This window comes from Corynebacterium sputi DSM 45148 (assembly GCF_000427865.1).
GTDB lineage: Bacteria > Actinomycetota > Actinomycetes > Mycobacteriales > Mycobacteriaceae > Corynebacterium > Corynebacterium sputi.
On the sequence record NZ_ATYV01000005.1, the window covers coordinates 1 to 115,343 of the forward strand.

The window sequence follows — 115,343 nt, forward strand, 5'->3', positions numbered from 1 at the left end:
ACATCGCCTTAATGCTCGCCGCCCTGCCAAGGCTCGCCTACGTCATCAACCACCGCGGGCACCTACGACCGGAATACCTCCGCGTCATCGCCGATGCGATCACCCCCATCCTGGAATGTGNCGGCANCGACGGCCCTGATCTAGATGATCTGCCGGATCCGCAGCAGATCCTCACCGAGATTGAACCGATGATCCTCACCGCGATCCTGCCGCGGATTAATGGGCAGAAAATGATCTCCGCCCGCACCCTCTACCAACGCCTGCAGGCGGCCATCGAGGTGGTCAACGAGTATCTGCGCCCACCAGATACAACCGTTGAGCCTGATGCCGAGCGCATTGACATCTCCGATGATGGCCATGGCACCGGTTTTATTCAGGCGCGGATGGGTCGGGATAAAGCAGCTGAGATCACTGCCGCGATCGATGCGGTCACGGCAAAAGAGAAGTGCACTGAGGTTGATGCGCTGCTGCATTTGGTGCGCGGTTCCACCCAGGTGGAGGTGACGTTGAATTTGTACTGCCATCTCAATGGTGGGCCGATCTGGTCGGCCAGCACTGGGTGGTTGTCGGAGACTGCCTCGGCGCGGTGGCTTCAGCGGGTGGATAATATCCGGTTTATTTCCGATAGTGCGGCTCAGGGGTATCGGCCGACCCAGTCGCAGGTGGCTTTTGTGGTGGGCCGGGATGGGTCCTGCATGTTCCCAGGTTGTGCGGTGTCGGCGGATCGGTGCCAGCTCGATCATGTGGTGGCGTATAACCATGCTGATCCGGCTGCCGGTGGGCCGACGGATACGGAGAATCTTCATGCTTTGTGTCAGCGGCATCATAATGTGAAGACTGATGGGCATTTTGAGGTGATTCGGTTTTCCGATGGCACGGAGAAGTGGGTGTCGGCGGGCACGGGGGCGCAGGCGTCGTCGAGGTCGTCGGGTCCGGCCAGTGGTCCGGGTCGGGTGTCGGTGTCTGCTCGGTTGCGTCGGAAGTCGCGGTCGGTGCGTGAGCGCAATCGGCACCGGCAAGGTGAGGACCCGGAGCCTTCAGACGACCGAAAGGAGGAGCCTGGCTTCTAGCCTTCGGAATTGCCGGTGGGCATTGGCTCCGCCTTGACGCTGGGCATGCGTCGGACGGACCAGGCGAAGATCGCGCCGGCGATGTTGTGCCATACCGCTGCTACAGCACCGGGGATGGCGGCTTCGGGAGTGAAGAACTTCGCGCCCATGCCCGAGGCGAGACCCGCGGACTGGGTGGCGATCTCCACGGAGGTGGTTCGACACACCGCTGGAGAATAACCGCATGCCCGTGCGGCGGCGTAGCCGAGCACATAACCAAGCAGGTTGTGGAGCACGACTGCCACGAACACGAGCAAACCAACAGAGACCAGTACCTCCGCGCTATTGGCGACAGCCGGGAACACCACACCACCAATCGCGATAATCGACAGCCACGGCAGGATCGGCAGCACGTAGTTGACCCACTTGTTGAACAGCACTCGGACCACCAGTCCACCGATGACCGGGATAAGAACGGTCTGGGCGAGCGTGACAGCCATGCCCCAGCCGTCGACCGGGGTGTCGGCGTTGGCGAGCAGGAGCATGAGGAGCGGAGTCATGAAGGGGGAGATCAACGTCGAGACGGACGTCATTGCCACCGACAGTGCGACATCGCCCTTGGCCAAGTAGGCGATGACGTTCGAGGCGGTGCCTCCGGGAACCGAGCCCAAAATCAACAGGCCAACTGCAAGTGCTGGAGGAAGTCCGAGCAGCTTGGCGATCAGCAATGCACCGAAAGGCATTACGACGTACTGAGCCACCACGCCGATCGCAATCGGCCACGGACGCTTGGCGACCTCTTTGATGTCAGGGAGAGTCAGGGTCAGGCCCATGCAGAACATGATCACGGCCAGCATCGGCGTGATGTAGTTGCTCAGCGGCTGAAATGGTGCCGGGAAAAAGAAAGCCACGATGGCACCGATAAGGATGAAGGCAGGGAAGGCCCAGACCGCGAATCCAGCGGAGCGGTCTTCCGCATTCAGCCTGGAATCGGCTGGCGGAGTTTGTAAGTCAGTCGAAGTCACGGGGAAAGTGTATTGCCCGTCACATGTCGAAAGTTAATGGGGTTACCCAATTGAGACCGAGCCGTGTGAAACTACAGGGCTACGCTGTCTTCATGAGATTATTCGCGGCGATTAGGCCACCTCAGGAGGTTATTGAACATCTAGTCACGGCCCTGCGGCCCATCAGATCCGAGCATGGTCGGACCATCCGCTGGACGGATCCCGACCAATGGCACATCACGTGTGCCTTCTACGGGGAATGCCCGGGAGGAGCAGAAGAAGACCTCGCGGAAGATCTCAGGGAACTTGCGGCCGCCACACCACCGATGGATCTGAGGCTGAGGGGTGCGGGAAGTTTCTCCGGTCGGACGTTGTGGATGGGTGTGGGAGGGGACGTCGGGAAGCTCAGGCTTTTGCTTGAAGACCGCCAACGCCCGCACCTGACTGTGGCGCGGGCACATGGCGTGACGCCGATGAACGGACTCGTGCATGCACTATCCGTATATGAAGGCCCGGAATGGCGAACGACCCGCCTGGGGCTCTACAGCTCCGAATTAGGAGCGGGTAGATCAGGCGGGCCGAGGCATGAACTCATTGACGAGTTCGTTTTAGCGGGACTTTAGTCCAGCAGCGAACGCTTATGGATGTCGCGCGGCAACAGCAGCAGCGAGATAACTGCAGGGACACACATCAGGGCGAGGTAGATACCGATGGGCCAGCCCTGACCGGTCTCGTTGAGAATCAGCTGGGCGATCATCGGGGCGAACGCGCCACCGACGATGGAGCCGAGGGCGTAGGAGATCGAAGCGCCGGAGACGCGGACCTTGGCCGGGAACATCTCAGCGAAGAGCGAGGAGGTCGGACCGTAGGTCAGTGCCAGCGGCAGGGTCAGGATGACCACGGCCAGCATGTAGAACACCGGGTCGCCCTTGTCGATGAACGGCCACATTCCGATAACCCAGATCGCCTGCAGCACGAAGCCGATGAGGAAGATCTTGATTCGGCCGTATTTGTCAGACCAGATTCCGGACAGCAGCGTGAACAGGGTCCAGAAGGAAGCTGCGACGAGCTGGGTGGTCAGCGCGACGTTGCCGTCGAGGCCGAGCTGGTCACGAGAGTACGCCGTGAAGAAGGCGATGATCATGTAACCGGTGGCGTTGTTACCGGCGAAGATGAAGATTGCCTTGATGATGGTGCGCCAGTGGTCGCGGAACAGAGAGCCCAGCGGGGTGGTCTCTTCCTTGGCCTCTGCCTGCATGGCACGGAAGACCGGGGACTCGTCGACGGCGACGCGGATGGCGTAGCCGATGCCGACCAGGAGGATGGAGCCGATGAACGGGATACGCCAGCCCCATTCCTCGTAGGCTTCAGCGCCGAGGCTCGCACGCACCGTAAGGGTGACAGCGGAGGCCAGCAGCAGGCCCAGCGGAACGCCGAGCTGCGGGAAGGAACCGTAGAAGCCGCGCTTGTGATCCGGTGCGGACTCCACAGACATGAGAGCAGCGCCGCCCCACTCGGCACCTGCGGAAACACCCTGCAGGATACGCAGAAGCAGAAGCAGCAGCGGAGCCGCGACACCGATGGTGGCGTAGGTCGGCAGCAGGCCGATGAGGAAGGTCGCTGCGCCCATGCCGACGAGGGAGAAGACCAAGACCATCTTGCGGCCGTAGCGGTCACCGACGTGTCCGCCAATGAATGCGCCGAGCGGACGGAACAGGAAGCTCACACCCAGGGAAGCCCAGGCGACGATCTGCTGGTTCTCCAGGCCGGAGAAGAATAGCGGGCCGAGGACGACGGCTGCGACCTGGGCGTAAATGAAGAAGTCGAACCACTCGATGGTGGTGCCGACGAGCGTGCCGGTAAGGACCTTCCTGCGCTCGCGCGGGGGCGCAAGCTGCAGGCTGCGCTGGCCCTTTCCGCGTTCTTCTGTAGGTGACGTCATCTCATCTCCAGTGAGTCGTGAAACGTGGAGCGGCTGAGCCAGCTCCGGGATGTTGGGCACGTTACACAGCTGTGATCTTAATGAGAAGTTAAGTTGTCAAAAATCCCACGGTGGGGGTGGTTAGCGAACGAATAGGGTAATCATAGGGGTGTTTTGCGGGGGTAAAACGGTACAAAACCAATGCTTTCCGACGTCCCATTCTTCCAATGTCTGCCTCGTGTGGGATTGGAATCTCACAGTTTTCTGTGGTGAAAAAGCACAGTCGTATAACGAAACGCCCCGTGCACCTGATGTTCAGGGCACGGGGCGCACGGGGTGGAGCTACACCTTCAGGAACTCACGCCACTGCGGCCATGCTGCCGCGGTCTGGGCGGCGCCGGCCTGATAGGCGGCCTGGAGCTCCTGGATGTTGCGGGTGCGGTTGCGCACCGGCATCTCGTCGGGGAAAAAGAGCATGGCCTTGCCCTGGCTCTCCAGTTCGAGCAGGTGCTCGCGGGTGGTGTTGTAGCGCTCCGGGCGGGCGATGATTGCTTCAGCCAGGGCCGGGTACTTCTTGAATGCGCGGCGAATTACACCCGGGCGGGACACCGGAGTCTTCCGGTAGTCGCGCGGCTGGGTCATGATGACGAGGAATTTCTCGAAACCGTCTGCCTCAGCTGCGTCGATCGGCACACCGCCGGCTGGGCCGAGGGCGCCATCGAAGTAGGTCACGCCGTCGATCTCCGGGGGGACCATAAAGAAGGGGAGGGTCGAGGAGGCGCGGACCCGGCGCATGAGGTCCTGGATGTTCCCGATATCGTCGCGGCCCCAGTGGACCATCTCGCCATTGTCTGCGCGGATGGCGCCGACGCGGAACTGGGCTGGGTGCCGCAGGAACTCCTCCCAGCGAAACGGCAGAGGCTCAGTGGGAAGGGGAGCGGTCTCGTAGATGTACTCCGAGTCGAAGTAGCCGCGGCCGCGAATAAAAGAACCCCAGCCGCCGGAACGGGGGTCGGATCCAAGATTTACGAAGGACTCGCGGGTGCGAATCCGGTCGCGAGACATGTAATTGGCCATCAGCGATGACCCAGCGGAGATTCCGCCTACCCAGCCGAAATCAAGCTTCTCGTGGATAAGGAGCTCGATGCACGCGGAGGTATATGCGGCGCGCATACCGCCCCCCTCGAGAACCAGAGCGGTGTCAGGGAGGCTGATGCGCTGGCTGTCGTCGATCAGGGACACTGAAGCTGATCGAGTGCTGGTCTTGTTCATGAGTCAATACAATACGCGAACCTGCGGAAATGTTGTCAATTCGTTATCTTGGGTGAATGAACTTCATCACAGACCCATCCCCGCACCTGAATGACCTGGCCGGGTTCGTCCAGGATTCGCCGTCCTCGTTCCATGCGGCGGAGAAGGTCGCTCGTCGGCTGGAGGATGCGGGTGCGCTGAGGGTCGATGAGAGTCTGCCGTATCCGTCGGAGCCGGGTGCGTATGTGGTCGTTCGCGACGGTGCGGTCGCGGCGTGGGTTGTGCCGGAGAACCCTGCCGGAGCTTTCCGGATCGTAGGCTCCCACACTGACTCTCCTGGATTTCGTCTAAAGCCCAATCCGCAGGACTCCTCGGTGGGTTATGTCCGCGCTCAGGTCGAGGTCTACGGAGGTGTGCTGCTGAACGCCTGGCTCGACCGCGAGATCGAGTTCGCGGGGCGCGTGGTTGACGGTAATGGAAAGGGTCGACTTGTTCGTACCGGTCCAGTCGGCCGAATTCCTCAGTTGGCGATTCATTTGGATAGGGCAGTGTCATCTGAGGGGTTGAAGCTCGACAAGCAGCGGCATACCGCTCCGCTATTGGGCCGGGCAGGAGACGTCCGTGATTCGTTCGGTGCGGATGCGGTGGCGTGGGACCTCATTTCGGCGGACACCCAGCCGCCGCGGGAGTTTGGGCTGAATGGTGAGTTCTTTGCCTCGGGGCGTTTGGACAATTTGATGTCAGTGCATGCCTCGCTGGTGGCTTTTGAAGGCTTGCTTCACGACGCCCACCTGGACTCTATCCCACTCCTCATCGCCAACGACCACGAAGAAGTCGGTTCGGCTACTGCCACCGGTGCGGCAGGGCCGATGCTCGAGGAGATCCTCGATCGCATTGGTATCGCGCTGGGGCATGACGCAGATCAGAGGCACCGGGCGTTGGGCGAGTCGATCTGTGTGTCGGCCGATGGCGCACACGCGGTGCATCCGAACTACCCCGGAGAGCACGATCCAGGACACCATCCACATCTGAACGTCGGGCCAGTGGTGAAGATCAATGCGAACCAGAGGTACGCAACTGATGCGGTGGGCCAGGCGCTCTGGACCCGGTGGACCCGACAGGCCGCGGAGAAGACCGGCCAAGATATAGAGGTGCAGACGTTTGTCTCTGCGAACCACAAGCCGTGTGGTTCGACGATTGGGCCGATTACTGCGACGAGGCTGGGGATCCGGACGATTGACGTTGGGGCGCCGATGCTGTCGATGCACTCGGCCAGGGAGATGACCGGTTCATTGGACCCGTGGATGTTGCGGGCAGTCCTGACTGAATTCTGGAGTGCCTCATGAGCCAGCCGTTTCCCATTGATACTGAGGAGCTAGTTAGCTGGCGTCGGCATCTACACCGCAATCCTGAGTTGTCCTTCCGGGAGTTCGCAACGGCGGACTACATCGAGAACCTTCTCACCGGATGGGGCATCAACTGTTCCCGGCCGACCCCAACCAGTGTCGTTGGAGTGATCGAGGGCGCCGGAGATGGCCCAACGATCGGCTACCGCGGTGATATTGACGCGCTACCTCTGGCCGAAGAGACAGGTCTGGACTTCGCCTCCGAGAACCACGGAGTGATGCACGCCTGCGGGCATGACGTGCATACTGCGATGCTGCTGCAGACCGCGAAAATTCTCCAGGGGATGCGAGACCAGCTCCACGGCACGGTTCTGTGCATCTTCCAGCATGCGGAGGAAATGCTGCCGGGAGGTGCCAGGGAACTGGTGGCCAAAGGCGTGGCGGACACGCTCGATGAGGTTTATGCGTTTCATGTGGCGCCGCATCCGGTGGGGCATGTCGGGATCTGTCCCGGGCGGGTCTCTACCAAGTCCGGGATCGTTAACATCAGGATCAACGGCAGAGGAGGGCATTCGTCGAATCCCCAATTAGCGGTGGATCCGGTGTTAATCGCGGCGGAGTCGACGCTGATGCTCAATACGATCGTCAGCAGGAGCTTGGATCCCAGGTCGATGAATATCGTGAACGTCGGGGTGCTGCAGGCAGGCAAGGCCGGCAACGTGATTCCGCAAAACGCCTCGTTGGAGGTGTCGGTCAGGTCCGTGGTCGATGAGGACTGGGACCGGATCGTGGAGCGAATCGAAGAGATCGTCAACGGTGTGTGCGCCGCCCATGGTGCACAGGCGGAGTTCGACTGGCAGATCCCGTACCCGATGGTCGTTAATGAAGAGCCGGCCGTGCAGCGCGCGTGGAATGCCGCGATTGCCGTGCTGGGCGAGGACATGGTGTTCCAGGCTGACCCATGGGCGCCGTCGGACGACTTCGCCTATTTCGCCCAGAAGGCTCCCGGTTGCTACATGTTCCTCGGCGGTGGCGGACCCGAAGTGGGTAACCCGTACTTCCTGCATAACAGCCGTTACGACGTTGTCGAGGAGGCGATGGTCTCCGGCGTCGCCGTGGAAGTGCAAATCGCCCTCGATGCGTTGGCACCGAGGGCGAAATAGCAGCTGACAGGAGCGGCGGGGACTACTCGAAGGAGTTGGTCTCCATCGGCTCGTCGCCGGTGCCGTCCTGATCGGTACCGACGCCGCCGTCTTCTGCGTCGGTCTCGGTCGCGTCACCCTGCTCATACGTGGTGATCGGGTTGTCCTGGTCGGTGATCTTGATATCCGACGGGTTCTCATTCGGAGGCGAGCAGCCGACCAGGGCGGCAGACGCGATGGCGGTGGCGGCGGCAAGTCCGACGAGGCGGTTACGCATGGGGAACTCCTTCAGCACGAGGCTCATGAGAGGGTTTCTAGGAATCTCCTGAGCAGTCTAGTTGATGGGATTCAGCTTGCTGGCACCAGCGGTCCAATTGCCCCCGCACCAACGCAGAGGTACTCACCGGGCGTTGCCCCAACGACAACGACACGCAGGATGTTTCCGCCACCTCCTACAGTGACCCAGCGGCGCTCGAGGTCAGTACCGACCGGCACGAGCGTCGAGGAGTCGTAGGTCTCTTCCGTGGTTTGGAACGGGTTCGGCAAAGCCAAGCGCACATCCATGTCCTCGGAGGCCAGCGCATTAAACTCCACGGTCCAGTCGCTGATGGTGATGATGTCGTCGATCGCTACGTCCATCACGCCGTTGCCCTCGGGCCCGATGTCGAGGCGACTGCCGCAGCCAGGGGAGTCGTCCGGTTCCAGACGCGCCGCTCCCAGAACCTCCGCCGGGATAATCTCACCGCTGACATCGAACATCTGCGGGCGATCGGTGTACCTGCCAAATTCCGGACGGTCCCGGACATCGTTGAATACGTAGTGATAGGTGTGCCGGGGATTGGCGATTGGCAGCAACACTTCTAGGGGTGCGCCTTGGTTGAGGATGGGGGAGTTGTCCGGGGCGTCGTGAAGCGAGTTTTTTGTCGTTTCTAACCACGCCGGAACCACATCATCGGACCACGCAGCGCGATACCCCGCGGCAGAGACCCCAGAGGAGATCGCCAGCAGAACCATCAGGACTGGGGTCACCTGCCACGTACTAAGTGGACGAGTCCACGCGACCGCGGCAGTCAGTCCCAAAACCATGGCGGAATCTGCGTAGTAGTGAAGAGTCTTCGCAAGTTCGTCGGCGGTGTGTTCACCCGATCGCACCACCGTCATCACAATCAGCACCACAAAGAGGTACGACAGACCGATGGTGACAGGCAGCCACGACCTGCGGTCGCGGACCAGGGCAAAAAGAACAAACAGCGTTACGACGCCCCCTCCCACAACCACCAACCCAAACGGGGCGTTTGCCCACGCCTGTCCAGGAGCCCAACGCTCCCAGAACCAGGGCCCGCCAACCAACGCGGCCATAACCTGTTCGAGGCCACCACGGAAGAGCTCAATGCGCGGGGTGTCAGCGGTCTCCCGGGCGGTACCGGAGGCAAGGACCATGTAGAGGATTGTCCACAGGACAGTGATGACGAAGCCGGGAATCCACAGCAGTGGCCGGAATGTGAAGCGGGAGCGGCGCACATACGCAGAGGCAACCGTGATGGCGAAGACCAGCGGGACGATGGCGATGGACTTTTCGAAGAAGCCAAGGGCGACGATGAGCGCGATGTTGGCGCCGATCGCCCGCCGCACGGTGAAGCTCGTGTTCGCAACGATCACCCACCACGCCAGTGCCAGCTGCATCGGCAGAGAGTTGACGGCCGCAGACCACCAAGTGGTGGCCGGCAAGGTCAGCGGAGTCCACGCAACAAGGCCAACAGCAGCGACGGCGATCCACGTTTGCCCAGCCAAGGCACGGACCGCCCGGGCCAGAAGGGCCGTGACCGCCACTGAGCCCAGCAACATTAGGAGAGCGGGCAACCACCACTGCCATGGGGCAAGAGCGTTGACTCCCCGCTGGAGAAGGAAGGACAGCGGAGCGAAGTGGCCGTCATGAGCCTGGGCCCAGAAAGACGGTGACCACCACGGGTTATCGACAGATCCGCCGACAATGATGAAGTCGTCCCAGTAGAAGGAACGCCCCGTCAGTACCCAGATGTGCATGGCCGCCTGGACCGCGATGATTGCGGCGACCGTGCGACGCCACATCGGCCGCGACAGGATGGTCGGTGTTTCACTGCTGGACATGATCTCCAGAGACTAGCGCCCCGGTGCGGTACATTTGGCCGCAGCGCACGGGAGCCCCTGGAATGAGGGGCTGAGAGGAGAGCACGGATTGCTCTCGACCGTTGAACCTGATCCGGGTAATGCCGGCGAAGGGAGCAAGCATACGGCTACCCGTGTGCCCTTTTCCGCAATGCGTAAGGAGCACACAGCATTGAGCACGATAAATAAGCGTTGGCGAGTCGTTGACATCGTCACGGCAGCGGTACTGGGAGTGGCTGTCGGGCTGATCTTTCTGGTGTGGAATGTCATCGGCGGCCTTGGCCTGCAGATTTTCGACAACGTGACGCCAGGCCTGGGAGGTTTGGTCTCTGGAGGATGGCTGATCGGCGGAGTCCTCGGCGGGCTGATTATTCGTAAGCCCGGCGCGGCGGTTTTCGTGGAGGTATTGGCGGCGACGGTGTCGGCGTCGGTGGGCAATCAGTGGGGGATCTCGGTTCTCTATGCCGGAATTGCACAGGGCATCGGTGCGGAACTGGTGTTCCTGGCACTGGGCTATGCGGTGTACGGAGTCAAGGGTGCGATTTTCAGCGGCATGGGCGCAGGCCTGGGCCTGGTGGTCTTGAGTCTGTTCACCAGCGCGAACTTGGCGAAGAGCCTGGAGTACAACCTGATCTACGCCTCGTGCACTCTGCTGTCGGGTGCGGTGATCGCAGGTCTTGGCGGCTGGCTGCTGGTGAAGGGGCTGGCGAAAACAGGTTCTCTGGATCGGTTCGCCTCTGGCCGCGAGCACCGGGAGTTGGTGTGAGTGCCGTAATCGCTCGCGGGTTTTCTTGGCGTCACGCGGGTAGGGCCCGGCCAGTATTGAAGGATGTAGAACTGAGGATCGACCGTGGTGAACGCGTGTTGATCCTGGGTAGATCGGGAGCAGGGAAGTCGACATTGCTGGCCGCCATCGCTGGGGTGCTCGGGGATGAGGAGGACGGTGAACGCACTGGTCGTTTGGAGGCGCCCGGCGGGCCCGTCGGGATGGTGCTGCAGGATCCGGATAGTCAGGTGATCTCTGCGCGAGTGGGCGATGACGTGGCCTTCGGTGCCGAGAACCTCGGTGTGCCGCGCGAGGAGATCTGGTCACGGGTACGACGCGCTCTAGATACTGTCGGCCTGGATGTCCCGCTAGATCACCCCACGGAGAAACTCTCTGGAGGGCAGAAACAACGACTGGCCGTCGCCGGAGTCATGGCAATGGGCGCTGGGATCATTGCGTTGGACGAGCCCACCGCGAACATCGACCCAGCCTCAGTTCCGGAACTTCGCGACGCCGTGGTCCGCGCTGCCGACGCCTCCGGTGCGACTCTCCTCGTCGTCGAGCATCGCGTCGAGGCGTGGGCACCTGTGGTCGACCGCATCATTGTGGTGGGAGATGGCGGCATTATCGCCGATGGCCCGGTTGAGACCATCCTGTCCACCTATGGTGACCGATTACGTGATGATGGGGTCTGGGTACCAGGTCCCGCGCCGGAGCTCCCGATGGCCGTACCCGTTCCAGCGAATGCATCGGTCGCGGTTGAGACAGACGACCTATCCGTCGGATACCGGAAGTCCGTCCGCGACGGCATCAACATCACTATCCCGCAGGGTGCCTCCACCTGCATTACTGGTGCGAACGGCGCCGGGAAATCGACGCTGGCATTAACGCTCGGAGGTTTGCTGCCCCCAGTGTCCGGACGAGTCGTCGTGGCGGAAGGAATTTGTGAAGGGGCGCGAGGGAGACGTCGTAAAGCAGATCTTTCAAGCCCGTATTCCTGGGATTCGCGCTCGCTTGCGACGCGAGTGGGGAGCGTCTTCCAGAGCCCTGAGCGTCAGTTCGTGCGCTCAACGGTGCGCAAGGAGCTGTTGGTTGGGGCAGATGAGACTCGTGCCGACGACCTGCTCCACCGCCTTCGCCTGGACCACCTTGCGGAGGCGAACCCCTTCACTTTGTCGGGTGGGGAGAAGCGCAGGCTGTCGGTAGCGACAGTGCTCGCAAGCGCGCCGAAAATCGTGCTTCTCGACGAGCCCACCTTCGGCCAGGATCGCCGCACATTCACTGAACTCATCGGGTTACTGCGTGGACTAGTGGACGAAGGAACGACAGTGGTCTCAGTGACACATGACCCCCTGGTGGTTGCGGCGCTGGGGGACTCGGTGGAGGTGCTCGCATGAGTGAGGGCCTACTCACTGGAACAAACCCCGTCGCCCGAATCGCTGGGTTGATTCTGCTGACCACGCCACTGTTGGTGTCGGTGGATCGGGTGTCAGCGGCAGTCGCGCTGATCTGCACGGTCATTGCGGCTCCTCTGTGTGGAGTCGGGCTGCGGCAGTTAGCGCGGCGCGGATGGCCACTGTTCATCGCGGCACCGCTAGTGGGCGTCTCGATGTTGCTCTATGGGAGGCCGGAAGGGCAGGTGTACTTCTCCTTCCTCATGGCGCGAGTAACGGACAACTCCATCGAATTAGCCATCGCGATCGTGCTGCGCGTGCTCGCCATTGGATTGCCGGTGGTGGTGCTGACCGCCAACATTGATCCGACGGACCTCGGTGATGGTCTCGCTCAAGTACTAAGGCTCCCGTCGAAGTTTGTGCTGGCCTCGGTGGCTGGGGTGCGGCTGTTCACCCTGTTCGTCGACGACTGGCAGGCACTGGGACGGGCGCGTCGGGCACGAGGTCTGGCTGATACCGGCCGAGTGAAGAGAACACTGGGCCAAGTCTTCGCGCTTCTGGTCTTCGCACTGAGACGCGGCACGAAATTGTCGATGGCGATGGAAGCCAGGGGATTCGGTGCACCAGGGAAGCGGACCTGGGCGAGGGAATCGACCGTTGGGACGCGGGATGCAGCGTTGGTAGTTGTCTGCATCGCGATTGCGGCACTATCAATCACCTTGTCGGTACAGATGGGAACGTTCAGATTCCTAGGAACGTAATGTTTGGGCAATGAAACGTCGCCGCTCAACAGTAATTGTCATCGCCGTAGTGCTCTGTCTCGTCGGTGCGTTGCTGTGGATGGCGCCGTTCTCAGAGGACGGGCCCACTCCCGGGGCGGACAGCCAGCCGCAGTACGTCACCCTTATTAGTGACACCGCCCATCCAGTGGATCGGGGCCGGGACAACCGGCTGCGGATGGTTTACGACGACGGCTCAACTTCGGTGACTGAAGAATTCCCCACTATCGGGACCCCATCAATGGTGCGGTACGCAGACGGCTTCGCGATGGCGTCGGCGGACGAAATCCTGGTGTTCGACCGCGCCGGGCGAACGACCGGTCTCATCGCCACCGAAAGGGTCGCGTCCGTGTCGAACGCGGTGACATCACCATCACATGATGCGGCAAGTTTCGCGTTCCAGGCGCCGGTAGACGACGACTCCAGCCACAAGGTCATGACCATGATCAATCGCGAGGTCTTCTACGCTGACACCGGTTCTTCGACTCGCGGGTTAACTGTCTGCGAGGATTCCGACGACGGCGATGACCTCGTAGCCCGGGCCATGGCCCCGGGGCGCGAGGCGGAATCCACTGAGATGGATGGATCTCAGGATGCAGTTGCGGCTGCGACGTTCGATTGCGCCAGCGTCGTCCCAACGATGATCCTGCGCGAGGAGCTCCCACAGAACGATGGCGACCCAGTTATCCACGGCACTGGGGTGACCTCGGCTGGTTTCATCACGGTGAACAAGGACGGCAGTTTCCGGACCGTCCCTTTGTAGACCGGCGCCGAGGTGACCGAGGGGCAGTTTGACATCGGCAATAGCACCGACGCCTCCGTGACCTTTGATGGAGACTATGTGGTGTTAACTCACGTCCGAGCCGGAGACGACGCAGACCTAGAAATCACCATCTTCAGCGCCACGAATCCGGATGAGGCCTCAGACCACGTGGTGGTCAGGGAGCCTGCACGCGCTCTGAACACGGACACTCGCGACGACTTCAGGGGCCGTCAGTCACCTACCGTAGTCTTCCCGTTGTAGGTGCGGGGCTACCATCGGCCAAATGACCTCCCGTCGCTATGCTGCCCTCGCCGCCGCCGGACTCACCTGGGCAGCCGTTCTTGGCTTTGGGGGAGTGCGCGCGTGGCGCAATCCCTCCATGCGACCGCCTCGCCTCCCGACGCACCGGCCTCCCACCTGGGCAATTCCTTCAATTGGAGCAGCACTGGCAGCTGCGGTGCCGGCAGCCGCAGTGGTAGCAGAGCGGACGGACGGATGGAAGCGTCGGGTGGCAGTGTCGGGTTTGATTCTCGCCGCGGTGCCGGGAAGTCTCGTCCCATCATTTGAGGCGTACCGCCGATCAACACGAGCATCGGACGTGCGCACAGCAGGTACCGTCCTGGTCCTTGGCTGCGGAATTCGAGGCGCGACGCCGACAGCAGTGCTTCGCCAACGACTCTCCACCGCCATGGACATTGCAGGCGAAGGGACAGAAATCCTCGTCTCCGGTGGGCTTGGGGCAGGGGAGATCGCCACCGAAGCATCAGTGATGGCCGCGTGGCTTCGTGAGCGTGGTGTTGAGGATGTTCGGCTCGAGGGACGATCCACCTCTACCGACCAAAACTTGGGCTTCTCACGCGAATTAGTGCGCAGTGAACCGGTGACTGTAGTGACCAGTGACTTCCACGTATTTCGGGTCCGCGCGATGCTCCGAAGCCGAGACCTTGATTGGCAAGTCGTCGGTGCCCCGACGCCCATTGGATACTGGGCAACCTCTGTGTTGAGAGAATTCCTGGCACTGATGGCCATCAATCCGGTGATTGTGGTGGCGGTGGCCGCAGGGTGGACGGCTGTCGGCTTTGCCGGGGACAACGCCATTAGCCGGTCCTGACACTGCGAAATGTCGTGCCCTACCCGGGGTGCCGGCAATGGAGAATAGCTTCGGATAAGTACTGGCCCAGTGTTTTTGATGCGTATACTCAATTGGAGATTTAGCGCGGTGCCAGGCGCCGCGGAACCGTTCATGACTGAACTTTGGAGGAATCCACCATGGCATTGACCCCCGGCTTCGACCTCTTCCAGCTCCCGGAGGAGCACGAAGAACTGCGCTCGGTGATCCGCGATCTCGCAGAGAAGCAGATCGCCCCGTACGCAGCTGACGTTGACGAGAACGAGCGCTTCCCGCAGGAGGCCCTCGATGCTCTCAACGCCTCCGGCTTCAACGCCATCCACGTCCCTGAGGAGTTCGGTGGACAGGGTGCAGACTCCGTCGCCGCCTGCATCGTCATCGAAGAGGTTGCCCGCGTCTGCGGTTCATCCTCTCTGATTCCCGCCGTGAACAAGCTCGGCACCATGGGCCTGATCCTGGCCGGTTCCGATGAGCTCAAGGCCAAGGTTCTCGCTGACCTCAACGAAGGCGCCATGGCTTCCTACGCGCTGACCGAGCGTGGTGCAGGCTCCGACGCTGGTGCCATGAAGACCCGTGCAGTACGCGACGGCGACGACTGGGTCATCAACGGCTCCAAGTGCTTCATCACCAACGGCGGCAAGTCCACCTGGTACACCGTCATGGCTGTCACCGACGCCGAGAAGGGTGCTAACGGCATCTCCGCATTCATGGTCCACAAGGATGACCCGGGATTCCGCGTCGGTGGCCTGGAGCACAAGATGGGTATCAAGGGCTCGCCGACCGCTGAGCTCTACTTCGAGGACTGCCGCGTCCCGGGCGACCGCATCATCGGTGAAGAGGGAACCGGCTTCAAGACCGCTCTGGCAACCCTCGACCACACTCGCCCGACCATCGGCGCACAGGCTCTCGGCATCGCTCAGGGCGCGTACGACCAGGCTGTGAAGTACGTCCAGGAGCGCGAGCAGTTCGGCAAGCAGATCTCTGCTTTCCAGAACACCCAGTTCATGCTCGCCGACATGCGCATCAAGCTCGAGTCCGCACGACTGATGGTTTACACCGCCGCTGCCAACGCGGAGCGCGGACAGGCTGCTGGCGGCTCGAAGCTCGGACTGATGGCCGCAGCCTCCAAGTGCTATGCCTCGGACATCGCAATGCAGGTTACTGACGACGCTATCCAGCTCCTCGGTGGCTACGGCTACACCCGCGAGTTCCCGGTCGAGCGCATGCTGCGTGACGCGAAGATAACTCAGATCTACGAAGGCACCAACCAGGTTTGCCGCATGGTTATCGGCCGCCAGGTCCTCAACGAGGGCAAGATCCGGTAGAAAAACTGCCGGTGACAACGTGAAATGCCTCCTTGACAAGAACGGTCGAGGAGGCATCTTCATGCCTGCAGTCGGTAGGTTCTCAAGCTCACAAATCTTGAATCGCTTGCTGGTCGCACTAGATAATCGGCGTGTAAGCAGCGGAGGGCTAACCTCTTTAAGTCCTCTCCATCGCGCCCCACCAAACCGTTGGCTTATGGCCTTCCCCGCAAATCGTGGACAGGTAACTAAGCTGCCTCAGGTTCCTCAGCAGCAGGTTTGTTGAGCAAATTCATTTCGAACTCCACCGGCGGAACGTAGCCAAGCGCGGAGTGCAGTCGCCGACGGTTGTACCGGGACTCGATCCAGTCACCGACCTTCAACCGCGCCTCGGCCTTGGTAGGCCAGGCCCGGCGATCGTGCGTCCGGTGTCGATGACCAGTCGGGCGGCTTCGTGCTTGTACTCGGGGCTGAAGGTTCTCCGGGGTCGTTTGCCGGGAGTCTTCTCGGTCATGGTGACATCCTCTCGTGCGAGACGGGGCCCGCTAAATCGGGTGTCCACTCAACGAGGGTAGGGCCATCTACTCGTTCGGCATGATGATCCAGGCGATGAGGTAGAGCAGCAGCTGGGAGCCTGGGAGGATGAAAGAGATGAAGAACAGCAAGCGGAGGACGTTGGCGTTCCAACCGAAGTAGTCGGCGAATCCTCCGAGGACTCCGGCGACCCATCGGTTGTCGCGGGAGCGCTGCAGTCGGCGGTTCTTGTTGATGTTCTGTGGCGTTGTCATGACTCCATTATGCGAATCATGGGCAGCCAGCACGGTAGCGCTGGAGCTACTGTTTGAGCATGAGCACAGACATCCGCTTCACGGCGCCAGTTGAGACTGTTGCGGGCCGCAAGATCATCCGATTCCCTGAGGAAGCCAGCTCGCAGCTGTCGTCTCGGGGCCAGGTCGCGGCAGACGTCACCGTCAACGGTCTTACTGAAAAGCGTGTGATCGAGCCAGATGGTCGGAAAGGTCACTGGCTCCCGGTAGATACCGATGCGCTTCCCGACGCCCCCGTCGACATCACCATCCACCCCACAAAGGACTGGCCCGAACCTGTCGTGCCGGAGGACATGAAGGGCGCTTTGGATGAGGCTTCCGATATAGCCGGACAGTGGAGCGACATTACGCCGATGGCCAGGTGGGAATGGGTGCGTTGGGTTGGGGCAACCAAAAACGAGGGGACGAGGCAGCGTCGTATCGACGTGACCGTCGACAAGCTCCGTAAAGGAAGTCGGCGACCGTGTTGCTTCGATCTGTCCTCTTGTACCGATCCGCAGGTAGCGAAGAGCGGCAAACTCATCGACGAAGGCTGACCCACGCGGCGCCCACCCGAGAGCTTCCCCTGCCCAGTTGATGCCACCGCCGCAGGCTGTTCACGCCAGAGCGACCCGGACAACAGCCAAGTTCCACTCCGTTCGCGAAGATGCACTGCAACACCAAGAACGGCACCAGATCGGTGGAGGGCCAGAACTTCCCGTGCCCGGACCAGGCGCGCCGGTGAATTCTTCAGGGAATGTGACGAGGTTGTCGGTAGCTCAGGGACTACACTTGCGCGGCCAAGAGAGGCAATCCCTGTGCGGCAGTTGTTCGCCAGGATTCGGTGACGTGAGGTGTCAGGTCGGTATCGTCGGGCGAAATCTCGATGACCCGGATCCCAGATTGAATCGCCTCGAGCGGCAGCCCGGCAGCTGGGTAAACAACTCCAGAGGTACCCACCACCACAACCAGATCGGCGTCGAGAATGTGATCCTGCGCCTGATTCCACGGTTCAGCCGGGAGCATTTCACCGAACCACACGACACCCGGCCGAATAAGTCCGGTCTCGCAGTGGGTGCACCGCGGAGGCTGGAGAAACTCGACTTCGGTTTCCGGAGGCACCGGCTCCTCATCGGCGGCTGTTCCACAAGAGTCGCAACGAAATGCGCTGAGCGAACCATGCAAGTGAGCCACATTCCGACTGCCAGCCCGCTCATGCAAGTCGTCGATATTCTGAGTTGTCACATGGCCCCAACCGCCGGCTGCAGTCAAGGACTTGGACCAGTCCGCAATGGCGAGGTGACCGCTATGCGGCTGTGCATTTCGCACCAGTGAAAGGCGCCATAAGTACCACGGCCAGATTTTCGTGGGGTCAGCGTGCCAAGCGTCGACGGTCGCCATAGCCTGGGGGTCTACCTGTGACCACAACCCAGTCTGCTTATCGCGGAACGTGGAGACTCCGGAATCGGCGGACATGCCCGCACCGGTAAAGAAAGCAACTTTTCGTGCATCGCGGACGAGATCAAGAATGTTCTGCGACGGGTTCATGTGACCAGGTTACGTGGTCTCGAAGAATCGTTTCCCGTTTGGCATGAGGTCTTTGTGGATGAAGAATGTCGCCACCGCAGCGATGATCGGCGCGATGACAGACAGCAACACGCCCAGCCCGTAGAAGGCGCCTGCGGCCGAATCGCCGAACGTCTCTACAGCGCCGTCGCCGAGGTACCGGAACGCTGCCATCACGCCCATGACCACAAAGACGACCATGAGGATCGACAGAAGCATGCGGGCAGCCGGCGAGCGGTCTAGCAGTCGGTAGGACAGATACCAGGTTGCCGCGGCTCCGATCGCCGGGATCAGCAACCACGTACCAAGGCTCACCCACATCGAAGTGGTCACCTGGGCGCTGGTGGCTTCCAAGCCTCGCTGGGTCATGGATTCAATCTCTCGCTGGCGCAGCGTGTCGATCATGAGGATGTTCGAGATGAACGTCAGCACCAGTGACACCAGATACGTCAGAACCGAGTATCGCCACAGCTTCGCGCCGGTCAGGACTGACTGAGGTGGTTCTAGCTGGGTGTTAGGCATGGGGACCAAGGTAGCTTAACGCCACCGCTGCAGGCCCGGGTGGGGCTCTGCGACCTCAGGATGCGGCCATGCGTTCTCATCGACCAGCTCCACCGAATCCAGCCACTGAAGCGGGATATCGATAGATGCGAGCCAGACCCGAACGTCGCCGCCGTGCGAAGCGATCCCCGCAACAGCTCGCCACGCCCGATCAATGGCGTGGGTGGCATCGGTGGAGGAGACGACTCCAGCGGCGACTGCATCAGTTAGCTCATCGGCGTCCTCGACTCGGACTGTGCCTCCGGCAACGACCACGTCCAGGTACAGATCCCTGGTGAACCACACTGACGGGGTGTCGCAGTCTGAACCGGATGATTCCCGCACGATGTCGGCGACGTCGATGTAGACGTCGAAGTCATATTCGCTGCCAGCTCGACGGTGGAAGATGTTCACTCGCAGCCCAAGAGCTGGCAACAGCCAGGACTCCAAGTACCCGAAGTTCGGGTGGTCGGAGCCTCTGGCCATGAAAAGGCCGTGTGGAGCCTCACTGAACTGGTCTACCAGGCGAAGGTAGCCCTTCGGGTCGATGTTCACACCAGAAGCGGGGTCAAAGACCTCCAGCTTCGGGGGCTTCACACGGCTCATGTCACTTACAGGTTGAAGTGACGCGTCGGGTCGGTGTGCTGCTTGTCAAAGCCCGGGATGTCGATACCGACCGGGATGACTGCGGCGGACGGGGTGTACTGGCAGTTGACGTCCCCGACCTCTTCAGCAGCAGTGATGCCGCCTTCGATGACAGCGAAGATCAGTCCCGTGCCGGTGTCGCCGACACCGTTGACGGTGCCCGGGCCGCCCGGGTTGAGGCCGTTATCTTCCAGGGTGGTGCTTCCGTAGGAGAATTCCAGCGGATTGATCCAGTGGACCGTCATTTCGGTCTGCTGGTTCTCTGCCAGTGCCTGCGTGCCGATACCGGTGAAGATGAAGCCGGTCTGGCCCTCGCCCGGCGGGTACGGGTACAGCGGGAGCTCTTCCGGACCCGGCACGGAGGTAGCCAGACCGTAGGAGTTGTCCACACCGTTCGCGCAGTTCTGGGCCACCATCGGCGGCACGAACTGTGCGATTTCGGTGCCATCCTGCGGGATGTCAATGCCCGGCTCGCCGTCACCAGCGAGGAAACCGAGGGCTGCTTCGATGGTGGAGGCGGCGTCCTCGGGGACGATTCCGCTGTCCAGGACGGCCTCGACCTGTGCCCGGAATTCCGGGGTAGGCTGGCCGAGCTCGTTCAGCGGGTACGCGTTGGCGGCAGGTGCCAAAACGCCGGTCAGGAGTGCTGCGGCGCCGACGGAGGCACCGACGCGACGAATGATGGAGCGGCGCTTCAAAGCCACGTGATCTTCCCCTAGGAGTAGCTGGGTGTTCAGTTCGACCACATCCTAACATTTAGTTCGTGTAAGGGAAATGGAATGGCCAAATATACCCCGGTGGTGGTGGATCACATTGTGGTGAGTCGCCTATTGGGACCTAGGAGAGTACCGTGTAGTTCGCCCAGCGTGACGGTGGCCCCGTCACGCATTTTTCGAGCTGTTAAGGAGCTCCCCGCCAGTGAGCGATACCGAATTCCGCAATGTCGCCATCGTCGCACACGTCGACCATGGCAAAACCACCCTCGTCAACGCGATGCTCGAGCAGTCGGGCGTGTTCGGCGATCACGGCGAAGTCCAGGACCGCGTCATGGACTCCGGCGATCTGGAGCGGGAGAAGGGCATCACGATCCTGGCCAAGAACACGGCCATCCGCCGTGTTGGGGAAGGTTCTGACGGCCGCGACCTGATCATCAACGTCATCGACACCCCAGGTCACGCCGACTTCGGTGGCGAGGTTGAGCGCGCCCTGTCCATGGTTGATGGTGTCGTGCTGCTTATCGACGCCTCCGAGGGCCCGCTCCCGCAGACCCGCTTCGTGCTGACCAAGGCGCTTGCCGCCTCCATGCCGGTCATCATCTGTGTCAACAAGACTGACCGTCCGGACGCTCGTATTGAAGAGGTCGTCGAGGAAGCACAGGACCTGCTCCTGGAGCTCGCCTCCACCGTCGAGGACCCGGATGCTGCCGAGGCTGCTGAGCGCAACCTCGAGCTGCCGGTTCTGTACGCATCCGGTCGTGCCGGCCGCGCCGCTACCGCGAACCCGGGCAACGGCGAACTGCCGGAGTCCGAGAACCTCCAGCCGCTGTTCGATGTCATCACCGAGGTTCTTCCGGAGCCGTCCGCTGACATCGAAGGCCCGCTGCGCGCCCAGGTCACCAACCTGGACTCCTCCTCCTTCCTCGGCCGTATCGGCCTGATCCGTATCCACTCCGGCCGTATCCGCAAGGGTCAGCAGGTTGCATGGATCCACTACGACGCTGACGGCAACGAGCACACCAAGACCGCCAAGGTCGCAGAGCTGCTGCGTACCGAAGGCGTCAACCGCGTGCCGACCGAAGAGGCCATCGCCGGTGACATCGCCGCTATCTCGGGCATCGACGAGATCATGATCGGTGACTCCCTCTGCGCACTGGACGCCGTCAACCCGATGCCGCGCATCACCGTTGACGAGCCGGCCATCTCCATGACCATCGGTGTCAACACCTCCCCGCTGGCCGGCCAGGGCGGCGGCACCAAGCTCACCGCTCGTGTCCTCAAGGCACGTTTGGACCAGGAGCTGGTCGGTAACGTCTCGCTCCGCGTCCTGCCGACCGAGCGTCCTGATGCCTGGGAGGTCCAGGGCCGTGGCGAAATGGCTCTGTCCGTTCTCGTTGAGACGATGCGTCGTGAAGGCTTCGAGCTGACCGTCGGTAAGCCGCAGGTTGTTACCCGTGAGATCGACGGCACCCTGCACGAGCCGACCGAGCACCTCATCATCGACGTGCCGGAGGAGTACCTCGGCGCTGTCACCCAGCTCATGGCTGCCCGTAAGGGCCGTATGGACCAGATGGGCAACCAGGGCTCCGGCTGGGTCCGCATGGAGTACACCGTGCCGGCACGTGGCCTCATTGGCTTCCGCACGACCTTCATGACGGAGACCAAGGGCACCGGTATCGCGAACCACTACTCCGAGGGCTACGAGCCGTGGGCCGGCGAGATCAAGGCCCGCAACACCGGTTCGCTGGTCGCGGACCGAACCGGCAAGATCACTGCCTTCGCGCTGCTGAACCTGTCTGACCGCGGTTCCTTCTTCGTCGAGCCGGGCGACCCGGCATACGAAGGCATGGTCGTCGGTGAGAACCCGCGTGATGAGGACATGGACGTCAACATCACCAAGGAGAAGAAGCTCACCAACATGCGTGCAGCCTCGGCTGACACCACCGTCACCCTGGACAAGGCAAAGAACCTGTCCCTGGACGAGGCGATGGAGTTCTGTGGCGGCGACGAGTGCGTTGAGGTCACCCCTGACGGCATCCGCATTCGCAAGGTCATCCTGAACGCGACCGAGCGTAACCGCACTCGCTCCCGCGAGAAGCAGCGCAACAAGAGCAGCTAGTAGGCACCAACTAGAGTGGACTTCATGTCTTTCGGTGTGTTCTCCACTCGTGGGACCAGCCGCGCCGTCACCCTCATTGGGGTGCTGGCGTCGGCGGGTCTTGTTACGTCGTGCATGGCCGACCCCGGGGATGCCCCCGTGGTGGAGGATCCTCCACAGCAGGTCGAGCAGGACGGCGCCACTGAGCCTGAGACCCCGACCAATGAGATTGTCTTTGGTATCAGCAATTTCGTTGAGGGTTTCAACCCGCACATCGTCTCCGATGCGACGATGCTTACCGAGATCATCGCGGATTTGACCCTCCCCAGTGCGTTCGTGCGCTCGGAAGATGATCCTGAAGAGCTGGAGCTCAACGAGTCGCTCATTGACTCGGCCACGGTCTTGGATGCCGACGGCGTCGCCATGGCTGACCAGACTGCGGCCGACCCCGGAGTGAAGACGATCCGCTACCGCATTAATAGTGGTGCGCAGTGGTCGGACGGGACGCCGATCTCCGGTTCCGACTTCACCTATCTGCGCGATGGCATCGTGACTACTCCCGGTGTGAAGGACTCGGCCGCGTACGAAATGATCTCCCGGATCAATGTGTCCGGTGGTGGCCGCATCGTTGACGTGGTGGTCGACGGACCATTGCCGCAGTGGCGCGAACTCTTCGGCAATCTGTTGCCGAGTCACCTGTTACGACCCTCTGGAGACACATTCGGTGAGGTGCTGGAGAACTCTATGGTCGCCTCGGGCAATCGCTACCAGGTTCAGTCGATCGACATGGGCCGCGGCGAGATCCGCCTCGTGCGCAATGACCGCTATTGGGGCGCGGAGCCTCCCGTCACCGAGACGATCCTGCTCGTGCCGGAGAATGGTCCGGTCAGCGGAATGGAACGGCTGCGCACCGGCACCCTGCAGGGGGTGCATGTTCGGCCGCAGGAGGCGACGGCACGCGCTTATTCGTTCGTGCCCGGCGCGGTTGCCGTGGAGTCCACGCAGCCGCGGGTGTTGTCGTTGCAGGTTAACGATGCTTCCCCCGTGCTTTCCGACGTCGCCGTCCGTCACAGCGTCCTCGGCGCCGTCAATGTGGAGGAAGTGGCGGTCATCGCCACTGGCCGCAGTACGGATCTGAGTATCCCGGAACCGCGCCCAGGCACATTGGGCGATAGCGACGCCCCGGTGTCCGAGCCGTTGACGGTCGCGGTGACCGGCGACGGCACAGCCAGGTCTGCGGCCCAGGTGATCGTCACTCAGTTGAATGACGCAGGTATCGACGCCGAGGTCGTCACCGGTTCTGCCCAAGACATCGCCGGCTCCTTACTGCCCTACGGTGAGGCCGACCTAGTGGTCAGTTGGGTTGACCAGCCGAAGACAGTTCTGGACATGACCGACCGGTTCGGATGTCCGACCGCCTCCCGAATTTCGACGGCACCGGAAGATGCAGCCGAGGTCCTCGAGGCCCCGCCGGCTAGAGGTTCCAATCTCTCCGGGCTGTGCGACGCTCGGGTCGAGGAACTACTGGTGCAGCACCAGGGAGAGCTCCAGATTCCGCAGGAGCTCGACGAGGCCGTCGGCGGCGCAGCAGTGGAACTGCCGTTGATGGAAGACACCTACTTGACGGTGGTCGGACCGGACATCTCCATTGGGGAGTTCGCGGACGTCAGCCAGTGGCCGTTGAGCCCGGAATCGGGTGTATTCTTCACCGCTGCACATTGGGACAGAATCGTGAGGGAAGAGGAAGTGAACGACGGTGAATGACCTGAGGGTCGTCGCGGTGCATGCGCACCCGGATGACGAAGTGATCTGGACTGGCGGAACCCTGGCGAAGTTGGCGCGCAACGGCGCTGACGTCACGGTGATCACCTGCACGACAGGTGAACTCGGTGAGGTCATCGGTGACACCTACCAGGCGTTAGTCGGCGACAGGCTGGACATCCTCGGTGGATTCCGCCTACGAGAACTCGCTGGTTCCCTGACTGCCCTGGGGATCAACGGCCCCAACCATATTCCGGTGTTGCTCGGTGGCATTGGCGCTTACCGGGACTCGGGGATGGAGGGCTCGCCCACGACAGATCATCCGCATGCCTTCGTGCGCTCCGGGGAGCAGGCAGTAAGCCAGCTGCAGGAGCTGCTCGCTGAGCTGCGACCGCACCTCGTTATCACCTATGACGCCGATGGCGGATACGGCCACCCAGACCACATTCGCGCCCACGAGATCACTGTCGAAGCGACCAGACGCCTTCGAGAGGTTGAACCGGACCTCTATCGCACCGCGTGGACGAAGACTGACCCTGAGGCGATTTCTGCCGGCTACGCCGCGATCGTCGACATCCCGGACGGATGGATCCCCGCTGACGTGGATTCCATCGCAACGGCACCGGGCCAGATCGAGGTCACGCTCTCCGAGGATGACCTCGACGCAAAGCACGCGGGTATGCGCGCCCACGCGACACAGATTTGGCTTGCCGACGCCCAGTCCTCAGACGTCAACCCCCAGGCCGCAGAGGGCAGCATCGACGACTCTGGTCGAGCCCTTGGCATGTGGACGCTGTCGAACCTGGTGACCCAGCCGCTGATCCCGACGGAGCATTTCGGCGCTGGGACCGCCGACGAGTCGTGGCTGAGGGATGTGCTGTGACCGTCGAGAAGCATTGGGGTGACCCCACCCGCCGCCAACCGCGAGAAGTTTTCGCACGCGGAGAGAAGTTCGGCGCGATCGTTATGTTGACGATCGGTGCGCTGGCCGCGCTGTCCATTGAGGTCATTTACCTGGGAACCAGAATCTCGGTAGGGGAGATATCGATCCCGCTGCCGTGGACGGTTCTGCTGGCGTATCTGGTGAACCTCATCATCACGAACACTGCGCTGCTGTGGACGACGAACCGGACTGTCGCCGCGATTCCAGTGATCGCGTGGTCCGCTGTGTTCATGATGTTGCTGGCCTGGCCGTCGATTGTGGCCGGTGGAAACGCCGTCTTTGCCGGGTCGATCAGCACCATCGCACTGTTGGTTGCAGGTATTTTCGGGGGTAGTTGGCCTTTACGGCACTCAAGGTGAGAGAATGACCCGCGAGGAATGAACAGATCTGTCCAGATTGGTTCATCACCAGCCACGAATCACCCCTTAATCCACACTTCCCCTCCCGAAAGGCGAACACGCTAATGACCTACATCATCGCACAGCCCTGCGTTGACGTCATGGACCGCGCCTGCGTCGAAGAATGCCCGGTGGACTGCATTTACGAAGGTAAGCGGTCCCTCTACATTCACCCGGACGAGTGCGTTGACTGCGGCGCTTGTGAGCCGGTCTGCCCGGTTGAGGCCATCTTCTACGAGGATGATCTGCCGGAGGAATGGTCCGACTTCTACGACGCCAACGTCGATTTCTTCGAGAACCTCGGCTCCCCAGGCGGCGCAGCCCGTGTCGGTCCCCAGGACTTCGACCACAAGTTCATCGCCGGACTGCCGCCGCAGGCCGAGGAGTAGACCGCATGGTACGACCGGATCGGATTCCTGCGGGGCAGCGGCTCCCCGCGTTCCCGTGGGATTCGCTGGCGGGGGCGAAACAGAAGGCAGCGGCGTATCCTGCCGGCCTTATCGACTTGTCGGTGGGAACTCCCGTCGACGAGGTCGCTGATTCGATCCGGGCGGCCCTAGCCGCATCCGCAGCGGCTCCCGGGTACCCGCGCACGGTGGGTACTCCGCAGCTGCAGGAGGCAATCGCCTCGGCAATGGCCCGCCGGTACAACTCGGTAGAGCTCGATCCAGCAACCCAGGTGCTGCCGGTGGTCGGCACGAAGGAAGCTATCGGCACTCTGCCGTTCCTCCTCGGTGTCGGTGAAGGCCACACTGTGGTTATCCCGGAATTGGCCTACCCGACCTACGAGGTCGGAGTCGCCCTCGCTGGAGCAGAGGTCCTCCGTGCCGATTCACTGACGCAGATCGGCCCGCGTGCCGTGACGCTGATGTACGTCAATTCGCCGGCGAACCCATCCGGCAAGGTCCTCGGTGTGGATCATCTCCGCAAGGTCGTGGAGTGGGCACGTGCGCGTGATGTCATCGTTGCCTCTGATGAGTGCTACCTCGGCCTTTCGTGGGATGAGGAAGCAGTGTCGATCCTGGATCCGCGCGTCTGTGGGGGAGACAGCACTGGCCTGCTTGCTATTCAGTCGCTGTCGAAGACGTCCAACCTGGCGTCGTACCGTGCTGGCTGGTTCGCTGGTGATCCGGATCTGATTGCCGAGCTCACATCAGTGCGCCGCAATTGCGGTCTGATGATGCCCGGTCCGATTCAAGGTGCAATGACCCAGGCACTGATCGATGATTCCCAGGAAGCCGTTCAGCGCGAGCGCTACCGTGGCCGCCGCGATGTTTTGGCACAGGCTGTACGAGATGCAGGATTCACCATTGATGATTCTGAGGGTGGTCTGTACCTGTGGGCCTCTCGCGGCATTGAAGACTGCCGGGATCTGGTCGACTGGTTCGCTGACCGTGGCATCCTCGTGGCCCCTGGTGAGTTCTACGGACCGAAGGGCGGCCGCCACGTTCGGATTGGCCTCACCGCTACCGACGAGGCGGTCAAAGAAGCCGCGTCGAGGCTCTAACGCCTACGCTTTTCCCGGAAGGCGCCGTTGAGCGCGAAGCCCAGCATCAGTGCGCCAACCACCACGCCGATCAACCCGACGATCGCAGCCCACATGGGTCGACCGTCGACAAGCGTCGGCAATCCACCGAACAATACGAGGATGACAAGACCTGCGACAGCACGCACGCTGTAGGACGTGCTGTTCACGGTTGCATCAGTCTCGTTGTTCTCAGCCATGGCTCTCAGGATACTCGCTCGTTAGGAGAACCTCATGGGAAGAGCGATTCCCTTTGACCCAGTAGTGCTGGCAGAGGATGGTGAGGTTCTGATCGTCGATAAGCCTCCTTTTCTTCCCACCACCTCCAACGGCCGCATCGTCGATGAGACGGTGCAGGCGCTCCTCGCGCAGCGCCACGGACCAGAGGTGACCTGCATCCATCGGCTGGATCTGCTGACCTCCGGACTGCTTATCGTGTCCCTGAACAAGGCGACCCGGGGCACGTATCAAGTGATGTTCCAAGAGCATAGAGTGCACAAGACCTATCGATGTCTGACTGCAGAAGCCGATTGGCCCATCGGGGAGACCCGCACTATCACCGTAGAACTGGCTAATGTGCCCGCTGAGCGGGGAGTGCGGGTGCGATTGGATGGCGCAGTCGTACACGGGCCCCAAGACGAGGTGACTGGCTGGCGGGAGGCGACGACCGTCGTCACCTATGAAGGCGAAGGCCAGTGGTTGCTAAAGCCCGTCACGGGTCGGACACATCAATTGCGCGCGACGATGACCGCGCTCGGTTATCCGATCATTGGCGATGACACCTACCCCGTTGATCGGGGTTTGAAACTCTACAATTTCGAGCGTGTGCTGCACCTTGTGGCGACCGAATTGGAGTACACAGACCCGCTCGATGGTGGTGCTAGACACTGGATCTCGACTCGGGACCTGTACGACCCAGTGGGATGACTATAGTTCCCCCGGTGAATGAAGTCCGGGAAAGGTCTGCGGCCGTACCTCCGCTGCTAATGATCGTCTCCGGTGTCTCGTTGTATACCGGTGCCGCCCTAGCCGTGGGGCTGTTTGACGTGTTCCCTCCGACGGTCGTGGCGTGGATGCGAATGGCCGGAGCTGCAGTGATCCTGCTGGTGCTTTTCCGCCCGAAGCTCAGTGTCTTCACCGGGCGTGTTGGCCTTATCGCTGCCTTCTACGGACTAGCGACTGCCGCGATGAACATGACCTTTTATGAGGCCATCGCTCGCATCCCGTTGGGCACGGCAGTGGCCGTGGAATTCCTCGGTCCCATTGTGGTCGCGGCAGTGGTCTCTCGGACGTGGAGACAGATTGCGGCGGTAGTGCTTGCCGGCGCTGGGGTGGTCCTCATTGCGGACGTCCAACTCACGGCAAACCCAGTCAGATTAGCGTTCGTCCTGGCAGCGGCGGCTCTGTGGGCTGGGTACATCCTCATGGGAGCGAAGGTTGCCGGTGCGGCGAGCCCGAAGGACTCCATGACCGTTGGCTTCGCCTATGCGGCGCTGCTGACTAGCCCCGTGCTTTTGCTTACCGACGGTTCCCCCGCCGCGGGCGCCTCCGACTGGGGATGGCTCCTGCTGACTGTCCTTGGTCTGGGATTCCTGTCTGCGGTGGTGCCGTACGGTCTCGACCAGGTCATCCTCCAGAAGGCTGGAGCGGATTACTTCGCGATCCTCCTTGCACTTCTTCCGTTGACGGCTGCGTTGATCGGGTTTGTCGGACTCGGACAGGTCATGGAAGGCAAGGAATTGTTCGGCATGGCCGCAATTGTCATTGCCGTGGTGTTGCGAACCCCAATGAGACGTGGTGGTAGTGCCCGTCATGCATAATTGACTCGTGAAGAAACAGTGTTCGCTAATCGCCATCGTGGCGTCATTAACGTTGATTAGTACTGGCACTGCCGCGGCGGAGCCGGAATGGGACTCATATAGTCCGACCTTTCCCGCCAGCTGGTGGCTGTTTGCGGAGCAGGTGGCATCCCAGTACGAGGATCGCAGTCTGGACGCGGGGGAGTGCACTGACTACACGTATATCGGAGTGCCGGGTACCTCGGAAACGAATGAGGCCCGGGATCCGGATTCCCCGGCCGGTAGATACGTCGGGGCCTTCGGGCTGGAGCTAGAGAAAGAGAATGTCCGCCCGGTGTGGGTGCCATATCCGTCGCGGGCTGTCTCCACGTCGTACTCGGAGTCGATGGGGATCGGTCAGGCCACCACGATCAAGCTGATTGAGACGATCTCTGAGGCCTGCCCGGACACTCAGTATCTTCTGGCGGGATATTCGCAGGGCGCCGATGCCATTACTGGTGTGCTGGAATCCATCGCTGCCGGCAACGGCCCAGTCGCCGAAGACAAGGTCGCTCGTGCGGTGCTCCTTGCCAATCCCAGCCGGTGGGGCTCGGCGGTGGACTATCACGGCACCGCGAAACCCGACGGCCAAGGACTGCTCGCGACTGGGCCGCCGGAGTTCGGATCGATGGAGGTCGTCGAGATCTGCAATGAGGGCGACGTGTGGTGCGATTCGGCGCCGACGCACCGGATTGTGGGGCCGGTGGCGACGAATCCGTCGTTAAGCGGGGCGGTTGGAATCGCCGGGGACGTGATTCGCTCTGAGACCCTTTGGGAGGACCTCGACGAGATGGTCCGCTTCGCACTTAACGGCAGTGCCCTGCACATCGACTATGAGAACGTCTCGGCGGACGGCTCGTTGTCGATGGCGCAGTGGGCGCTGGAGTACCTGCGCGGAGGAATTAGTTAGCGTGCAGCTGTGCGTCGAGCTTGACGCCTTCTGCGGCCCACGGGGTGACCTCAACAGCGCCGGTGAGTGAGTTACGGCGGAACAGCATGTTGGAGCCACCGGACAGCTCGGAGGCCTTGACGGTCTTCTCTTCGCCGTCGGACTTCACGATCACCTTGGTGCCGGCGGTGATGTAGAGGCCGGCTTCGACGACGCAGTCGTCACCGAGGGAAATGCCCAGGCCGGCATTCGCGCCGAGCAAGCAGCGCTGGCCCAGGGACACCTTGTGGGTGCCGCCACCGGAGAGGGTGCCCATGATGGAGGCGCCGCCGCCGATGTCAGTGCCGTCACCGACGACGACACCCTGGGAAATGCGACCCTCAATCATGGAGGTACCGAGGGTACCGGCGTTGAAGTTTACGAAGCCCTCGTGCATGACGGTGGTGCCGGAGGCGAGGTGCGCACCCAGGCGGACGCGGTCAGCATCGCCGATGCGGACGCCGGTCGGCATGACGTAGTCGATCATGCGGGGGAACTTGTCCACGGAGTAGACGGTGACGGCGCCGCGGGCCTGGAGCTTCGCGCGGGTGATCTCAAAGCCATCGATGGCGCAGGGGCCGTGGTTGGTCCACACAACGTTGCTGAGCTTGCCGAAGACCCCGTCGAGGTTGATCGAGTTCGGAGTGACCAGGCGGTTGGAGATCAGGTGCAGACGCAGGTAGGCATCTTCAGCGCTGGTCGGTGCGGAGTTGAGGTCTCCGATGGAGACCTCAACGCCGACGCGGCTGGTGCCACGGGCGTCGTCGTCACCGGTGAGAGCCTGCAGGTGCTCCGGCAGGTTCTCAGTGCGCTTCACGACGGTGTCGTTACCGACCCCGTCATTGAGCTCCGGTGACGGGAACCATGCGTCGAGCACGGTTCCGTCTGCGGTAATGGTGGCCAGGCCGATTGCGTGTGCGCCGTTAGTCATGCCGGCAATGGTACTAGCTGCTGCCTCGTGACTTGGCGTCGGTGCGACCCTTGGAGCGGCGAGAACTGGTCATCACGGCTAGCAGGGCCAGGAATCCGGTGACCATGAGGACGGCGATGACCTGTTGGCGGGCGGCGGCGTCGAAAAGCATCAGGACACCGAGTCCCACGATCAGCAGGATCGTCAGCCACGGAAGGTACGGGTAGCCCCACATCTTCAGTTCGATCTCGCCATTGCGCTGCAACTGCGGACGCAACTTGATCTCGGACAGGGAGATGAACAGCCACAGCACCAACAGGCAGCCACCGACGGCGTTGAGCAGGAAGACCAGTACAGACGAGCCGTCGAAGACCAACTGGATGCCCACCGAAAGGAACGCGAAGGTCATCGACATCAGGACCGCGCGCACCGGCACGGACTCCTTATTGACCTTGTCGAAGAAACGGGGTGCCTCGCCGCGGCGGGACATCGAGTAAACCAGTCGGGACGTGCCGTAGATCTGCGCGTTGAACGCGGACAGCAGCGCCAGAACGATCACCAGCTCCATGAAGCCCACCACGCCCGGGATGTTCGCCTGCTGCAGGACCAGCGTGAACGGGGACTCAGCAGCGTTGTCGGCGCCCTGGATCTGCGAGTACGGCAGCAGGGTGATGATGACCAGGACCGAACCGATGTAGAACACCAAGATTCGGATGATCACAGAGCGCACAGCAGTGATGATCGATCGCTTGGGGTCCTCGGACTCGGCGGCTGCGATGGTAATGATCTCGATGCCACCGAAAGCGAAAGCGACGGCGAGCAGGCCAGCGGAAACACCGGCGATGCCGTTGGGCAAGAACCCGGACTCGGCAATGTTGGACATGCCGATGAAGGACGTGCCCGGCAGCAGCCCGAAGATCATGGCCGCACCGATGATGAGGAAGCCGATGATGACGGCGACCTTGATGAAGGCGAACCAGAACTCAAACTCACCGAAGCCACGAACCTTGGCCAGGTTGACCACCGCGAAGAAGACAACGCAGATCAGACCCGGAATCCAGCCCGGCACATTGAACCAGGCGCCCATGATCGCGCCAGCGGCAGTGATCTCCGCACCAAGGACCATGACTAGCATGAACCAGTACAACCAGCCCATGACAAAGCCCGCCCAGGGGCCAAACGCCATTTCGGCGTAGGTGGAGAAAGCGCCGGAGGCCGGTCGGGCCGAGGCCATCTCACCGAGCATCCGCATCACCATCACGACGATGACCGCCGCGATGATGTACGACAGGAGCACACCAGGTCCGGCAGCTTGGATACCGACGCCAGTGCCGAGGAATAGGCCCGCACCGATGGCGGAGCCCAGTCCCATCATGGTCAGATGTCGGACTTTCAGTCCGTGCCCGAGATTCTCGGTGTCCGCAGTAACGGACGTATTGGGTGTCTCACTCATGAGGGTGAAGAATACCGCTACGATCGGCAGGTCACAGACGAAGGGGTCTTTATGGGCAGGGTTCTCCAGATCGTGGAGAAATGGACGCGATTTTCTACGGCACTATTGCCGGTCTCACTGGTGATTCTGCTGCTTGCGCTGTGGGTTGAGGTGCCGATCGCGCTGGTCTATGCGGCTGCCGTTTTGGCTACCGCATGGATTGCTGGCGTCGGTGTGGTTAGCGCTGTTGCGCTCGGCGCGTGGGCGGCCATCGTCGGAATTGTGGTCCTCGGTGCAGGGATCTGGATCGGGTCCATCCTTGGTCTGGTGATTGCTGGACTCGGTGGTGGGTTGGTGGCTGGGGGCGTCGGGAAGCTGCTTTTGGAGCGCACCGCGCGAATCCGCGAGAGGCGGATCGATGCACTACCGGACTGGAACCGCGACGAACTTGGTGAGGCGGCGGAGCATCTCAGCGCCGATTTCACGCGCACGCAGGTGAGCCGAGTGATTGGCTCGCGTGAGGATTCGGTGGTGGACCTGTTGGATGCGGTGTGCCGACCGCTGCCCGGTGCGACGGTGCTCGCGCAGGAGCCGGCGGTTGCCATCTATGGCTCGCGGGTTGCGGTGGTCGGCGAAGCGGAACTGCCGCCGCTGCCACGTGGAGTGACTGTGCAGGAGTTCACCTTCGATCCGCTGGAGGTGCACTCCACAGCCCACGACCTGGCGGTGCACCTGTCCGCGGGAGCGCCTGCGAACGGCGACGCGCTGTCCGGCAAGGCGGCACATCTGCATCATCTGACTCTGCAGGCACTGTCCGGTTAGGCTCAGTGCGTGACCGAAATTGATGTACTGGACCTGACCGGCTGCCCCGTCGAGCTGACCGCGGCGCTGGTGGACATCCCGAGCGAGTCTTTCCACGAGAAGCGAATCGCTGACGCGGTGGAGCATGCCCTGCGGCAACTTGACGCGCCGATCACCGTGGAGCGGATCCGCGACAATGTCATCGCGCGCACCGACCGTGGCCTGCCTGAGCGGGTGGTGCTCGCCGGGCACCTGGATACAGTGCCGGCAGCGGACAACATCCCCTCGCAGCGGATCACGGACGCGGACGGCAATCCCACGATCTTCGGACTTGGCTCTGTCGATATGAAGGGCGGCGACGCGGTCTACCTGCACGCGTTTGCAACCCTGGCCGCAGCGTCGGAGCTGACTCGCGACATCACCCTGGTGATGTACGAGGCTGAGGAAGTTGCCAGCCGCTATAACGGCCTGAATTACCTCGCGCAGAATCGCCCGGAAGTGTTGCAAGGGGACGTTGCGCTGCTCGGTGAGCCGTCCGCAGGCGTCATCGAAGCCGGCTGCCAGGGCACGATCCGCGTGAAGGTGACTGCCAGCGGCACCCGCGCGCACTCTGCCCGCGCGTGGCTGGGGGACAACGCCGTGCACCGGCTCTCTCCAGTGATCGCTCGGGTCGCTGCTTATGAGCCTCGGGACGTTGACGTGGACGGCCTCATCTACAAAGAAGGCCTCCAGATCACTAAGATCGAGGCGGGCGTGGCCACCAACACTGTGCCCGACCACGCGTGGATGTTCGTCAACTTCCGCTACGCGCCGGACCGCAGCGTCGATGAGGCGACTGCGCATCTGGAGGACGTGCTCTCGCTTAACGACGCCCAGCTCACCATCGAATACGACGACATCAGCCCCGCCGCGGTGCCGGGTTTGTCGCGGCCGGCGGCCGCTGAATTGGTGGAAGCTTGCGGAGGAGTGGCGAACCCGAAGTACGGCTGGACGGACGTGGCTCGTTTCTCCGAACTGGGAATCCCGGCAGTGAATTTCGGACCCGGTGATCCTTCGCTGTGCCATAAGCCGGAAGAGCAGTGCCCGGAATACATGATTCGGGACGTCTCTGAGACCCTGCGCCGATACCTGAGCAAGGAGAACTGACATGGCCCCCTCCAAGCGCCCGGAGCGCGACCGGAACCTCATCGGACCGACAATCGTGCGTGAGTCTGGTTCTAGCCCGAAGTCGACTACCGACCAGCGTTTGCTGGATACCCGAGTCGATGATCAGTGGCGTCACACCGATACTTGGCGAGTCCTACGAATTCAGAGTGAGTTCGTCGCAGGATTCGACGCCCTGGCAGAGATCCCGAAGGCCGTCACCGTTTTCGGCTCTGCTCGAATCAAGGAGGGCGAGCCGTATTACGAACTCGGACAGCGCCTTGGTGCAGAGATCACTCGTGCCGGATACGGGGTTGTCACCGGTGGCGGGCCCGGTCTGATGGAGGCTGCCAACCGTGGCGCCTGGGAGACGGACGGACTGTCTGTTGGCCTCGGCATTGAGCTGCCGATGGAACAGGGCCTGAACCAGTGGTGCGACCTTGGCATCAATTTCCGGTACTTCTTCGTGCGCAAGGTGATGTTCCTGAAGTATTCGCAGGCATACATCTGCCTGCCGGGTGGACTTGGCACGCTCGACGAACTCTTCGAGGCTCTGTGCATGGTGCAGACCGGCAAGATCACCAGGTTCCCGATCATCCTCCTTGGCACCGATTTCTGGGGCGGCTTGGTCAACTGGATGCGCGACAAGCTCGTTGACGAAGGCATGATTAGCCCGGATGACATGGATCTGATCCTGGTCACCGACTCGGTGGACGAGGCCATCGCGCATATCGTCGAGGTTCACCAGGGGCAGAAGTTCGCTGCCGAGTCTGAGGTGCTGCGCCGTGCCATCGTGGACGCGAACGAGGAGCGGCACCGCAACCGTGAGAACTAGTTTCTACCGTCACGGCGCACTGCCCGCCGCGATGGCGATCGTGAATAGAACGCCGGACTCGTTTTACGACAAAGGTGCGACCGAGGCGGAGGAAGCGGCACTGGACCGCATCGACCTGGTTGTCTCTCAAGGCGCGACGATTGTCGACATTGGGGGAGTGAAGGCAGGCCCCGGGCCGGTCGTTGACTGCGCGGAGGAGATTCAGCGCGTGGTGCCGACAATCGCGGAGGCCCGTCGCCGGCATCCTCGGGTTCACATCAGCGTGGATACCTGGCGCGCGGATGTTGCCGATGCAGCGATTCGGGCCGGTGCCGATCTGGTTAATGACACCTGGGCTGGCGTGGATCCGGACCTGATGAAGGTCGCTGGTCATCACGGCGTGGGGTACGTGTGCTCCCATACTGGCGGAGCCGTACCGCGCACTCGGCCTTACCGCGTGCGTTACGACGACGTGGTCGCCGACGTCCTCCGCGAAACTAGCGACCTAGCCCGCCGTGCCGTTGAGTACGGCGTGCCAGAGGACCGGATACTCATCGATCCGACCCATGACTTCGGCAAGAACACTCATCACGGCCTGGAGCTGCTGAGGCGCACCTCTGAACTGGTGGATTCCGGTTGGCCGGTTCTGATGTCCCTGTCGAACAAAGACTTCGTGGGTGAGACCGTTGGCCGCAGCGTGCGGGATCGAGTCGCCGGAACTCTGGCTGCCACCGCTTGGGCAACATCTCGTGGGGTGTCGGTGTTTCGTGTGCACGAGGTCTCCGACACCGTTGACGTGTGCCGGATGACCGCCGCCATCGAGGGCTCGGCGCCGCCGGTCCGTGTAGTTCGGGGGCTCCAGTGACTACGGTGTCGGTTGTCTTGCCGGCTCTCAATGAAGAAGACACCGTCGCTGGTGTGGTCGCAACTGTGCTGCCGCATATCGCATCTGGTCTGGTCAAAGAAGTCGTGGTGATTGACTCTGATTCAACGGACCGCACCGCGACGGTTGCTGCCTCGGCTGGCGCCACGGTCGTCAACTGGCGCGATGGTCGGTTCACCCTACCGGAGCCGCAACCAGGCAAGGGCGAGGCACTGTGGCGAGGAGTTGCCGCCACCACCGGCGATATCGTGGTGTTCTTGGATGCTGACCTGCGCGAGCCAGGCGTTGATTGGGTCCCGACACTCGTCGAACCGCTGATCAGGACCTACTCCGATGCCGATCCGGTCCGACTAGTCAAAGGCCACTACCGACGTGACCTGCCCGGGGATAACGGTGGCGGGCGAGTCACTGAGCTGACCGCGAAACCGATGCTGCGTGCCTTCCGGCCCGAGTTGGCTCAGTTGAAACAGCCTCTGTCCGGGGAGTATGCCGCCCGCCGCGACACCTTGGAGTCGATTCCATTCGCCAGCGGGTACGGAGTGGAAATTGCCATGCTTCTCGACGTCTTCGATCGCTTTGGTCCATCCTCCATTACCCAGGTAAACCTCGGGGCCCGGCGGCATCGCAATCGGCCGTTAAGTGAGCTCTCTGTCATGGCTGATCAAGTTATGGGAGCGGCGCTATCTAGGCTGGGGCCGCTGGAGCCGGCACCAGAACGGGCGCCGCTGGAGACCTTTAAGGAGCACGGATGGGCGTAGTACTGACGATTACAGTCTTCGTCGCGATGGTGCCAGTCCTGTGGGCTGCCCTGTGGTTCGTGGTGTCGGCTCTGATCCCCGGATACGCAAAGCTGAATAAGAAGGTAACGAATCCTGAGGATTGACGATGCACTGTCAAAGCCGCTGGAAAAGGCATAGGATGAGAACCTATGAGCCTGTGTCGTACCCGACCTGGCCCGAGACATAAGGAGTGTGCCAATGGCAGCGATGAAGCCCCGCACCGGAGACGGTCCCTTGGAGGCCGTCAAGGAAGGGAAGAAGATCGTGATGCGGGTTCCCGCGGACGGAGGCGGCCGCCTCGTCGTGGAGATGACTCCGGACGAAGCTTCTGCGCTTGGCGCGGCGCTCAGTGCGGTTGAATCCTGACCGTGTCTCTGGCGGCCCACCGAACTGTTCGGTGGGCCGCCGCCGTATATCTGGCCCCGGGCAGGTACGATTACGCCGGATTACCGCCCCTGATTTCTAGGAGATACCGTGCTCGCCGATGTCATTGATGTTCTCGCCGACCCCATCGACGGCACGCCGCTGATGCAGGGGGATCCGGAGTGGGCGACCATCAAGTCCGGCTCGGGTCATAGTTACGACGTTGCACGTCAGGGGTACGTCACTCTCGCCGGTGGCGCTGGCCTGCGCTACACCGGTGATGACGCGAACATGATCTCTGCCCGCGAGACGTTCCTCTCTGGCGGTCACTACGCCCCGTTTGTCGAGGCAGTCACGGCCAATGTTCTTAACGCGCTTGACGACGCCGAGGTTGCAGACGACGCCCACCCCGCCATCTGCGAGGTCGGCGCTGGTACCGGTTACTACCTGGCACACACGCTCGATGGCGTGGCCGGAGCCAGGGGAGTGGGCATCGATGTCTCCGTGCCTGCGGCTAAGCGCCTTGCGAACTGCCATCCCCGTGTCGGCGCCGTAGTTGCCGACGCGTGGGCACGGATGCCGCTTCGCGACGGATCTATCGACGCAATCACCGTCGTCTTCGCACCACGCAATGCTGAAGAATTTGCTCGTGTGCTCAAGCCGAAGGGCCAGGTTGTTGTGCTCACGGCTGCTCCGGGGCACCTCGGGGAGCTTCGATCCCCGCTGGGTATCATTGACGTGGAAAAGGGCAAGGTTGAGCGCATGATCACCCAGGCTCAGGGCCATCTAGAGCCGGTTGGAGATCCCGAGCTGGTCGAATTCCCGATGCTGCTGGACCAGGCAGCGATCGCAGCCCAGATCGGCATGAGCCCGTCTGCCCGTCACATCCACCCGGACGTCTTGGCGGAGCGTATCGCCGCACTTCCGCCGCAGATGGAAATCACTGCGCGTACTCACGTGACGCGTTTGGGTCGCGCTTGATTCAGCCCTCGCCAAAATAGTTTTAATCGGGTGTAACTTCCTGGGTATTTTATAAGGGAATGTAGTTTAATAACTGGCATGCCTTCATTAGCCGCCCGTGGAAAAACTGCCGCGGCTGTGACCGCAGTATCGTTGCTGGCCTTGGTGGGTTGCACCAATGACAACCGCGATGAGGATGATTCCTTCTCTATTCCGCGTAGCGATTATCCCAGGGATATTGAATTAACCTCTGGCGGAACAGATTTGGCGCTTGGGGAGGAGGCGACGGTCGTTATTCAGGGCAATGTCGACAATGGTGGGGAGGGGACAATCGGCTTCTGGAGGCTGAATGTCACTGAACTGCGACAGGTCAGTCAAGGGGAGGTGCGCGAGCGCCTCGGCGGCGACTTGTCTTCCCTCAATGAGCTCCCTCAGCAGTTCATTTGCATCGATTACACCTACGAGCTTCTCGGCACGTCCGGCAACACCAGTGGCGCCGTCCCGCTGCCGGCAATTACTCCGATGGATGACAAGGACGAGCAGGGCAACGTCACTCGCTTCTTCAATGCCGCGGCAGCATGCGGTGTAGACGAAATTGAAGGCGCGCCGGAAGAGGGCACCACCTACAACGGTGCTTACCTGAGCTTTAAAGCAACTCCAGGGACGATGGACGAGGTAACCGATCCGGTCGGCGCCAAGTTCACCTATGGCACAAATGTGCTCTCGGATCACGAGGCAGGGCAGCAGCCTGCCCGCACGGTTACCTGGCGTTAGCCCCTCTTGTGTAGAACCGTCGCGCCAGCCCCGATCGGCAGGCGTGCGACGGTGACATCTGCAGTTTCTAGGAGCGTAGCGTCGGCTTCGCGTGCGGCTACGGTCATGCGGTCGGTTCGCGTGTCGTCGCCGATGGTGCCGTCGAGAAGCGTATCGGGGAAGACCAGGACGCCGCCCGGGTTGAGCAGCGGCAGCGCGAGATCGCGGATCGCGACGAGGTCACTCGGTGCAGCCTCGACATAGATGAGGCTGTAGGAGTTCGGAGCGAGCCGCTCCATGACGTCGAGTGCGCGGGCCGGCAGGAACCGGTAGCGGCTAGGGCCATACCCGGCAACGCGGAACGCTTCCTTCGCCAGGCGCTGATGCTCGGTGTCCGGATCGATACAGCTCAGGTGTCCGTTCTCCGGCATTCCAGCGAACAGATGTAGCCCTACGACACCAGAAGCCGGGGTCACCGCGATGCACTGCGCGACCTCGTTTCCTGCCCGGGACCATCCGGTGGCCAGCGAGGCGAGGAGTTTCAATGCCTCCCCCGTAGCTGCGTCCGGAACTGACAAATCTAATTCCGAGGCATCCGCGCGTGCGGCGTCCAAGCCCTCATCCATGGCGGGGGTGGTGGCGATATATGCGTTGATGGCGTCTCCGGAAATAGTCACGAGGCAATTCTATGCAATTCCCAGGTGTTTGATGGCGCGCGGGTTAAAAAACATGCCAGTTCGCCGGTTCCATTGAGTAATTTTGCCATGAAAGTTAATGTGGTGGGCAACACTTCACAGTGAATTTTCAGGAGACCATCAATGGCAGCCAAGGCGGGTCGGGAAGGATGCTCCCTATGGGCGAATCGGACAGCACCCTCAACGGCACCGCCGCATTTGATGCAGGCCATGGGGACATGCCTTCTTGGGCGGAGCTAGTCGAGCAGCACGCGGACGGGGTGTACCGCCTCGCGTATCGGTTGACGGGAGACACGCATGATGCGGAAGACCTCACACAGGAGACCTTTATGCGTGTGTTCCGGTCCCTGAAGAGCTACCGGCCGGGAACGTTCGAAGGATGGCTTCACCGCATCACGACCAACCTCTTCTTGGATTTGGCTCGCCATCGCAGTGCGATTCGCATGGAGGCCCTGCCGGAAGATTACGACCGAGTCCCGGGCACCTCACCGACACCGGAGCAAGTGTGGGATGACACGAACTTGGACCCAGACTTGGATGCCGCGATGGCTAACCTCAAGCCGGAATATCGTGCGGTGGTTGTTCTTTGCGACGTCGTGGGGCTGACCTACGAAGAGATTTCCGAGACGCTGGGCCTGAAGATGGGTACCGTCCGTTCCCGCATCCACCGGGCCCGTTCTGAATTGCGTGACCACCTCGAGGTTGCTGAGAAGTCGGCCGCCACCGTCACTGCTTAGGCGGGTACTCTCAGGGGCAGATAGTTGTCCGTGCAGTGAGGAGGTTCACAGAATGTCCGGCTCGGAGAGTTCTTTCTCCTCGACCGATCATCTGGGGCATGAGGCGATCGCGGCGTACGTTGACTCGGAACTGGCGCCTACGGCTACCCTTCGCGCAGAGACGCATCTCGCGGCGTGCGAGGAGTGTCGCTTGGCGGTAGTGCGTCAAAGACAAGCTTCCCGACGACTTCGTAACTCCGGCGAACTCCACATCCCCACCGAGCTTCGTGCAAAGCTCGCTTCATTGGGTGTCGGTGGAGTGGGGGACGGTCCTGATGCGCGTAACCTGGCTCGGCGGGCGCCTGATTCATTGACAGCGTCGCTGGAGTCGATGTGGAGGAATATCCGGAAGATGAAGAAGAAATGAGCGATCGGTCGCCGTTCTCGCGTCCGGACGGCGTCCACGGCGGTGTCGACCCTGAATCCAGGCCGGACATGTCCGTTGACGTGGGCGTTCCCGTCACCGCAGACCCTTCATTTGCACCGCGTCCGGGTGAATCGGGCTTGCAGGAACCGCCGGTCATTCACGACTGGTCTGCTGATTCCGCTGCAGCCTACGACCCCTGGGATGACCCGTCTGCGCCCATGGTTACCGGTGAGCCAGCGATACTTCCTGAAACACCCGTCGAAACCCCCGCTGTTCCCGTTCCACGCGTCGACGTCCGAGAGGCCGTCTTCGGGCGTGTTATTCCGTGGCGCCATGTCGCGCTAGTGTCCGCTGTCGTGCTGGCGTTGGGTGGAATCGGAGGGTACGTCGGGGGGCGTCTTGGAGGCTGGGACCGCTCTGAGGGCCAACGCGTTGAGCTAGTGCAGGAAGAAGGGCGTCCGGCCGAGACACTCATTGGCGACATCGCAGACACCGTTCAGCCGGCTGTGGCATCAATCCGAGTTGGAGATCCTCGCAATCCTGAGGCCGGTGGCATGGGCTCCGGCTTCGTCATCGACGACCAGGGGCACATACTCACCAATAACCACGTCATCTCCATGGCGGCCAATGACCCTGCCATCGAAGTGCAGGTGCAATTGCAGTCGGCGGACGGTTCTAGGCTGCTGCCTGCACACATTGTAGGCAGAGACACCATGACGGACCTTGCCGTGCTGAAGGTCGACGATGTCGCTGGGCTATCGATCGCAGCTCTTGGAAACTCCGATGAGGTTCGAGTCGGCGATACCGTCGTCGCACTTGGCTCGCCACTGGGTCTTAACCGCACTGTCACTGCAGGAATCGTTTCAGCGACTCAGCGTCCGGTGCGTCTTGCGGGCGAGGGCACTGATACCGACGGCGCGGCTGACGCTATCCAGACTGATGCATCGATCAATCCTGGTAATTCCGGTGGTCCGCTCGTGGATGCCCGGGGCGCAGTGATCGGTATCAACACATCGATCTACACGACCTCTGGTGGATCCCAGGGCATTGGGTTCGCGGTTCCCATCAATACCGCCGCCGGCATCGCCGAGCAGATCATTGCTGGTGAAGAACCCGTGCAGCCGACGATCGGTGTCACAGCGACCACGGTCGAGAACGGAATTCTCGCAGGTGCGCAGCTAGCTACCGTCGTGCCGGGAAGCCCGGCTGATCTTGGTGGATTGAGGGAAGGGGACGTCGTGACAGCCATTGGTGGGCGGGAAGTCGGCGGTTCCGATGAACTTCGAGTCGCGATCTGGTCCGCAGGTGCAGATAATGAGGTTCCTTTCCAGTTGATCCGTGATGGTGAGCCCATGGAGCTGCTGATCACACCCTCGATCGACTAAAAGACGGGGGTCCAGGAAGAAATATCCGTCCGACAGGGCTAACATCGGACAACGTGTTCTCCAATGTCGGCTGGGGCGAAATCCTCCTCATTCTCGTAGTGGGCCTGATCCTTATCGGCCCCGAACGGCTCCCGCAGCTCGCTCAAGATGTCCGCGCGCTGATCTTGGCTGCCCGCCGCGTGATTGAGGACGCCCGCAACTCCATTGATACTGAGTTCAAAGATGATCTTGACGAACTCAGAAAGCCTCTTGAAGGTTTCGGAGATCTGCGGAAACTCAATCCGCGGACCGCGATCACCAAGACCCTCTTTGAGGGCGACGACACCTACTTGGACATGCTCTCTGGCAAGCCTGCTGTCGGCGGAGGGAAGGAAGCTACGACTCAGAGTTCTGCGGGCACCGAGCGTAGGGCACGAGGCCGTCAAGCTAACCAGGAGTCCGCAGCTCCTGCGGCATCGGAGCCGTACCCCGTGCAGGAGACGCCGGCGGATAAGCCGCCGGCAAACAAGAGCACTCCGACCTCATGGGTTGACGACGACGTTCTATAAGACTTCGTAATCACGCGCGCTGCTGGAATTCTGATGGATTCCTGCAGCGCTCTTCGTTTATCTCCAGGTGAACTGTTTCGAAACTTTTGGCGAACGATGGCTCTGGCCTCTTGTTATGGGCGCCCGATCCTGCAATAGTCGAACTTGAGTTCGATAAGTTCGAAGCTCAAAGATCGGGAGGAGAGGGGCCATGACCACTGACACGTCGACCATAAGCCGTCTGTTTGAAGCAGCACTGCGTGATGATGCCCCGAAGTGGGGTCATGAGAATGATTCTGCTCGTGCGGCCGCAGGCCGTGCCCGAAACCGTGCCGAATTGGCGGTGGCGGAACTGAGTGTGTGCGCCATGGAAGATGATGCCCGCCACCACACCACCTGTGTGGTCGCGGACCTCGGACAAAGTGATGTCGTTGCACGGGAGTACCGGAAGATCGGGCTGATGCTGTCCAGGATGCCTCGTTTGACCGAGGTTTTGACTGTCCGTGGTTTCGTGCCCGTGAAGCTATTGAAGAAGTTGTCCGTCGCCACCTACCCCGTGGCAGAAGAGCTGTTCGGTGAACTAGAACCCCCGCTTCTCGAGGCATTGCTGCCTCGGGTGGACAAGTTGGCAATGCCAGAGTGGAACGAGCTGTTTCCGGCCGTGCAGGCTGCTATCGATGGTGTCCAACATGAGGCTCGACCCGTAGATCTTGCGGGTCCTCCTACTCCTGAAGTCGTTGAGGAGACCTTCCGGTACCGCACTCCGGAATATCCCGAGAAGGCGGCGCGGATCAGTCTTGCTCTTGAGCCGTCGCATGCAGAAGAGGTCAACCGAGTCATTTCTACGATTGCGGCGACTGAGGACTGTGATAACACTGCGGCGTTCATGAGATTGGTGCGTGGCACTGCTGACGTCGGCGTGAACTTGCATCTCTACCGCAGCGTCGACGGGGGAGCGGTTTACATGCCGGGAGTTGGACCTTTGTCTGATGTCGTGGCCGAGGAATACCTGTCCATGGTCACGTCAGTTGACTGCGTAGCTCCGTCGGCAACGGCGAGCTACGCCTCTACCCCGAGCCAGAAGGCGTACGTGATGGGACGCGACGGGGTATGCATGTTTCCTGGATGCGGACGATCCGCGGCAGCGGCGGACATGGATCACGTCACCAACTTCGACGAAGGAGGACCGACTACCACCGACAATCTTCACGCGCTTTGTCGGCGTCACCACAATGAAAAGACCAAGGGACTGTGGGACGTAACCCGGTCGTTGTCCGGAACCGAATACTGGACCTCGAATACCACCGGAGCGGAGGTGTCGACCCTGCCGACTGGACCAGTCAGCCACCCCGGAGCCGTGCCGTTCTCTGCTGGGGTCCGCAAGGCAGGCAAGTTGCGTGCAGAACACAACGAACTCCGAGATCGCGTCCGGGCCGAAGTACGGGACAAGGTCGCACGGGCGCGGAGGGTTCAGCCCGTCGTTCGGATGCTTCAACAGATGCGAATCATGTCACCGGAGGAATCCCCGGAATCCTTGATCAAGTCCGTCACCAAGGCTGAAGCCGAAGCCGCTGTACGGGCCTCGCGTCAGCGTGCCGATGCTCGGATGAAACTGCAGGAGATCAAGGTCCGGAAGTATCGTGCCCAGGCATCGTCCACCGAACCGATTAAGGATCCTCCGTCCCCGACGGCAGGACCTGCGGACCAGCTCCTCGAGATCATGCAGGTCTACCTGAATGAGCGTGACCCGTTCGGTGCGCTGTCATCGATCGGTCGTCTTTTGGCTGACCTCGACCCCGATCAGATCAAGGCTTGGGAGAACCCTGAGTCTCCCCGTTTCACTGATCCGTCACCGATGGCGCAGCGGGTCCGCGAACACCGAGCGACCATGTTTCTACGGAAGAGCCGCCGAATGAGAGCGAAGAAGAAACGCGCGACTAGTCGCGGGAGGTGACACCAAGTCCGAGGGGCTTACCCGCCAGCGAGTCGCGGCGGACGTAGAGCTTGTCCGCGACAGCGTTGAGGGCTGCGCCTGCGCCGCTCTCGGGTTCGCCGATGGCGATCGGGGTTCCGGCGTCTCCACCTTCGCGGAGACGAACGTCGAGGGGGATTTGGCCCAAGAGCGGAACCTCATCACCGGTGATCTCAGTGAGTCGGTCTGCAACGGTGCGGCCGCCGCCTTCGCCGAAGACGTCCATGCGGGAGCCGTCGGGAAGCTCCATCCACGACATGTTTTCGATGACCCCCGCGACCTTCTGCTTGGTCTGCAGCGAGATGGTGCCGGCGCGCTCGGCGACCTCCGCGGCAGCCTGCTGCGGAGTGGTGACAACGAGGATCTCGGCACCGGGCACGAGCTGCGCGACGGAAATGGCGATATCGCCGGTTCCCGGCGGCAGGTCGAACAGCAGGACGTCCAAGTCGCCCCAGAAGACGTCCGCGAGGAACTGCTGGATCGCGCGGTGCAACATCGGTCCACGCCAGACCACAGGTGCGTTGTCATCGACGAAGTGACCGATGGAGATCAACGAGACGCCGTGGGCCTGCGGCGGCATGATCATGTCGTCGACCTGATGCGGCTTGTCCGTTGAACCCATCATGTGGGGGATGGAGTGGCCGTAGATGTCGGCGTCGAGGATGCCGACCTTGAGGCCACGAGCGGCCAGGGACGCGGCGAGGTTCACGGTAACTGAGGACTTGCCGACACCACCCTTGCCAGAGGCGACCTGGAAGACACGCGTTCGGGACTCCGGCTGAGCGAACGGAATCACGGGCTCGGCGGAGCTGCCACGCACGGCGTTGCGGAAATCGCGGCGCTGTTCGTCATTCATCACGTCGGTGGTGACGGAAACCTCACCAACACCGTCGATGCCGCGGACGGCTTTTGCGGTGTTTCCGGTAATGGTTTCGCGCATCGGGCATGCAGCGATGGTCAGGTAGACCTCCACCGCCACGTCGTTGTTCTCGGCGATGGAGATGGATTTAACCATCCCGACCTCGGTAATCGGGCGGCGGACTTCCGGGTCCTCGACGGTGTCGAGAGCGCTACGGACCTGGGCTTCGGTAATCGTTGACATCGACAATCATCCTAACCCCAAGTAGTTGATATCCCCACGTCAGGGCAGACGGAACATTCTCGCTGAATGAGCCGTTATATCTTAGGAACAAGTGTCCACCGTCTTTCAGGAGAATCGAAACCTTAACCATGGCCAGTTCCTCTCCGGCAGCCCGCACGACCCCGAAGCCCCCGGAGGGGTGGCCGGTCGGTAGTTTCCCCACGTACGAGAAGGCTCAGGCCGCGATCGAGAAACTCTCGAAGGTGGATGATTTCCCCGTCGATGAATTGACGATTGTGGGTGTGAATCTGATGCAGGTGGAGCGGGTCGTCGGGAGGCTGTCGTGGGGGAAGATCCTCGGCGGCGGCATCGCTTATGGCTTGGCTTTGGGTGTGTTCTTCGGTTTGCTCCTGGGGCTGTTCCAGGAAGACTGGATTTCCCCATTGATAGTCGGCGCAGGCATGGGCATGGTCTTCGGCATGGTGTCGGCCGGAGTGCCGTATGCGATGTCGAAGAGTCAACGTGATTTCGCGTCGACGACGCAGATCGTGGCTGGTCGTTATGACGTGTTGTGTAAACCCGCTAATGCGGCAAAGGCACGTGACGTCTTGGCAGGTGGATGATGAAGCGCGCGGCGGTTGCACTTGTTGCTCTGGGCGCCTTAACTGCTTGCTCGAGCCAGGAGCCTTTGCCGGATCAGCCGATGGAGCAGCAGGAACCAATCATCGTTGGTGCGAACGGCAACATTCCGGAACAGCGTGTTCTTGCGGACTTGTACGCCGGCGCTTTTGACCGAGTCGGCCGAGAAGCGTCCACCGATCTTGAGATTGCCGTCGATGACCGCGTTGACGCCGTACGAATGGGACAGGCCACGGTGTCCTTCGGATGTACCGGTGAACTACTCCAGCGCCTCAACCCTGACGAAGCGGCGACGCTCCACGAGGAGTACGCCGCGGACGATAACCCGAACAAGGCTTCGGACCCTGAGTGGCGCGACCGCGTCTACGACGCGATGAGCCGGTCATTCCCGGGCGATGTCATGGCCACTGACCCGTCCAACGCACAGGCGTGTGGCTGGCTCGCCGACGATAACGAGGATTACCTGCCCCAACACCTCGTCCCGTTCTACAAGAAGCCGGCGCTGGATCGGCACCAGCGAGTGGAAGTCCTCAACCGTCTCGCAGGGTCCATCTCCACCTCTGAGATAGATGAGATGAACGAGGAATACTCCGATGGCGAAGCGCCGGAGGAGATCGCATCTGAGTGGCTCGGCAGCAGTCGATTCGCTACGGGATAAAAACCCGCATTACGACGCAAAGAACCCGGCCCCCACATGGGAGCCGGGTTCTTTCAGCCGGTTATTTCTGGAACGCTTCTTCCAGCAGTGCCTTCTCCTCGATCGCGTGAACCTTGGCGACACCGGTGGCGGTGGACGACTGGGCGCGACGGGAAATTCGGGTGATGCGCGGCAGGTCAGGCAGCAGCTCCGGGAGCTGCAGTGCCAGGAACGGCCACGGGCCCTGGTTGGCAGGCTCGTCCTGCACCCAACGGAGGTTCTCGTAGTTCGGGTAGGACTCGAGGGTCTCGCGGATGCGGTTGAACGGCACCGGGTGGAGCATCTCCACGCGGACGATAGCGACGTCGTCGCGGCCGTCCTTCTCCTTCTTCGCGGCGAGATCGTAGTAGATCTTGCCGGAGCACATCAGAACAGTCTTGACCTTGGAGCGGTCGCCACCCTGCTTGCTGAAGGTCGGGTCGTCGAGGACGGACTCGAACTTGGTCTTCTCGGTGAAGTCCTCCACCGGGGAGACCGCTGCCTTGTTGCGCAGCATCGATTTCGGGCTGAAGATCACCAGTGGGCGGTGCAGGTCCGAGTTAATGTGGCGGCGCAGCAGGTGGAAGTAGTTCGCCGGATCCGTCGGCTGAGCCGCGGTGAACGAACCTTCAGCGCACAGCTGCAGGAAGCGCTCGATGCGGGCGGAGGAGTGATCCGGGCCCTGGCCCTCGTAGCCGTGCGGCAGGAGGAGGATCAGCTTGGAAGTCTGACCCCACTTGGCCTCACCGGAGGAGACGTACTGGTCGATGATGGTCTGCGCGCCGTTGGCGAAATCACCGAACTGTGCCTCCCAGACGACGGTCGCGTCCGGATTGCCGAGGGTGTAGCCGTACTCGTAGCCCATGCCTGCGAACTCGGTCAGTGCCGAGTTGTAGATCATGAACTTTCCGCCGTTGCCCTGGTTCTTGGCGTAGGTGTCCAGCGGGCTGTACTCGTTGCCGGTTTCCGGGTCGACGAGGACCGCGTGACGCTGGGTGAAGGTGCCGCGGCGGACATCCTCACCTGCGAAGCGGACAATGGAGCCTTCGCCGGCCACGGAACCGAGAGCGAGGAGCTCTGCGGTTGCCCAGTCGACGTCACCCTTGGTGGTGGAGTCTGCGCGCTTCTTAGCCATCGGGCGGAGGCGCTTGTGCAGCGTGAATCCCTCCGGGACGTTGGCGTAGGTAGCGCCAAGCTCTGCCATGGTGGCCTTGGAGAGGCTGGTGTCCATGCCGTGGGGGAGCGGCTGGGAACCGGTGATACCGGTCTGCTGCTCCGGGGTCATGGTGTCCTTACCCGCACGGACCTGGTTGAACGTGGATTCCATCTGGTCGTGGAAGTCGCGGCGTACTGCCTCAACCTCTTCCTCAGACAGGTCGCCACGGCCGATCAGGTTGTTGGTGTACTGCTCACGCACCGACTCCTTCTCGTCGATGATGCGGTACATCTCCGGCTGAGTGATCGACGGATCGTCGGCCTCGTTGTGGCCACGCTTGCGGTAGGTGACCAGGTCGATGAAGACGTCCTTGCCGAAGCGGTTGCGGTACTCGACGGCGAGCTTGCCGACCCACACGACTGCTTCCGGGTCATCGCCATTGACGTGGAAGACCGGGCAACCGTAGGCCTTAGCCAGGTCGGTGCAGTAGTAGGAGGAGCGGCCGGAGTCCGGAGCGGTGGTGAAGCCGATCTGGTTGTTGACCACGATGTTGATGGTGCCGCCGACCTTGTAGCCGCGCAGGCCCATCAGGTTGAGGGTCTCCTGGACCACGCCGAGGCCGGAGAAGGCTGCGTCGCCGTGGAGGACCATCGGCATGATGGTGTAGCCCTCGTCGCCGAGGTCGAGGATGTCCTGCTTGGCGCGGGACATACCGACGACGACCGGGTTGACTGCCTCCAGGTGCGAGGGGTTGGCGGTGAGGGAGATGTCGATCTCCTCGTCGCCGAACATGCGCAGGTGCTGGCCGGTGGTGCCAAGGTGGTACTTCACGTCGCCGGAGCCACCTGCGGTGGCCGGGTTCATGTTGCCTTCGAACTCGCTGAAGATTTCCGCGAGGGGCTTACCGACGATGTTTGCCAGCACGTTCAGACGGCCACGGTGCGGCATACCGATGACAACTTCGTCGAGGTTCTCCGCAGCAGCGGTGTCGATGGCGGAGTCCATCAGCGGGATCAGAGCCTCAGAGCCTTCGAGGGAGAAGCGCTTCTGGCCGACGTACTTGGTCTGCAGGAAATTCTCGAATGCCTCAGCGGCGTTGAGCTTCTGCAGGATGTACTTCTGCTCAGCGTGCGTCGGGCGGGGCTGGCCCACCTCGATGCGCTCCTGCAGCCACTCGCGCTCGTCGGTGTCGAGGATGTGCATGTACTCGGTGCCGACCTTGAGGCAGTAAGCGTTGCGCAGGCGCGAGAGAACCTCGCGCAGCGTCATCGTTTCCTTGCCACCGAATCCGCCGACGTTGAACTGGCGGTCGAGGTCCCAGAGGGTCAGGCCGTGGGTGGCCAGGTCCAGGTCGCGGTGGTCCGGCTGGATGATGTTCGGGTGATCGAACTGCAGCGGGTTGATGTCGGCGATCAGGTGACCGCGGCTGCGGTACGCCTCGATGAGGCGCATGACGCGGGTGTTCTTGTCGATGCCGGTGTTCGGCAGGTCCTGTGCCCAGCGCATGGGGGTGTAGGGCACGTTCATGGACTCGAAGATCTCGTCCCAGAACAGGTTGTCCGTGAGGAGCTGCGACATCGTGCGCAGGAATTCGCCGGACTCGGCGCCCTGGATGATGCGGTGGTCGTAGGTCGAGGTGACCGTCACGAGCTTCCCGACGCCAACTTCAGCCAAACGATCCGCCGACGCACCAGCGAACTCGGCCGGGTAGTCCATCGAGCCGACGCCGATGATGGCGCCCTGGCCCTTGGTCAGACGCGGGACAGAGTGACGCGTGCCGATTCCGCCGGGGTTGGTCAGCGAGATGGTGACACCGGCGAAGTCCTTGCCGGTGAGCTTGCCGACGCGGGCACGGGACACGACGTCCTCGTAGCCGTCGAGGAACTCACGGAAGGTGAGGTTCTCGCACTCGCGGATGGCGGCGACGACGAGGGCGCGGGAGCCATCCTTGGACGGCATATCGATAGCCAGACCAAGGTTGATGTGCTCCGGGGTCACCAGGGTCGGCTTGCCGTCCTTGACCTCGTAGTAGTTGTTCATGTCCGGGTGGATCATGGTCGCCTTGACTAAGGCGTAACCCAGGATGTGGGTGAAGGAGATCTTGCCGCCGCGGTGACGTGCGAGGTGCTCGTTGATCATCGAGCGGTTCTCGAACATCAGACGCGCCGGCATGTCCCGCACGGAAGTTGCCGTGGGGATCTCCAGGGAGAGGTCCATGTTCTTGGCGATCGCCTTGGCGATGCCCTTCAACTGGGTGTCGCCGGCCTCCGGTGCGGTGGCTTCATCAGCCTTGTCCATCGGGGAGGTGGACTTGCGTCGTGGCTTGGGCTTTTCGGTGATGTCCGAGGACTCGGCCACGTTGGCTTGCTTCCGTTCCGCGGTATCGAGGAGCTTCGTCTCCGTCGGCTTATTGGCCGCTGCCTTTTTGGGGGTGGCCTGCTGTGCGGCGGGTGCCGCCGCCTTGGATTCGCTCTTCGGAGAGTTTTTGGTGAAGTAATCCCGCCACTCTTGGTCGAGGGACTGGGGGTCGTTCTTGAACTGCTGGTACATCTCGTCAACCAGCCATTCATTCTGACCGAAGCTCATGTCGCTGCTCACGGCAGGTTCTCGCCTCATTTCCTGTTCGCTTCTGCGTTTGTTCGCGGACGAACCGCGTGAGATTGTGTCACACAACAGTAACGGTATTACCTGGATTTCTCCACGTCCGCCTCCCTGGCATGGTACGCGGCCCATAGTTTGGAGTAGACACCGTTCGCCTTAAGCAGCTCCGCGTGGGAACCGCGCTCGATGACCTCACCTTTATCGATGACGTAAATGCGGTCAGCTTGTGCGGCGGTAGCGAGCCGGTGAGCCACGATAACGCTGGTCCGACGTTCGGCAGCACGGTTTGTGGCCGTGAGGATCGCCCTTTCTGTTGACGGGTCAAGGGTAGCAGTCGCCTCATCTAGCAAAAGTAATTCTGGTTTTACAAGTTCAGCTCTGGCGAGGGCAATCAATTGGCGCTGTCCGGAGGACAATCCGCGGCCTCGTTCGCCTACTTCCCGAGTGAAGCCTCCAGGGATCGCGGAGATGGTCGAGAGGGCACCGACGCGTCGGGCGGCGTCGATGATGTCGTCCCGGGAGGCGTCCGGCCGACCGTAGGAAATATTCGATGCGATTGTTCCGGTAAACAGATGCGGCTCCTGCGGGACGAATCCGAGTTTTGAGCGCCACCGGTGCAGGGGAACCTCGCGGATGTCCTCGCCGCCGGCTCGGACGGAGCCGTCGGTTGCGTCGTAGAAACGCGCTAGGAGCTTTACGACGGTGCTCTTGCCTGCTCCAGTCTCACCAACTAGAGCGACTGTCTCGCCAGGTTCGACGTCGATGTTGAAGTCCGCCAGGACCGGTTCCTTACCGGGGTAGGCGAAGGAGACGTTGTCGAACTCGATTTTCCCGTCTGCATGTGCCGGCTGGGAGCCGGTGTCGGGGTATGAGGGCGTCGAAAGCAGGTCGGAGATCCGGTCCAACCCGATGCGTGCTTGCTGGTATCCGTCGAAGACTTGGGAGAGCTGCTGGATCGGTCCGAACAACATGCTGAGGTACAAGATGAATGCGACGAGTACACCTGCACTCGCGGTGCCTCCGGCGATCTGATGGGCGCCGATGAGGAGGACTGCGGCGGTCGTAACATCCGAGATTAAGTTGATTCCCGGGAAGTACGTGGATACAGCGATCTGAGCGCGGCCACGCAGTCGTCGGTAGAGGTCCGAGGCTGCAGCAAAGCGAGTCTCGACCTGATCGGTCAGGCCGAACTGCTGAGTATTGCGTAGACCGGAGATGGACTCTTGGAAGTCGGCGTTAACCCACGAAACCTGCTCGCGGGCCTGAGCGTAAAGCCGGGAGGAAATACGACGGAAGATCAATGTGGCGACGATGATCACTGGCACCGCCGCCATTGCGATGAGGGACAACTCCGGATCGACGACCACTAGGAGAACGATCACGCCGAATAGCGTCATTAACGCAGTAAATGCCTGAGCGACGCCGGTCTGGAGGAAAGACGAGAGGGCGTCGATGTCGGTAGTCATGCGGGTCATGATCCGGCCGGAGCGTTGGGATTCGAAGTAGTTCACACCCAGTGAGTTCAAGTGCCGGTAAGAACGCACACGCAGCAAATACAGCAGGCGTTCACCAGTGCGGGCAGTGAGTACCGCCGTGACAGCAGAGGCGACCCATCCGATCGCCACAATGCCCAGTCCGAGTCCGGAGGCAATCCACACGACGGAGAGGTCACCGCCGGAGATGCCGTCGTCGACAACCCGCGAGACCAGCATTGGAAACGCAAGGTCCGCGGCTGTCACCACGATCAGCAAAGCGATAACACCGGTGAGCAACCACGGCACCTTCGACAGGAGCAGTCGCAGTGAGAATGGCCGGTCGGTGTCCAAGGCAGTGGGGGAGAGGACGGGCTTTTCGTTGGCAGGGGGAAGCAGATCGATTCGGTCGTACAGCTCCTGGGTAGGAGGCATCGAGACCATCGCAGCGCTCATCGGGCCACCTCGGGCACCGGGCACCTGTGCAGGCTTTTCCATACTTGTGGTGTCCATGACCCGTTCGGAGGCGGCGACTTCCGGCCAGAGCAGGTCCCTAGAAGGCTCGGGCGCATCCGGTTCATCGATGGTCAGGTTCTCCCGCACTGCCTTGCGTTCCGCCTCGGACAGATCCATGAGGCGGGCGAACAAAGGGTTCGATTCCAGTAGTTCGGAGCGGGTTCCGAGGCCGGAGATGTGGCCGTCGTCAAGCAAAAGGACGCGGTCGGCGCGGTCCAGCGTCGAGGATCGGTGCGCGACGATGACCATGGTGATGTCGCCGTAGGTATCTAGGGCATCGAAGATTCGGGCCTCGGTGGTGGCGTCGATGGCGGAGGTCGCGTCATCGAGGACGAGTACCCGCGGTCGGGCAAGGAGAGCGCGGGCGAGGGCCACGCGCTGGCGCTGCCCACCCGAGAGGGTCTGGCCGCGCTCGCCAATGACAGTGTCCCAGCCATCGGGGAGGTCGTCGATGAAGGTGATTTGGGCGTCGTCGGCGGCGCGACGGACTTGTTCGTCCGTGGCATCGGGCGTGCCCATCGCGATGTTCTCGCGGATTGTGCCGGACACCAGGAAAGGCTCATCGGGGACCACGACAACCGAATCGTGAACGTCCGGGCAGTCTGCAATGTCCACTGTGCCATCAGAGCCAACCAGTTCGATCCGACCCGACTGAGCGAGATAGAACCGGCCAAGAAGTTCAGTCAGCACCGTCTTTCCCGATCCCGGCGGACCGATGATGGCGAGGCGTTCGGCGGGGGAGATGTGGAAGGAGACGTCGGAAAGCACGCGGTTTTCGCTGACGTTCGTGAGGCGCACGCCGAGCGGACCGGACGGCACGGGAGACGGATCCGCAGGAGCCGGAGTGTCCGGGCCAGTGTTGATGACCTCCTCCACACGATCGAGGCTGGAGGTAACCAACTGCAGCGACACAATCATGTTGGAGACCAGGCGCGACAGCCCCGTGAGAGTGGTGAGGTACGTGGCGAAAGCGACGAACGTACCCACAGTGATGTCCCCGCGCAACGCGAAATAACCACCAACGGCGAGGTTCGCGACAAGCGAGAGCTGCGGCAGCGACTCAAGAGTCGGTTGGAACTTGGCGGTGAGCCTCGCCGCCCGCATTTTCAGGGCGAAGAGCCGGCCGGACTGGCGTTCCAGAGTGTCGACCTCACGCTGCTCCTGAGCGAAGGCCTTGACCACGCGCACGCCAGTGACAGTCTCCTCAACCTGGGAAGCGACGACCGCTGCCTGCTGCTGAGCAGTCCACGTCGCCGCGTGGAGAGGACCGCGAGAACGGAGGATGACCGCGATGAGCACCGGCACGATCGCCAGGCCCACCAGCGTCAACGGCACCGAAAGAAACAGCATCACGACAAGCGTCAGCACGATCTTCAGCACCGATGACATCGTCAACGGCAGCATCGCGAGCATGCCCTGGATGCCAGAGAGATCAGAGATCGACCGGGACACCACTTGACCGGTGCGAACCCGGTCCTGGGCGGGGCCGTCGAGCTTCTGCAGGGAATTCAGCAGACGCACGCGCATGTCGTGCTGGACGTTCAACGACAACATGCCGGAGGTATATCTGCGAGTGCCCTGCGCAATCGTGCGACCAACAGCCACCGCCACGAAAATGATGACCACCGCGACGATCGGAGTGAGCGTGGGCATCCATTGGGCGGGCAGACCACCGTCGCCCTGACCGGTCGCGGCGTCGATGGCATCGCGGGTCAGCAGCGGAAGGATGGTCTCAAGCACGATGACGGCGACCGAGGCCGCGGACACGACGGCGAGCGTCACCGGGTGCTGGCGGCAATACCGCCACAGCACCGACAAAGGGGAGTTCACGGTTAGAACGTCTGCGGCACCGGTCCGAGGGAACCACGGACACGCTCGACGAGAGCTCGACCCATCTTGCGGTTCGCGGTGGAACCGATGACCAAGCCGACGCCCATTGGCATCAACTTGCCGAGGCTGGCCTTCTTCACGGACTTCATCATCCGCTTCTGGGCGATCTGCAGGAGCTGCTTGTTAATTCCACCGAGCTTGGGCAGTGGCACCTTCCGCATCATCGACGCACTGGATTCCTGGCGGGCGCTGGCGATGACTTCATTGCCACCGAGAGCCGCCTGCACCAAGGCTGCACCACTGGAGCCGGTCAACGAGAGCAGGATCAGGGAACGACGGCGCTCCTTCTCCTCAATGTCGATACCGCGCACCACAGCAGAAGCCAGCACATGCCACGATGCGGCCTCGAGGAATGCAACAGATTCCACCGCAATGGCACCCATACCCATGATGATGCCGACGCCGGGGATAACGGCAGCTCCACCGGCGGCGCCACCGCTGCTGGTGACGAGGCGAATGAAGTGGGCGTCGATACGCTTCTGGATCTGCATCGGCGACTCGTCCGGGTGTTTGCGCCGAATCTTGTTCACGTAACCGGAAATGATGGACGTCTGCCAACCCATCGCCTTATCCAGCGTGCCGATGAGGATCTTGCCGGCCATGCCAGCGTCCAACTCAATGGCCTTGGCATCGGAGCCGATGATGTCGGTGTACACCGAACGATCGATTCGGTTTCCCTCTAACGGATGGCCAGTCGTAGAAAGCATGTCCGGCCGCGGATTAGCCGTCTCCTCACCGGGGGAGCGCCCGTCGGTCTGGAATCCATCTGCCAACCGGTCGCTGCGCTCCTTCCGTGAGCTGTGACTGTCCTTGCCCTTCTTCTTGCCGAACACGTCTGACTCCTTTCGTTGGTCCCACTCTACGAGAACACTGGAGGGCACCAGTTCGTTCCCGATAATGCTGCATTAGGTTGGAGGTCACGCTGGCGAAAGGAATACAGTGTCCGACTACTCGCGCATCATCGCGGAGATCCCATGGTTGGCCTCCAGCATCCTGGAAGGCCCTGGGCAGCCGATGCCGGATGACATCGGCGCGTTGGTGCGTCAAGGCCGTCGCCTGTTCCCAATGCCCGAGGGGTCTGACAAGTTCCACGCCCAACTCTGGTGGTACTCGATGATGGGGGCCTTGGCACGTCCTGCCGTCGCCGGCATTCTCGTTGATGGCAGAGCCCCGGAGCCTACGTGGTCCTCCTATGACGTGGAGGTTCGCGACAACTACTGGCTCGCTTTCCGGTCCCACCGCTTTGTTGAGGTCACCGATATCTCGGCCTATGGGGAGGAGATGGCTAAGCAGGTGGAAGGAATCGTCGGGAAGCTGTGTTCTGAGTTTTCCCTTCGCCCGGCACCGCTGTGGGCGGTGTTTGCCGATGAGCTCGCCGGGGCCGCCGTCAGCGCGGGCAATGAACTGATGGAGCCCTGGCGGGGCGTATCTGTGGGGCTTCGGTTAACAGATTCGCTTCCCGACGTCCCCACCCCTCGCTTCGTAGACATCACCGACCGGACCGTGACCCCCACCGAAACATCTCTCGCTCTGGATGGAGAGGAACCGGACTGGGACGTGCGCGCCGGGCTGGTGCGCTCTTCCTGCTGCATGATCCTGCATTCGTCGGTCGCTGAGGCGTGCTCATCGTGCCCGAAGCGGTCGAAGGAAGAACGGGAAGCCGCCTGGATGGGTTAGGCGGTACTGTTACGGATGGATCGGCCGGTTGTGGCCGTCTGTCGTTGAGGGAGGAAACCCGTCACATGAGCTTCTACGAACAGATCGCTGCCGGACTGGATGCCGAAGGAATCGAATCGCGCGTCACCGAGGACACGTTGTTCGTTCCGATCATGGAGGACCTGGAAGTTCAGTTCGTCACCCTGGACGAGAACTTGCCGGCGGCGGAGGTCTACATCGCCGCGGCGGATGTCGACTCTGAGGACGATGAGTTCGAGGCAGTGCTGGTGTCAGTGGTCTTCTCCGTCGAAGACGCTGTGGAAGCAGTCGCTCACCATGTAGCCACCGATCAGGTCGTGGCCTTGCTGCGCGCGTTGCTTGAAGGCGACGACGACAGGATCTCTGACCTCGACTTCGAGCAGGACCCGGAGGAGGCCACGCTTCTGACCGCTGAGGTGGGGGAGACCTCCTTCGTGCAGGTGCTGGTGGCCTCTGATGACAACATTCCCACCGCACAGGTGCGCTTCATTACCCACGGTGAGGACCTGGATGACCTGGTCGATAAGGCCATCACTGAGTTCTGGGAGTCCGACTCCGAGGAGACTCTCACCGAAGAGGACCGCCGCCGCATCTTCGCGGATCTCCTGGCAGACCAGCAGGAGCTTTACAGCGAAGTAATGGACCTCGGTACCTTCACCGATTTCACCAAGCTTTTCGACGTCCTCGCCCTCATCACCGACCACGCCGAAGACTGGGAAGAGATGCTTGCCCCTGTCGACGACGGAAGCGAAGACTTCATCGACGACGATGACGAGGCGATCGCTGAGATCGACGGCGAGGTCGTAGACGTAGACACCGACGCCGAATTCGATGATTACGAGGGCGGGTACGAGCAGGACCTGGATCAGGAGTAGCCTTCCCTCCGGTTAACGGAGTTCCATAAAGGAGGCATAGGTGCTGATCCCATGGCGGCGCGCACGCGTTGCTACGAAAGAGGACGTGCCACAGATCCCCAGAGAAATCTGGGTCTTGGTCATCGGTGCCTTCATTATTGCATTGGGCTTCGGCCTGATCGCCCCTGTACTCCCGCAGTACGCCCGGAGCTTCGATGTTTCTGTCTTCGCCGCCAGTTTCGTCGTCAGCTCCTTTTCTATTCTGCGTCTGATCTTTGCCCCCACCAGCGGCAAGTTAGTGGACAAGTTCGGCGGCAGGCGTACCTATCTCATCGGCCTGCTCATCGTCGCCGGCTCAACTCTGCTCGTCGCTGCTGCCCAAAACTACTGGCAGCTCCTCTTCTTCCGCGCTGCCGGCGGCATTGGTTCGACAATGTTCACCGTCGCTGCGATGGGCCTGATCGTCCGTATCGCCCCTCCTGAGATCCGCGGTCGCTGTTCCGCTGCCTATGGTTCGGCATTCCTTCTGGGCAACGTCTTTGGCCCACTGCTCGGTGCTGCCATGGCTCCGCTGGGCATGAGGGTTCCGTTCGTGGTCTATGGCGTCGCCCTTGTCATCGCCACCGCGGTGGTCTGGCGAATGCTCCAATCAGATGCCGGTACCGCAGGCGCGAAGAATGCCGGACTCCCAGTCCTGACCTTCCGCGAAGCCCTTACCGACTCCGCCTACCGAGCTTCGCTCGTTTCGGGTTTCGCCAATGGTTGGTCGAACTTTGGTGTCCGAGTTGCCATCGTTCCGCTGTTCGCAGCGGCCGCCTTCACTAACGGCGCCGCAGTGGCTGGCCTCGCACTGACCTTCTTCGCGGCCGGCAATGTGGTGGCGTTGCAGTTCTCTGGCAGGCTTGCCGACTCCATCGGCCGCAAGCCGATCCTCGTGATCGGCCTGATCATCAACGGCATTTTCACTGCCGTTCTTGGCTTCATGCACGGTGACATCGCGGTCATGGCGGTTTCGGCCATCGCGGGCTTTGGTGCCGGCATGATTAACCCAGCGCAGCAGGCCACCGTCTCTGACATCGTCGGCAATGAGCGCCAGGGCGGCAAAGTCTTCGCCTCGTACCAGATGGCACAGGACCTGGGCGCCATCTCTGGTCCTCTGATCGTGGGTCTGATTGTCGACCTAGTCGGCTACGAAGCAGGCTTTATTTCCTGTGGCCTGATCACGGCAGTGGCGCTGGTCGCGTGGCTGTTTGGCCGGGAGACGTGGGAAGGCAAGAGGGTAAAGCCCGAAGCGCTGGAGGATTCGAAGTAGGGTCAAGATTCGATGAGCTATCGAAGACCTACGAAGGGACCAATGTGATCAAAGTTGTTGGAGCGGTATTCGTAAGGGGCCAGACTGTCTTCTCAGCTCAGCGTCCCGACGGAAAGGCGCTCGGAGGATACTGGGAATTTCCGGGCGGAAAGATCGAAGAGGGGGAAGCACCTGAAGAGGCTTTGGCTCGCGAGCTAGTGGAAGAGCTGGAGTGCGAGGCAATCGTTGGCGAAAAGATTGTGTCTACGGAGTACGAGTATGAATTCGGGACCGTCGAGCTCACGACCTTCTACTGCACCCTCAAGGAAAAAGAACCTACTCTCCTGGAACACCAGGACGCGAAATGGATACCTGTGGAATCTCTCCAAGATCTAGAGTGGGCGCCCGCGGATATTCCCGCTGTGGATATGATTCGACGTGACTTGATTTCGGACTAGAAGCCACGTTCGTGGGGAAATGAGTTCTGAGGGCCTTGGGCACCGATAACCGCGCCGGACAGCAGAGTTCACCAGAACTCATCGTTAATAAGTACCCAGAAACGATGAGAGAGGCCCTCGACAAGGAACTCTTCGCCGCGTCGGGCGCAGATTTCTCCGTAGCTTTCATCACGAGCGATGGGCTCGCGATGTTGAAACAGGCACTCCTGAATGTTCAAGGTCGGGTCAGGATTGTTACGTCTGACTACCTGGGCTTCAACTCCCCAGAGATCTTCTGGGACCTGTTGAGTAATCCGAACGTCGAGGCATACGTCTACGCCGAGAGCGGGAGAGGCTTTCACCCTAAGGGGTATGTCTTCCGTAGTGGCAATCAGACGGTCACCATCATCGGAAGCTCGAACCTAACGGTAAATGCCCTCGTCAGAAACGAAGAATGGAACCTTCGGATCTCCTCGCCCGCTGATGGTGAGATTGCGTCTCAAGTAGAAGCAGCGATCGCCGACCAGATTGAAAAATCGATCTCGTTGACCCGCGAGTGGATTGAGGCATACGAGAAGAAGTGGGCTGGCCTTCAAGAACGGCTTCGCATCGAACCTGCAGAAGACCCGGACAAAAGGTCCGACGTCGAGGTTATCCAACCTAACGAGATGCAGGTACGCGCCTTAGCGTCGCTTAAGCGCACAGTCTCTGAAGGAGCACGTCGGGCACTCATCATTTCTGCAACGGGAACGGGCAAGACGATCCTGGCGGCACTCACTGTGAGACAGCAGGCTCCACGACGTATACTTTTCGTCGTCCATCGGGAGCAGATTCTTGATAAGGCGATCGAAGAGTTCCAGAAAGTGCTTGATGAGCCCTCGTCGGCTTTCGGAAAGTTCACTGGAACCAGCAAAGACTTGAACGCGAAGTACCTGTTCGCGACTATTCAAACGATTTCGAAGCCATCGAATCTACATCAATTTGGGCCAGACGATTTCGACCAAATCATCATCGATGAGGTGCACCGATCGGGAGCAGGCTCGTACCTATCGGTTATCGACTACTTCGAGCCTCGACTACTGCTCGGTCTAACCGCTACTCCGGAGCGGACAGACGGATTCAACATTTATGAAATCTTTGATTACAACACTGTCTTCGAGATCCGGCTCGGTGACGCGATGGATCAAGGCATGGTTGTCCCATTCCACTACTACGGAGTTAGAGACTACACAGATCTCGACGGAAACAGTGTCTCCGAAACGGCCGACCTTGCACGGCTTGTGGTTGATCAGCGGGTCGACCATCTCGTTGAGAGCCTTGAAGTCTACGGATTCAAGACTGGAGTCCGGGGTCTAATTTTCTGTTCTCGAAACGACGAAGCAAATGAGCTTGCTCAGCAGTTGAATCTGCGCAGCGTCGCAGGCCGCACTCTTCGCACGATGCCGCTGAGCGGAGCAACGTCGATGAGCGAACGAGAAGACGCGGTGACGAAACTTAACGACGGTGGGCTCGACTATCTAGTCACCGTCGATATCTTTAACGAGGGAGTCGATATTCCTGCAGTGAATCAGGTAGTGATGCTTCGCCCAACTCAGTCAGCGATCGTGTTTACACAGCAACTTGGGCGAGGACTCCGCAAATCCGCGGGTAAGTCGCACCTGCGAGTGATCGACTTTATTGGGAACTACAAAAACAACTTCATGATTCCCATAGCTTTGTTCAACGACACCTCGGCCAGTAGAGATTCTCTCCGGCGGCGTACCGTAGAAAATCAGTTGTCAGGAATTGACCCGACAGAAGATTCCGCTGATCAGATCGGTCGAAGTGCAGCATGTGTCTCGAGTGTGGACTTCGACCCGATTGCGCGTAAGCGCGTTTTGGATTCGATCAACACTGCAAAGTTGGATAGCATCCATGTTTTGAAGCAGGCGGTAAGCGAGATGCGAAATCGACTAGGGAATACCCCTATGCTCATAGATTTTGCCAAAACGGATTACTTGGATGCCGTGGTGGTTGCCAATAAGGCTACTGACTACTGGACTCTGCTATCGAAATTTAAACTTGTCGACGAAGGGCCGACACCAGAGATGGCTCAGATATTGCGATTTCTAACCGCAGAGCTTCTAAATGGAAAACGACCTGACGAACTGAAGTTGCTCAAGAGTATTCTCCGAGACGGTGATAGAGAAAATTCTTGGGTTGAAGATCAACTCCAGAATCTCGATGAAGATTCACGTGGTCAGAGGCTCCGCTCTGTGAAAAGCGTACTATCGCTGGACTTTTATACGGATCGCGAACGCGCTGTTTATGGAGATCAGCCATTCATAAGGGCAGAGGGAAGCCAGATCACTGCTGGTGAAAGACTTTCTGGGCTTTACTCGAATGACTCAACATTCCGAAAATTTGTAGATGACATCTTAGATACTGGTTTGTTCTATTCACAGGCGCGTTACGATAGCTCCTCGCAGCTGCTGCCCGGGAAGACTTATAGTCGAAAAGATGCAACTCGTCTTTTAGACTGGGAAACGTCCAACTATCAGACGGTGTACGGATATAAGACCGATTCAGAGACTGAAACTTGTCCGATTTTTGTTACTTATCACAAAGACGAGGAGGTCTCTGATAGTACCAGGTACGGCGATGCTTTCATCGATAGAGAGCATTTCCGATGGTTTTCTAGGTCGAGGCGAACTCTGGATAGCAAAGAAATCATTCCGATCGTCAATAACAACGTCGAGCTTCAAGTTTTGGTCAAACGAGACGATTCAGAGGGGATCGACTTCTTCTACCTGGGTAAGGCACGTTGCGTAGAAGCGAAAAACGCTAAAATTCCAGACTCGGAACGCGGCCACTTGAACATCGTGGAGATGTTGCTGGAGTTCGAAGAAGAAGTTCCGATCATGATTTATGACCACTTGACCGCGGCGGTAGGATAGGCGGAATTCAGAGAAGCCAACTCTTGGCACTTGATTAATCTCTAAGATCTGCGCCGAGAATTTCGGGCACGGTCGGTTCGGTCGACCCAAATAGCCTCTTATGATTCGCGTTTGTTGAATCATTTCGGCGCAATTTGGAGACCTGGTCAATCGGAGAGGTGCTTCTTTTACCCGAACTGCCTAAGGAACTGACCGGAGCAATTGAGGTTCCTCCTCGAAGAGCTCCTCCAGCTGGTGATCGATTTCTGTCCGATGCCGTGTTCCCATGGATAGGCTGTCCATTTGCCCCGCCCGAAGACTGAGGCGTACCTAGTAGACGAGAGGCGGTACCCGGACTCTCTGGGAGGCGAGCAGGTGCAGGAACGCCCATCATTGGACTGCCCGCATTGCGAGGCATGTTTGTACTGACTCGCCGGTCAGAAAGGTTTGCACTTGGTCCTGTGGCACCGCGGTTCACCGTAGTCTGAGTTGCCAGTGGTGATGCACCCGTTCGCAGTGAGTTTGGTCGCGTTAGCCCGGTAGCTGCTCGACTCTCTGGTGAATTGATGAACCCATGAGGTCGCACCGCGGCCAATAGAGACTGGCGATTTTCAGTAATACCAACGAGACCGTTAGGAGGGTTCAAAGCGGAGAGGCCAGGAGATAGGGACGGTAATGGGGAATTGGCCGCTACTGCAGGTGCGTTTTGCGGAATTGCTGTGGTTGCAGCCGCAAAGGTAGAGCCTGTCAATCGTGATGTTTGATGGTCTGTCACGTCGAAATGTTCGACATATTGTGCGGATGCGACAAACTCGGAGCGCAGAATCCCAGCATGGTGAGGAGTAGTCAACGACGAAAGTTTTGGAACGACTTCTTGCAGTTGAGTTAGATATCCATTAGTGAGATAATGTTGTGTCTCTGACAGCAAAAACTCCTCGCGTGCGGTGGGATCCTCGATATTTCGGCTGCGGCTGAGGATTTCGCGGAGGTTCGTCGTAGCATTGCTTCGAATGTAAGGCATCGGGCTGAGGGAGTTCGCCATGATGTCAGAAGATTCGGAAACAAGATTAATTCGTTTCGATAGCCCTTCCAGCTGATTTGAAGCCGCCGCGAATGCTTCACCTTCATGCTCTGCTGACAATCGGCTAGCAATAGTATGGATCGTGTCGGAGATAGTGCTCATTGCGTGGGAAGTGCTTTCCCAGAATCTGATAGCCTGTATTATTTCTTCATCGCGCGTTGACTCGAAGAGCCCTAAAAGTTTTTCTGCATCTATTGCTATCTCATTGGTTAGTGATGCGGCATGAAATGATAAGTTTCCAACTTGAAATTCTGGCCGTGCTGTAAAGTTATGAGCATACTGTATTTCGACGGAAGGATTTAACTTAGGTGCTGAGACTTCGAACCCTCTTTTGATGTTATCTTCTTGGCGTCCTATTGAGTCGGCGATCGCCTTTAAGTTGTTAGTCGACCATTCGATTTCATGGCCAATTGCGTTAACTACTAGTATTGCGCAACCTGTACTTCCTTCGATCGCTGAGGAGTGTTGGTTGGCTAACGATTGTAGGGATGGAACTGGGGAATATGTCGATAGATGAGGAGTCCGAGGCCCTGATGTAGCAATGTCGTGCGCTAGATTCAGGTCTGCGTAAGCAGCGAGAATCCCAGAGATTGACGTCTTCATTTTATTTCACCAGCTATAAATCGTTCGAACCGGAATGAGGCGAGTGTGCATGCTGTCTCGCGGTCCTTTGCGGATGATGAGGGCCCCCATGGTTGTCTTAATCCTCGAGATCCGTCAGACGTGTCAACCGCCGCTTTACATATTCCCGTCGTTCCTTCTCCTAGTGCAACCACGTAGTATGTAAGGTCCTCGAATTCTTTTACATCTAACTGTCGACCTTGCTTCTGTATGTCCTGGAGCGAAAGAGGTTCAATGGAAAGTGATGGATCAAGGCCGGTGCGTTCCATTAGCGCTACACAAACGTCGACCTCCGTTAATGCCAGAAGGGCTTGGTTCTCGGGTCGAATTATCTCATAATCTGCATCTTGAAATGTTGATTGTATTTCGATAGGGCAAGGATCGCCAAGTACAAAGTCATCGGCCGTGTAATTGTAGTAGCCTTCGGAATTTAATCGCGCGTGACCAGGTTGTGGCTCACCGGTTGGGGGCAAGGTTCCAGGTGCCACCTTGGTACTTCCGATCGGACCGTATTTGTCCGAATCTCCTTCAATGCCCTCTTGGGCATCCCCTGCGACGCTTACGCGATCTCCATTCCCTTCCCCGAGGCCGTTTAACACAGAATCAACAGGCGCTGAACAACTTGCAATCGCACCTGTCAAAAGAATGGAGATCGCTCCCAAGACGAATTTGGGTCGTCGGACTGACATACCGCCCCCTTGGCTATGTGTATTGCCCTACATGACAACCCGAATCTCTTGGGTCATGAAAATAAGTATCACCGTTCTTGACTGATCGCGCGTCGTGTGGCGGGCGCTCCCGGCATTTGTGGATAACTTTCGAAATGTGGATTGTCGGCAAGCGGTTGTAGATAAATCACCATGTACTCAGGCGTATCGGAGTGAACGCTGTTTAGCAGTCAGTTTCCCGGGTCGATGCTCCGCGGCTGGGTGGGTTTGCCGGCGAAACGTGTGGGGGTATAAATCGTATCGCTGGCTTACCCCCGGTTTGCGTCATGAACGTCACATGTTGTCGGGGGTGGCTTTTGAGCTCGACTCGGAGTAACGTTGCCCATCGCTGCTGCGGACATTAGGTCCGCGGAGCCGCCGATTCGAATGCGGCGAACGCTAGGGGTCTGGATCTCGGTTGGATGTGATCTGCGCCCGCGCACGCTGCCATTGGGACTACAGCGCCGGACGACACGAAGGACGTCGAGGGGCGTACTACAACACGAAGCCGGGATGCTTCGGAACATAAACGCGGAGCCAGAACCTCCGCTGAAGAGGGTTTTTTAAAACGTGAATGAGACTGACGTGGCCAACAACGCCACCGAGATCAACGAGCTGGGTAACAACAACGCTGCTGAGGCAGCTGAAGCGCAGGCAGCGGACACTTCCGCCGAGCGCACCGCGGGAGAGCAGACTGATGCCCCGCTGAGCATCGAAGACATCGCCAGCGAGGAAATCGCCGCAATCAAGGCTGAGGATGAGGCCGCTGAGGCTGCTGAAGAAGCAGTCGAAGAAAAGGCTGAGGCCAAGACCGAAGAGCCGAAGCAGGCTGAAGAGGCCGAGGCAACGAAGACCGAAGAGCCCAAGGCTGAGGTTAAGGAAGAGAAGAAGGCGGAGCCGACCGGCCCGACCTTCGAGACCCTTGACCTCCCGCAGAAGGTCGTCGACGCAGTGTCCAAGGTTGGATACAAGGAGCCGTCGCCGATTCAGGCGCAGACGATTCCGCTGCTGATGAGCGGTCAAGACGTCGTTGGTCTGGCACAGACCGGTACCGGTAAGACCGCTGCATTCGGTCTTCCGATCCTGGCCCGCATCGACCGCGAGGTTCGTCGCCCGCAGGCACTGGTGCTGGCACCGACCCGTGAACTCGCGCTCCAGGTCGCTGAATCCTTCCAGTCGTTCGCTGACCACCTCGGCGGAATCTCGATTCTGCCGATCTACGGTGGCCAGTCCTACGGCATCCAGCTCGGTGGCCTGCGCCGTGGCGCGCAGATCATCGTCGGTACCCCGGGCCGTGTCATCGACCACCTCGAGAAGGGCAGCCTGGATATTTCCGACCTGCGCTTCTTGGTGCTGGACGAGGCTGACGAGATGCTGCAGATGGGCTTCCAGGAGGATGTCGAGCGCATCCTCGCAGATACCCCGGACAACAAGCAGGTTGCACTGTTCTCGGCAACCATGCCGAACGGTATCCGTCGCCTGTCGAAGCAGTACCTGAACGACCCGGCCGAGGTCACCATCAAGTCGCAGACTCGCACCGCGGAGAACATCCGCCAGCGTTTCCTGATGACCGCGCACCGCAACAAGTTCGACGCGCTTACTCGCGTGCTCGAGGTTGAAGAGTTCGACGGCATGATCGTCTTTGTGCGCACCAAGCACGAGACCGAAGAACTCGCCGAGAAGCTCCGTGGCGCCGGATTCAACTCCGCAGCCATCAACGGTGATATCCCGCAGACCCTGCGTGAGCGCACCGTGGACCAGCTCAAGGATGGCCGTCTGGACATCCTGGTTGCTACCGATGTTGCTGCACGTGGCCTGGATGTCGAGCGCATCTCCCACGTCGTCAACTTCGATATCCCGAACGACACCGAGTCCTACGTCCACCGCATCGGCCGCACCGGCCGTGCAGGACGCTCCGGTGAAGCACTGCTGTTCGTCACCCCGCGTGAAGGCCGCATGCTCCGTTCCATCGAGCGCGCAACCAAGTCCGAGCTCATCGAGATGAAGCTCCCCACGGTCGATGAGGTTAATGAGGCCCGCAAGGCTAAGTTCGCCGCTTCCATCACCAAGGCTCTCGACAACAAGCAGATGGGCATCTTCCGCGATCTGATCCAGAAGTATGCAGACGAGAACGAGGTTGAACTCGTCGATGTCGCTGCTGCTCTGGCAGCCCAGGCACAGACCGGCCCCTTCTACATGAAGGAGCAGCCGCGTCGTGAGCGCAATGACCGTCAGGGTGGACGCAACGACCGCAACGACCGTCGTGGCAACGATGAGCGTCGTTTCCGTGAGGACCGTCAGGGCGGCCGCAACCGCGGCACCAAGCAGAACCGTCAGGCAGAGGCCGTCGACTTCAGCCGCGATGGCATGAAGCAGTACCGCATCTCCGTCGGCCGCCGTCAGGGTGTCCGTCCGGGTGCAATCGTTGGTGCTATCGCCAACGAGGGCGGCCTGCAGTCTGCTGACTTCGGTCACATCGACATCCGCGGTGACTACACCCTGGTGGAGCTGCCGGCGAACATGCCGGGCAAGGTTCGTGAGAACCTCTCCGGTACCCGCATCTCCGGTCAGCTCATCGACCTGTCGGACGACACCTCCGCTCCGGAGGGCGCCCGCGAGGACGACCGTTACGAGCGCGGTGGCAACCGTGGCGGCGGACGCGAGTTCCGTGGCGGTAGCCGTGGCGGCGACCGCGGTGGCAACCGTGGTGGCGGACGCAACTTCCGTGGCGGACGCGGCGGAGACCGTGACCGTGACGGCGATCGCAGCGGACGTGGCGGATTCAACCGTGACGACCGTGGCGGAGACCGCCGTGGTGGCGGCGGACGTGGCCGCGACGACCGTGGTGGATACCGCGGCAACCGTGGTGGCTGGGACAACTAAGCCCGCACACGATTAAGCCCGCCAGCCTGACATGGCTGGCGGGCTTTTTCATGCCTTAAGCCACGAAAAACGGGCACCCTGCACATAATCTGTGCCGGGTGCCCGTTGGGCTGAAAACCTAGATGAAGAACATCAGGATCGCCAGGATGACCCAGAGCAGGGCCCAGATGCCGGAGAACATCGCCAGCTGGCTCTTGGACTTGTTCCAGTTGAGGCCGGCGGCCTTCTCGACGTCCTTCGGGTCGTTCTCTTCATCATCGTTGATCTGGATGCCCAAGCCAACGATCATGGCGCGCTGCTTCGGCACGATCACGAAGAGCAGCAGAGCCCAAGCGATGACGGCCAGCAGGATCGAACCGTGGACGATGCCGTTGCGGATGTACAGCGGCATGTCGGAGAACATCACTGCGACACCGAGGACCGGCACCAGCAGGGAGATCAGACCGTATAGACGGGTAATGCGGAAGAGGGTCTTGGCGGAACCGCGGGAGTCCGCGTCTCCGTTGTGTGCGGCCAGCGCAACGCGCGGGAACATAGAGGTGGAGACGGTGACGGGGCCGATGAGGAGAATCGCCGCGACGACGTGTGCGATCAGCACAATATTCACGTGACTGTGCCTTCCGTTGTGGGTGTGAGGCAGGTGGGCTGTTGGCGACAGATGCCGCCAATCGGTATGCAATCATAACGTAAACTCCCAGGTCATCCGAATCCTCAGCAGGAATCGTGCATGGCTTCCCAGTCACCAACGGACACCGGCAACTGATACTCCAGCGCAACTGCGGCATAGCGAGTGGAGTAGTCGCAGGCATTGTCTGGAAGCCACTCTGCAGGAGTCAGATCCGACTTTGCGCGGTTGATTCCAGCATCCACCGGAATCAGGTTCACCGGGTCATTGGCGAACTGAATTCGCTTCCCGACGTCCCATCCATACGCCCCGAAATCCCACGCCGCTGCCAGTGGATAGATGTGATCAATGTCTGTCTCCGACACCTGCAAGGGATCGCCGGTGTACGGATCTTGTATGGAAACGTCCGCTGCGGTGCATGGTTCATCACCTGGTCCGTACCACTGGGTGAGGATTGCCTCTCGGACCGTGCAGGCCCCGTCAGAGCCCCAGCCGGAGCCGAAATTATCCCGGGAGTAGCCGGTGACAGTGATCCGTTCGGGAGCTACGGACAACTCAGAGAGCGCTGCCGGTGGGGAAGTGGCGCAGCCTGCGACAGCGAAGGTCAGGGAGAGAAGAATGAGGGGGAGAAGGCGCATGTGGACCTCGGGGCGTCGGGAAGCAGATCTTTCACTCAGTTAGACGCAACGAGCCGCAGGTTCGGTTCCCGGTTTTTCCACACAAGCATCTTTGTCCACACCAGCGGGCGGGCAAGCGACGATGTCGGAGGCAGGTGGTAGAGAATGAGGTCATGACGACTGAACTGCTCCACGCTCTGTGGCCCACCGGCGAGGGGCTTCTGGTGTGGGTTGAGCGCGTCGACGGACATGTAGTTCTCAAGGACATAGAGAGAGCACGGGATTCACTGCCGGATGAGATCGTGGATCTCTTGGCGCCGCGGCGGTTCGGAAAACAGCACGAGACGGTCCTGCAGACTCCCAGCGGAAAGCGGAAGCGGCTGACCCTTCCCACGATCCAGTTGGCGCCCGGTGGGGCAGCGGCTCTTTTGCAGTTGGTCAGCCGCTACGAATCGCATCCCGGTATTTCCGCGGAAGTGAAGTTTCTGGCTCGGGTGGTGGCGGGCATTCGGGCGTATGTGAAAGCAGGGCGGGTCCTGCTGGTGACATCCATGCGTGGTGATCAGCAGCGGTTCTTGGAATGGCGGCTGTCGGACACCGTGGACGTGGCTGCCTGGCGCGTCGATGTGGCTCGGTCGATTCCCCCAGTGCTTGCCGCAAACGGCCCCAAGGGTTTTCTGGATGAGTTCATCTCTGATATGACCGAGGCGGTGGTCTCACAGGAATTGGATGAGCACTTCCACTTCAATCCGCCGACGCACCGGATCATGATCAACCTGGTCGACCACACAGCGTTGCCAGAGTCATCCTCGCGCCTCGGCGCAGCACTGACGAAGTGGCGGCAGTCGATGCCTGGCCGAGAGCTGGAACTGGTGCTGAAACTCGACGAGCCGCAGTTCGATGACGCTGATCCGGCCGATCTCTGGGAGCTGCTCAGCGATGGGGAAGGGGAAGTGCCGGAGAACGTCACGAAGGTCGACGCGGTGGAAAAGTCCCTCGATTCGGACCTGCCGGTGTGGCCGTTGACGGCGATGGTTCGAGTTGGGACCAAGCCGCCGTTGCGGATCACCTCTAAGGCGCTGACCCCGGGGGTGGAGGCACAGCTCAAGCAGGTGCTGGCCGCCGGAGTGAAGGCATTTCCGCAGCTAGCCGAGGCGCAGTCCGGGCCCGAGGGAGGACTGGACCTCATGCTGTCTGGACACCAGGTGGTGCGATTGCTCACCACTGGTGTGCGGGATCTGGGCAAGGTCGGTGTGACGGTGCTGCTGCCGCGCGCGTGGACCACGGTGCCGCCGACGGTCCGAGTGCATATTCAAGACTTGGAACCCACTGGCAATGTCACCGGTGCGACCCCTGGCCGGGTCGGGCTGGATCAGCTGGTGAAGTACAAATGGGAAATCTCCATTGGCGACCGGAAACTCACGTCCTTTGAGATGGAGCAGCTCGCCGAGTCCGACACTGGACTGATCGCCATGCGTGACCAGTTCGTTCGCGCGGACACCACCGCGATGGCGAAGATCATGCGATTCCTACGAGCGCATTCCTCCACTGCCTCAGCGCTGGGCGAAGGGGAGACCACCCTCGCGGAACTGAACGGTATTGATGACGAGGTCTCGGAGAAGCTCGACGGTGTCGACGTCAGCGTCGAGGCCAAAGGTGACCTGGGCACCGTCTTCCGTGGCGTGGTCACTCCGAAACCCGAGCCGATCCCTGAGATCGAAAACCTCCACGCGGAACTTCGGAAGTATCAGCGCGAAGGCGTCGAATGGCTCAACTGGATGTCCGAGCGAGGCTTTGGCGCCGTGTTGGCCGATGACATGGGTCTGGGAAAGACCGTGCAGGTGTTGGCGTTGTTGCAGCACGAGAGGAACGTCGGGAAGCGACGTCCTTCTCTCATCGTTGCGCCGACCTCCGTTGCCCAGAACTGGGTGATCGAGGCGGCGAAGTTCACCCCGGGCTTGACCGTGCTCATGCACCACGGTGCCAAGCGGCTCAAAGGCGATGGATTCGCGGCCGCCGCTAAAAATGCAGATGTGGTGGTCACTACCTACCCAATGCTTGACCGGGATCTGGCAGATCTGTCCGGCGCCGACTGGGACCACTTGATCCTCGATGAGGCGCAGGCGATCAAAAACCCGAACACCAAGGTCACCAAGGCTGCACTCGCCCTGCCAGCGCGCCACCGCATCGCGTTGACAGGTACTCCGGTGGAGAACAACCTCGGCGAACTGCGCACCATCATGGACTTCTGTAACCGCGGGATGCTCGGCTCTGCCCGGGAGTTCCGCAACCGGTGGGCCGGTCCGATCGAGAAAGAAGAGAACGGAGTTTTCGCAGCGCGCCTGCAACGCCTCATCGCTCCGTTCATCATGCGTCGAGTCAAGACCGACCGAGACATCATTGCTGATCTGCCAGAGAAGCAGGAAAACATCGAAGCAGTGCCGATGACCGTCGAGCAGGCCTCGCTGTACCGCACCTACGTCAAGCAAATGATGGAGATGCTCAACCAAGCCAAAGGCATGTCGCGCAAGGCCCTGGTGCTGATGTCACTGACCCGCTTGAAGCAGATCTGCAACCACCCAGCGCACTACCTCGGCGACGGATCAGCGGTACTAGATGGTGCCAAGCATCGCTCCGGCAAAGTCGAGCGGATGGTGGAATTGCTCGATGACGCCGACGCGAAGGGGGAGAAGACCCTTATCTTTACCCAGTATCGGGAGTTCGGAAGCATCCTCGAGCCGTATCTCGCCGAGCGCTATGGCCGTCAGGTGCCGTTCCTGCACGGCGGGGTGCCCCGGGCAAAGCGTCAGACGATGGTCGAGGACTTCAATGGAAGCGATCGGAGCAGCATTATGATCCTCTCGCTCAAGGCTGGTGGCACCGGACTCAACCTGACCTCCGCGAACCATGTCATCCACGTGGATCGCTGGTGGAACCCGGCGGTGGAGAACCAAGCCACCGACCGGGCGTACCGCATCGGGCAAGAGAAAGATGTGTCGGTCCATAAGCTCGTCTCACGCGGCACACTGGAAGAGCGAATCGACGAACTCATCGACGGCAAGGTCCAACTAGCCGGCGCTGTCCTCGGAAAGACCAACGTCACTGAACTGGACGACGACACCCTGCGCCACCTGCTCACCCTGCGCGTCGAACCGCGCAACGACATCACCGAAGGAGCCAGCGATGACTGACGACAATGTGATCCACGCGGATTTCGCTGGCCGCCGCAAACGCACCAGCGCTCCGAGGATAAAGCCTGACGCCGATGTATTGAAGGCCCGGCGGGTGCAGCACGAGGCACGTCGGAGTTTGCGGGAGATGCCAAAGAAGATTGGCATGCACCGCGAGGAGCCGCCTGCGTGGACGCGGATCAGCCAGACGGTTAATCGGACTGCAGACGGTCGGAACTGGGCAGCGCAGCTCCTGCTCAGTCGAGTTCGGTCGGAAACCGAGGCCAAGCGATGGGGCCGTGGCGCGGATCTGTTCAGCGAAGGCAAGGTTCGCCAGCTCACCGTCGAGGACTCCATCATCTCTGCGCTGGTTCAAGGCACCCAGCCATCCCCGTTCGCGGTGAGCATCCAGCTTCCGGACCGAGATGAGAAGCTCACTCAGTACCTCACCGGTGCCATCGCCACTGCTCCCGCTGGGATGTTTGCCCTGACCACTGGGCGTGTGCCAGGTGCTGACCTACCTGGGTTCGTGCTGCGGGACGATGACCGACTGAGGTACTCCTGCGAATGCCCGGATCCGACCTCTCCGTGTAAACATGTCGCTGCGTTGATCGTTGCAGCGGGCTCGAAGATCGATATTGAGCCGCGCACAATCCTGGACCTGCGCGGCATCGACCCTGAGGCTCTGGCCCAGCGCATCGAATTCGAGCGATCCGGTACCCGCCGGCCGACCCGCGCAATCGACTCGACTCCGCCAGCGTGGGATGCCCCGCCACGGGAGGAGCCCGACGAGCCAGAGGAGGTGAGCCAGCGCCCGAACTTCTGGGGCGAGGACATGCCACTACCGGAGATCCCCGAGGTACCCACCGCCCCGGCGATCCTGGAAGCTGACCAAAAGCTCTTCATGGAAGCCCTGGACACGGCCTGTTTCGGCGGTCGAGACACCATCAATTTGGCCAATGAACTCGCTGAAGCCTATCGGGCGATGATCCACACCGAGGGCGATCACATCGACGGCGAGCTGGCGGACATCATCGATTTCGGACCCAAGCGATAGGGATACATGGCAACTTCAGTTCGCTTTCTGCACACCTCTGATTGGCAGTTGGGGATGCCCGCAGCCTTCCTAGCCAAGCACGACATGGAGGTACCGGCGGAGTTCGCCCGCGCCAGACTCGAAGCAGTCGAGAAACTTGGGCAGGTTGCGCAAGAGCAGGGCTGTGCGTTCATCGTCGTGGCCGGCGATGTCTTCGACACCAATTCCCCCGAGCCGCGCCAACTCGCTCGTGCCATCGACACCCTGCAGGCTTTGCCAGTGCCGGTGTACCTACTGCCGGGAAACCACGATTCCTTCGATCCCTCCAGCGTTTACCGCCGCGCCGAGTTTGCTTCCCTCGACGGGGTGCACGTGCTCATTGATTCCGAGCCGGTTGAGGTCGCTGAAAACGTCGAGTTGGTCGGCGCTCCATTCCTCACCCGGCACCCGGCGACCGATCCGGTCGCAGAAGCACTCAAAGATCTTCCACCGCTTCCCGACGCTCACCTTCGCATCCTCCTCGCCCACGGCCAGGTCGAATCCTTCGGTGATGATGCCTTGGTGGATCTAGATGGAATCACTTCAGCGATCGGGGAGGGACAACTTCATTACGCGGCACTGGGTGATCGACATGGAACGCTCCAGGTGACACCGGAAGTGTGGTTCTCGGGCTCGCCAGAGGTCACCGACTTCGATGACACGGAGAAGGAGTCCGGCAACGTCCTGGTGGTGGACATCAGCCAGGACGGCATCTCAGTGGAGCCAGTTCCGGTGGGGAAGTGGGCCTTCCAAGCGGTCAATGGTTCAGTCAGTTCGGATACCGAGCTCGATGCCTGGTTGGCACGCATTGAGGACATCGATCACAAAGACCGCACCGTGGTGAAGTACTCGCTGGAAGGCGAGGTCACCATTGACCAGCAGATCCGTCTAGATGCAGCGATAGACGGGTTCCGCGACCGTTTCGCCTGCTTCTATCCGAGGACTCGAACCCATGATCTCGTGGTGGTGCCTGGCGAGGACGAACGTGCGGACATGGGACTGACGGGTTTCCCGGCCCGCGCCTCAGCTGAACTTCACGACCTTGCCACGGGCCAGGGTCCTGATGCCCGCACCGCCCAGAGAGCCTGGCGAATGCTCTACCGCTACACCCGGGAGGACGTGTGACATGAAGCTGCACAGTATTAAACTGAGGAACTTCCGGGGAGTCGGGGAGCTGGTGTTGTCGGACTTGCCGGAGACGGGTGTCGTTGTCGTCCACGGACCGAATGAACAGGGAAAGTCCTCCATCGCAGAGGCCCTCAACCTGGCTCTAATGCAGCCGGCGAAAACAGGGAAGAGGGCCATCAAAGCGATCCTCCCAGCCGGATCGATGGAACCGGCCGAGGTTTCCGTCGACCTGACTCTGGACGGGTACCGATTCACCGTGGACAAGCGCTACACGGGCTCGCAGTCCGGCAAATGCCTGGTCACCGTTGTCTCACCGGCTCGTAATGAATTCCGAGACAAGGCCGCCGACGACTGGCTTCAGGAGCGGGTCACCTCTGCGGGCGTGACTGACCTGTGGACGGCATTCACTGCCGAACAGGGTCAAGACCCGAACGACCTGAAACTCGACAGCGTCACCGCACTGTCCCAGGCATTGGAGACGAAGACTGACGTCGAAGGCGTCGCGGTCGATGAAGAAGCGCTCCTCACGAAGGTCCGTCAAGAAGCCGATGCCTACTTCACTCCAAGCTGGAATTACACCAAGGCGTTCCAAGAGAAGCTCAAGAAGCCGGAGATTCTTGAGGCTGAACTCACTGACCTGCAGACTCAGCGTCGCTCCCTCGATCGCGACATCGACATGGTCGAAGAAGGTAACCGGCGTCTCGCCGAATTGAAGCGGCGAATCCCAGCCCTCCGCGTCGAGGTGGAGACCACCGCAGAGAAACTGCAGGCAGCTAAACGCGTCGCTGAGCGTGCAGCCGCAGCCCAGGAACGAGTTGAGGCTGCCCAGCGAACCCTCACGGAGGCCACCGATGCTGTTGCCCGACGCGAGGGAGTCATCTCCGCGCTGGCAGATCGGGAGGACCAATTAGCTGCTGCCACCGCAGCAGAGGAAGTGGCAACTGCTGATAGCGAGGCTGCCGCTCAGAAGCTTGAACAGGCTGGCAAAGATGTTGAGCGTCTCACCAGTGAGAGGGATCTCGTCCGAGATACTGTGCGGATCGCTAGGCATGATGAGGGGATGAGACGTCGTAAAGCAGATGCGACAGCCGCTCGAGAGCGGCTGGAGAAGATCGACAAGCTGCAGACCTCGCTTTCCGACGCCCTTTCCCACTCCGCTACCTTCACCATCACTCCAGCGCAACTTGACGACCTCGTTCGCGCCGAGTCTGACGCCCGGACAGCAAAGGCATTGCTGGAGGCCGAATCCGTCACCCTACAGATCCGTGCTGACGATAAGCGCACGGTCACGGTCGACGGTGAGAATGTCGCAGTTCCAGTCTCAAAGGTCGTCACTGCGGACATGGTGCTAGTGATTGATGGTGTTGAGGTGACCATCGCTCCGCCGTCGGGTTCTGACCGAGTCGAGAAGGTTGCTGCCACCCAGGCTGAGGTGGACCGACTTCTGGATGAAATGAAAGTCGACACCGTCGACGATGCCCGACTACTGGTGAAGGAGCGAGAAGCTGCCGAGGCTGATGTCGCGGCGATTCGCCAGCGTTTCGACGATGCCACTGCAGGGGTGGACCAGACCGCGGACGGCGCCCTGGTGAAGCGGGTCGACGAGGAGGAGATCGACCGCGCTGAATTCTGGAGTCGGGACGAGCCGATACCTGACAACGCTGCTGACCGCGTCGATGAGCTAGAGGCGGAGCTCAGGGGTCTGGAGGATGATCTGGCTGTCGCGGTGGCAACCCGAGACGCGGTGAAGAACTCCGACAACTTGGAGCGCCGCCATCGTGCTGTGGAAGCCGCCAAACATGCCGCAGCCGAAGTCGAACGAGCACGAGCCGAGTTGGAGGCTCGGCGTGAGGAAATCTCTGATGAGGCCCTTCAGAGTCAGGTCTCGGAGTTGACGGAGACATTGGCGCAGAAGACCACAGCCGCGGAGGAACTGACTGCAGAAATGCAGCAGGCAGATCCCACTGGAGCGGAGGACGATCACAATGGGGCGCAGTCAGCGCTGGAATCGGCACGTCGCTCGGAGAATGAGTGGAACGTGAAGGTGGCGGCAGTGCAGACCAACGTCGATGGAGCGATTGGCCTCGACGACCGCATTCGGGTGCTCTCTGACCAATTGGAGAATGCCCGCGAAGTCGCCGGCTCCGAATTGGAGCGCGCCGACGCCCTGAAGCTTCTCCACGACACTCTCTCCGCTGCTCGTGAAGAGATCCGCGAGGCGTATCAGGAACCGTTGAGGGAGAAACTTCGTGCTTTGGCGAAGCCGGTGTTTGGTGAAGACGTCGACTTCACCCTGGATCAGGGCCTCGCCATTGTCGAGAGGACCATGAATGGAATCTCGATCCCGGTAGATGATCTGTCCGGGGGAGCAAAGGAACAGCTCGACATCCTCACCCGGCTGGCCGCTGCTGCGCTCATCGACGGTGGTGCACCAGTCATCTTGGATGATGCACTCGGGTTCTCCGATCGGGGGCGGCTGGACCAGATGAATAGGGCGATCACTCGAGCCGGGAAATACGCCCAGGTACTAGTGCTGACGTGTGATGAAGAGCGCTATTCACGACTCGACGCACGGCGGGAAGACATCGGTCTGTTGCTTGGATGACCGAATGCCCGGGTACACATTCCGTTTTCCGGTTCGGGGGTAGTATTCTCACCTTCATGTCCGATGTCCCGTGGCTCAACGATGATGAACAGTACTTCTGGCGAATGCTCCTGGCCGCCTTCCGGGGGGTGGAACGCACCGTGGATTATCGCTTCTTGGAAACCGCTGGGGTGTCTTCCGCCGACTTTGCTGTTCTCGTTGCGCTGGCGGAAGCTCCCGACGAGCGGCAACGCATGCGCGAACTGTGTGTCCACCTCGCATGGGACCGCAGCCGCGTCTCACACCAGATAACCCGCATGGAAAAGCGGGGCCTGGTGGAAAAGGTCCGATGCGACAACGACAACCGCGGCATCGATGTAGCTCTCACCTCCGCCGGCCGGGAACTGCTAGAGAAGGCCGCCCCGGATCATGTCCGGACCGTTCGCTCGGTTGTTTTCGATGAAATCGAAGGGGTGGACTTCGCCAAAAATGGCGAAATGCTGCGCCGCATCGCTGTGAAGGCTGCGGAGTTCCGTGGCGAGGAGCCGAACTTCAGCACCTCCGGGATGCCGTGTTCTCCCGAAGGCCGGGAGTAATCGGCTTCAGCGCGATTCTGTCTACACTCGGAGCCAGGTAGTTATGGAAACCTGTAGATTCAGGCACCCGAGGAAAGGCATGGTCATGACCACTCCTGACAACAACGGCTCCGCCGTCGAGAAGATCTACTCCACCATCACCAAGGTCGCTGGACGTCCGATCTCCCGCAGCCACTCCAATCGCTGGCTCGCTGGCGTGTGTGGTGGCCTTGGCGAAGCATTCGGTATCGACCCGAACCTGATCCGCGTCATCACTGCCGTAGGCATGATCGTGCTCACGCCGCTGTTCTTGGTGCTGTATATCGGCCTGGCGGTCGTACTGCCCAAGGGCTGATCGTAGGTACGACTCCTATCGGGGGTCGGCCACGCTTGGGGGATATGTAAAACTTCTTTACATATCGGTGTCGCGCTAGAGTACGACGAAACCCGCCCACCAGCATAAAGACTGGTGAGCGGGTTTCTTTGTGGTGCCCCCGATAGGAGTCGAACCTACGACCTTCGGTACCGGAAACCGGTGCTCTATCCACTGAGCTACGGAGGCGGGTGTGCCCTTGTGAGGCACGAGGGCCAATATATCACCGCCTCACACAGGGGTGGAAATCACACCAGTGAAACTTCACTGACCCGGTCTTTATCCCGCAATGATGACAATGAGCGTCCGCGGGCCGTGGACACCCTCTACGCGATTTAGCTCGATGTCAGAGGTCGCAGACGGGCCCGAAATCATGGTGATCGGGTTCGTCGGAATGAGCCTCTTAACCGCCTCTGGAACTCCATGCACCACGGTGTCGATGGGCACGACACAGATGTGAACATCCGGCACGAGAGAGAGCGCACGGCGGCCGTTGTCGGCTGAGCCGTCCAAAAAAATCGTTCCAGTCTCAGCGGAGGTAACAGCTGAGGAGGTGACGATTCCGTCCATCTCATTCAGAGTCCGGGGGTCGGTCTGGGTGGAGTCGGTGGTGATGTGGGAGGAGACGTCGTTAAGCCATGTCTCTTTCAGTCCCGCAGGGACCGCGATACGCGACAGGGACGCGGTCTGCTCGGCTACCGCGGCAGCGATGGAGGCATCGTCAGCGTCGCAGTGGATGATGGCGGCGCCGTAGTCCTCGAGACGGTCGTCGAGAAGCTCGATCAAGGTATCTCGGTCGGTGTGCCGGTCGGTCTCGTACTCGCGAGTAACGTGGTAGGCCTCGCCGGGTTGGATGGCCTCACCCTCCAAGATCGCCTGGGCCCAGTCCTCACCACGGGTGGCCTGCTGGGCCTCGCGGATCCGGCGGAGAATCTCGGTTTTCGCTGCACTCATCGTCCGTCCAATCCGTTGATCTTGCTGGGGATCTGGTTGTCGCGCTCAGTGTCGAGGTCGACCTCTCCCTTGTCCCACTTGGTGCGGAAGGAGTGCTTCGGCGGCACCGGGGTGTCACGGGCGTCGGTCCATCCACTGAGGAACGAAGGCAGCGACGGGATGTAACCGCCGGTGCGAGCACCGAGAAGACGAGCGGTAAAGGCAGCGCGAACGGCTCGGTTCCACAGAGCGCGGTTGCCCATCATCATTGCCATGGCGGAAAAGATCTTGCCTTCGACCGGCGGGCGGTGTTCGGTAACTTTGCGCTGTCGCAGCTCCAGCAGAGCGCTGGGAATGTCGATCTTGACCGGGCAGACCTCATAACAAGCGCCGCACAGAGAGGACGCGTAGGGGAGTGAGGCGTTCGGATCCTTGGCGGAGTCCATGCCGGTGAGCTGCGGGGAGAGGATGGCGCCGATCGGACCGGGGTAGGTCGATCCGTACGCGTGGCCACCGGTGCGCTCGTAGACCGGGCAGATGTTCAGGCATGCGGAGCAGCGGATGCACTTGAGGGCTTCGCGGCCGATGGCGTCGCCCAGTGCTGCGGTCCGGCCGTTATCGAGGAGGACGATGTGGAACGTCTGGGGGCCATCGCCTTCGGTGACTCCAGTCCACAGGGAGGTGTACGGGTTCATCCGTTCACCGGTGGAAGAGCGCGGCAGCAACTGCAAGAAGACCTCTAAGTCCTCGAACTTCGGCAGGAGCTTCTCAATGCCCATCACGGTGATGAGGGTCTCCGGCATGGTCAGGCACATGCGGCCATTGCCTTCTGATTCGACCACGGTGACGGTGCCGGTCTCAGCGATGCCGAAGTTCGCTCCGGAAATGGCCACCTTGGCCTTCATAAACTGCTCGCGCAGGAACACGCGGGCGGCTTCTGCCAGCTCCGGCGGGTTGTTCGACAGGTTCGGGTCCACGTCCGGGATGCCATCGAGGAAGATCTCGCGGATCTCGTTGCGGTTGCGGTGAATTGCTGGAACGAGGATGTGCGAGGGCATGTCATCGGCCAACTGGACGATCAGTTCGGCAAGGTCGGTTTCCTGAGCGTGGATGCCGGCCTCTTCGAGGGCCTCGTTGAGACCGATTTCCTGCGTGGCCATGGACTTGACCTTGATGATGTCGGTCTCGCCGGTCTCTTGGACCAGGCGGGTGACAATCTCATTGGCTTCGACCGCGTCGCGCGCCCAGTGGACGATGCCGCCGCGTTCGGTGACGGATTCTTCGAACTGCTCCAGCAGCTCGGGCATACGTGCCATCACGTCGCGCTTGATCTCAGAACCAGCGGTCCGCAGTGCCTGCCAGTCATCCTTTTCATCGACCACTTCCGCACGCTTGGCGCGGATGGTGTGGGTGGCGTTGTGCAGGTTGTCACGGAGCTGGCGGTTCTTTAGCTCGTGGCGGGCGGCCTTCGGGAACGATTCCGTTCCGCGCAGGTTCCCCACGTCTTCTGAGGCGTAGACCGGCAGGCCCAGATTCACGGGGGTCATGAGATCGACTCCTTGTCTCGCTTCAGTGCATCAGCGCCCTCAGGAGTCCATGGATCGCGCCGGGTAGAGGCGAGGATTTCCGCGAAGTGAATGGACTGCACCGGAAGTGCGCCTTCGCCGGACTGGCGGTTGAGGGCGCCGCCGATGTTCATTAGGCAGGAGGCGTCGCCGGCGGTGACGAACTCAGCGCCAGTTGAGCGCACCGCAGCGGTCTTGTCAGAGACCATCGCCTGGGAAGTTTCCGCATTCTTCAAAGCGAAGGTGCCGCCGAAGCCGCAGCATTCTTTGGCTGCGGGCAGATCGAGAAGTTCGATGCCCTCGACCTCACGGAGAAGGGTGGTCGGCCGATCGCCCACGTGCAGAATGCGCAGGCTGTGGCACGTGGGGTGGTAGGTCACGCGGTGCGGGAAGTGCGCGCCGACATCAATCACTCCAGCGACATCGATGATGAACTCCGAGAGCTCCAGAGTTTTCGCCGAGGTGCGCTTGGCAGCGTCAACCTGCGCGGAAGAGCCGAAACGCTCAGCAATCCCCGTGTGCTGGTGGCGTACCGCGCCAGCGCAGGAGCCAGAGGGGGCGACCACATATTCAATGGAGTCATCGAGGAATGACTCAGCATATCGGTCGAGCTGGGGCAGCACCTCCTTTTGGTATCCGGTATTCACGTGCATCTGACCGCAGCAGGTCTGGGTCTCCGGAAAGACCACCTCGCATCCGAGACGGGTGAGGACCTTCGCCGTGGCTGAGACGGCGTTAGGGGACATCACGTCACCGATGCAGGTGGCAAAAAGCGCTACCTTCATGGCTACTCCTTGCAACGGGGATCGCCTGGGCTGTGTGGTGGCGGTCCCGCCGATGGGTTGGTTAACACCGATAGTACGGTCCCATGGGGCTATCATGGTTGACCATGACTCCCGCCGAACTTGCCGACCTGATTCATGGCGTCGCTACCTCTGTCTTTACCGAACACGACCTCGATCCGGCGGTGATTCCGCCCCAGATTACGGTTGAGCGTCCCCGCAATCCGGAGCACGGGGACTATGCGACGAACCTGGCTCTGCAGGTTGCCAAAAAGGCGGGAGCAAACCCGCGCGAGGTCGCGCAGTGGCTTTCCGACGCTCTCCTGGCCAACCCCGGCATCGACGAGACTTCGGTCGCTGGCCCAGGTTTCATTAATATCCGCCTCGCGGCGGACGCTCAGGGCGAGCTCGTGGGAACCATTCTTGAGGCTGGCTCTGCCTGGGGCACTGGCTCCGCGCTGTCCGATCAGAAGATCAACCTGGAGTTTGTCTCCGCGAACCCGACCGGTCCGATCCACCTCGGTGGCACCCGTTGGGCTGCTGTTGGCGACGCCCTCGGCCGGGTCCTGACTGCCAATGGCGCGCAGGTCACCCGTGAGTACTACTTCAACGACCACGGTGGCCAGATCGACCGCTTCGCTCGTTCCCTCGTGGCTGCCGCCAAAGGCGAGCCGGCCCCGGAGGACGGCTATGGCGGCGATTACATCAAGGACATTGCAGGAGACGTCGTGAAGCAGGTTCCGGACGTGCTCACCTCCGGCCGCTCTGATGAGGAGATCCAGGAAGTCTTCCGCTCCCATGGTGTGGAGCTGATGTTCACCCACATCAAGGACTCTCTGCATGAGTTCGGCACCGACTTTGACGTGTACTTCCACGAGAACTCCTTGTTTGAGTCTGGTGCTGTGGAGAAGGCCGTCGAGAAGCTTAAGAACGATGACCGCCTGTACGAGGCCGATGGCGCCTGGTGGCTGCGTTCCACCGAGTACGGCGATGACAAGGATCGCGTGGTCATCAAGTCTGATGGCAACGCCGCCTACATCGCCGGAGACATCGCGTACATCGACGACAAGCTGGGCCAGCGCGATCACACCCTGGCCATCTACATGCTGGGCGCGGACCACCACGGTTACGTTGCTCGACTGAAGGCTGCAGCGGCTGCGCTCGGCCACAATGCCGACGACGTCGAGGTCCTCATCGGCCAGATGGTCAACCTCGTCCGCGACGGCAAGCCCGTCCGCATGTCCAAGCGCGCCGGCACCGTTATCACCCTTGATGATCTGGTTGAGGCAATCGGCGTCGACGGCGCTCGCTACGCCATGATCCGCTCCTCGGTCGACTCCTCCCTGGACATCGACCTTGAGGTGTGGACCTCCCAGTCCAACGACAACCCGGTGTACTACGTCCAATACGCCCACGCCCGCCTCGCATCCCTGGCGCGCCGGGCCGAGGAGTCTGAGGTCAACGTCCACGGCGCTGACTACGGCCTGCTGACGCACGACCGCGAAGGCAAGCTCATCCGCACCCTGGCTGAATTCCCGGAGGTTGTCGCCACCGCAGCAGAACTGCGCGAGCCGCACCGCATTGCCCGGTACGCAGAAGGACTGGCTGGCACCTTCCACCGTTTCTACGACTCCTGCCAGGTGCTGCCGAAGTCGGACGAGGAAGCGAAGCCGCTGCACAGCGCTCGTTTCGCTCTGTCTATGGCGACCAAGCAGACGCTGCACAACGCCCTCGAGATGCTCGGTGTCACCGCACCGGAGAGGATGTAACGCATGGTCATTCTCGGAAATGGATTTGATAACGAAGGGTTGAACCTCCCGGACACCGGAGACTTCAACACCCTGCCGGCCCACGTGTGGCCGAAGAACGCCTCCCGACGTGAGGACGGAGTGGTGGAGATCGCCGGCGTTGGCCTCGACACCATCGCGCAGGAGTACGGCACTCCGGTCTTCGTTTTGGATGAGGACGACTTCCGGACTCGCTGCCGCGACATGGCGACCGCGTTCCGTGGTCCGCAGAACGTGCACTTCGCTTCGAAGGCCTTCCTGTCGAAGACCATCGCGAAGTGGGTTCATGAAGAGGGCCTGCACCTGGATGTTGCATCCGGTGGCGAGATGGCTGTGGCTTTGGCCGCGGATTTCCCGGCCGCGGATATGACGCTGCATGGCAACAATAAGTCCCGTCAGGAGATCTCCGACGCAATCGACGCCGGTATCGGCCGCATCGTGCTGGATAGCCTGCCGGAGCTGGACCGGGTTGCCCAGGCAGCAGAGAAGGCTGGCGTCATCCAGGACGTGATCGTCCGTGTGAAGCCGGGCGTGGAAGCCCACACCCACGAATTCATCGCTACTGCGCATGAGGACCAGAAGTTCGGCTTCTCGCTGGCCTCCGGCTCTGCGCTGAACGCTGCGGACAAGGCTCAGGCCAACCCGCACCTGCGCCTGATCGGTCTGCATTGCCACATCGGCTCACAGATCATCGAGGCCGATGGCTTCATCCTCGCTGCCGAGCGCATCTTCGCCGTGTTTGAGGAACTGATCAACCGCTATGGCGCCGACATCACAGAGCACTTCAATGTCCTGGACCTCGGCGGCGGGTTTGGTATCGCCTACGTCCCGGAGGAGCGTCCCTTGGACGTGGCGCCTCTGGCTGAGCGCATCGTTCGCGCTGTCGACGACCTCGCCGCGCGCATTGGCATCCCAGCGCCGACTGTCGCCGTCGAGCCGGGTCGTTCCCTGATCGGCCCGTCGATGGTCACCGTGTACGAGATCGGCACCATCAAGGACGTGCACGTGGACACCGGTGCCACGCGCCGGTACCTGTCCGTCGACGGCGGCATGAGCGACAACATCCGTCCGGCGCTGTACAGCGCCGAGTACGACGGCCGCATCGTAGGACGTACGGTGGCGGGGGAGCGTGTGCCGAGTCGGGTCGTCGGGAAGCATTGTGAATCGGGTGACATCCTGGTCTCTGATGCCATGTATCCGGACGACATCCGCGAGGGCGATATGTTTGCCATCGCAGCAACTGGTGCATACTGCTATGCGATGGCAAGTCGCTACAACATGCTGACCCGACCGCCTGTGGTCGCCGTACGGAACGGGGAATCCCGAATGATTCTCCGCCGTGAGAACCTGTCCGATCTTCTGAGCCTGGAGTGTGAGAGCCCGTCATGACCGAGAACACGTACAACCCCGGTAAAGGTGAGGGATCGCCGGTAGGCGTCGCCATTCTCGGCCTCGGCACCGTCGGTGCCCAGGTCCTGCGCCTGCTGCAGGAGCGCGCCGAGGACTTTGAGCGCCGCGTCGGCGGACCCATTGAGGTCCGCGGCGTCGCCGTGAGCGACAAGTCCAAGCCGCGTCCGGGCGTGGACCCCGAACTGCTCACTGATGATGCGTTCACTCTTATTGAGCGTGACGACGTCGACATCGTCGTCGAGGTCATCGGCGGCATCGACTACCCGCGCCGCGTCGTGCTGGAAGCGCTTCACGCCGGAAAGTCCGTGGTCACCGCCAACAAGGCGCTCGTCGCCGCGCATGGCGCTGAGCTTTCCGACGCTGCCGACGCCACCGGCGCCGACCTCTTCTTCGAGGCCGCTGTCGCCGCTGCGATCCCGGTTGTGGGCCCGCTGCGCCGTTCCCTCGCCGGTGACCAGGTGAACAAGGTCGTCGGCATCGTCAACGGCACCACCAACTTCATCCTCGACGCGATGGATTCCACCGGCGCTGACTACGACGAGATGCTCGCCGAGGCCACCCGTCTGGGCTACGCCGAGGCTGACCCGACTGCCGACGTCGAAGGCCATGACGCCGCCTCCAAGGCTGCGATCCTGTCCTCCCTGGCGTTCCACACCCGAGTCACCTCTGATGACGTCCACTGCGAAGGCATCTCCTCCATCACCGCCGAGGACATTGCCGCCGCCAACGCCGCTGATTGCACTATCAAGTTGCTCGCCACCTGTGAGCGCGTGATCCAGGAAGACGGCTCGGAGGGCATCTCCACCAGCGTCTACCCGGCATTCATCCCGCGCCGGCACCCGCTGGCAACCGTCCGCGAGTCTTTCAACGCCGTATTCGTCGAAGCCGACGCAGCCGGTCGCCTGATGTTCTACGGCAATGGTGCCGGCGGAAACCCGACCGCATCTGCAGTCCTCGGTGACCTCGTCGCCGCTGGGCGCAACAAGGTATTCGGTGGCCGCGCCCCGGGTGACTCCACCTACGCGGACCTGCCGATCCTGCCCTTCGGTGAGGTCGAGACTCGTTTCCACATCGATCTTGAGGTCGATGACCGCATTGGCGTGCTGGCTGACATCTCCCGTCGTCTGGCCGACAACGGCATCTCCCTGCGTACGGTCCGCCAGGAAGGTGGCACCCGCGCACATGAGGGCTCTGCAGCCCGCCTGGTGATCATCACCCACTCCGCAAAGGAAGAGCAGCTTCAGAGCTGTGTCGAGATGCTCGCGAGCCTCGACTCCGTGGTGAAGGTCAACTCCGTCATCCGTATCGAGGGGATGGACGTCTAGTGACCCAAGAAGTTCTCGTCGGCCAGCGCGTTGAGGTCGTCGTCCCGGGTTCCTCGGCGAACCTGGGACCGGGGTTCGACACCCTGGGCCTGGCTTTGAGCGTCTACGACCGCATTGAGGTCGAGGTCATCGAGCATGGCGTTGAGGTCGAGATCTACGGCGAAGGTGCTGAGGATCTGCCCGCCAGTGAGTCCAACCTTGTCGTCCGCGCGATCCGTGCTGGCCTGCGGGCCGCAGGCATGGAAGCTCCGGGCCTGAAGGTCATTTGCCACAACACCATCCCGCAGTCGCGCGGCCTGGGTTCTTCGGCCGCCGCCGCGGTCGCCGGTGTCGCTGCGGCTAATGGTCTGGCAGGTTTCCCGCTTTCCGACGACGAGGTCATCCAGGAATCCTCCGTCTTCGAAGGACACCCCGACAACGCTGCAGCCTCCGTGCTCGGTGGTGCCGTGGTCAGTTGGACCGACAAGCCGGTCGATGGTCGGACTGCTCCGCAGTACAAGGCTGTCGGCATTGACGTGCACCCGGACATCAGCGCGACCGCACTGGTCCCGGCGTTCCACGCTTCGACGAACGCGGTGCGCCAGGTGCTGCCGTCAGACGTCTCGCATGTCGACGCCCGGTTCAACGTCTCGCGTGCGTCCGTCATGGTCGTCGCACTGACCAAGCGCCCGGACCTGCTGTGGGAGGGCACTCGTGACCGACTGCACCAGACCTACCGCGCCGAGGTGCTGCCGGTGACCGCAGAGTGGGTCAACCGCCTGCGCAACCGCGGATACGCGGCGTTCCTGTCCGGCGCCGGCCCGACCTGTCTGGTCCTGGGTACCGAAGAGGTTCCCTCTCACGTCCTGGGCGAGGCACGCGAATCCGGCATGAAGGTGCACAAGCTTGACGTCGCTGAGGGCGTCAAGGTCACCGTCCAGCAGTAGTTACTCCTCCTCGGCCCCAGGGCCGGGGAGGTTAATGACATCAAGATCACCTGCGGCGAGATGCGCCCGCAGGTCCTTCTTGTCGAACTTTTCCACCGACGTCTTGTCGATGTGGTCGACAAAAGTCCAGTACTCCGGGATCATCCAGTTCGGAAGCTTCGGCTTCAACTGCTCTCGGATACTCTCGACGGTCTCTAGGCCCGTGGGTACGTCGTCAACCAGGACCGTTACCGCCAGCGGGCGCTCGCCCCAGCGGCTGTCTGGCACACCAATAACGGCGCACTCGACTACCTCCGCGGTCGACATGATGAGGTTTTCCAACTGCGCGGAGTAGATCCACTCACCACCGGATCGAATGACATCCCTGGCACGGTCCTGGATTGTCAGGAAGCCGTCGCGAGTAATGGATCCGACGTCACCAGTGCGCAGCCAGCCGTCGTCGGTGAAGTTTTCGTCGGGATGCTCGATCTCGCGGCCGCGGAATGACTCTGCATCCTCCGTGGAGGAGGAGTAGTAGGAACCGGTGACCGTATTACCGCGAACCTGCAGTTCACCCTGGTTCCGGTCATGGAGCTCTAGGACTTCACCGTCCTCGTCCACGACGCGGAACTGCATGATGTCCCCGAAACGGCCCTGGCTGACCCGGTACCTTTCGCGGGTTTCACCGGAGGCGCCATATGGAGGCCTGGCGACAGTTCCCACCGGTGAGGTCTCAGTCATGCCCCACAGGTGCACGACGTCGACGCCGTATCGCTCTTCCCACATCCGGATGAGTCGAGGCGGAACTGGGGAGCCGCCGACGTAGATGTTTTGCAGCGACATCCTCTCCGGCGGATTGTTAAGGAAGTGCACGAACAGGGAGATCCACAGAGTGGGAACACCCTGGGCATTTCGGGGCATCGAGGTCTCGATGATCCGAGCCAGGTTCGACGCGGACTGGTCGGGGCCGGGGAAGACCAACGGGGCGCCACAGGAGAATGCCGCCAGGGGAGTGCCCCAGGACAACACGTGATAGATCGGCACACAGCACAGCCACGATTCACCGTGAGTGATGGCAAACGAATCTGTCGTCCGGATGCTCATCGAGTGCAGGTACAGCGAACGGTGGGAGTAGACGACTCCCTTGGGAGCACCTTCAGTGCCGGTGGAGTAACACATCGCAGCGCCATCGGTCTCGTCGAGAACAGGCCAGTCGAAATGGCTGGGCTTGCCGTCGATGAGGGCTTCGTAGGAGTACAGCTCAATGCCCTCCGGAAGGAACTCCGCGGCCTCGCGGTGAGACTCCTCGGAACCGATGAGGATGACCGCACGGACCACCGGGGTGTGTTCGAAAAGCGGGAACAGGGTCTCGGCGAGTGTCGGGTCGGCGATGATCACCTCATCCTGCGCCTCATTGATGATGTGGGCGATCTGATCAGGCATCAACTGCTTGTTCAGCGGCTGGAAGACCGCGCCCATCGACGAGACAGCGAAGAATGTCTCCAGGTGTTCGGCGCAGTTGTACATCACCGTTCCGACCCGGGCATCGCCGATCACACCGATGTCGTCGCGCAGAGCGTGCGCCAGTGCAGAGGCACGGGCGCCGATCATGGCGAAGGTCAGCGTTTCTGGCTCGCCTCGGTTCCACGAGGTAACCGTGGTTGATCCGTGGATGGTCCGGCCGTATTCGAGGATCCCCGACACCGACAGCGGAATTTCCTGCATGGTGCTGCGCATGTCCACCAGCCTAATCGGAACGTATGTATCATTGAATCTCATTGGCGGGTTCGCCGTTGGAAGAGTACCGTTGCCCGGGATGGCTGGTGCAGTCAGCCCCGTCCCCTGCTGATGCGGAACTGCCAGCGTGCGGACAAAGCGAGAACGACACTCACCGCTGCAACGCCACACATACCCTCCATCTCCTTGAGAGTTGTGCGCTGAGATAGCTCGCGTACACGGGGCGAACCGATGTTGGGGACCACCTTGAAAGGAAATCCGTGACCGATACGGACACGACGGCCCAGGGCCAGTCAGAAAACTTGACTGCGCTGCGCATGGTCGAACTCCGCGAGATCGCCGCTGGCAAGGGCATCCGTGGAATCTCTGGCATGCGTAAGCACGAACTGATCGCCGCAATCCGCGGGGGCAAGCCCGCCGCAGCTAAGACTCCTCGCAAGGAGGAGAAGCCGGTGAATCAGGAGAAGCAGCCGGAGCCGGAGAAGGCCGAGAAGGCACCGGAGCAGGAGAAGTCGAGCCAGGCAGACAAGCCCGCTCAGGCATCCTCAGATCAGGATGACAGGGCAGACCAGGACGGTCACCAGTCTCGATCCCAGGCCCGCCGTGCTCGTCGCAACCGCAACCGTGGTCGCGACAACCAGCAGGACGGCCAGCAGCAGGACAACCAGCAGCAGTCCCCGGCAAAGAACGAGGGACAGCAGCAGGAGAACCGGAACCGCAACCGGAACCAGGGCGGAAATCAGGGCGGCCAGGGCAACCAGAACCAGCAGAAGAACCAGGGCGGGGGCCAAGGGAACCGGAACCAGGACAACCGCGGTCCGAGCGACGATAACGATGGGGACGGTCGTAATCGCCGTAACCGTCGTAACCGCCGCGATCGTCGTGGTCGTGACGGTGGGGGAAACCAGCAGCAGTCCGGTGGGGGATCCGATGACGTGCGCGATGGCGACGTGCTGCAGCCGGTCGCCGGAATTCTCGACGTTCTGGACAACTCCTCGGCGTTCCTGCGTACCTCGGGATATCTCCCGGGATCCAATGACGTTTATGTCTCTGCCCAGACCGTGCGAAAGTTCGGCCTGCGCAAGGGCGACGCAATCGTCGGACAGGTTCGGATGCCACGCGACGGCAACCAGAGCGGACAGGTCACCCAGGGTGGCGGCCGCAACAAGAAGAAGTACAACCCGCTAGTCCAGGTGGAGCGCATCAACGGCCTGGAACCGGACGCTTCCCGCCAGCGCAAGTCCTTCGGCAAGCTCACTCCGCTGTACCCGAACGAGCGGCTCCGCTTGGAGACCGACAACAAGGTGCTCACCACTCGTGTGATCGACCTGATCATGCCAATTGGTAAGGGCCAGCGCGCCCTGATCGTGTCCCCGCCCAAGGCCGGTAAGACCACGATCATGCAGAACATCGCGAACGCGATTGCCACGAACAACCCCGAGTGCCACCTGATGGTCGTCCTGGTCGACGAGCGTCCGGAAGAGGTCACCGACATGCAGCGCTCGGTCCGCGGCGAGGTCATTGCCTCGACGTTCGACCGCCCGCCGTCAGATCACACCGTGGTTGCAGAGCTCGCCATTGAGCGTGCCAAGCGCTTGGTGGAGCAGGGCAAGGACGTTGTCGTTCTGCTCGACTCGATCACCCGATTGGGCCGTGCGTACAACAACTCGTCGCCGGCGTCCGGACGTATCCTCTCCGGTGGTGTCGACTCCAACGCGCTGTACCCGCCGAAGCGTTTCCTCGGTGCTGCCCGCAATATCGAAGAAGGCGGATCGCTCACGATCATCGCCACTGCGATGGTTGAGACCGGTTCTGCCGGAGACACCGTCATCTTCGAGGAGTTTAAGGGAACCGGTAACGCTGAGCTGAAGCTCGATCGCCGGATCTCTGAGCGTCGGGTGTTCCCGGCCGTGGACGTTAACCCGTCCGGTACCCGCCGCGAAGATCTGCTGATGGGGCCGGATGAGGCCCGCGTCATGGTCAAGCTGCGTCGAGTCCTCTCGGCTCTTGATTCCCAAGCCGCGATCGACCTGCTGATCAAGCAGCTGAAAAAGACGAAGAACAATGCGGAGTTCATGACTCAGATTGCGTCCTCCGCACCGATGGCCGCTGACGTTGACGTCGACGAGATGCTCTGAGGAGGAACGAATGTCTGATCAAGTAAGTGCAGTTGACGACATCCTGTCTGAGTACCACGGACTGGAGGCTCAGCTCGCTGATCCAGAGCTGCATAATGATCCGGCTGCGGCTCGTCGCGTCGGGAAGCGCTTTAATGAGCTCCAGCCGATCATCCAGACCCACAGTCGTCTCGCCGAGGTCCGTGATGACCGTGAGGCTGCCTTGGAAATGGCATCTGAGGATGCAGAATTCGCCGCCGAGGCCAAGCGCCTTGCTGTCGAAGAAGAGCAGCTTGAGGAGAAGCTTGCGGACCTGTTGGCTCCGCGCGATCCCAGCGATGGCGATGACATCGTCATGGAGATCAAGTCCGGTGCCGGTGGTGAGGAAGCTGCGTTGTTCGCCGGCGAGCTCGCCCGCATGTATCAGCGCTACGCAGAGAAGAACGGCTTCACCACCGAGGTTCTCGGTGTGTCTGAGTCTGACCTGGGCGGCGTCAAGGACCTCACCATGTCGGTCCGCGCAAAGAACCCGTCGCGTGATGGCGCTTGGAGCGTCTTCAAGTTCGAAGGTGGAGTCCACCGCGTGCAGCGTGTCCCGGTGACCGAGTCGCAGGGCCGCATCCAGACCTCCGCCGCTGGCGTGCTGGTCTACCCGGAGCCGGACGAGGTCGAAGACATCGAGATCGAAGACAAGGATCTGCGTGTCGACGTCTACCGTTCCTCCGGTAAGGGCGGGCAGGGCGTTAACACCACTGACTCCGCTGTTCGTCTGACTCACTTGCCGACCGGCCTGGTCGTCACCTGTCAGAAGGAACGCTCCCAGATTCAGAACAAGGCGCGTGCCATGCAGGTGCTCGCCGCGCGACTGAAGCAGATGCAGGAGGAAGAGACCGCAGCCGCTGCTTCCGATAGCCGTCGCTCGCAGGTGCGCACCATGGATCGTTCCGAGCGCATCCGCACGTACAACTTCCCGGAGAATCGCGTCTCCGATCACCGCATCGGCTACAAGGCCCACAACCTCGACGCAGTTCTCGGCGGCGACATGGAGGACCTGCTCAAGGCCCTTCACGACGTTGAGCGTCAGGAGAGACTGGAGGCTTCGTGACCGATCCGGACCTGACCGTCGGCGAGATCATCTCGTCGGCGGTCGTCCGTCTTTCCGGGGCCGGATGCCCGTCGCCGGAGGCGGATGCCGAACAACTCGCCTTGCACGCGACCGGGTGGTCTCGCACCCAACTGATCTTTTCCAGGCGCGATACCGTGCCAGTGGATTCCCCGTTGGTGCAGGTGTTTCCGGAGTTGATTGGGCGTCGGGAAGCGCGGGAGCCTTTGCAGCACATCATCGGCACTGCGCCAATGATGGATCTTGACCTGTTGGTTGGGCCGGGTGTTTTTGTGCCGCGGCCGGAGACCGAATTGCTGGTGGATTGGGCCGCCAAACGGCTCAAGGCTGGGGATCTCGTGGTGGATCTGTGCACCGGTTCTGGTGCGATCGCCCTCGGTATTGCTGCGCAGGTTCCGGGTGTGCAGGTCATTGGTGTGGAAGCGGATCCGGTGGCGCTTGAATGGGCTCGGCGCAATGCTGAGCGGATCTCGACGAACTCGACCGTTGAGTTTATCGCCGGCGATGCCACTGATCCTGAACTGCTCACCGAGCTCACTGGTCGGTGCACGGCGGTTCTATCAAACCCCCCGTATGTGCCCGAAGCGACCACCGTTGACCCGGAGGTCCGCGCCGACCCTCATCACGCAGTGTTTGGCGGAGCGGACGGCCTCGATGTGATCCGTCCGATGATGAAAAACATCAAACGATTGCTTGACGACGCCTCCTTCACCGCGGTCGAACACGACGACGACGGAGCCGGCGGAGTGGCTCAGGCTTTCATCGACGCCGGTTTCACCGACCCGAGAGTCCACCGTGACCTCGCTGGACGGGACCGTTTCACCACGGCGGTAGAGTAACGTCAGATTCCGGTTGCGACCGCAGCCGGGGCTAGAGAAGGGAAGACATGAGCAGGATCTTCGATTGCTCGACGGAGAAAACCCTGGAGAGCGGGTTGACCGCCGCCACTGATTCGGTGAGCGCTGGACGCCTTGTGGTCATGCCGACCGACACTGTGTACGGCATCGGCTGCGACGCCTTCAACAACACGGCCGTCGAGTCACTGCTGCGGGCGAAGAACCGTGGGCCGGACATGCCGGTGCCGGTCCTCGTCGGTTCCTGGACCACCATTGAGGGGCTCGTCCGTGAGCACACCGCGCACAGCCGCGCCCTCGTGGAAGCATTCTGGCCCGGGGGACTGTCGATCGTTGTCCACCAGGCACCCAGCCTGCCGTGGAACCTCGGCGATACCCGGGGCACCGTCATGTTGCGGATGCCGATGCATCCTGTGGCCATCGAACTTCTCCGCCGCACCGGACCAATGGCTGTGTCCTCAGCCAATATTTCGGGACAGGACCCTGCTCTGAGTGCTGTCCGCGCCAAGCAGCAGCTCGGCGAGAACGTATCTGTGTACCTTGACGCCGGACAGGCAACCATTGGCACCGCATCGACAATCGTTGACCTGACACAGGGCGCTCCGCTGATCCTGCGCGAGGGAGCGATCGGTGCTGATCGTGTCGGTGAAGTCCTGGGGGTTGATCCGGAGACCTTGCGGCGCAGCGTCTGACAACACCATGGAGACCAGGGAGCTAGTTCTCGCGGCGAGCGGATTCGGCGGTGCAGGAGTGCCGATCCGCGAGTTGACGCTGCTCGTTCTGGTCTCTGCTGCTGTCACTTACTTGTTGACAGGTGTTGTCCGATGGGCCGTGGTGAAGTCCGGTCATATGGACATGCCGCGATCGCGCGACGTCCACGACATCCCCAAACCCCGCCTCGGTGGCGCGGCGATGTTCACAGGTTTCATCGCCGCAGTGTTCCTCGCCTCGATGCTCCCTGCACTAACTCGAGGCTTCCCACCGACTACCCCAGACATGACAGCCGTGGTCCTCGCGGCGGCAGTACTGCTGTTGGTGGGGGTTTTGGACGACCTGTTTGACCTCGATGCGATCACGAAGTTCATCGGGCAGGTCATCGCTGCACTCATCCTCTCGATGAAGGGCGTGACCTGGTACCTCTTCTATCTCCCGTTCGGTGGGGGATCGGTGGTTGTGCTTGACCCGGTGACGTCGACGATCCTGACGGTCTTCTTTACCGTCACGCTGATCAATGCCATTAACTTCGTCGATGGAATTGATGGGCTAGCCGCTGGCCTGGGCATGATCGCCGCTGCCGCCATCCTCTTGTATTCGATGGCGATGCTGTACGACCAAGGCGGTACCGTCGCTGCCTATCCGCCGGCCATGATTTCTGCTGCCCTGCTCGGAGCGTGTTTGGGGTTCCTCCCGCACAACTTCGAGCCATCCAGAATCTTCATGGGTGACTCCGGTGCGATGCTGATCGGCCTGTTGCTTGCTGCTGCGTCGATCTCTGCGTCAGGCCGAATTTCCCCAACCATGTACGGCACCGCAGACGCGGTGGCCCTCTGGTCCCCGGTCATCGTAATTGCAGCGGCGTTGTCGGTGCCTCTGCTCGACCTGATCATGGCTGTGGTCCGTCGTGTTCGAGCAGGCAAGTCTCCCTTCGCTCCAGACAAGATGCATCTGCACCACCGACTGCTGGATATGGGGCACACCCATCGCCGAGTCGTGCTGGTGTTGTACACCTGGGTCAGTGTCGTGGCCTATGGCGCAGTCGGCACAACGATCTTCCCGTGGCGATTCGTTGTCGTCACGTTCCTTCTCTTTATGGTTCTGGCGGCCTTGTTTACGTTCGGCCCCTACTTCGGAGGTAGGAAAACACGGAGGCGCTTCGGTAGCGACTCCGTCGAACAACCCCCGGCCAGGGCGCAACGTGAGCCCCGCCGGCCGCCTCGTCGAGCTGACGTCGGTCCAAAACGTCCCTCTGGACTCGGGGGAGTGCCCACTGACGCGGCACGCGTACGCAGGGACCCGACCCGCGGCAGGTAAACTCTGCTGGCGTGAGTAACGAGAACCAGGAAGCACAGAACGAGTTCGAGGCGGCAGCTGCCGCGAGGAACGCCGAAATCGCCGATGCGGTCACGAAGTATGACGACTCCCGTAGGCCCCTGGCCTCAGCGGCAAAGTACGGCGCGATGGCTCTTGCTGCCATGACCGTTGTGTCACTGGCTATTTGGGGTGGGGCAAAGGGGATGCCCGGAGTGTGGTCGGTCCTGCTCGGTGCGCTCATCGGGGGAGGTTTCGTCCTGCTGACCGTTGCCACTGTCTACATGACCGCGAAGACCACTCCGCAGATGACCGGAGCTATCGTTTTGGGGGGATGGATCCTCAAGGTCGTTGTACTGATTGTGATTCTCCTCATTATTAGGGACCTGACCTTCTATGACCCAGTGGCCCTTTTCGTCACTGTCGTCCTTGCTTTGGTGGTTACCCTCGGCGCCGAGGTGTGGGGAATGGCACAGGAGAATCTGACCTACACGGGGTCACGCTGATAAACGCCTGAGCAGGGGTGCTGCGCTGGTCCAGGGGTGGGGCTGCGCAAAAGGGGGTGGCAAGCCTTGACCTGCGCTGTTGGGGATTGTCGGGTTAGCTGCCCCATTGTGGTGGACCTGACGGGAACACCGGTAGCGGGGTTGGTCATTGAAATGGTCATGGACTCGATGCGATTATCCGTGACGAAGCTGTTATTCTGAGCGGCGGGTAAGACAGCTGATGATGGCTTCGGCCTGCCTCCGTACAGTTCGGGGCGTCCAAGTCGTGTGTCGCAAGCTCCGCTTTCACGGGGTAGCGATTGCTGATCTCCCCGTGAGCTCCGCCCGGATGTGTGAGGGAATCTGCGGAGAGCACGTTAAGCGACATCCTTCACGCCGCTTGACCTTGTTCATGCGGTCCAATCACGGGAGAGAACGCTGAGCGTTACAACACTTGCGTTTAAGGGCGAATATCACGCGCCCACCTTGGAGCAGGAGTTTTTCCCGGGTGACTATTACGGCAATTTCATCCTCGGTACGGGCGTCGAATGGTACACCCTTGACCGATTGATGATCGTCCGTATTCTCATGGCCGCCATCATCGGTATCTTCTTCGTCATCGCTATGCGGCGACCGAAGCTGGTTCCGACCGGACTGCAGAACGTCGCGGAGTACTTCCTGGACTTCGTCCGCATTTACATCGCTGAAGAAATCTTGGGCAAGAAGGATGGCAAGCGGTTCCTGCCGATTCTTTGCACCATCTTCTTCCTGGTTTTCGCGATGAACATCGCGGCCGTTATCCCGGTACTGAACATCTCACCCAACGCACGTATCGGTATGCCGATCGTGCTCGCGGGACTCGCGTACATCACGTTCATCTACGCGGGCTCGAAGGAGTATGGCTTCTTCAAGTTCGTTAAGTCTTCCGTGGTGATCCCGAACATTCCCCCGGCACTGCACATCATCGTGGTGCCGATCGAGATCTTCTCCACCTTCGTTCTTCGTCCGGTTACGCTGGCCATCCGTTTGATGGCCATCATGCTGGCCGGCCACATGGTCCTCGTCCTTCTTTTCGGTGCCACGAACTTCTTCTTCTGGCAGCTGAATGGCTGGACCGCCATGTCCGCACTTACCGTCGTCGGCGCAATCCTCTTCACGCTGTTCGAGTTGCTGGTCATTTTCCTGCAGGCGTACATCTTCGCGCTGCTGACCGCTGTCTACATCGAACTGTCGATACACGCGGATAGCCACTAGGTAACCCGCCCTGCCTGGCAGGGCACTCGCTCCAAATTGAATAGCACGACCCACTTGACTTACTTCCGGGTGACTCAACCACTTCACGCACCCGGGAATCCTCAGAAAGGGAACGGTTCATAATGAACGACGTCATTCTCAACGCTCAGGGCGCCGATATCGACGGCGGACTCCGCGTCATCGGCTACGGCATCTCCACCCTGGGCCCGGGCCTCGGTATCGGTATCGTCGCCGGCAAGACCGTCGAGGGCATGGCACGTCAGCCCGAGATGGCCGGTCAGCTGCGTACCACCATGTTCCTGGGTATCGCCTTCACCGAGGCCCTCGCCCTCATCGGCCTGGTTGCCGGCTTCATCCTCTAGACCGGACACAGGCGGAGATCACTGAACCATGAACGAATTCATTAACTTTTTCGCGGCGGAGGGTGAGGTGCTTCCTTTCGAGGGAGAGCCCATCAACCCTCTGTTTCCCGCGACGTATGACATCGTCTGGTCCATTATCCCGCTCGTTGTCGTCCTGGTCCTCTTCTGGAAGTTTGTTCTTCCGAAGTTCCAGGAAGTTTTGACCGAGCGGGAGGACAAGATTGAGGGAGGCATCGCGCGCGCTGAGGCTGCACAGGCCGAAGCCGACGCCGCCCTCGAGAAGTACAACAGCCAGCTCGCTGAGGCCCGCACTGAAGCCGCGAAGATTCGCGACGAGGCCCGAGTTCAGGGCCAGAAGATCATTGCCGATGCCACCACTAAGGCTAACGACGAGAGTGCTCGCATTCTCGAAGCCGGTGACAAGCAGCTGCAGGCTCAGCGCGACCAGGTCGTCACTGAGCTTCGTAAGGAACTGGGACAGACCTCGATCTCTCTCGCTGAGCGCCTCATGGGCGAGCAGCTCACGGACGGCGTCAAGCAGTCCGGGACGATCGACAACTTCCTCAGCAACCTCGATACCGTGGCCCCGGCCGGAAAGTAGGCGACATGCACGCAGCTAGCCGCGAATCCCTGGCATCGCTCCGCACGGAGCTGGACGCCCTTCTGGGTAACTCCGGCAACGCCGTCGCGGAGGGAGCCACCACCGGTTCCGAGCTTTTCGACGTCGTCGAGCTCCTCGACTCCGACCGCGGCCTGCGTCGCGCCGTCGCCGACCAGTCGGCTTCGGCCGAGGAGCGCTCCGGTCTGATCCGGGGCCTGCTCGAAGGCAAGGTTTCCGAATTGACCCTCAAGGTCGTCGGAACCGCTGCCGCGCAGACCTGGTCCTCGTCCCGCGATCTGCGGAACGCACTTGTTGAGTTGGGCCGTGTTGCCCTTCTCCGCAGTGCGGAGGGCCAGCGCCAGCTCGAGACCGTTGAGGACGAGCTGTTCCGACTGGGACACATCCTGGCCACTGAGTCGCAGCTCGAGCAGCTGCTGGCGGATAAGGCCGCCACCCCTGAAGCCAAGCGCGGACTCCTCGCCTCGGTGCTCTACGGCAAGGTCACTTCTGTGACCGAAGCCCTGGCACTGCAGGTTGTTGGACGTCCGGAGCTCCGCCCCGCGGACGACATGAACTCTCTCTCCGGTCTGGCTGCAAGCCTCCGGAACAAGGTCGTCGCCCGTGTGACCAGCGCCGCTACCCTCTCCACGGAGCAGGAAGGCGCGTTGGGCGACAAGCTCAGCCGCATCTACGGCGACGAGATGTCAATCCACACCGAGGTCGATGAGTCGATCCTCGGAGGTCTGGTCATCCGGGTCGGCGATGAGGTCATCGACGGTAGCCTCTCGAGTAAAATCGAGAAGCTCCGGCTGGGCCTCGGCTGACGGATGGAAAACGTAAGCACTGTAAGAGAATTTACCGAGAGCAGGAATAACATGGCGGAGCTGACGATCTCCAGCGATGAGATCCGTAGCGCGATTGCGAACTACACCTCGAGCCACACGCCTCAGACCTCCATCGAAGAGGTCGGCACTGTGGTCAGCGCCGCCGACGGTATCGCACAGGTTGCGGGTATGCCGTCGGTGATGACCAACGAGCTTCTCGAGTTCCCGGGCGGCGTCATTGGCGTCGCGCAGAACCTCGACACCGATCGCATCGGCGTCGTGGTCCTGGGTAACTACGAGTCCCTTTCTGAGGGTGACGAGGTCAAGCGGACGGGCGATGTCCTGTCCATCCCGGTCGGGGACAAGTTCCTCGGTCGCGTAATCAACCCCCTGGGCCAGCCGATCGACGGCCTGGGCGACATTGAGGCTGAAGAGAACCGAGTTCTCGAGCTTCAGGCCCCCGACGTGCTGCAGCGCCAGCCCGTCGAGGAGCCGATGCAGACCGGCATCAAGGCTATTGACGCCATGACGCCGATCGGCCGTGGTCAGCGCCAGCTGATCATTGGTGACCGTAAGACCGGTAAGACCGCCGTCTGCCTGGACACCATCATCAACCAGAAGGCCAATTGGGAGACCGGAGACCCGACGAAGCAGGTGCGTTGCATCTACGTCGCCGTCGGTCAGAAGGGTTCGACCATCGCCGGCGTTCGTAAGACGCTGGAAGAGAACGGTGCGCTGGATTACACCACCATCGTTGCTGCTCCGGCATCTGACGCCGCAGGCTTCAAGTGGCTGGCACCGTTCTCCGGCGCCGCACTGGGCCAGCACTGGATGTACCAGGGACAGCACGTCCTGGTCATTTACGATGATCTGACCAAGCAGGCTGAGGCCTACCGTGCGATCTCCCTTCTGCTGCGCCGCCCGCCGGGCCGCGAGGCATACCCGGGTGACGTCTTCTACCTGCACTCCCGTCTGCTGGAGCGTGCTGCGAAGCTCTCCGACAAAATGGGCGCAGGTTCGATGACCGCACTGCCGATCATCGAGACCAAGGCCAATGACGTTTCTGCGTTCATTCCGACCAACGTGATCTCGATCACCGACGGTCAGGTCTTCCTCGAGTCCGACCTGTTCAACCAGGGTGTCCGCCCGGCCATCAACGTCGGTATCTCCGTCTCCCGTGTCGGTGGTGCCGCTCAGACCAAGGGCATGAAGAAGGTCTCCGGTAACCTGCGACTCGACCTCGCCGCGTACCGCGACCTCGAGGCGTTCGCTATGTTCGCCTCTGACCTGGATGACGCATCTAAGGCTCAGCTGGACCGCGGTCAGCGCCTCGTTGAGCTGCTGAAGCAGGCCGAAAACCGTCCGCAGACTGTCGAGAACCAGATGACTTCCATCTACCTCGCCGGCAAGGGCGAGTTCGACGACGTTCCGGTTGAGGACGTCCGTCGTTTCGAGGCTGAACTGCTCGAGTACCTGCACGACAACGCTCCGCAGGTTTACCAGCAGATCGATGGCGGCAAGATGTTCGACTCTGAGTCGATCGCGACCATCGTCGACATGACCGGCCAGTTCAAGAAGTCTTTCCAGACTTCTGAGGGACACCCCGTCGTGACGGAGGCTCCTACGGAGGCTCTGAAGGACGAGGACGTCACCAACGAGCAGATTACGGTTACCCGCAAGTCCGTGAAGTAGGCGGATATGCGAAACACAACCGTCATCGGAATGAAGAAGGGAGGCGTTAGATAATGGCTAATATTCGTGAACTCAGGGACCGCATCCGGTCCGTCAATTCCACGAAGAAGATCACCAAGGCACAGGAGCTGATCGCAACTTCGCGAATCACGAAGGCTCAGCGCCGCGTGGCTGACGCCCAGCCGTACGCCGACGAGATCGAGCATGTTATCGGACGCCTCGCCTCGGCTTCCTCGCTCGACCACCCGATGCTGCATGAGCGTGAGGACGCCAAGCGTGCCGCGGTTCTCGTGGTCACGGGTGACCGCGGCATGTGCGGCGGTTACAACACGAACGTCGTCAAGCAGGCGGCGAAGCTGCGGGCCAAGCTGCAGGGCGAGGGATACGAAGTGTCCCTGTACGTCACCGGTAAGCGTGGCATCGAGTACTACGAGTTCCGTGAGGTTCCCATGGCGGGTACCTGGCAGGGATTCTCGCAGGACCCGGACTATGCGCTCACCCACGATGTCCGTCGTCACCTTATCGACGGGTTCGAGGCCGGCAGCGATGAGAAGACCAAGTGGCGCGATGGCCTTCGCGGCGTATCGGAGGGAGAGGGCGTTCTTGGTTTCGACCAGGTTCACGTCGTCTACACCCGATTCGTCTCGATGTTGACGCAGGAGCCCGCTGTTAAGCGGATTCTGCCGATCGAGCCGGTCCACGCTCACGAGGACATCCACATGGGCGAAGAGGGCATTTTGTCCGACGGCCGGGATGAGCTCGTGCCGGACTACGAGTTCGAGCCCAGCGCAGATGATCTTCTCACCGCCCTGCTGCCGCAGTACGTGTCCCGTACCATTTTCGCCATCATGCTCGAGGCCGCTGCCTCCGAGTCCGCTTCGCGCCGTACGGCGATGAAGGCCGCGACTGACAATGCGACGGAACTGGTCAAGGACCTTTCCCGAGTCGCCAACCAGGCGCGTCAGGCGAAGATCACCCAGGAAATCACAGAAATCGTCGGTGGCGCCGGAGCGCTCGACGAAAGCGGAGAAAGTGACTAACAATGAGCACAGCTCTCAATGAGCAGAACACCACGACCGGCGTTGGCCGTGTCGTGCGTGTCATCGGTGCCGTCGTTGACGTGGAATTCCCGCGTAACGAGATCCCGGCACTGTACAACGCACTCACCGTGAAGGTTGAGCTCGAGTCGGTGGCCAAGACCATCGTCCTCGAAACCGCTCAGCACCTCGGTGACAACATGATTCGCACCATTTCGATGGCTGCGACCGACGGCCTGGTGCGCGGCACCGAGGTTGTCGACACGGGCAAGCCGATTTCGGTTCCGGTCGGCGACATCGTCAAGGGCCACGTCTTCAATGCACTCGGTGATTGCATGGACGAGCCCGGTCTCGGACGAGACGGAGAGCAGTGGGGCATCCACCGCGACCCGCCGCCGTTCGACCAGCTCGAGGGTAAGACCGAGATCCTGGAGACCGGCATTAAGGTCATCGACCTGCTGACCCCGTACGTTAACGGTGGAAAGATTGGTCTGTTCGGTGGTGCCGGTGTCGGCAAGACCGTTCTGATCCAGGAGATGATTACCCGTATCGCGCGTGAGTTCTCCGGTACGTCGGTTTTCGCCGGCGTCGGCGAGCGTACCCGTGAGGGCACCGACCTCTTCCTCGAAATGGAAGAGATGGGAGTCCTCCAGGACACCGCCCTCGTGTTCGGCCAGATGGATGAGCCGCCGGGAGTCCGTATGCGCGTGGCTCTGTCGGGTCTGACCATGGCGGAGTACTTCCGCGATGTTCAGCACCAGGACGTGCTGCTCTTCATCGATAACATCTTCCGTTTCACCCAGGCAGGTTCCGAGGTCTCGACCCTTCTGGGTCGTATGCCTTCGGCCGTGGGTTACCAGCCGACTCTGGCTGACGAGATGGGTGTTCTCCAGGAGCGCATCACCTCTACCAAGGGTAAGTCGATCACGTCGCTGCAGGCCGTTTACGTGCCTGCCGATGACTACACCGACCCCGCCCCGGCCACCACGTTCGCCCACCTGGACGCGACTACGGAGCTCTCCCGTTCCATCGCTTCCAAGGGCATCTACCCGGCCGTGGACCCGCTGACTTCTACCTCTCGTATCCTCGAGCCCGGCATCGTCGGCGAAGAGCACTACGAGGTTGCGCAGCGTGTCATCAACATCCTGCAGAAGAACAAGGAACTCCAGGACATCATCGCCATCCTCGGTATGGACGAGCTGTCTGAAGAGGACAAGGTCACCGTTCAGCGTGCCCGCCGTATCCAGCGATTCCTGGGCCAGAACTTCTTCGTTGCGGAGAAGTTCACCGGTCTGCCGGGTTCGTACGTTCCGCTGAAGGACACCATCGACGCGTTCCAGCGCATCTGCGACGGCGAGTTCGATCACTACCCGGAAATGGCCTTCGACGGCCTGGGTGGACTCGACGCTGTCGAGGAGAAGTACGCCGAGATGCAGAAGAAGTAAGGGGCGATCCACATGGCTGACATCACCTGTGAACTCGTGGCGGTCGAGCGACTGCTCTGGGAGGGTAAGGCCTCCTCGGTAGTCGCTCAGACCACCGAGGGTGAGATCGGCGTGCTGCCCGGTCACCAGCCGTTCCTCGGGCAGCTGCTCGAGCACGGCACCGTGACCATCACCACCACGGATGGCGAGAAGCTCGTCGCTGCGGTGCAGGGCGGATTCCTCTCTGTTTCGACGACCAAGATCACCATCCTCGCGGATACCGCGAAGTGGGCGAACGAGGTCGACTCCGCTGCAGCGAAGGCTGCACTGGAATCGGACGATGAGGAAGTCGTGGCTGAGGCTGAAGCCGAATTGGCCGCCATCCGGCGCGCTAAGGGCTAAGTCTGATCTGCCCAGGGCGGTCACTCTGACCGAACCCTAGTACTTCACTTGACCGGGCCTCGGATCCAATTGGATCCGAGGCCCGGTTTTGGCTGTCTAAAACCCTGTGTGGTGCACAAACCCTGGTGGTGGCCCCAGGTGCTAGCAATCGCTGTGCCAAATCCGTCGTGGGCCTTTCACGGAACGGCGTTCGGTTACTTGGTGATTTCCGGGACCCTCTTTTGTGGGTTACGCTGGTCGGAAACGGAGCTGTAGCCGTCACCCCAGTCCCGGCCGCAGCCAGGCCAGCGAAAGCGAGTCGACCGTGTCTTACTTCCTTGTTTCCCTCGTTGCATTGTTTGTAGCGGCGCTCGGTGGCTCTGTGGCCACGTGGCGTTTCTTTCGCCTTCGCAAACGTGGTCTTCCTCTTGCAGTTCGCCCCCTGCCTGGTTCGCCAGACGGATTGGATTGGCGCCATGCAGTCATCATCCTCACGGACAAGCGTGCCCAGGTCTATCGGTTGCGCTCGCTGCGTCCGGGGTTTGACCAGTCTTTCTCTCGCAATGCAGTCCACGTGGAATCGCGTCGTGAACTGACGCGGCAGGAAGAACCGCTCTTCGAGCACAATGAACACGTTCTCCGCATGGAGCACGACAAGGGGCACGGCTGGGAGTTTGCCGTGAATGACTCAGGGGATACCGCGATCGTCGCGTGGATTGAGTCCGCGCCGTCGTCGGAACACCGTCGCAGGCTGCCGACGGACATGGAACGCAAGTATCAGAGCATTCGGGAGCGCTCCCGCCGCGAGCGGTAGCCGGGTTCATCGGGCTCTGCCCGCGCGGGTTAAGGTTGTGGAATGCGTCTTGTCATCGCCCGTTGCACTGTTGATTACGTCGGTCGTCTGACCGCGCACCTTCCAGAGGCGACCCGCCTGCTGCTGGTCAAAGCGGATGGTTCGGTCTCCGTTCATGCTGATGACCGTGCGTATAAGCCTCTCAACTGGATGACCCCGCCGTGCACCCTTGTCGAGACCTCGATTGAGGACGAGACGGGGGAGGACACCGGCGAATTTCTGTGGATCGTGGAGAACAAGAAGGGCGAGCAGCTCCGGATCACCGTCAGCGAGATCCTGCTCGACCACGCTGAAGAGCTGGGACAGGATCCGGGTCTGCTCAAGGACGGCGTTGAGGCTCATCTGCAGGAATTGCTGGCTGAGCACTTCGCAACCTTTGGCGAGGGCTGGACCCTTATCCGGCGTGAGTTCCCCACAGCCATCGGCCCGGTCGATCTCCTCGGCCGGGATCAGGACGGCAAGACCGTCGCCATTGAGGTTAAGCGCCGCGGTGGGATCGACGGCGTTGAACAGCTCACTCGCTACCTGGAGATGCTGAACCGCGACGAACTGCTGGCTCCTGTCTCCGGCGTTTTCGCGGCACAGGACATCAAGCCCCAAGCACGCACTCTGGCGGAGGATCGCGGCATCCGCTGTGTCACCGTCGACTATGACTCGCTCCGGGGCGTCGAATCCGACGAACTCAGGCTGTTCTGATGCCTCGGCGGAACCGCCCTCGGCGCTCCAATGACAAAGCAAAGGCGGTCGAGCATCGCCCGTTGCCCGGTGGGTTCTTCGGCACCCGCGTGGAAGCCGGCCCTGGCAGGCTCGCGAATGAGGACTTCAATGTTCGCGACGTGATGTCGTCCCAGGCAACGAAGTGGTACCGCTGTCCTGGCTGCGATCAGGAGATTCCTCCGGGCGTTGCTCACGTTGTTGCGTGGCCCGTCGAGTACGGCGGTGGCGCCGATGATCGCCGTCACTGGCACAAGAACTGCTGGAGCAAGCGTTCCCACCGAGGTGTCACGCGCAGGAAGTAACTTCCCTCGCTTCCCGACGCCCACCCCATACCCTCCCTGAACCACACCCGGTATTCTCTCTGGACTTGCAGTACAGAAAGAGCAACAGGGGTCAACGTGTCGGAATCCGGAAAACCCAAGATTATGGCGGGTTTTTGCCGTGTAAGTCGCCGTTATTGTTCTCGTCCTTGGGGCCGGCAGCGCTGCTAGTTCTTCTAGGTGTGGCAGCGGGAGGTCAAGTGCAATTCCACTAGGACTGGGTCACGCTGACGTTGTATGTGTTGGCGGATCTGGCAAAGCTCGTCGGGAAGCAAAAGATGGTGTCGCGCGGGTGCTGGGAACGTTCGGTGGTTCCGCGATCGTCGCGATTCTCGTTTTCGCGGGCGATCCCGGTGCTGTGGGCCTGCCTGCTGATGATGCTGAGAATCCCCCATGGCAGTGGCATCACCGAACTGGACTGAAAGAGAAGCCAATCGAGGACCGAGCCTGATCAGTGATCGTGGACGAGCGCGCGTAGATGACGGAAAATTTCTGCGCCATCGACATGGATACCGTTGTGCTCCCACCGGTTAGTGACCTGCGGACGTAGCCCCTTGATCGCGCTGGCGGTCTGCATCGACAATTCGAATGGCACGAAGATGTCGTCGAGGTAGACCTCCGCTGCGGTGAGGACTGATGTGGTGTGGAGTTTGTGGGCGTCGTAAAGCGGGGTCCAATCGTCCTTAGCCGCAAGGATCTCGGCGACCTCACGCCACGGGCGAAGCGAGGCGACCTCGTCGTAGTGCCACGGGAAGAAGTGCTCAGCGGTGAGGTACCGGTACTCGTCTTCGCCGAACCCCGGGATTTCGCTGCGCAGGCGCTCGGCGCTCCAGTTGGTAGCGGAGTCCATGGCGTAGATCGTCTCGTGGAGGATCGCATAGAGCGGATCGGCGGCGACGTCTAGGAGACCTGCGACCTCCACGAGGAATGATGTGCGTAGACGGTCTCCTCGGAATGGATCCTCCAGGAGGTAGGAGAGAAGATCGAAGCCCCCAGTGCGGCCAAGATTGGAGCCCACCGTCCGAAATCGCCTGGAACTGAGGCGCTCTCCGCTCGGTAGGAATTCTTCAGCGGAATCTAGGTGCTGACAAATTTCTGCGACGCGCTCTGCCGCCCACGGGAACCGCTCATAGAAGCGCTCATTGCGCACAGCGGTTTTGGCGTAGGTTGCGCGGTAGATGTCGTCAATACGCGTGTGCGGATCATCGACATACCCGGGCAGCCCACCGGTCACCAACGCAGCGGCGACGCCTGCGGGGCGGAAGGACAGGTACGTAGCAATACAGAACCCTCCGAAGGACTGGCCGAGTAGCGTCCACGGCTTCTCGTCGAGTGCTGCGCGGAGACATTCGGCGTCCTCCACAATGCTGTCGGCCCGCAGGTGAGTGAGGTACTCCGCCTGCTCGGCCGCAGTGGCACCAAGTGCCTCGGGAGTAGCCGCATCAACGGGCGTAGACCGGCCAGTGCCGCGCTGATCGAAGAGGACAACGCGGTAGTGCTTCAGCGCTTCACCAAGCCAGCCGTCCGGCGTCGCGCCATCACCGCTGACGATCGGCCGGGGCGCGTGGTGGCCTGGCCCGCCCTGCAGAAACAGCAGTGCAGGAAGTTCCTCGCCGTTGGCCCGAATGTACTCGCGGGCGAAGATCTCGATGGTGCGCTGATCTGCGGGGTCCCCGTGCACCAAGGGAACTGTGAGGAAGTGTTCCCTGACAGTGTGTCCGTGGCGGGTAGTGCTCGTCGTTCGCAGTTCGGTTATTCACTTAGCTGTACCCGATTCGTAATATCGCAGGTACATCCCGGCGATCGGAGAACACCATGACCACTACGATCCTCGTTCCTGGAGCCTGGATGGGCGGCTGGATCTGGGAACCCACTGTGCAGATTCTCCGACAACATGGGATTGATGCTGAGACGATCACTCTCGAAAATGGGGATGTCGGGTTGGGTGATCATGTGCGGCATTTGATTGATCGCGTCGACGGTAAGGCCATTTTCATTTCACATTCCTACTCGGGAATGGTCACAGCATCGGCAGCGGACCGATCGGGAGAGCAGGTCCGCGGACTGATCCATGTGGGCTCGTTTCTGCCCGTGAACGGGCACTCGCTTCTCGACGCCTGGGGCCCGACCCCGCAGCCCGCACCCAGGAACGCACCGATATTGACGCCGCCGGGGCCGTTGGCTCGCCCCAACGAGGCAGATGCTCGAGTTTGAAAGGGAACTGTCGCCAGAGCAGCGCGATTTCCTCGCGGACAACTTCACCTCACACCCAGGTCGAACGGTGACGGAATCGGCGTCGATGACGAGCCCAGTCGAGAATCAGGCCTCCTCGTATATCGGAGGCGATCCGCCGATGCACGGGCCGGATTGGCGGCTGATCCAACTAGACGGAGGCCACTGGCCGATGCTCACCCGGGCGGAGGAATTCCACGACCTGCTGGTGCGGGAGATCCGGCATCACCAGGGCACGGCAGACGACCCTTCTTCGTGGCAGCGAGTTACCCGCTCGGTGGCATAATTGGCGATTCTGACGACGAAATTGCCACTCTGCGGGTAATCCGTTGCCACCGAACGAGGCTGCAATCTCGAGGACGAATCTGGTTAGACGACCTGGGCCTCGAAGTAGCTCTTCAGGGCGGGGTAGTAGTCATCCCAGTTCGGCAGGGGTGAATCCGTGACAGCCGCGACCAACTGGTCGAGGTAGTACTCCCAGCCTGGCCCGACGTCACCGACTTCAGCCGGAGTGATTCGGTGATGGGTGAACCGCAGCAGGCAATTGTCGTCAACGCTGGAGAGATCGAACGACACGTCCCACGGGGTATCGCCTGAGTTCGATAGGAGCCTGAGTCTGCCGGGGGCGTCGCACTCGGTGATGGTCAGTTCCATCCAGGAGGAATCTTCCTCGAGAACTATCTGGACCTCGATGGTTTCGCCGGGTGCGGAGGTGCCTCTCCATCGCCCGATCCATGTAGCGGTGAGGTCGGATTCAGTGATGTTGGCCCAGGCGTCGTGGATGTTCCGGGGAAGCGTTCGGGTTACCACGAGTTCGAGGCCGTTGGGGCCCTCGACGAGGCGTCCTGTTGGCGTCGGTGTCATCGTGATGTTCCTTAAATCAGGGCAGGATCGCGTCGGTGTAACCGCCGTCGACGCGTAGTGCGCCGCCGGTGGTCGCAGAGGCCAACGGCGATGCGAGGTATGTGACCATGTTCGCGATCTCCGCGGGACGGATCAGCCGGTGCAGCAAAGACTGCGGGCGATGCAGCCGCATGAACTCAGCTTCGGCGTCTTCCCACGGAAGTGCCGGGTCGACCAGTTCGTAGACGAAATCCTGCACACCTTCGGTGTAGGTCGGACCTGCGATCACGGAGTTCACGGTGACGCCGGAGCCTGCGGCTTCCTTGGCAAAGCCTCGGGAGACAGCAAGCAACGCGGTCTTCGTGGTTCCGTAGTGGATCATCTCGGCAGGGATGACGATTGCGGAGTCGCTGGCGATGGTGAGGACTCGGCCCCATCCGGTGCTGGTCATGAGGGGCAGAACCGCCCGGATCAGGCGGACACTGGCCATGACGTTGACGTCCCAGTACCGCTGCCATTCCTCGTCGGTGATCTCCATTGCTGGTCGGGCTCCGAAGATACCGAAGTTATTGACCAAGATGTCGATAGAGCCGGCAGCCTTTAGCGCAGAGGCCAGTCCGTCATCAGTCGTCGACTCGGTCGGAGGTGCGCCCATTGACCGCCATGGTTGCCCCGGCCTCTGCCAGCCGGCGGGCGATGGCCAGTCCAATGCCTTGGGCGGAACCACTGACAAAGGCGGTCTTGCCGGTCAAATCGATGCCGATCATCGGCCTGTTCCTTTCTCCCAGCCAAGGGCAGGTGCGATGTGCTCGGCGAACGATTGCAGCAAGTGAGCGTTGTAATCAGCACCCAACTGGTTGGGGATGGTGAGCATGAGGGTGTCGGCGTCCATGACGGCTTCGTCGGCAAGCAGCTGCTCCACGAGCTTGTCCGGCTCACCGACATAGCTCCGGCCGAAGGTCGAGTTGAATCCGTCAATGACGCCGATTTGGTCGCGCCCGCCGGATTCACGGAGGAACAACTGCCGATCGATGTCATTGGTGATGGGGAAAACCGAACGGCTCACGGACACACGTGGCTCCCAGTCATGTCCGGCTGCGGTCCACGCGTTGCGGTACAACTGGATCTGCTCATGCTGCAGAGCGGCGAAAGACGCGCCGGTGGCCTCGGTGATGAGAGTTGAACTCATCAGATTCACGCCCTGCTGGGCAGCCCATTCTGCTGTCGCGCGTGAGCCTGCACCCCACCAGACGCGCTGGCGTAGGCCAGGGGACTGCGGTTCGATACGCAAGCGTTGCCCGGGTCCGTGGAAGTCTGGGTCTGCGTCGACCTGTGGCTCGCCATCGATGGCAGACATAAACTGCGCGAATTTGTCGCGGGCCAAGTCAGCACCACGAAGATCCTTCGATCCGGTGTATCCGAAGGCTTCCCAGCCACGAAGGGCAGGCTCCGGTGATCCACGGGAGACGCCAAGTGCCAGCCGGCCGTCGGAAAGCACATCCAGTGCTGCGGCCTCTTCGGCTAGGTGCAGGGGATTCTCGTAGCGAAGGTCGATGACGCCAGTGCCAACTTCGATCCGGTTAGTCCTGGCTGCAATTGCAGAGAGCAGCGGGATCGGGGCTGCTGCCTGCTTCGCGAAGTGATGGACGCGGAAGTAGGCGCCATTGACACCGATCTCGTCTGCGGCGACGGACAGGTCGACCGCTTGGTGCAGCATGTCCCGAATGTCGTAGTCGGAACCGATCGGGCCATAGTGACCGAAGGAGAGGAATCCGAAAGTTTTCATGTGCTCAGTGGCTCCTAGTTCGCCGGTTCAACCAACTCGAGAAGGACACCACCGGCATCCTTCGGGTGCACGAAGTTAATGCGGGAGCCACCGGTGCCGATCCGCGGGGCCGGGTAAAGCACCCGTACGTTGATCGAGGCCAGGTACTTCATCAGTGCGTCCATGTCGGTGACGCGCACGGCGTACTGCTGCAGCCCCGGTCCACGGGTGTCGATGAACTTCGCGATCGTGGAAGTCTCATCCAGGGGAGCGATGAGCTGCACCAGGGTGTCTCCCTCGGCGGCGTTTTCCGGTCCGACCATGGCTTCGCGAATGCCCTGGTCTTCATTGACCTCCTCGTGGTGGCTCACCCAGCCGAAGGCGTTCAGGTAGAAATCGCACGCGGCAGCAAGGTCCCGAACGGCGATGCCGACATGGTCGACAGCGACTACGTATTCGTGGGGAACGGTGACAGAAGAAGACAATTCGCTCATGAACTCAATCCTAACGTGGAGCGATACCATGGACCCATGATCGTCGCCTTCTCAGTCGCCCCCACCACTTCCGAGCCGGATGCAGGGATGGCCGACGCCGTCGCCGAAGCGGTCCGCATCGTCCGGGACTCCGGATTGCCCAACGAGACAAACGCGATGTTCACCCTCGTCGAGGGGGAATGGGATGAAGTTATGGACGTCGTGAAGCGAGCTACCGAGGCAGTATCCGCGGTCAGTCCCCGCACGTCACTGGTGCTCAAAGCCGACATCCGTCCGGGCTACTCCGGCCAACTCACGGCGAAGGTCGAGTCCGTTGACCGTAGGTTGGGGAATGAGGGGTAGGGAAGCGTCGTTAAGCAAGAGCGGTAGAAACAGCGGAGAGTGAGGACACACGTGCACAATCATCATCAGCACCACCACCATCACGGAGGACCGGCGTCGTCGGGTGCGATTGACCTGGAGCAGTTCAAGCAGAGCGCAGATGCCACCACTGATTCGGGCGCCGGCATTCCGGCGGTCGTTCAGATCACCGGCGAGAACCTCGACGCGGAGGTGGTGAAGCGGTCTGAGGAGGTACCTGTTGTGGTGCTCATCGGCGCCGAGGGAGCGCCGGATTACACGCGCATGAAGTCGGATTTGAGCGAACTGGCAGAGGCATCCGGATTGAACTGGATTCTCGGGCTCGTGGACGCACACTCGGCGATGGAGGTGGCGCAGGCATTTGGTGTGCAGGCGCTCCCGACGCTGGTGGCCGTCGCCGGTGGCGGACCGATCGGACAGGCCGAAGGTGAGCAGACCGGCGAAGCTCTGAGCCAGTGGATTACTGCTGTGCTCGACGCGACGAAGGGCCGTCTGCGCGGTCTGCCGCCGGGAACCCGCATGGCCGGCGATGTTGGTGAGGTCGAACAGCCCGCCCCGCCAGTGAGCACCGACCCGCGCCTGGAGCAGGCAGAAGACTTGCTTAACGACGGCGACTTTGACGCAGCCGTCTCCGTCTACGACGAGATCCTCAAGTCCGAGCCGGCAAACACCGAGTTGAAGGCCGCCCGGACGAATGTCGCTTTCCTCGCGCGTGCCCAGAAAATGGATCGCGCGGTGGATCATGTCTCCGTCTCGAACCAGGATCCGACGGACGTGGCGGCTGCGCTGAACGCCGCCGACCAGCTGATGCTCATTGGCGAGTCGAACGGCTCACTGGACCGACTGGTCAGCACGTTGCCCAAGGTTTTCGGTAAGGACCGCGATACCGTGCGCGACCGCCTGCTGGAGATGCTCCAGATGTTTGAGCCCTCTGATCCGGCTGCGTTGGATGCGCGGCGACGGATGGCTAGCGCGCTGTTCTAGCTAGTGCGGGGTCCTCGTCAGCGGCCAGCTGGAGGGCCCCATGAAGTAGTAGATGGCGAAGAACACCGCGACAATGAGCGCGGTGGTCAGAGCCGTCACCACTACGCGCCAGGGACCTGGCAAGGCGCGGTACCAGGTCTCTGTCTTGTCGAATAAGCGCGCGGTGAGCAAAACCAGAGCGCGGGCGCGGGGGATCTCGATGGAGAGGATCCCCAAGCCCATGAACAAGATCAGCCAACCGGGCCCAGGTGCCGGGATCGCGATGATGCCGACTATAAAGACGAGCAGTCCGACGAGGAACGTTAACGGACCCACCATGAAGCCGAAGCGAAAGTGCTTCCAACGCGCCTGCTTCGTGAGGACCTTCGCCATGAATTTGGCGACCTTGATCTCCATCTTTGTCCGAGGCAGTGAATCCAGGACGCTTCCCTTTTTCTTGCCCGTCGCGCAGGCGCCGGTGGCGGCATCAACTATCGCCTGTTCAGCCTTGTCGAACTCCTCCGCGTCTGCGGTGAACTTGTTGAGGGTGTCCGGCGTTACGTCCTTCGGAAGGTCCGGCATCTTCGGTCGTTCAGGAGGCGGGGTACTGGTCACGGGCGGCTCTCGGAGTAGAGGGATTTCTGTATCGTCGATTATCGCACGCGAAAGAATCCCGGGTACGGTTCCCGACTCCCGGGGTGTACCGGGGTTGGATAGACGTGAACGCTGTCACTGAGGCACGATAGACGCTGTGACTGACATTGAGGACGACTTCAACGAGGACCTCGTCCTCGACTTCACCGACGTGGCCATGGTGCGTGACGGGCGGACCCTTGTGGGCCCCATCAACTGGCAGGTGGAGCTCGACGAACGGTGGGTCATTATTGGCCCCAATGGTGCGGGTAAAACGTCTCTGATGAGGATGGCTGCGGCGGAAGAGCACCCTTCATCAGGCATTGCGCTGCTGATGGGTGAGCAGCTCGGCCGCACGGACATGCGCGATCTGAGGATGATGATCGGACTGACGTCCTCGGCCTTGGCGCACCGCATTCCGGAGGACGAGATCGTGGGGGACTTGGTTGTCTCCGCCTCCTACTCGGTTCTGGGCCGGTGGCGGGAGACCTACGAGGCGATGGACTTCGAGCAGGCTTCCGAACTGTTGCACACCCTCGGCGCCGCACACCTGGCAGATCGGACCTGGGGCACCCTCTCTGAGGGCGAGCGCAAGCGCGTGCTGATCGCACGTGCACTGATGGTCAACCCCGAACTATTGCTTCTCGACGAACCCGGTGCCGGACTCGACCTTGGCGGCCGTGAGGACCTCGTCGTTCACTTGGGCGAGTTGGCGCTGGATCCCGATGCGCCAGCAATGGTGATGATCACCCACCACGTGGAGGAGATCCCCTTCGGATTTACCCATGCGATGCTGCTTGCCGAGGGTGGGGCAGTGGCACAGGGGCTGATCGACGACGTGATGACGTCTGAGAACCTCTCCCGCACCTTCAGTCAGGAGATCAAGCTCGACCGGATCGACGGACGATGGTTCGCCCGCCGCGCGCTGACGTGACCCCGAGGCTCGCCTCCACTGTTCTGTTGCTTCGCGACGGCGCCGATGGACTAGAAGTCTTCGTACAGCGCCGCGCCGCGACGATGAAATTCGCGCCGGGCATGACAGTCTTCCCTGGCGGCGGGGTAGACCAGCGGGATCTGCTGGAGGGCCACGAGGTTCCCTGGAGCGGCCGTGATCTGAAGTGGTGGTCGAGTCATCTCGGCGTTGGTGAAACCGAGGCCAGAGCGCTGGTTCTTGCTGCGGTCCGCGAGACCTTCGAAGAGACTGGCACTCTGCTGGTGCCAGAGAATCGCTTCCAGGATGTTGATCGATACCGCGGACGTCTGGAGAGCCGCGACGTGTCGATGTCTGGGTTCTTCCTCGACAAGGGACTGACCGTTGGCTCTGATTTGCTGCGCCCCTGGAGCAATTGGGTTACTCCAGAAAGTAGCCCGATCCGCTACGACACCTTCTTCTTCCTGGCTGCTCGTCCAGAAGGACAGGAGCCGGACGGACGAAATACTGAGTCCGTCGAATCCCGCTGGACTACATCAGAGGCGATTTTGGACCAGTGGAGGAGCCGAGAGGTGAAGTTGCTCCCGCCAACGTGGCACCAGCTGATGCGATTGTCGGAACTGTCGAGCGTCGCTGAGGCATTGGACATCGCAGATGCTCCGGTGCAGCGCACCGTGACCGATTTCCTAGAGCAGCCATTCATGGCCGAATACATCGAACAAATGGGAGAGCCGCCGTGGCGCTAAGTGTTGCAGACGTCGACTGGCTGTCGGAGTACCCGTCGGCGGTGGCCGCAGCAGGGGAGCGGGAACTGACGAAGGCATCGATGATCGCCGATGGAACGTACTTGCGCGAGGCCTTCGGGGAACGCGCCCGTGCCCTCATCGAACTAGTCCAAGCCCGCCGTTCCGCTCAAGGGCGCATCCCAGAGCACTGGATCTTCAGCGCCGACGCAGCCCAACAGGCGACTCACCGCGCGGTTGCTGAACATCGGGCTCGGCGGATCCTTGAGATCGTGGGGACACAGCGGCCAATCCATGACGCCACCTGTTCCATCGGCTCTGAGTGCGCCGCGTTCACCGACGCTGGTGCGAGCACCGTTCTTGGCACCGACCTTGACCCCGCGCGCGTGGCAATGGCCGCCCACAACATCGGACCTGTCGTTGCCGTCGCCGATGCTCTACAGCCGGTATCAGCAGATGCCGTCCTCTTGGCAGATCCTGCGCGCCGTGCCGGTGGCCGACGCATTGTGAAGCCAGAGGATCTCCTACCGCCATTGCCTGACCTTGTTCAAGCATGGTCAGGCCGGGATTTCGCGATCAAATGCGCGCCGGGCATCGACTATTCAGAGTGGGACGGTGAGGTCAACATCGTCAGCGTCGACGGGGGAGTGAAGGAGGCCTGCCTCTATTCACCCGGGCTAAGCCGAGTAGGACGATCAGCGACGCTGATCGCGTCGGGAAGCCTCTCGCTTTACGACGACTCCCTTCCCGACACCTGCACCGTCGCAGACGCCGGTCGATACATCATTGACCCGGACGGCGCAGTCGTCCGAGCCGGACTGGTCAGGCAGTACGCCACTGCACACGGGCTGTGGCAGCTCGACGAACGCATCGCTCATCTCACCGGGGATGAACTGCCAGAAGGGGTGAGCGGTTTCCCGGTCATCACGCAGGCCCCATTGAAGAAGGTGCGCCAGGAGTTGGCGGCGATGGACTGCGGCAGTGCGGAGATCTTGGTGCGCGGCGTCGATGCCGATCCAGACGCGCTTCGCAAGCAGTGGAAACTTAAGGGAAAACGACCACTGGGGGTCGTCATAACGCGGATCGGATCGAAGGGCGTCGCATTTATCTGCGGGCCCCGTGAGGGGTAGTTCGGGGGTGAGTGACCTGGATAACAGTGTCTTTCAGCTGTTTCCGCAGCTCGGGTCTAGGTGTGCACGAAAAAATAACCAATTTGTGATGATGTTGACCACATTTCCATGTCTTCCTCTGTTAACTTCTATGGAGACGACGCGGTACTTGCCCTAGTTGCAACACATCTGAGGTCTTCGGGCGCGAGGCCGTCGTCGAGCGAAACGAATCGACACAATCATTCGACAGTAAGGACGTCAGACACATGCCGAACATCGTCGTTCTGGTTAAGCAGGTCCCCGACACCTACTCCGAGCGCAAGCTGCGTGAGGATGACTTCACCATGGACCGTGAGTCCTCGGACGTCGTCCTGGATGAGATCAACGAGAACGCCGTCGAGGCCGCTCTCCAGATCAAGGAGAAGCACGGCGGCAAGGTCACCGTTGCAACCATCGGCCCGGAGGGCGCCATTGACGCTCTGCGCAAGGCTCTCTCCATGGGTGCGGACGACGCGGTCATCCTTTCTGATGACGCCATCGCCGGCTCCGACGCCGTGCAGACCGGTTGGGCTCTCTCCAGCGTGCTGGACACCATTGAGGGAACCGACCTGATCGTTGCAGGAAACGCCTCCACCGACGGTGGCACCGGCGCTGTCCCGGCCATCCTCGGTGTTTACCGCGGCCTGCCGGTGCTCTCCAACCTCCGTTCCGTCGAGGTTGACGGTTCCTCCATCTCCGGTGAGCGTGAAACCGAGGACGGCATCTACCAGGTCAAGGCAAACCTGCCGGCCATCATCTCCGTCACGGAGAAGGCCAACTCCCCGCGCTTCGCATCCTTCAAGGGCATCATGGCCGCGAAGAAGAAGCCGGTCGCAAAGCTGACCCTGGATGACGTTGCCGCTGAGGCAGAGCAGGTCGGCGCCGAGAACGCTGCCACCGCCGTCACCGCAGTTGCTCCGAAGCCGGAGAAGACCGCCGGTGAGATCATCACCGACGACGGAAATGGTGCAGCCAAGGTCGTTGAGTACCTCAAGGCTCAGAAGTTCATCTAGTCCGCTGACGCGATACGCACAACAGGAGAGAAACCACAATGACTAACGTCCTCGTTCTGGTCGATCACATCAACGGTGAGCTGAAGAACTCGACCGCTGAGCTGCTGACCGCCGCCCAGGTTCTGGGTGAGCCGTCCGCCGTGGTCGTCGGCAAGCCGGGCACCGCAGCCGCACTGGCTGAGGAGCTTGGCAAGTACGGCGCCACCCACATCTTCGCCGCTGAGTCCGATGACGCCGGCAAGTACCTGCTGTCCTCTGAGGTCGACGTCCTCGTTGGCCTGGCTTCCGAGTACCAGATCCCCGTCCTCGTCGCCGGTGGTGCCGCAGGTGCAGAGATCGCCGGCCGCGTCGGAACCCTGACCGGCTCCGGCGTCCTCAACGACATCACCGCCCTCAACGCTGACGGCTCCGTCCAGTACTCCGTCTTCGGTGGCGACTACATCGTCGACGGTGCCGGCTACGGCGCTTCCCCGGTCTACGCACTGCGTGCCGGCTCGGTTGACCCGGTTGAGAACCCGGCCTCCCCGGGCATCTCCGAGGTCGCTTTCCCGGAGGCTCCTGAGTCCCCGGTCGAGATCCTGTCCTTCTCCCCGATCGAGGGTGGAGATCGTCCGGAGCTCACCGAGGCCAAGATCGTCGTTTCCGGCGGCCGTGGTGTCGACAATGCAGAGAACTTCACCAAGGTCGTCGAGCCGCTGGCAGACGCCCTCGGCGCAGCCGTCG

The 115,343-nt window shown here is 61.2% G+C and carries 110 protein-coding genes, 1 tRNA gene, 1 pseudogene and 1 riboswitch (1 of these 113 running past the window's edge); of the genes and pseudogenes, 79 read left to right on the forward strand and 33 right to left on the reverse strand.

All coding sequences use genetic code 11. The features are described 5' to 3' along the window. Positions 1-695 precede the first annotated feature (695 nt). Positions 696-1,070 (forward strand): HNH endonuclease signature motif containing protein, encoded by a 375-nt coding sequence (locus YWU_RS18955; protein WP_476695843.1) that lies wholly within the window; start codon positions 696-698, stop codon positions 1,068-1,070. Here the strand turns inward: YWU_RS18955 and YWU_RS0103845 are convergent. Beyond that, on the reverse strand, positions 1,067-2,074 hold the full coding sequence (locus YWU_RS0103845; RefSeq protein ID WP_051260008.1) for a bile acid:sodium symporter family protein: 1,008 nt from the start codon (positions 2,072-2,074) through the stop codon (positions 1,067-1,069). The two genes, YWU_RS18955 and YWU_RS0103845, sit on opposite strands and share 4 nt — an antisense overlap. A 92-nt stretch (positions 2,075-2,166) precedes the next feature. Between YWU_RS0103845 and thpR the strand changes: the two genes are divergently transcribed. Further along, positions 2,167-2,676, forward strand: a complete 510-nt coding sequence (thpR, locus tag YWU_RS0103850; protein ID WP_027019428.1) for an RNA 2',3'-cyclic phosphodiesterase — start codon at positions 2,167-2,169, stop codon at positions 2,674-2,676. Here thpR and YWU_RS15030 read toward each other — a convergent pair. After that, positions 2,673-3,995, reverse strand: a complete 1,323-nt coding sequence (locus tag YWU_RS15030) for an MFS transporter (RefSeq protein ID WP_051260035.1) — start codon at positions 3,993-3,995, stop codon at positions 2,673-2,675. The genes thpR and YWU_RS15030 overlap by 4 nt on opposite strands. Before the next feature lie 321 nt (positions 3,996-4,316). Further along, positions 4,317-5,246 carry a patatin-like phospholipase family protein gene (locus YWU_RS0103860; RefSeq protein ID WP_084141730.1) on the reverse strand — a complete coding sequence of 310 codons (930 nt, stop codon included), beginning with the start codon at positions 5,244-5,246 and terminating at the stop codon, positions 4,317-4,319. A gap of 56 nt (positions 5,247-5,302) precedes the next feature. On the opposite strand from YWU_RS0103860, the gene YWU_RS0103865 reads away from it, so the two are divergent. Together YWU_RS0103865 and YWU_RS0103870 are read left to right on the forward strand one after the other, a co-directional pair. Beyond that, positions 5,303-6,571: a M18 family aminopeptidase gene (locus tag YWU_RS0103865; protein ID WP_034647016.1), complete on the forward strand. Its 1,269-nt coding sequence runs from the start codon at positions 5,303-5,305 to the stop codon at positions 6,569-6,571. Continuing rightward, positions 6,568-7,734, forward strand: a complete 1,167-nt coding sequence (locus YWU_RS0103870; RefSeq protein WP_027019431.1) for a M20 metallopeptidase family protein — start codon at positions 6,568-6,570, stop codon at positions 7,732-7,734. Before YWU_RS0103865 ends, YWU_RS0103870 begins: the two co-directional genes overlap by 4 nt. Positions 7,735-7,756: 22 nt before the next feature. On the opposite strand, the gene YWU_RS15035 is transcribed toward YWU_RS0103870, so the two are convergent. Together YWU_RS15035 and YWU_RS15040 are read right to left on the reverse strand one after the other, a co-directional pair. After that, positions 7,757-8,017, reverse strand: coding sequence for a hypothetical protein (locus YWU_RS15035; RefSeq protein ID WP_034647018.1), 261 nt, complete (start codon positions 8,015-8,017; stop codon positions 7,757-7,759). Positions 8,018-8,061: 44 nt separating this feature from the next. Next, on the reverse strand, positions 8,062-9,840 hold the full coding sequence (locus YWU_RS15040) for a hypothetical protein (protein ID WP_051260009.1): 1,779 nt from the start codon (positions 9,838-9,840) through the stop codon (positions 8,062-8,064). 37 nt (positions 9,841-9,877) lie between these two features. Further along, a riboswitch (TPP riboswitch) is annotated at positions 9,878-9,991 on the forward strand. Positions 9,992-10,009: 18 nt separating this feature from the next. On the opposite strand from YWU_RS15040, the gene YWU_RS0103885 reads away from it, so the two are divergent. The 7 genes from YWU_RS0103885 (at position 10,010) to YWU_RS0103915 (ending at position 16,014) form a co-directional block, all read left to right on the forward strand. Continuing rightward, the gene (locus YWU_RS0103885; protein ID WP_051260037.1) at positions 10,010-10,624 is read left to right on the forward strand and encodes an ECF transporter S component; all 615 of its coding nucleotides are present in this window, start codon (positions 10,010-10,012) and stop codon (positions 10,622-10,624) included. After that, the gene (locus tag YWU_RS0103890) at positions 10,621-12,021 is read left to right on the forward strand and encodes an ABC transporter ATP-binding protein (RefSeq protein WP_027019433.1); all 1,401 of its coding nucleotides are present in this window, start codon (positions 10,621-10,623) and stop codon (positions 12,019-12,021) included. The genes YWU_RS0103885 and YWU_RS0103890 overlap by 4 nt, the downstream gene beginning before the upstream one ends. Beyond that, on the forward strand, positions 12,018-12,779 hold the full coding sequence (locus YWU_RS0103895; protein WP_027019434.1) for an energy-coupling factor transporter transmembrane component T family protein: 762 nt from the start codon (positions 12,018-12,020) through the stop codon (positions 12,777-12,779). Before YWU_RS0103890 ends, YWU_RS0103895 begins: the two co-directional genes overlap by 4 nt. 10 nt (positions 12,780-12,789) lie before the next feature. After that, positions 12,790-13,560, forward strand: a complete 771-nt coding sequence (locus YWU_RS0103900; RefSeq protein ID WP_027019435.1) for a hypothetical protein — start codon at positions 12,790-12,792, stop codon at positions 13,558-13,560. Between the two features lie 12 nt (positions 13,561-13,572). Continuing rightward, positions 13,573-13,821 carry a hypothetical protein gene (locus YWU_RS0103905; protein ID WP_027019436.1) on the forward strand — a complete coding sequence of 83 codons (249 nt, stop codon included), beginning with the start codon at positions 13,573-13,575 and terminating at the stop codon, positions 13,819-13,821. 22 nt (positions 13,822-13,843) lie between these two features. Beyond that, on the forward strand, positions 13,844-14,671 hold the full coding sequence (locus tag YWU_RS17400) for a YdcF family protein (protein ID WP_051260010.1): 828 nt from the start codon (positions 13,844-13,846) through the stop codon (positions 14,669-14,671). A gap of 158 nt (positions 14,672-14,829) precedes the next feature. Then, entirely contained in the window at positions 14,830-16,014 is a 1,185-nt protein-coding gene (locus tag YWU_RS0103915; RefSeq protein WP_027019437.1) for an acyl-CoA dehydrogenase family protein, read from the forward strand. Positions 16,015-16,241: 227 nt separating this feature from the next. Here YWU_RS0103915 and YWU_RS18105 read toward each other — a convergent pair whose 3' ends face one another. The 3 genes from YWU_RS18105 to YWU_RS0103925 all read right to left on the reverse strand — a co-directional run bounded on the left by YWU_RS18105 (position 16,242) and on the right by YWU_RS0103925 (position 16,781). After that, positions 16,242-16,376, reverse strand: a complete 135-nt coding sequence (locus YWU_RS18105; RefSeq protein WP_156892706.1) for a hypothetical protein — start codon at positions 16,374-16,376, stop codon at positions 16,242-16,244. Further along, positions 16,373-16,507, reverse strand: a complete 135-nt coding sequence (locus tag YWU_RS18755; protein WP_276201914.1) for a hypothetical protein — start codon at positions 16,505-16,507, stop codon at positions 16,373-16,375. Before YWU_RS18755 ends, YWU_RS18105 begins: the two co-directional genes overlap by 4 nt. Before the next feature lie 67 nt (positions 16,508-16,574). Next, positions 16,575-16,781, reverse strand: coding sequence for a PspC domain-containing protein (locus YWU_RS0103925; protein ID WP_027019438.1), 207 nt, complete (start codon positions 16,779-16,781; stop codon positions 16,575-16,577). Between the two features lie 59 nt (positions 16,782-16,840). Here YWU_RS0103925 and YWU_RS0103930 point away from each other — a divergent pair, with 59 nt between their 5' ends. Continuing rightward, complete coding sequence (locus YWU_RS0103930) at positions 16,841-17,356, forward strand: YdeI/OmpD-associated family protein (RefSeq protein ID WP_034647020.1); 516 nt, start codon at positions 16,841-16,843, stop codon at positions 17,354-17,356. Between the two features lie 229 nt (positions 17,357-17,585). On the opposite strand, the gene YWU_RS0103935 is transcribed toward YWU_RS0103930, so the two are convergent. Genes YWU_RS0103935 through YWU_RS15060 form a run of 4 tightly spaced genes read right to left on the reverse strand, consistent with a single transcriptional unit; the run spans position 17,586 to position 20,296 of the window. Continuing rightward, the gene (locus tag YWU_RS0103935; RefSeq protein ID WP_027019440.1) at positions 17,586-18,347 is read right to left on the reverse strand and encodes an NAD-dependent deacylase; all 762 of its coding nucleotides are present in this window, start codon (positions 18,345-18,347) and stop codon (positions 17,586-17,588) included. A gap of 9 nt (positions 18,348-18,356) precedes the next feature. Then, positions 18,357-18,887: a hypothetical protein gene (locus YWU_RS0103940; RefSeq protein ID WP_027019441.1), complete on the reverse strand. Its 531-nt coding sequence runs from the start codon at positions 18,885-18,887 to the stop codon at positions 18,357-18,359. 15 nt (positions 18,888-18,902) lie between these two features. Next, entirely contained in the window at positions 18,903-19,511 is a 609-nt protein-coding gene (locus YWU_RS15055) for a ribonuclease FAU-1 family protein (protein WP_084141733.1), read from the reverse strand. Positions 19,512-19,516: 5 nt separating this feature from the next. Beyond that, positions 19,517-20,296, reverse strand: coding sequence for an Rv1157c family protein (locus YWU_RS15060; RefSeq protein ID WP_051260011.1), 780 nt, complete (start codon positions 20,294-20,296; stop codon positions 19,517-19,519). A gap of 172 nt (positions 20,297-20,468) precedes the next feature. Between YWU_RS15060 and typA the strand changes: the two genes are divergently transcribed. The 6 genes from typA to dapC all read left to right on the forward strand — a co-directional run bounded on the left by typA (position 20,469) and on the right by dapC (position 26,973). Continuing rightward, entirely contained in the window at positions 20,469-22,385 is a 1,917-nt protein-coding gene (gene typA, locus YWU_RS0103955; protein ID WP_027019442.1) for a translational GTPase TypA, read from the forward strand. Between the two features lie 24 nt (positions 22,386-22,409). After that, the gene (locus YWU_RS15065) at positions 22,410-24,128 is read left to right on the forward strand and encodes an ABC transporter family substrate-binding protein (protein WP_156892707.1); all 1,719 of its coding nucleotides are present in this window, start codon (positions 22,410-22,412) and stop codon (positions 24,126-24,128) included. Next, positions 24,121-25,008 carry an N-acetyl-1-D-myo-inositol-2-amino-2-deoxy-alpha-D-glucopyranoside deacetylase gene (mshB, locus tag YWU_RS0103965; protein WP_034647021.1) on the forward strand — a complete coding sequence of 296 codons (888 nt, stop codon included), beginning with the start codon at positions 24,121-24,123 and terminating at the stop codon, positions 25,006-25,008. Before YWU_RS15065 ends, mshB begins: the two co-directional genes overlap by 8 nt. After that, positions 25,005-25,427, forward strand: a complete 423-nt coding sequence (locus tag YWU_RS0103970; protein WP_027019445.1) for a hypothetical protein — start codon at positions 25,005-25,007, stop codon at positions 25,425-25,427. Before mshB ends, YWU_RS0103970 begins: the two co-directional genes overlap by 4 nt. Positions 25,428-25,531: 104 nt before the next feature. Continuing rightward, complete coding sequence (gene fdxA / locus YWU_RS18420) at positions 25,532-25,855, forward strand: ferredoxin (protein ID WP_027019446.1); 324 nt, start codon at positions 25,532-25,534, stop codon at positions 25,853-25,855. Between the two features lie 5 nt (positions 25,856-25,860). Further along, the gene (gene dapC, locus YWU_RS0103980) at positions 25,861-26,973 is read left to right on the forward strand and encodes a succinyldiaminopimelate transaminase (RefSeq protein WP_027019447.1); all 1,113 of its coding nucleotides are present in this window, start codon (positions 25,861-25,863) and stop codon (positions 26,971-26,973) included. Here dapC and YWU_RS0103985 read toward each other — a convergent pair. Beyond that, positions 26,970-27,191, reverse strand: a complete 222-nt coding sequence (locus tag YWU_RS0103985) for a hypothetical protein (protein WP_027019448.1) — start codon at positions 27,189-27,191, stop codon at positions 26,970-26,972. The two genes, dapC and YWU_RS0103985, sit on opposite strands and share 4 nt — an antisense overlap. Before the next feature lie 34 nt (positions 27,192-27,225). On the opposite strand from YWU_RS0103985, the gene YWU_RS15070 reads away from it, so the two are divergent. Genes YWU_RS15070 through YWU_RS0104000 form a run of 3 tightly spaced genes read left to right on the forward strand, consistent with a single transcriptional unit; the run spans position 27,226 to position 29,739 of the window. Then, positions 27,226-27,918 (forward strand): pseudouridine synthase, encoded by a 693-nt coding sequence (locus YWU_RS15070; protein ID WP_051260012.1) that lies wholly within the window; start codon positions 27,226-27,228, stop codon positions 27,916-27,918. A gap of 59 nt (positions 27,919-27,977) precedes the next feature. Beyond that, positions 27,978-28,811 carry an EamA family transporter gene (locus YWU_RS0103995; RefSeq protein WP_084141735.1) on the forward strand — a complete coding sequence of 278 codons (834 nt, stop codon included), beginning with the start codon at positions 27,978-27,980 and terminating at the stop codon, positions 28,809-28,811. A 7-nt stretch (positions 28,812-28,818) separates the two neighbouring features. Continuing rightward, positions 28,819-29,739, forward strand: coding sequence for a cutinase family protein (locus YWU_RS0104000; RefSeq protein WP_084141738.1), 921 nt, complete (start codon positions 28,819-28,821; stop codon positions 29,737-29,739). Here YWU_RS0104000 and dapD read toward each other — a convergent pair. Both dapD and YWU_RS0104010 read right to left on the reverse strand, forming a co-directional pair. Beyond that, entirely contained in the window at positions 29,732-30,688 is a 957-nt protein-coding gene (gene dapD / locus YWU_RS0104005; RefSeq protein ID WP_027019451.1) for a 2,3,4,5-tetrahydropyridine-2,6-dicarboxylate N-succinyltransferase, read from the reverse strand. The genes YWU_RS0104000 and dapD overlap by 8 nt on opposite strands. A 13-nt stretch (positions 30,689-30,701) precedes the next feature. Continuing rightward, the gene (locus tag YWU_RS0104010; RefSeq protein WP_034647022.1) at positions 30,702-32,120 is read right to left on the reverse strand and encodes an amino acid permease; all 1,419 of its coding nucleotides are present in this window, start codon (positions 32,118-32,120) and stop codon (positions 30,702-30,704) included. Positions 32,121-32,171: 51 nt separating this feature from the next. Between YWU_RS0104010 and YWU_RS0104015 the strand changes: the two genes are divergently transcribed. The 9 genes from YWU_RS0104015 (at position 32,172) to YWU_RS0104055 (ending at position 38,616) form a co-directional block, all read left to right on the forward strand. Beyond that, positions 32,172-32,921: a hypothetical protein gene (locus YWU_RS0104015; protein WP_027019453.1), complete on the forward strand. Its 750-nt coding sequence runs from the start codon at positions 32,172-32,174 to the stop codon at positions 32,919-32,921. A 9-nt stretch (positions 32,922-32,930) separates the two neighbouring features. Further along, on the forward strand, positions 32,931-34,046 hold the full coding sequence (dapE, locus tag YWU_RS0104020; protein ID WP_027019454.1) for a succinyl-diaminopimelate desuccinylase: 1,116 nt from the start codon (positions 32,931-32,933) through the stop codon (positions 34,044-34,046). 1 nt (position 34,047) lies between these two features. Then, the gene (locus YWU_RS15075) at positions 34,048-34,878 is read left to right on the forward strand and encodes an LOG family protein (protein ID WP_034647023.1); all 831 of its coding nucleotides are present in this window, start codon (positions 34,048-34,050) and stop codon (positions 34,876-34,878) included. Between the two features lie 31 nt (positions 34,879-34,909). After that, positions 34,910-35,722, forward strand: a complete 813-nt coding sequence (folP, locus tag YWU_RS0104030; protein WP_051260038.1) for a dihydropteroate synthase — start codon at positions 34,910-34,912, stop codon at positions 35,720-35,722. A gap of 5 nt (positions 35,723-35,727) precedes the next feature. Continuing rightward, positions 35,728-36,498 carry a glucosyl-3-phosphoglycerate synthase gene (locus tag YWU_RS15080; RefSeq protein ID WP_240484050.1) on the forward strand — a complete coding sequence of 257 codons (771 nt, stop codon included), beginning with the start codon at positions 35,728-35,730 and terminating at the stop codon, positions 36,496-36,498. Continuing rightward, positions 36,489-36,623, forward strand: coding sequence for a hypothetical protein (locus YWU_RS18760; protein ID WP_276201915.1), 135 nt, complete (start codon positions 36,489-36,491; stop codon positions 36,621-36,623). The genes YWU_RS15080 and YWU_RS18760 overlap by 10 nt, the downstream gene beginning before the upstream one ends. Positions 36,624-36,717: 94 nt before the next feature. After that, positions 36,718-36,885, forward strand: a complete 168-nt coding sequence (locus tag YWU_RS17845) for a DUF3117 domain-containing protein (protein ID WP_084141741.1) — start codon at positions 36,718-36,720, stop codon at positions 36,883-36,885. 108 nt (positions 36,886-36,993) lie between these two features. Continuing rightward, positions 36,994-37,863 carry a methyltransferase domain-containing protein gene (locus YWU_RS0104050; RefSeq protein WP_027019456.1) on the forward strand — a complete coding sequence of 290 codons (870 nt, stop codon included), beginning with the start codon at positions 36,994-36,996 and terminating at the stop codon, positions 37,861-37,863. Positions 37,864-37,941: 78 nt separating this feature from the next. Then, positions 37,942-38,616, forward strand: a complete 675-nt coding sequence (locus tag YWU_RS0104055; protein ID WP_156892708.1) for a hypothetical protein — start codon at positions 37,942-37,944, stop codon at positions 38,614-38,616. Here the strand turns inward: YWU_RS0104055 and YWU_RS0104060 are convergent. Beyond that, on the reverse strand, positions 38,613-39,221 hold the full coding sequence (locus YWU_RS0104060; protein ID WP_084141771.1) for an O-methyltransferase: 609 nt from the start codon (positions 39,219-39,221) through the stop codon (positions 38,613-38,615). The genes YWU_RS0104055 and YWU_RS0104060 overlap by 4 nt on opposite strands. A gap of 218 nt (positions 39,222-39,439) precedes the next feature. On the opposite strand from YWU_RS0104060, the gene sigE reads away from it, so the two are divergent. The 5 genes from sigE to YWU_RS17410 all read left to right on the forward strand — a co-directional run bounded on the left by sigE (position 39,440) and on the right by YWU_RS17410 (position 44,299). Continuing rightward, entirely contained in the window at positions 39,440-40,027 is a 588-nt protein-coding gene (gene sigE / locus YWU_RS0104065; protein ID WP_051260014.1) for an RNA polymerase sigma factor SigE, read from the forward strand. A gap of 52 nt (positions 40,028-40,079) precedes the next feature. Continuing rightward, a complete protein-coding gene (locus tag YWU_RS18765; RefSeq protein WP_027019460.1) occupies positions 40,080-40,433 on the forward strand; it encodes a zf-HC2 domain-containing protein in 354 nt (117 codons plus the stop codon). Further along, positions 40,430-41,818, forward strand: a complete 1,389-nt coding sequence (locus YWU_RS15085; protein WP_051260015.1) for a S1C family serine protease — start codon at positions 40,430-40,432, stop codon at positions 41,816-41,818. Before YWU_RS18765 ends, YWU_RS15085 begins: the two co-directional genes overlap by 4 nt. 53 nt (positions 41,819-41,871) lie before the next feature. Beyond that, complete coding sequence (gene tatB, locus YWU_RS17405) at positions 41,872-42,366, forward strand: Sec-independent protein translocase protein TatB (RefSeq protein WP_051260016.1); 495 nt, start codon at positions 41,872-41,874, stop codon at positions 42,364-42,366. 190 nt (positions 42,367-42,556) lie between these two features. Continuing rightward, entirely contained in the window at positions 42,557-44,299 is a 1,743-nt protein-coding gene (locus YWU_RS17410) for an HNH endonuclease signature motif containing protein (RefSeq protein ID WP_051260017.1), read from the forward strand. Here the strand turns inward: YWU_RS17410 and YWU_RS0104100 are convergent. Next, positions 44,283-45,419, reverse strand: a complete 1,137-nt coding sequence (locus YWU_RS0104100; RefSeq protein ID WP_027019463.1) for an Mrp/NBP35 family ATP-binding protein — start codon at positions 45,417-45,419, stop codon at positions 44,283-44,285. The two genes, YWU_RS17410 and YWU_RS0104100, sit on opposite strands and share 17 nt — an antisense overlap. Before the next feature lie 128 nt (positions 45,420-45,547). On the opposite strand from YWU_RS0104100, the gene YWU_RS0104105 reads away from it, so the two are divergent. Continuing rightward, positions 45,548-46,021 carry a YflT domain-containing protein gene (locus YWU_RS0104105; RefSeq protein ID WP_027019464.1) on the forward strand — a complete coding sequence of 158 codons (474 nt, stop codon included), beginning with the start codon at positions 45,548-45,550 and terminating at the stop codon, positions 46,019-46,021. Next, the gene (locus YWU_RS15100) at positions 46,018-46,695 is read left to right on the forward strand and encodes a glycine betaine ABC transporter substrate-binding protein (protein ID WP_084141744.1); all 678 of its coding nucleotides are present in this window, start codon (positions 46,018-46,020) and stop codon (positions 46,693-46,695) included. Before YWU_RS0104105 ends, YWU_RS15100 begins: the two co-directional genes overlap by 4 nt. A 61-nt stretch (positions 46,696-46,756) precedes the next feature. On the opposite strand, the gene YWU_RS0104115 is transcribed toward YWU_RS15100, so the two are convergent. The 3 genes from YWU_RS0104115 to YWU_RS0104125 form a co-directional block, all read right to left on the reverse strand. Then, positions 46,757-50,467: a multifunctional oxoglutarate decarboxylase/oxoglutarate dehydrogenase thiamine pyrophosphate-binding subunit/dihydrolipoyllysine-residue succinyltransferase subunit gene (locus tag YWU_RS0104115; protein ID WP_027019465.1), complete on the reverse strand. Its 3,711-nt coding sequence runs from the start codon at positions 50,465-50,467 to the stop codon at positions 46,757-46,759. 86 nt (positions 50,468-50,553) lie between these two features. Then, complete coding sequence (locus YWU_RS15105) at positions 50,554-54,288, reverse strand: ABC transporter ATP-binding protein (RefSeq protein ID WP_034647024.1); 3,735 nt, start codon at positions 54,286-54,288, stop codon at positions 50,554-50,556. Between the two features lie 2 nt (positions 54,289-54,290). Next, positions 54,291-55,181, reverse strand: coding sequence for a hypothetical protein (locus tag YWU_RS0104125; RefSeq protein WP_051260019.1), 891 nt, complete (start codon positions 55,179-55,181; stop codon positions 54,291-54,293). A gap of 106 nt (positions 55,182-55,287) precedes the next feature. Between YWU_RS0104125 and YWU_RS0104130 the strand changes: the two genes are divergently transcribed. The 6 genes from YWU_RS0104130 to YWU_RS15115 all read left to right on the forward strand — a co-directional run bounded on the left by YWU_RS0104130 (position 55,288) and on the right by YWU_RS15115 (position 66,832). Further along, positions 55,288-56,025 (forward strand): hypothetical protein, encoded by a 738-nt coding sequence (locus YWU_RS0104130; protein WP_027019467.1) that lies wholly within the window; start codon positions 55,288-55,290, stop codon positions 56,023-56,025. 65 nt (positions 56,026-56,090) lie between these two features. Next, entirely contained in the window at positions 56,091-56,918 is an 828-nt protein-coding gene (locus YWU_RS0104135; RefSeq protein ID WP_027019468.1) for a hypothetical protein, read from the forward strand. A gap of 85 nt (positions 56,919-57,003) precedes the next feature. Next, positions 57,004-58,209 carry an MFS transporter gene (locus YWU_RS0104140; protein ID WP_027019469.1) on the forward strand — a complete coding sequence of 402 codons (1,206 nt, stop codon included), beginning with the start codon at positions 57,004-57,006 and terminating at the stop codon, positions 58,207-58,209. A gap of 44 nt (positions 58,210-58,253) precedes the next feature. Further along, a complete protein-coding gene (locus YWU_RS0104145; protein ID WP_027019470.1) occupies positions 58,254-58,646 on the forward strand; it encodes a (deoxy)nucleoside triphosphate pyrophosphohydrolase in 393 nt (130 codons plus the stop codon). A 35-nt stretch (positions 58,647-58,681) separates the two neighbouring features. Beyond that, positions 58,682-61,561 carry a DUF3427 domain-containing protein gene (locus YWU_RS15110; protein WP_051260020.1) on the forward strand — a complete coding sequence of 960 codons (2,880 nt, stop codon included), beginning with the start codon at positions 58,682-58,684 and terminating at the stop codon, positions 61,559-61,561. 2,958 nt (positions 61,562-64,519) lie between these two features. Next, positions 64,520-66,832 carry a DEAD/DEAH box helicase gene (locus YWU_RS15115; RefSeq protein ID WP_084141747.1) on the forward strand — a complete coding sequence of 771 codons (2,313 nt, stop codon included), beginning with the start codon at positions 64,520-64,522 and terminating at the stop codon, positions 66,830-66,832. 118 nt (positions 66,833-66,950) lie between these two features. Here YWU_RS15115 and YWU_RS0104160 read toward each other — a convergent pair whose 3' ends face one another. Together YWU_RS0104160 and YWU_RS15120 are read right to left on the reverse strand one after the other, a co-directional pair. Continuing rightward, entirely contained in the window at positions 66,951-67,439 is a 489-nt protein-coding gene (locus YWU_RS0104160; RefSeq protein WP_027019471.1) for a hypothetical protein, read from the reverse strand. 104 nt (positions 67,440-67,543) lie between these two features. Then, positions 67,544-68,095, reverse strand: a complete 552-nt coding sequence (locus YWU_RS15120; protein WP_051260021.1) for an HNH endonuclease family protein — start codon at positions 68,093-68,095, stop codon at positions 67,544-67,546. Between the two features lie 152 nt (positions 68,096-68,247). Between YWU_RS15120 and YWU_RS15125 the strand changes: the two genes are divergently transcribed. The 6 genes from YWU_RS15125 to YWU_RS0104195 all read left to right on the forward strand — a co-directional run bounded on the left by YWU_RS15125 (position 68,248) and on the right by YWU_RS0104195 (position 76,961). Beyond that, entirely contained in the window at positions 68,248-71,265 is a 3,018-nt protein-coding gene (locus YWU_RS15125; protein ID WP_156892709.1) for a DEAD/DEAH box helicase, read from the forward strand. Next, positions 71,258-72,301: a hypothetical protein gene (locus YWU_RS0104175; RefSeq protein WP_027019472.1), complete on the forward strand. Its 1,044-nt coding sequence runs from the start codon at positions 71,258-71,260 to the stop codon at positions 72,299-72,301. Before YWU_RS15125 ends, YWU_RS0104175 begins: the two co-directional genes overlap by 8 nt. A gap of 6 nt (positions 72,302-72,307) precedes the next feature. Continuing rightward, positions 72,308-73,444: a metallophosphoesterase family protein gene (locus tag YWU_RS0104180; protein ID WP_027019473.1), complete on the forward strand. Its 1,137-nt coding sequence runs from the start codon at positions 72,308-72,310 to the stop codon at positions 73,442-73,444. A gap of 1 nt (position 73,445) precedes the next feature. Next, on the forward strand, positions 73,446-76,052 hold the full coding sequence (locus YWU_RS0104185; RefSeq protein ID WP_027019474.1) for an AAA family ATPase: 2,607 nt from the start codon (positions 73,446-73,448) through the stop codon (positions 76,050-76,052). Between the two features lie 56 nt (positions 76,053-76,108). After that, positions 76,109-76,627 (forward strand): MarR family winged helix-turn-helix transcriptional regulator, encoded by a 519-nt coding sequence (locus tag YWU_RS15130; protein WP_051260023.1) that lies wholly within the window; start codon positions 76,109-76,111, stop codon positions 76,625-76,627. An 85-nt stretch (positions 76,628-76,712) separates the two neighbouring features. Then, complete coding sequence (locus YWU_RS0104195) at positions 76,713-76,961, forward strand: PspC domain-containing protein (protein ID WP_084141777.1); 249 nt, start codon at positions 76,713-76,715, stop codon at positions 76,959-76,961. Positions 76,962-77,092: 131 nt separating this feature from the next. On the opposite strand, the gene YWU_RS0104200 is transcribed toward YWU_RS0104195, so the two are convergent. The 4 genes from YWU_RS0104200 to YWU_RS0104215 all read right to left on the reverse strand — a co-directional run bounded on the left by YWU_RS0104200 (position 77,093) and on the right by YWU_RS0104215 (position 80,262). Further along, positions 77,093-77,168: transfer RNA gene (locus tag YWU_RS0104200), tRNA-Arg, on the reverse strand. Between the two features lie 90 nt (positions 77,169-77,258). Continuing rightward, on the reverse strand, positions 77,259-77,933 hold the full coding sequence (locus YWU_RS0104205; protein ID WP_034647026.1) for a LutC/YkgG family protein: 675 nt from the start codon (positions 77,931-77,933) through the stop codon (positions 77,259-77,261). Next, entirely contained in the window at positions 77,930-79,459 is a 1,530-nt protein-coding gene (locus YWU_RS15135) for a LutB/LldF family L-lactate oxidation iron-sulfur protein (protein ID WP_034647028.1), read from the reverse strand. Before YWU_RS15135 ends, YWU_RS0104205 begins: the two co-directional genes overlap by 4 nt. Beyond that, the gene (locus YWU_RS0104215; protein WP_027019477.1) at positions 79,456-80,262 is read right to left on the reverse strand and encodes a (Fe-S)-binding protein; all 807 of its coding nucleotides are present in this window, start codon (positions 80,260-80,262) and stop codon (positions 79,456-79,458) included. The genes YWU_RS15135 and YWU_RS0104215 overlap by 4 nt, the downstream gene beginning before the upstream one ends. Before the next feature lie 104 nt (positions 80,263-80,366). Between YWU_RS0104215 and argS the strand changes: the two genes are divergently transcribed. Genes argS through thrB form a run of 4 tightly spaced genes read left to right on the forward strand, consistent with a single transcriptional unit; the run spans position 80,367 to position 85,707 of the window. After that, positions 80,367-82,028, forward strand: coding sequence for an arginine--tRNA ligase (gene argS, locus YWU_RS0104220; RefSeq protein WP_027019478.1), 1,662 nt, complete (start codon positions 80,367-80,369; stop codon positions 82,026-82,028). Between the two features lie 3 nt (positions 82,029-82,031). Further along, positions 82,032-83,435, forward strand: a complete 1,404-nt coding sequence (gene lysA, locus YWU_RS0104225) for a diaminopimelate decarboxylase (RefSeq protein ID WP_034647029.1) — start codon at positions 82,032-82,034, stop codon at positions 83,433-83,435. Then, complete coding sequence (locus tag YWU_RS0104230; protein ID WP_027019480.1) at positions 83,432-84,781, forward strand: homoserine dehydrogenase; 1,350 nt, start codon at positions 83,432-83,434, stop codon at positions 84,779-84,781. The genes lysA and YWU_RS0104230 overlap by 4 nt, the downstream gene beginning before the upstream one ends. Next, the gene (gene thrB, locus YWU_RS0104235; protein ID WP_027019481.1) at positions 84,781-85,707 is read left to right on the forward strand and encodes a homoserine kinase; all 927 of its coding nucleotides are present in this window, start codon (positions 84,781-84,783) and stop codon (positions 85,705-85,707) included. Before YWU_RS0104230 ends, thrB begins: the two co-directional genes overlap by 1 nt. On the opposite strand, the gene YWU_RS0104240 is transcribed toward thrB, so the two are convergent. Beyond that, positions 85,708-87,423 (reverse strand): long-chain fatty-acid--CoA ligase, encoded by a 1,716-nt coding sequence (locus YWU_RS0104240; protein ID WP_027019482.1) that lies wholly within the window; start codon positions 87,421-87,423, stop codon positions 85,708-85,710. A gap of 260 nt (positions 87,424-87,683) precedes the next feature. On the opposite strand from YWU_RS0104240, the gene rho reads away from it, so the two are divergent. From rho to YWU_RS0104325, 17 genes are all read left to right on the forward strand, one after another. Then, a complete protein-coding gene (gene rho / locus YWU_RS0104245) occupies positions 87,684-89,561 on the forward strand; it encodes a transcription termination factor Rho (RefSeq protein ID WP_027019483.1) in 1,878 nt (625 codons plus the stop codon). Positions 89,562-89,571: 10 nt separating this feature from the next. Next, entirely contained in the window at positions 89,572-90,645 is a 1,074-nt protein-coding gene (prfA, locus tag YWU_RS0104250; RefSeq protein ID WP_027019484.1) for a peptide chain release factor 1, read from the forward strand. Further along, a complete protein-coding gene (gene prmC, locus YWU_RS0104255; protein WP_027019485.1) occupies positions 90,642-91,502 on the forward strand; it encodes a peptide chain release factor N(5)-glutamine methyltransferase in 861 nt (286 codons plus the stop codon). The genes prfA and prmC overlap by 4 nt, the downstream gene beginning before the upstream one ends. Before the next feature lie 47 nt (positions 91,503-91,549). Further along, entirely contained in the window at positions 91,550-92,209 is a 660-nt protein-coding gene (locus tag YWU_RS0104260; RefSeq protein ID WP_027019486.1) for an L-threonylcarbamoyladenylate synthase, read from the forward strand. A 7-nt stretch (positions 92,210-92,216) separates the two neighbouring features. Next, positions 92,217-93,548, forward strand: a complete 1,332-nt coding sequence (locus tag YWU_RS15140; protein ID WP_084141753.1) for an MraY family glycosyltransferase — start codon at positions 92,217-92,219, stop codon at positions 93,546-93,548. An 11-nt stretch (positions 93,549-93,559) separates the two neighbouring features. Beyond that, positions 93,560-94,051 carry a Cg1360 family ATP-synthase-associated protein gene (locus tag YWU_RS0104270; RefSeq protein WP_420805289.1) on the forward strand — a complete coding sequence of 164 codons (492 nt, stop codon included), beginning with the start codon at positions 93,560-93,562 and terminating at the stop codon, positions 94,049-94,051. A gap of 417 nt (positions 94,052-94,468) precedes the next feature. Continuing rightward, positions 94,469-95,284, forward strand: a complete 816-nt coding sequence (atpB, locus tag YWU_RS0104275; protein ID WP_034647032.1) for a F0F1 ATP synthase subunit A — start codon at positions 94,469-94,471, stop codon at positions 95,282-95,284. Between the two features lie 122 nt (positions 95,285-95,406). Then, entirely contained in the window at positions 95,407-95,646 is a 240-nt protein-coding gene (locus tag YWU_RS0104280) for an ATP synthase F0 subunit C (RefSeq protein ID WP_027019489.1), read from the forward strand. Between the two features lie 28 nt (positions 95,647-95,674). Then, entirely contained in the window at positions 95,675-96,247 is a 573-nt protein-coding gene (locus YWU_RS0104285; protein ID WP_027019490.1) for a F0F1 ATP synthase subunit B, read from the forward strand. A gap of 5 nt (positions 96,248-96,252) precedes the next feature. After that, positions 96,253-97,071 carry a F0F1 ATP synthase subunit delta gene (locus YWU_RS0104290; RefSeq protein ID WP_027019491.1) on the forward strand — a complete coding sequence of 273 codons (819 nt, stop codon included), beginning with the start codon at positions 96,253-96,255 and terminating at the stop codon, positions 97,069-97,071. Between the two features lie 51 nt (positions 97,072-97,122). Then, positions 97,123-98,763: a F0F1 ATP synthase subunit alpha gene (gene atpA, locus YWU_RS0104295; protein WP_027019492.1), complete on the forward strand. Its 1,641-nt coding sequence runs from the start codon at positions 97,123-97,125 to the stop codon at positions 98,761-98,763. Between the two features lie 53 nt (positions 98,764-98,816). Continuing rightward, positions 98,817-99,803 (forward strand): F0F1 ATP synthase subunit gamma, encoded by a 987-nt coding sequence (locus tag YWU_RS0104300; protein ID WP_027019493.1) that lies wholly within the window; start codon positions 98,817-98,819, stop codon positions 99,801-99,803. Between the two features lie 2 nt (positions 99,804-99,805). Continuing rightward, positions 99,806-101,245 carry a F0F1 ATP synthase subunit beta gene (gene atpD, locus YWU_RS0104305; RefSeq protein WP_027019494.1) on the forward strand — a complete coding sequence of 480 codons (1,440 nt, stop codon included), beginning with the start codon at positions 99,806-99,808 and terminating at the stop codon, positions 101,243-101,245. Between the two features lie 12 nt (positions 101,246-101,257). After that, a complete protein-coding gene (locus YWU_RS0104310; RefSeq protein ID WP_027019495.1) occupies positions 101,258-101,626 on the forward strand; it encodes a F0F1 ATP synthase subunit epsilon in 369 nt (122 codons plus the stop codon). Between the two features lie 304 nt (positions 101,627-101,930). Continuing rightward, on the forward strand, positions 101,931-102,419 hold the full coding sequence (locus YWU_RS15145) for a DUF2550 family protein (protein WP_034647034.1): 489 nt from the start codon (positions 101,931-101,933) through the stop codon (positions 102,417-102,419). 42 nt (positions 102,420-102,461) lie between these two features. Further along, entirely contained in the window at positions 102,462-103,154 is a 693-nt protein-coding gene (nucS, locus tag YWU_RS0104320) for an endonuclease NucS (protein ID WP_027019496.1), read from the forward strand. Then, on the forward strand, positions 103,154-103,477 hold the full coding sequence (locus YWU_RS0104325; protein WP_027019497.1) for a hypothetical protein: 324 nt from the start codon (positions 103,154-103,156) through the stop codon (positions 103,475-103,477). Before nucS ends, YWU_RS0104325 begins: the two co-directional genes overlap by 1 nt. 469 nt (positions 103,478-103,946) lie before the next feature. Here YWU_RS0104325 and YWU_RS0104335 read toward each other — a convergent pair whose 3' ends face one another. Next, positions 103,947-105,242 (reverse strand): alpha/beta fold hydrolase, encoded by a 1,296-nt coding sequence (locus YWU_RS0104335; protein ID WP_034647036.1) that lies wholly within the window; start codon positions 105,240-105,242, stop codon positions 103,947-103,949. A gap of 68 nt (positions 105,243-105,310) precedes the next feature. Between YWU_RS0104335 and YWU_RS0104340 the strand changes: the two genes are divergently transcribed. Both YWU_RS0104340 and YWU_RS0104345 read left to right on the forward strand, forming a co-directional pair. Next, complete coding sequence (locus tag YWU_RS0104340; RefSeq protein ID WP_027019499.1) at positions 105,311-105,709, forward strand: alpha/beta fold hydrolase; 399 nt, start codon at positions 105,311-105,313, stop codon at positions 105,707-105,709. Beyond that, positions 105,696-106,013, forward strand: coding sequence for a hypothetical protein (locus tag YWU_RS0104345; protein WP_027019500.1), 318 nt, complete (start codon positions 105,696-105,698; stop codon positions 106,011-106,013). The genes YWU_RS0104340 and YWU_RS0104345 overlap by 14 nt, the downstream gene beginning before the upstream one ends. 83 nt (positions 106,014-106,096) lie before the next feature. Here YWU_RS0104345 and YWU_RS0104350 read toward each other — a convergent pair whose 3' ends face one another. From YWU_RS0104350 to mce, 4 genes and pseudogenes are all read right to left on the reverse strand, one after another. Beyond that, complete coding sequence (locus tag YWU_RS0104350) at positions 106,097-106,591, reverse strand: SRPBCC domain-containing protein (protein WP_027019501.1); 495 nt, start codon at positions 106,589-106,591, stop codon at positions 106,097-106,099. Positions 106,592-106,607: 16 nt separating this feature from the next. After that, positions 106,608-107,334, reverse strand: a pseudogene (locus YWU_RS15150) (SDR family NAD(P)-dependent oxidoreductase). Beyond that, positions 107,334-108,356 (reverse strand): LLM class flavin-dependent oxidoreductase, encoded by a 1,023-nt coding sequence (locus tag YWU_RS0104360; protein ID WP_027019502.1) that lies wholly within the window; start codon positions 108,354-108,356, stop codon positions 107,334-107,336. Before YWU_RS0104360 ends, YWU_RS15150 begins: the two are co-directional and overlap by 1 nt. Positions 108,357-108,370: 14 nt before the next feature. Then, positions 108,371-108,829: a methylmalonyl-CoA epimerase gene (gene mce, locus YWU_RS0104365; protein WP_027019503.1), complete on the reverse strand. Its 459-nt coding sequence runs from the start codon at positions 108,827-108,829 to the stop codon at positions 108,371-108,373. A gap of 36 nt (positions 108,830-108,865) precedes the next feature. Here mce and YWU_RS0104370 point away from each other — a divergent pair, with 36 nt between their 5' ends. Both YWU_RS0104370 and YWU_RS0104375 read left to right on the forward strand, forming a co-directional pair. Then, a complete protein-coding gene (locus tag YWU_RS0104370) occupies positions 108,866-109,171 on the forward strand; it encodes a thiamine-binding protein (RefSeq protein ID WP_027019504.1) in 306 nt (101 codons plus the stop codon). Positions 109,172-109,222: 51 nt separating this feature from the next. Next, entirely contained in the window at positions 109,223-110,173 is a 951-nt protein-coding gene (locus YWU_RS0104375) for a tetratricopeptide repeat protein (RefSeq protein WP_051260024.1), read from the forward strand. Here the strand turns inward: YWU_RS0104375 and YWU_RS17415 are convergent, their stop codons facing one another. Continuing rightward, positions 110,174-110,767 carry a TIGR02611 family protein gene (locus YWU_RS17415; protein WP_156892710.1) on the reverse strand — a complete coding sequence of 198 codons (594 nt, stop codon included), beginning with the start codon at positions 110,765-110,767 and terminating at the stop codon, positions 110,174-110,176. 196 nt (positions 110,768-110,963) lie between these two features. On the opposite strand from YWU_RS17415, the gene YWU_RS0104385 reads away from it, so the two are divergent. The 5 genes from YWU_RS0104385 to YWU_RS0104405 form a co-directional block, all read left to right on the forward strand. Further along, on the forward strand, positions 110,964-111,719 hold the full coding sequence (locus tag YWU_RS0104385; protein ID WP_205618294.1) for an ABC transporter ATP-binding protein: 756 nt from the start codon (positions 110,964-110,966) through the stop codon (positions 111,717-111,719). Further along, positions 111,692-112,462, forward strand: coding sequence for an NUDIX hydrolase (locus tag YWU_RS15160; RefSeq protein WP_034647038.1), 771 nt, complete (start codon positions 111,692-111,694; stop codon positions 112,460-112,462). The genes YWU_RS0104385 and YWU_RS15160 overlap by 28 nt, the downstream gene beginning before the upstream one ends. Beyond that, a complete protein-coding gene (locus YWU_RS0104395; protein ID WP_027019507.1) occupies positions 112,453-113,589 on the forward strand; it encodes a THUMP-like domain-containing protein in 1,137 nt (378 codons plus the stop codon). Before YWU_RS15160 ends, YWU_RS0104395 begins: the two co-directional genes overlap by 10 nt. 245 nt (positions 113,590-113,834) lie before the next feature. Beyond that, on the forward strand, positions 113,835-114,620 hold the full coding sequence (locus YWU_RS0104400; RefSeq protein ID WP_027019508.1) for an electron transfer flavoprotein subunit beta/FixA family protein: 786 nt from the start codon (positions 113,835-113,837) through the stop codon (positions 114,618-114,620). Between the two features lie 38 nt (positions 114,621-114,658). After that, positions 114,659-115,343, forward strand: partial view of an electron transfer flavoprotein subunit alpha/FixB family protein gene (locus YWU_RS0104405; RefSeq protein ID WP_027019509.1) — the 5' portion only. Its footprint extends 260 nt past the window's final position; 685 of the gene's 945 nt are visible here — the first part of the coding sequence; the start codon lies at positions 114,659-114,661; its stop codon lies beyond the right edge, outside the window.

Excerpts from the sequence above, each read along its gene's own strand:
- YWU_RS18955 (WP_476695843.1), top strand. The coding sequence starts at position 696 with ATGTTCCCAGGTTGTGCGGTGTCGGCGGATCGGTGCCAGCTCGATCAT.
- thpR (WP_027019428.1), top strand. The coding sequence starts at position 2,167 with ATGAGATTATTCGCGGCGATTAGGCCACCTCAGGAGGTTATTGAACAT.
- YWU_RS15030 (WP_051260035.1), bottom strand. The coding sequence starts at position 3,995 with ATGACGTCACCTACAGAAGAACGCGGAAAGGGCCAGCGCAGCCTGCAG.
- YWU_RS0103860 (WP_084141730.1), bottom strand. The coding sequence starts at position 5,246 with ATGAACAAGACCAGCACTCGATCAGCTTCAGTGTCCCTGATCGACGAC.
- YWU_RS0103865 (WP_034647016.1), top strand. The coding sequence starts at position 5,303 with ATGAACTTCATCACAGACCCATCCCCGCACCTGAATGACCTGGCCGGG.
- YWU_RS0103870 (WP_027019431.1), top strand. The coding sequence starts at position 6,568 with ATGAGCCAGCCGTTTCCCATTGATACTGAGGAGCTAGTTAGCTGGCGT.
- YWU_RS15035 (WP_034647018.1), bottom strand. The coding sequence starts at position 8,017 with ATGAGCCTCGTGCTGAAGGAGTTCCCCATGCGTAACCGCCTCGTCGGA.
- YWU_RS15040 (WP_051260009.1), bottom strand. The coding sequence starts at position 9,840 with ATGTCCAGCAGTGAAACACCGACCATCCTGTCGCGGCCGATGTGGCGT.
- YWU_RS0103885 (WP_051260037.1), top strand. The coding sequence starts at position 10,010 with ATGCGTAAGGAGCACACAGCATTGAGCACGATAAATAAGCGTTGGCGA.
- YWU_RS0103895 (WP_027019434.1), top strand. The coding sequence starts at position 12,018 with ATGAGTGAGGGCCTACTCACTGGAACAAACCCCGTCGCCCGAATCGCT.
- YWU_RS0103900 (WP_027019435.1), top strand. The coding sequence starts at position 12,790 with ATGAAACGTCGCCGCTCAACAGTAATTGTCATCGCCGTAGTGCTCTGT.
- YWU_RS17400 (WP_051260010.1), top strand. The coding sequence starts at position 13,844 with ATGACCTCCCGTCGCTATGCTGCCCTCGCCGCCGCCGGACTCACCTGG.
- YWU_RS0103915 (WP_027019437.1), top strand. The coding sequence starts at position 14,830 with ATGGCATTGACCCCCGGCTTCGACCTCTTCCAGCTCCCGGAGGAGCAC.
- YWU_RS18755 (WP_276201914.1), bottom strand. The coding sequence starts at position 16,507 with ATGACCGAGAAGACTCCCGGCAAACGACCCCGGAGAACCTTCAGCCCC.
- YWU_RS0103925 (WP_027019438.1), bottom strand. The coding sequence starts at position 16,781 with ATGACAACGCCACAGAACATCAACAAGAACCGCCGACTGCAGCGCTCC.
- YWU_RS0103930 (WP_034647020.1), top strand. The coding sequence starts at position 16,841 with ATGAGCACAGACATCCGCTTCACGGCGCCAGTTGAGACTGTTGCGGGC.
- YWU_RS0103935 (WP_027019440.1), bottom strand. The coding sequence starts at position 18,347 with ATGAACCCGTCGCAGAACATTCTTGATCTCGTCCGCGATGCACGAAAA.
- YWU_RS0103940 (WP_027019441.1), bottom strand. The coding sequence starts at position 18,887 with ATGCCTAACACCCAGCTAGAACCACCTCAGTCAGTCCTGACCGGCGCG.
- YWU_RS15055 (WP_084141733.1), bottom strand. The coding sequence starts at position 19,511 with ATGAGCCGTGTGAAGCCCCCGAAGCTGGAGGTCTTTGACCCCGCTTCT.
- YWU_RS15065 (WP_156892707.1), top strand. The coding sequence starts at position 22,410 with ATGTCTTTCGGTGTGTTCTCCACTCGTGGGACCAGCCGCGCCGTCACC.
- fdxA (WP_027019446.1), top strand. The coding sequence starts at position 25,532 with ATGACCTACATCATCGCACAGCCCTGCGTTGACGTCATGGACCGCGCC.
- dapC (WP_027019447.1), top strand. The coding sequence starts at position 25,861 with ATGGTACGACCGGATCGGATTCCTGCGGGGCAGCGGCTCCCCGCGTTC.
- YWU_RS0103985 (WP_027019448.1), bottom strand. The coding sequence starts at position 27,191 with ATGGCTGAGAACAACGAGACTGATGCAACCGTGAACAGCACGTCCTAC.
- YWU_RS15070 (WP_051260012.1), top strand. The coding sequence starts at position 27,226 with ATGGGAAGAGCGATTCCCTTTGACCCAGTAGTGCTGGCAGAGGATGGT.
- YWU_RS0103995 (WP_084141735.1), top strand. The coding sequence starts at position 27,978 with ATGATCGTCTCCGGTGTCTCGTTGTATACCGGTGCCGCCCTAGCCGTG.
- dapD (WP_027019451.1), bottom strand. The coding sequence starts at position 30,688 with ATGACTAACGGCGCACACGCAATCGGCCTGGCCACCATTACCGCAGAC.
- YWU_RS0104010 (WP_034647022.1), bottom strand. The coding sequence starts at position 32,120 with ATGAGTGAGACACCCAATACGTCCGTTACTGCGGACACCGAGAATCTC.
- YWU_RS0104015 (WP_027019453.1), top strand. The coding sequence starts at position 32,172 with ATGGGCAGGGTTCTCCAGATCGTGGAGAAATGGACGCGATTTTCTACG.
- YWU_RS15075 (WP_034647023.1), top strand. The coding sequence starts at position 34,048 with ATGGCCCCCTCCAAGCGCCCGGAGCGCGACCGGAACCTCATCGGACCG.
- folP (WP_051260038.1), top strand. The coding sequence starts at position 34,910 with ATGGCGATCGTGAATAGAACGCCGGACTCGTTTTACGACAAAGGTGCG.
- YWU_RS18760 (WP_276201915.1), top strand. The coding sequence starts at position 36,489 with ATGGGCGTAGTACTGACGATTACAGTCTTCGTCGCGATGGTGCCAGTC.
- YWU_RS17845 (WP_084141741.1), top strand. The coding sequence starts at position 36,718 with ATGGCAGCGATGAAGCCCCGCACCGGAGACGGTCCCTTGGAGGCCGTC.
- YWU_RS0104055 (WP_156892708.1), top strand. The coding sequence starts at position 37,942 with ATGCCTTCATTAGCCGCCCGTGGAAAAACTGCCGCGGCTGTGACCGCA.
- YWU_RS0104060 (WP_084141771.1), bottom strand. The coding sequence starts at position 39,221 with ATGGATGAGGGCTTGGACGCCGCACGCGCGGATGCCTCGGAATTAGAT.
- sigE (WP_051260014.1), top strand. The coding sequence starts at position 39,440 with ATGCTCCCTATGGGCGAATCGGACAGCACCCTCAACGGCACCGCCGCA.
- YWU_RS18765 (WP_027019460.1), top strand. The coding sequence starts at position 40,080 with ATGTCCGGCTCGGAGAGTTCTTTCTCCTCGACCGATCATCTGGGGCAT.
- YWU_RS15085 (WP_051260015.1), top strand. The coding sequence starts at position 40,430 with ATGAGCGATCGGTCGCCGTTCTCGCGTCCGGACGGCGTCCACGGCGGT.
- YWU_RS17410 (WP_051260017.1), top strand. The coding sequence starts at position 42,557 with ATGACCACTGACACGTCGACCATAAGCCGTCTGTTTGAAGCAGCACTG.
- YWU_RS0104100 (WP_027019463.1), bottom strand. The coding sequence starts at position 45,419 with ATGTCAACGATTACCGAAGCCCAGGTCCGTAGCGCTCTCGACACCGTC.
- YWU_RS0104105 (WP_027019464.1), top strand. The coding sequence starts at position 45,548 with ATGGCCAGTTCCTCTCCGGCAGCCCGCACGACCCCGAAGCCCCCGGAG.
- YWU_RS15100 (WP_084141744.1), top strand. The coding sequence starts at position 46,018 with ATGATGAAGCGCGCGGCGGTTGCACTTGTTGCTCTGGGCGCCTTAACT.
- YWU_RS0104135 (WP_027019468.1), top strand. The coding sequence starts at position 56,091 with ATGAGCTTCTACGAACAGATCGCTGCCGGACTGGATGCCGAAGGAATC.
- YWU_RS15120 (WP_051260021.1), bottom strand. The coding sequence starts at position 68,095 with ATGCGCCTTCTCCCCCTCATTCTTCTCTCCCTGACCTTCGCTGTCGCA.
- YWU_RS15125 (WP_156892709.1), top strand. The coding sequence starts at position 68,248 with ATGACGACTGAACTGCTCCACGCTCTGTGGCCCACCGGCGAGGGGCTT.
- YWU_RS0104175 (WP_027019472.1), top strand. The coding sequence starts at position 71,258 with ATGACTGACGACAATGTGATCCACGCGGATTTCGCTGGCCGCCGCAAA.
- YWU_RS0104180 (WP_027019473.1), top strand. The coding sequence starts at position 72,308 with ATGGCAACTTCAGTTCGCTTTCTGCACACCTCTGATTGGCAGTTGGGG.
- YWU_RS0104185 (WP_027019474.1), top strand. The coding sequence starts at position 73,446 with ATGAAGCTGCACAGTATTAAACTGAGGAACTTCCGGGGAGTCGGGGAG.
- YWU_RS15130 (WP_051260023.1), top strand. The coding sequence starts at position 76,109 with ATGTCCGATGTCCCGTGGCTCAACGATGATGAACAGTACTTCTGGCGA.
- YWU_RS0104195 (WP_084141777.1), top strand. The coding sequence starts at position 76,713 with ATGACCACTCCTGACAACAACGGCTCCGCCGTCGAGAAGATCTACTCC.
- YWU_RS0104205 (WP_034647026.1), bottom strand. The coding sequence starts at position 77,933 with ATGAGTGCAGCGAAAACCGAGATTCTCCGCCGGATCCGCGAGGCCCAG.
- YWU_RS15135 (WP_034647028.1), bottom strand. The coding sequence starts at position 79,459 with ATGACCCCCGTGAATCTGGGCCTGCCGGTCTACGCCTCAGAAGACGTG.
- YWU_RS0104215 (WP_027019477.1), bottom strand. The coding sequence starts at position 80,262 with ATGAAGGTAGCGCTTTTTGCCACCTGCATCGGTGACGTGATGTCCCCT.
- argS (WP_027019478.1), top strand. The coding sequence starts at position 80,367 with ATGACTCCCGCCGAACTTGCCGACCTGATTCATGGCGTCGCTACCTCT.
- lysA (WP_034647029.1), top strand. The coding sequence starts at position 82,032 with ATGGTCATTCTCGGAAATGGATTTGATAACGAAGGGTTGAACCTCCCG.
- YWU_RS0104230 (WP_027019480.1), top strand. The coding sequence starts at position 83,432 with ATGACCGAGAACACGTACAACCCCGGTAAAGGTGAGGGATCGCCGGTA.
- YWU_RS0104240 (WP_027019482.1), bottom strand. The coding sequence starts at position 87,423 with ATGCGCAGCACCATGCAGGAAATTCCGCTGTCGGTGTCGGGGATCCTC.
- prfA (WP_027019484.1), top strand. The coding sequence starts at position 89,572 with ATGTCTGATCAAGTAAGTGCAGTTGACGACATCCTGTCTGAGTACCAC.
- YWU_RS0104260 (WP_027019486.1), top strand. The coding sequence starts at position 91,550 with ATGAGCAGGATCTTCGATTGCTCGACGGAGAAAACCCTGGAGAGCGGG.
- YWU_RS15140 (WP_084141753.1), top strand. The coding sequence starts at position 92,217 with ATGGAGACCAGGGAGCTAGTTCTCGCGGCGAGCGGATTCGGCGGTGCA.
- YWU_RS0104280 (WP_027019489.1), top strand. The coding sequence starts at position 95,407 with ATGAACGACGTCATTCTCAACGCTCAGGGCGCCGATATCGACGGCGGA.
- YWU_RS0104285 (WP_027019490.1), top strand. The coding sequence starts at position 95,675 with ATGAACGAATTCATTAACTTTTTCGCGGCGGAGGGTGAGGTGCTTCCT.
- YWU_RS0104290 (WP_027019491.1), top strand. The coding sequence starts at position 96,253 with ATGCACGCAGCTAGCCGCGAATCCCTGGCATCGCTCCGCACGGAGCTG.
- atpA (WP_027019492.1), top strand. The coding sequence starts at position 97,123 with ATGGCGGAGCTGACGATCTCCAGCGATGAGATCCGTAGCGCGATTGCG.
- YWU_RS0104300 (WP_027019493.1), top strand. The coding sequence starts at position 98,817 with ATGGCTAATATTCGTGAACTCAGGGACCGCATCCGGTCCGTCAATTCC.
- atpD (WP_027019494.1), top strand. The coding sequence starts at position 99,806 with ATGAGCACAGCTCTCAATGAGCAGAACACCACGACCGGCGTTGGCCGT.
- YWU_RS0104310 (WP_027019495.1), top strand. The coding sequence starts at position 101,258 with ATGGCTGACATCACCTGTGAACTCGTGGCGGTCGAGCGACTGCTCTGG.
- nucS (WP_027019496.1), top strand. The coding sequence starts at position 102,462 with ATGCGTCTTGTCATCGCCCGTTGCACTGTTGATTACGTCGGTCGTCTG.
- YWU_RS0104325 (WP_027019497.1), top strand. The coding sequence starts at position 103,154 with ATGCCTCGGCGGAACCGCCCTCGGCGCTCCAATGACAAAGCAAAGGCG.
- YWU_RS0104340 (WP_027019499.1), top strand. The coding sequence starts at position 105,311 with ATGACCACTACGATCCTCGTTCCTGGAGCCTGGATGGGCGGCTGGATC.
- YWU_RS0104345 (WP_027019500.1), top strand. The coding sequence starts at position 105,696 with ATGCTCGAGTTTGAAAGGGAACTGTCGCCAGAGCAGCGCGATTTCCTC.
- YWU_RS0104350 (WP_027019501.1), bottom strand. The coding sequence starts at position 106,591 with ATGACACCGACGCCAACAGGACGCCTCGTCGAGGGCCCCAACGGCCTC.
- YWU_RS0104360 (WP_027019502.1), bottom strand. The coding sequence starts at position 108,356 with ATGAAAACTTTCGGATTCCTCTCCTTCGGTCACTATGGCCCGATCGGT.
- mce (WP_027019503.1), bottom strand. The coding sequence starts at position 108,829 with ATGAGCGAATTGTCTTCTTCTGTCACCGTTCCCCACGAATACGTAGTC.
- YWU_RS0104370 (WP_027019504.1), top strand. The coding sequence starts at position 108,866 with ATGATCGTCGCCTTCTCAGTCGCCCCCACCACTTCCGAGCCGGATGCA.
- YWU_RS0104385 (WP_205618294.1), top strand. The coding sequence starts at position 110,964 with ATGGTGCGTGACGGGCGGACCCTTGTGGGCCCCATCAACTGGCAGGTG.
- YWU_RS15160 (WP_034647038.1), top strand. The coding sequence starts at position 111,692 with ATGGTTCGCCCGCCGCGCGCTGACGTGACCCCGAGGCTCGCCTCCACT.
- YWU_RS0104400 (WP_027019508.1), top strand. The coding sequence starts at position 113,835 with ATGCCGAACATCGTCGTTCTGGTTAAGCAGGTCCCCGACACCTACTCC.